General features: G+C 63.2%; 120 protein-coding genes, 2 tRNA genes and 3 pseudogenes (1 of these 125 running past the window's edge). 69 read left to right on the plus strand and 56 right to left on the minus strand.

What is annotated here, in order from left to right; all coding sequences use genetic code 11:
• Positions 1–58: 58 nt before the first annotated feature.
• Entirely contained in the window at positions 59–295 is a 237-nt protein-coding gene (locus FJ974_RS21810; protein ID WP_140538820.1) for a polymerase, read from the minus strand.
• Positions 296–374: 79 nt separating this feature from the next.
• Here FJ974_RS21810 and FJ974_RS21815 point away from each other — a divergent pair, with 79 nt between their 5' ends.
• The 16 genes from FJ974_RS21815 to FJ974_RS21890 all read left to right on the plus strand — a co-directional run bounded on the left by FJ974_RS21815 (position 375) and on the right by FJ974_RS21890 (position 17,349).
• Complete coding sequence (locus tag FJ974_RS21815) at positions 375–593, plus strand: hypothetical protein (RefSeq protein WP_181177324.1); 219 nt, start codon at positions 375–377, stop codon at positions 591–593.
• A gap of 216 nt (positions 594–809) precedes the next feature.
• A complete protein-coding gene (locus tag FJ974_RS21820; protein ID WP_140538822.1) occupies positions 810–1,190 on the plus strand; it encodes a cupin domain-containing protein in 381 nt (126 codons plus the stop codon).
• A gap of 280 nt (positions 1,191–1,470) precedes the next feature.
• A complete protein-coding gene (gene dinB, locus FJ974_RS21825) occupies positions 1,471–2,727 on the plus strand; it encodes a DNA polymerase IV (RefSeq protein WP_140538823.1) in 1,257 nt (418 codons plus the stop codon).
• Positions 2,728–2,853: 126 nt separating this feature from the next.
• Complete coding sequence (locus FJ974_RS21830; RefSeq protein WP_181177325.1) at positions 2,854–3,831, plus strand: DUF3616 domain-containing protein; 978 nt, start codon at positions 2,854–2,856, stop codon at positions 3,829–3,831.
• Positions 3,832–3,884: 53 nt separating this feature from the next.
• A complete protein-coding gene (locus FJ974_RS21835) occupies positions 3,885–5,090 on the plus strand; it encodes a patatin-like phospholipase family protein (protein ID WP_226891338.1) in 1,206 nt (401 codons plus the stop codon).
• 262 nt (positions 5,091–5,352) lie between these two features.
• Positions 5,353–6,057: an SDR family oxidoreductase gene (locus tag FJ974_RS21840; protein WP_140538825.1), complete on the plus strand. Its 705-nt coding sequence runs from the start codon at positions 5,353–5,355 to the stop codon at positions 6,055–6,057.
• 446 nt (positions 6,058–6,503) lie between these two features.
• Entirely contained in the window at positions 6,504–8,012 is a 1,509-nt protein-coding gene (locus FJ974_RS21845; RefSeq protein WP_140538826.1) for a family 16 glycosylhydrolase, read from the plus strand.
• 19 nt (positions 8,013–8,031) lie between these two features.
• Positions 8,032–9,831 carry a type I secretion system permease/ATPase gene (locus FJ974_RS21850; RefSeq protein WP_226891339.1) on the plus strand — a complete coding sequence of 600 codons (1,800 nt, stop codon included), beginning with the start codon at positions 8,032–8,034 and terminating at the stop codon, positions 9,829–9,831.
• Positions 9,832–9,834: 3 nt separating this feature from the next.
• On the plus strand, positions 9,835–11,154 hold the full coding sequence (locus tag FJ974_RS21855) for an HlyD family type I secretion periplasmic adaptor subunit (protein WP_140538854.1): 1,320 nt from the start codon (positions 9,835–9,837) through the stop codon (positions 11,152–11,154).
• A 155-nt stretch (positions 11,155–11,309) separates the two neighbouring features.
• Positions 11,310–12,188 (plus strand): ABC transporter permease, encoded by an 879-nt coding sequence (locus FJ974_RS21860; protein WP_140538827.1) that lies wholly within the window; start codon positions 11,310–11,312, stop codon positions 12,186–12,188.
• A gap of 41 nt (positions 12,189–12,229) precedes the next feature.
• Complete coding sequence (locus tag FJ974_RS21865) at positions 12,230–13,027, plus strand: ABC transporter permease (RefSeq protein WP_226891341.1); 798 nt, start codon at positions 12,230–12,232, stop codon at positions 13,025–13,027.
• Entirely contained in the window at positions 13,024–14,166 is a 1,143-nt protein-coding gene (locus FJ974_RS21870; RefSeq protein ID WP_140538829.1) for an ABC transporter substrate-binding protein, read from the plus strand. The genes FJ974_RS21865 and FJ974_RS21870 overlap by 4 nt, the downstream gene beginning before the upstream one ends.
• The gene (locus FJ974_RS21875) at positions 14,159–15,340 is read left to right on the plus strand and encodes an ABC transporter ATP-binding protein (protein ID WP_226891342.1); all 1,182 of its coding nucleotides are present in this window, start codon (positions 14,159–14,161) and stop codon (positions 15,338–15,340) included. Before FJ974_RS21870 ends, FJ974_RS21875 begins: the two co-directional genes overlap by 8 nt.
• A gap of 116 nt (positions 15,341–15,456) precedes the next feature.
• Complete coding sequence (locus tag FJ974_RS21880; protein WP_140538830.1) at positions 15,457–16,605, plus strand: amidohydrolase; 1,149 nt, start codon at positions 15,457–15,459, stop codon at positions 16,603–16,605.
• Between the two features lie 90 nt (positions 16,606–16,695).
• Positions 16,696–16,914: a hypothetical protein gene (locus tag FJ974_RS21885; RefSeq protein ID WP_140538831.1), complete on the plus strand. Its 219-nt coding sequence runs from the start codon at positions 16,696–16,698 to the stop codon at positions 16,912–16,914.
• Between the two features lie 3 nt (positions 16,915–16,917).
• Positions 16,918–17,349, plus strand: coding sequence for a type II toxin-antitoxin system VapC family toxin (locus tag FJ974_RS21890; RefSeq protein ID WP_140538832.1), 432 nt, complete (start codon positions 16,918–16,920; stop codon positions 17,347–17,349).
• A 79-nt stretch (positions 17,350–17,428) separates the two neighbouring features.
• Here FJ974_RS21890 and FJ974_RS21895 read toward each other — a convergent pair whose 3' ends face one another.
• Positions 17,429–17,872: an SRPBCC family protein gene (locus FJ974_RS21895; protein WP_140538833.1), complete on the minus strand. Its 444-nt coding sequence runs from the start codon at positions 17,870–17,872 to the stop codon at positions 17,429–17,431.
• A gap of 80 nt (positions 17,873–17,952) precedes the next feature.
• Between FJ974_RS21895 and FJ974_RS21900 the strand changes: the two genes are divergently transcribed.
• Both FJ974_RS21900 and FJ974_RS21905 read left to right on the plus strand, forming a co-directional pair.
• Entirely contained in the window at positions 17,953–18,516 is a 564-nt protein-coding gene (locus FJ974_RS21900; protein ID WP_140538834.1) for a DNA-3-methyladenine glycosylase, read from the plus strand.
• 84 nt (positions 18,517–18,600) lie between these two features.
• A complete protein-coding gene (locus FJ974_RS21905; RefSeq protein WP_140538835.1) occupies positions 18,601–18,960 on the plus strand; it encodes a hypothetical protein in 360 nt (119 codons plus the stop codon).
• Between the two features lie 3 nt (positions 18,961–18,963).
• Here FJ974_RS21905 and FJ974_RS21910 read toward each other — a convergent pair whose 3' ends face one another.
• Positions 18,964–19,491, minus strand: a complete 528-nt coding sequence (locus FJ974_RS21910) for a cupin (RefSeq protein ID WP_140538836.1) — start codon at positions 19,489–19,491, stop codon at positions 18,964–18,966.
• 50 nt (positions 19,492–19,541) lie between these two features.
• Here FJ974_RS21910 and FJ974_RS21915 point away from each other — a divergent pair, with 50 nt between their 5' ends.
• A complete protein-coding gene (locus FJ974_RS21915) occupies positions 19,542–20,144 on the plus strand; it encodes a hypothetical protein (RefSeq protein WP_140538837.1) in 603 nt (200 codons plus the stop codon).
• Positions 20,145–20,219: 75 nt separating this feature from the next.
• Here FJ974_RS21915 and FJ974_RS21920 read toward each other — a convergent pair whose 3' ends face one another.
• Positions 20,220–20,741, minus strand: coding sequence for a hypothetical protein (locus tag FJ974_RS21920; RefSeq protein WP_181177326.1), 522 nt, complete (start codon positions 20,739–20,741; stop codon positions 20,220–20,222).
• 120 nt (positions 20,742–20,861) lie between these two features.
• Here FJ974_RS21920 and FJ974_RS21925 point away from each other — a divergent pair, with 120 nt between their 5' ends.
• Complete coding sequence (locus FJ974_RS21925) at positions 20,862–21,179, plus strand: ArsR/SmtB family transcription factor (RefSeq protein ID WP_210240730.1); 318 nt, start codon at positions 20,862–20,864, stop codon at positions 21,177–21,179.
• A complete protein-coding gene (locus FJ974_RS21930) occupies positions 21,176–21,664 on the plus strand; it encodes an SRPBCC family protein (RefSeq protein WP_140538839.1) in 489 nt (162 codons plus the stop codon). Before FJ974_RS21925 ends, FJ974_RS21930 begins: the two co-directional genes overlap by 4 nt.
• 34 nt (positions 21,665–21,698) lie before the next feature.
• Here FJ974_RS21930 and FJ974_RS21935 read toward each other — a convergent pair whose 3' ends face one another.
• On the minus strand, positions 21,699–22,292 hold the full coding sequence (locus FJ974_RS21935) for a histidine phosphatase family protein (RefSeq protein ID WP_140538840.1): 594 nt from the start codon (positions 22,290–22,292) through the stop codon (positions 21,699–21,701).
• 212 nt (positions 22,293–22,504) lie between these two features.
• On the opposite strand from FJ974_RS21935, the gene FJ974_RS21940 reads away from it, so the two are divergent.
• Entirely contained in the window at positions 22,505–22,687 is a 183-nt protein-coding gene (locus tag FJ974_RS21940) for a hypothetical protein (RefSeq protein WP_140538841.1), read from the plus strand.
• A gap of 83 nt (positions 22,688–22,770) precedes the next feature.
• Here the strand turns inward: FJ974_RS21940 and FJ974_RS21945 are convergent, their stop codons facing one another.
• The 5 genes from FJ974_RS21945 to FJ974_RS21965 form a co-directional block, all read right to left on the minus strand.
• Positions 22,771–23,928 (minus strand): MFS transporter, encoded by a 1,158-nt coding sequence (locus FJ974_RS21945; RefSeq protein ID WP_226891653.1) that lies wholly within the window; start codon positions 23,926–23,928, stop codon positions 22,771–22,773.
• A 69-nt stretch (positions 23,929–23,997) separates the two neighbouring features.
• Entirely contained in the window at positions 23,998–24,411 is a 414-nt protein-coding gene (gene arsC, locus FJ974_RS21950; RefSeq protein ID WP_140538843.1) for an arsenate reductase (glutaredoxin), read from the minus strand.
• Entirely contained in the window at positions 24,408–25,106 is a 699-nt protein-coding gene (locus FJ974_RS21955) for an MIP/aquaporin family protein (RefSeq protein ID WP_140538844.1), read from the minus strand. Before FJ974_RS21955 ends, arsC begins: the two co-directional genes overlap by 4 nt.
• A 9-nt stretch (positions 25,107–25,115) precedes the next feature.
• Positions 25,116–25,541 carry an arsenic resistance N-acetyltransferase ArsN2 gene (gene arsN2, locus FJ974_RS21960; RefSeq protein WP_140538845.1) on the minus strand — a complete coding sequence of 142 codons (426 nt, stop codon included), beginning with the start codon at positions 25,539–25,541 and terminating at the stop codon, positions 25,116–25,118.
• Positions 25,538–25,879 (minus strand): ArsR/SmtB family transcription factor, encoded by a 342-nt coding sequence (locus tag FJ974_RS21965; protein WP_140538846.1) that lies wholly within the window; start codon positions 25,877–25,879, stop codon positions 25,538–25,540. The genes arsN2 and FJ974_RS21965 overlap by 4 nt, the downstream gene beginning before the upstream one ends.
• Positions 25,880–25,921: 42 nt before the next feature.
• Between FJ974_RS21965 and FJ974_RS21970 the strand changes: the two genes are divergently transcribed.
• Entirely contained in the window at positions 25,922–26,461 is a 540-nt protein-coding gene (locus FJ974_RS21970; RefSeq protein WP_181177327.1) for a DUF6428 family protein, read from the plus strand.
• Between the two features lie 370 nt (positions 26,462–26,831).
• Here the strand turns inward: FJ974_RS21970 and FJ974_RS21975 are convergent, their stop codons facing one another.
• A complete protein-coding gene (locus FJ974_RS21975) occupies positions 26,832–26,999 on the minus strand; it encodes a hypothetical protein (RefSeq protein WP_181177329.1) in 168 nt (55 codons plus the stop codon).
• Positions 27,000–27,269: 270 nt separating this feature from the next.
• On the opposite strand from FJ974_RS21975, the gene FJ974_RS21980 reads away from it, so the two are divergent.
• Positions 27,270–28,670, plus strand: coding sequence for a sensor histidine kinase (locus FJ974_RS21980; RefSeq protein WP_140538847.1), 1,401 nt, complete (start codon positions 27,270–27,272; stop codon positions 28,668–28,670).
• Complete coding sequence (locus FJ974_RS21985; protein ID WP_140538848.1) at positions 28,667–29,320, plus strand: response regulator; 654 nt, start codon at positions 28,667–28,669, stop codon at positions 29,318–29,320. The genes FJ974_RS21980 and FJ974_RS21985 overlap by 4 nt, the downstream gene beginning before the upstream one ends.
• Positions 29,321–29,561: 241 nt before the next feature.
• Here FJ974_RS21985 and FJ974_RS21990 read toward each other — a convergent pair whose 3' ends face one another.
• From FJ974_RS21990 to FJ974_RS22005, 4 genes are all read right to left on the minus strand, one after another.
• Positions 29,562–30,041, minus strand: coding sequence for a hypothetical protein (locus FJ974_RS21990; RefSeq protein ID WP_226891343.1), 480 nt, complete (start codon positions 30,039–30,041; stop codon positions 29,562–29,564).
• A gap of 3 nt (positions 30,042–30,044) precedes the next feature.
• Positions 30,045–30,473, minus strand: a complete 429-nt coding sequence (locus FJ974_RS21995) for a hypothetical protein (protein ID WP_226891344.1) — start codon at positions 30,471–30,473, stop codon at positions 30,045–30,047.
• Between the two features lie 585 nt (positions 30,474–31,058).
• Positions 31,059–31,577, minus strand: coding sequence for a hypothetical protein (locus tag FJ974_RS22000; protein ID WP_181177279.1), 519 nt, complete (start codon positions 31,575–31,577; stop codon positions 31,059–31,061).
• 164 nt (positions 31,578–31,741) lie between these two features.
• Complete coding sequence (locus tag FJ974_RS22005) at positions 31,742–32,677, minus strand: EamA family transporter (protein ID WP_140538143.1); 936 nt, start codon at positions 32,675–32,677, stop codon at positions 31,742–31,744.
• 677 nt (positions 32,678–33,354) lie between these two features.
• Between FJ974_RS22005 and FJ974_RS22010 the strand changes: the two genes are divergently transcribed.
• The 6 genes from FJ974_RS22010 to FJ974_RS22035 are packed head-to-tail and all read left to right on the plus strand — an operon-like array spanning position 33,355 to position 40,633.
• On the plus strand, positions 33,355–34,350 hold the full coding sequence (locus FJ974_RS22010) for a glycosyltransferase family 2 protein (protein ID WP_140538144.1): 996 nt from the start codon (positions 33,355–33,357) through the stop codon (positions 34,348–34,350).
• Positions 34,347–36,149 carry an ABC transporter ATP-binding protein gene (locus tag FJ974_RS22015; protein WP_140538146.1) on the plus strand — a complete coding sequence of 601 codons (1,803 nt, stop codon included), beginning with the start codon at positions 34,347–34,349 and terminating at the stop codon, positions 36,147–36,149. The genes FJ974_RS22010 and FJ974_RS22015 overlap by 4 nt, the downstream gene beginning before the upstream one ends.
• A gap of 4 nt (positions 36,150–36,153) precedes the next feature.
• Positions 36,154–37,377: a glycosyltransferase family 2 protein gene (locus tag FJ974_RS22020; protein WP_140538147.1), complete on the plus strand. Its 1,224-nt coding sequence runs from the start codon at positions 36,154–36,156 to the stop codon at positions 37,375–37,377.
• Positions 37,374–38,657 (plus strand): glycosyltransferase family 2 protein, encoded by a 1,284-nt coding sequence (locus FJ974_RS22025; RefSeq protein ID WP_140538149.1) that lies wholly within the window; start codon positions 37,374–37,376, stop codon positions 38,655–38,657. Before FJ974_RS22020 ends, FJ974_RS22025 begins: the two co-directional genes overlap by 4 nt.
• A gap of 12 nt (positions 38,658–38,669) precedes the next feature.
• Positions 38,670–39,410, plus strand: a complete 741-nt coding sequence (locus FJ974_RS22030; RefSeq protein ID WP_140538150.1) for a class I SAM-dependent methyltransferase — start codon at positions 38,670–38,672, stop codon at positions 39,408–39,410.
• Entirely contained in the window at positions 39,407–40,633 is a 1,227-nt protein-coding gene (locus tag FJ974_RS22035) for a glycosyltransferase family 4 protein (RefSeq protein ID WP_140538152.1), read from the plus strand. Before FJ974_RS22030 ends, FJ974_RS22035 begins: the two co-directional genes overlap by 4 nt.
• Positions 40,634–40,655: 22 nt before the next feature.
• Here the strand turns inward: FJ974_RS22035 and galE are convergent, their stop codons facing one another.
• The 7 genes from galE to FJ974_RS22070 form a co-directional block, all read right to left on the minus strand.
• Positions 40,656–41,630 (minus strand): UDP-glucose 4-epimerase GalE, encoded by a 975-nt coding sequence (galE, locus tag FJ974_RS22040; RefSeq protein WP_140538153.1) that lies wholly within the window; start codon positions 41,628–41,630, stop codon positions 40,656–40,658.
• Positions 41,627–42,601, minus strand: coding sequence for a UDP-glucuronic acid decarboxylase family protein (locus FJ974_RS22045; RefSeq protein WP_140538155.1), 975 nt, complete (start codon positions 42,599–42,601; stop codon positions 41,627–41,629). Before FJ974_RS22045 ends, galE begins: the two co-directional genes overlap by 4 nt.
• A gap of 235 nt (positions 42,602–42,836) precedes the next feature.
• Positions 42,837–43,109, minus strand: a complete 273-nt coding sequence (gene minE, locus FJ974_RS22050; protein WP_140538156.1) for a cell division topological specificity factor MinE — start codon at positions 43,107–43,109, stop codon at positions 42,837–42,839.
• Positions 43,106–43,921 (minus strand): septum site-determining protein MinD, encoded by an 816-nt coding sequence (gene minD / locus FJ974_RS22055; protein ID WP_140538158.1) that lies wholly within the window; start codon positions 43,919–43,921, stop codon positions 43,106–43,108. Before minD ends, minE begins: the two co-directional genes overlap by 4 nt.
• A gap of 91 nt (positions 43,922–44,012) precedes the next feature.
• Entirely contained in the window at positions 44,013–44,882 is an 870-nt protein-coding gene (gene minC, locus FJ974_RS22060) for a septum site-determining protein MinC (RefSeq protein WP_140538159.1), read from the minus strand.
• 201 nt (positions 44,883–45,083) lie between these two features.
• A complete protein-coding gene (locus FJ974_RS22065; RefSeq protein ID WP_140538161.1) occupies positions 45,084–46,604 on the minus strand; it encodes an FAD-dependent oxidoreductase in 1,521 nt (506 codons plus the stop codon).
• Between the two features lie 91 nt (positions 46,605–46,695).
• Positions 46,696–47,568 (minus strand): ferritin-like domain-containing protein, encoded by an 873-nt coding sequence (locus FJ974_RS22070; RefSeq protein ID WP_140538163.1) that lies wholly within the window; start codon positions 47,566–47,568, stop codon positions 46,696–46,698.
• A 444-nt stretch (positions 47,569–48,012) separates the two neighbouring features.
• Between FJ974_RS22070 and FJ974_RS22075 the strand changes: the two genes are divergently transcribed.
• Positions 48,013–48,432, plus strand: coding sequence for a hypothetical protein (locus FJ974_RS22075; RefSeq protein WP_140538164.1), 420 nt, complete (start codon positions 48,013–48,015; stop codon positions 48,430–48,432).
• A 66-nt stretch (positions 48,433–48,498) separates the two neighbouring features.
• Here FJ974_RS22075 and FJ974_RS22080 read toward each other — a convergent pair whose 3' ends face one another.
• The 3 genes from FJ974_RS22080 to FJ974_RS22090 all read right to left on the minus strand — a co-directional run bounded on the left by FJ974_RS22080 (position 48,499) and on the right by FJ974_RS22090 (position 49,487).
• Positions 48,499–48,648, minus strand: a complete 150-nt coding sequence (locus FJ974_RS22080) for a hypothetical protein (RefSeq protein WP_140538166.1) — start codon at positions 48,646–48,648, stop codon at positions 48,499–48,501.
• 137 nt (positions 48,649–48,785) lie between these two features.
• Complete coding sequence (locus FJ974_RS22085; RefSeq protein ID WP_140538168.1) at positions 48,786–49,070, minus strand: PRC-barrel domain containing protein; 285 nt, start codon at positions 49,068–49,070, stop codon at positions 48,786–48,788.
• 213 nt (positions 49,071–49,283) lie between these two features.
• On the minus strand, positions 49,284–49,487 hold the full coding sequence (locus FJ974_RS22090; RefSeq protein ID WP_140538169.1) for a hypothetical protein: 204 nt from the start codon (positions 49,485–49,487) through the stop codon (positions 49,284–49,286).
• 280 nt (positions 49,488–49,767) lie between these two features.
• Here FJ974_RS22090 and FJ974_RS22095 point away from each other — a divergent pair, with 280 nt between their 5' ends.
• Together FJ974_RS22095 and FJ974_RS22100 are read left to right on the plus strand one after the other, a co-directional pair.
• Positions 49,768–50,298 carry a FecR domain-containing protein gene (locus FJ974_RS22095; RefSeq protein ID WP_140538171.1) on the plus strand — a complete coding sequence of 177 codons (531 nt, stop codon included), beginning with the start codon at positions 49,768–49,770 and terminating at the stop codon, positions 50,296–50,298.
• A 7-nt stretch (positions 50,299–50,305) separates the two neighbouring features.
• Entirely contained in the window at positions 50,306–52,162 is a 1,857-nt protein-coding gene (locus tag FJ974_RS22100) for a CHASE2 domain-containing protein (RefSeq protein WP_140538172.1), read from the plus strand.
• Positions 52,163–52,290: 128 nt separating this feature from the next.
• Here the strand turns inward: FJ974_RS22100 and FJ974_RS22105 are convergent, their stop codons facing one another.
• From FJ974_RS22105 to FJ974_RS22120, 4 genes are all read right to left on the minus strand, one after another.
• On the minus strand, positions 52,291–52,614 hold the full coding sequence (locus tag FJ974_RS22105; protein ID WP_140538174.1) for a DUF2934 domain-containing protein: 324 nt from the start codon (positions 52,612–52,614) through the stop codon (positions 52,291–52,293).
• A gap of 206 nt (positions 52,615–52,820) precedes the next feature.
• Entirely contained in the window at positions 52,821–53,591 is a 771-nt protein-coding gene (locus FJ974_RS22110) for a BA14K family protein (protein ID WP_226891345.1), read from the minus strand.
• A 392-nt stretch (positions 53,592–53,983) separates the two neighbouring features.
• Positions 53,984–55,093 (minus strand): KamA family radical SAM protein, encoded by a 1,110-nt coding sequence (locus FJ974_RS22115; RefSeq protein ID WP_140538178.1) that lies wholly within the window; start codon positions 55,091–55,093, stop codon positions 53,984–53,986.
• 116 nt (positions 55,094–55,209) lie between these two features.
• Positions 55,210–55,599 carry a VOC family protein gene (locus FJ974_RS22120; RefSeq protein WP_140538180.1) on the minus strand — a complete coding sequence of 130 codons (390 nt, stop codon included), beginning with the start codon at positions 55,597–55,599 and terminating at the stop codon, positions 55,210–55,212.
• Positions 55,600–55,734: 135 nt separating this feature from the next.
• Between FJ974_RS22120 and FJ974_RS22125 the strand changes: the two genes are divergently transcribed.
• Positions 55,735–56,586: a helix-turn-helix transcriptional regulator gene (locus FJ974_RS22125; protein ID WP_181177280.1), complete on the plus strand. Its 852-nt coding sequence runs from the start codon at positions 55,735–55,737 to the stop codon at positions 56,584–56,586.
• A 26-nt stretch (positions 56,587–56,612) separates the two neighbouring features.
• Positions 56,613–57,506: a hypothetical protein gene (locus tag FJ974_RS22130; protein WP_140538183.1), complete on the plus strand. Its 894-nt coding sequence runs from the start codon at positions 56,613–56,615 to the stop codon at positions 57,504–57,506.
• A gap of 80 nt (positions 57,507–57,586) precedes the next feature.
• On the opposite strand, the gene FJ974_RS22135 is transcribed toward FJ974_RS22130, so the two are convergent.
• The 5 genes from FJ974_RS22135 to FJ974_RS22155 form a co-directional block, all read right to left on the minus strand.
• Entirely contained in the window at positions 57,587–59,209 is a 1,623-nt protein-coding gene (locus FJ974_RS22135; RefSeq protein ID WP_140538185.1) for an ABC-F family ATP-binding cassette domain-containing protein, read from the minus strand.
• Between the two features lie 209 nt (positions 59,210–59,418).
• Entirely contained in the window at positions 59,419–60,162 is a 744-nt protein-coding gene (locus FJ974_RS22140; RefSeq protein ID WP_140538187.1) for a 2OG-Fe(II) oxygenase, read from the minus strand.
• A 122-nt stretch (positions 60,163–60,284) separates the two neighbouring features.
• Complete coding sequence (locus tag FJ974_RS22145; RefSeq protein WP_140538188.1) at positions 60,285–60,812, minus strand: hypothetical protein; 528 nt, start codon at positions 60,810–60,812, stop codon at positions 60,285–60,287.
• Between the two features lie 5 nt (positions 60,813–60,817).
• Positions 60,818–61,240 (minus strand): OsmC family protein, encoded by a 423-nt coding sequence (locus tag FJ974_RS22150; RefSeq protein ID WP_140538190.1) that lies wholly within the window; start codon positions 61,238–61,240, stop codon positions 60,818–60,820.
• 177 nt (positions 61,241–61,417) lie between these two features.
• The gene (locus FJ974_RS22155) at positions 61,418–62,950 is read right to left on the minus strand and encodes an acid phosphatase (RefSeq protein ID WP_140538192.1); all 1,533 of its coding nucleotides are present in this window, start codon (positions 62,948–62,950) and stop codon (positions 61,418–61,420) included.
• Between the two features lie 253 nt (positions 62,951–63,203).
• Between FJ974_RS22155 and FJ974_RS22160 the strand changes: the two genes are divergently transcribed.
• Together FJ974_RS22160 and FJ974_RS22165 are read left to right on the plus strand one after the other, a co-directional pair.
• Positions 63,204–64,451 (plus strand): cytochrome-c peroxidase, encoded by a 1,248-nt coding sequence (locus FJ974_RS22160; RefSeq protein WP_140538194.1) that lies wholly within the window; start codon positions 63,204–63,206, stop codon positions 64,449–64,451.
• Between the two features lie 233 nt (positions 64,452–64,684).
• Positions 64,685–65,014 (plus strand): hypothetical protein, encoded by a 330-nt coding sequence (locus FJ974_RS22165; RefSeq protein WP_140538195.1) that lies wholly within the window; start codon positions 64,685–64,687, stop codon positions 65,012–65,014.
• Here the strand turns inward: FJ974_RS22165 and FJ974_RS22170 are convergent.
• Positions 64,989–65,576: a dihydrofolate reductase family protein gene (locus FJ974_RS22170; protein WP_140538197.1), complete on the minus strand. Its 588-nt coding sequence runs from the start codon at positions 65,574–65,576 to the stop codon at positions 64,989–64,991. The genes FJ974_RS22165 and FJ974_RS22170 overlap by 26 nt on opposite strands.
• Positions 65,577–65,675: 99 nt before the next feature.
• On the opposite strand from FJ974_RS22170, the gene FJ974_RS22175 reads away from it, so the two are divergent.
• Positions 65,676–66,092, plus strand: a complete 417-nt coding sequence (locus FJ974_RS22175; protein ID WP_140538199.1) for a winged helix-turn-helix transcriptional regulator — start codon at positions 65,676–65,678, stop codon at positions 66,090–66,092.
• 150 nt (positions 66,093–66,242) lie between these two features.
• Positions 66,243–66,965 (plus strand): 3-keto-5-aminohexanoate cleavage protein, encoded by a 723-nt coding sequence (locus FJ974_RS22180; RefSeq protein ID WP_140538200.1) that lies wholly within the window; start codon positions 66,243–66,245, stop codon positions 66,963–66,965.
• 46 nt (positions 66,966–67,011) lie between these two features.
• Here FJ974_RS22180 and FJ974_RS22185 read toward each other — a convergent pair whose 3' ends face one another.
• Entirely contained in the window at positions 67,012–68,070 is a 1,059-nt protein-coding gene (locus FJ974_RS22185) for a Gfo/Idh/MocA family protein (RefSeq protein WP_140538202.1), read from the minus strand.
• An 85-nt stretch (positions 68,071–68,155) separates the two neighbouring features.
• Positions 68,156–68,941, minus strand: coding sequence for a ThuA domain-containing protein (locus FJ974_RS22190; protein ID WP_140538203.1), 786 nt, complete (start codon positions 68,939–68,941; stop codon positions 68,156–68,158).
• A 275-nt stretch (positions 68,942–69,216) separates the two neighbouring features.
• Here FJ974_RS22190 and FJ974_RS22195 point away from each other — a divergent pair, with 275 nt between their 5' ends.
• Positions 69,217–69,972, plus strand: a complete 756-nt coding sequence (locus FJ974_RS22195) for a DUF4239 domain-containing protein (RefSeq protein WP_140538205.1) — start codon at positions 69,217–69,219, stop codon at positions 69,970–69,972.
• A gap of 2 nt (positions 69,973–69,974) precedes the next feature.
• Here FJ974_RS22195 and FJ974_RS22200 read toward each other — a convergent pair whose 3' ends face one another.
• From FJ974_RS22200 to FJ974_RS22210, 3 genes are all read right to left on the minus strand, one after another.
• Positions 69,975–71,222, minus strand: a complete 1,248-nt coding sequence (locus tag FJ974_RS22200; protein ID WP_140538207.1) for a glycosyltransferase — start codon at positions 71,220–71,222, stop codon at positions 69,975–69,977.
• 262 nt (positions 71,223–71,484) lie between these two features.
• Positions 71,485–73,071 carry a tlde1 domain-containing protein gene (locus FJ974_RS22205; RefSeq protein ID WP_226891346.1) on the minus strand — a complete coding sequence of 529 codons (1,587 nt, stop codon included), beginning with the start codon at positions 73,069–73,071 and terminating at the stop codon, positions 71,485–71,487.
• Between the two features lie 556 nt (positions 73,072–73,627).
• Positions 73,628–73,789: a hypothetical protein gene (locus FJ974_RS22210; protein WP_181177281.1), complete on the minus strand. Its 162-nt coding sequence runs from the start codon at positions 73,787–73,789 to the stop codon at positions 73,628–73,630.
• 228 nt (positions 73,790–74,017) lie between these two features.
• Here FJ974_RS22210 and FJ974_RS22215 point away from each other — a divergent pair, with 228 nt between their 5' ends.
• A complete protein-coding gene (locus FJ974_RS22215; RefSeq protein WP_140538209.1) occupies positions 74,018–74,440 on the plus strand; it encodes a hypothetical protein in 423 nt (140 codons plus the stop codon).
• 94 nt (positions 74,441–74,534) lie between these two features.
• Here FJ974_RS22215 and FJ974_RS22220 read toward each other — a convergent pair whose 3' ends face one another.
• The 4 genes from FJ974_RS22220 to FJ974_RS22235 all read right to left on the minus strand — a co-directional run bounded on the left by FJ974_RS22220 (position 74,535) and on the right by FJ974_RS22235 (position 79,586).
• A complete protein-coding gene (locus FJ974_RS22220; RefSeq protein WP_140538210.1) occupies positions 74,535–75,770 on the minus strand; it encodes an NAD(P)/FAD-dependent oxidoreductase in 1,236 nt (411 codons plus the stop codon).
• A complete protein-coding gene (locus FJ974_RS22225; protein ID WP_140538212.1) occupies positions 75,767–76,483 on the minus strand; it encodes a methyltransferase domain-containing protein in 717 nt (238 codons plus the stop codon). Before FJ974_RS22225 ends, FJ974_RS22220 begins: the two co-directional genes overlap by 4 nt.
• The gene (locus tag FJ974_RS22230) at positions 76,480–77,547 is read right to left on the minus strand and encodes a type III polyketide synthase (protein ID WP_140538213.1); all 1,068 of its coding nucleotides are present in this window, start codon (positions 77,545–77,547) and stop codon (positions 76,480–76,482) included. Before FJ974_RS22230 ends, FJ974_RS22225 begins: the two co-directional genes overlap by 4 nt.
• A gap of 149 nt (positions 77,548–77,696) precedes the next feature.
• A complete protein-coding gene (locus FJ974_RS22235; RefSeq protein ID WP_140538215.1) occupies positions 77,697–79,586 on the minus strand; it encodes a DUF4396 domain-containing protein in 1,890 nt (629 codons plus the stop codon).
• An 18-nt stretch (positions 79,587–79,604) separates the two neighbouring features.
• Here FJ974_RS22235 and FJ974_RS22240 point away from each other — a divergent pair, with 18 nt between their 5' ends.
• The 8 genes from FJ974_RS22240 to FJ974_RS22275 all read left to right on the plus strand — a co-directional run bounded on the left by FJ974_RS22240 (position 79,605) and on the right by FJ974_RS22275 (position 85,757).
• Positions 79,605–80,162: a hypothetical protein gene (locus tag FJ974_RS22240; RefSeq protein ID WP_226891347.1), complete on the plus strand. Its 558-nt coding sequence runs from the start codon at positions 79,605–79,607 to the stop codon at positions 80,160–80,162.
• Positions 80,163–80,288: 126 nt separating this feature from the next.
• Entirely contained in the window at positions 80,289–81,740 is a 1,452-nt protein-coding gene (locus FJ974_RS22245) for a multicopper oxidase family protein (protein ID WP_140538217.1), read from the plus strand.
• A 35-nt stretch (positions 81,741–81,775) separates the two neighbouring features.
• The gene (locus FJ974_RS22250; protein ID WP_140538219.1) at positions 81,776–82,216 is read left to right on the plus strand and encodes a DUF411 domain-containing protein; all 441 of its coding nucleotides are present in this window, start codon (positions 81,776–81,778) and stop codon (positions 82,214–82,216) included.
• A gap of 5 nt (positions 82,217–82,221) precedes the next feature.
• Complete coding sequence (locus FJ974_RS22255; protein ID WP_181177282.1) at positions 82,222–82,764, plus strand: TlpA family protein disulfide reductase; 543 nt, start codon at positions 82,222–82,224, stop codon at positions 82,762–82,764.
• A gap of 15 nt (positions 82,765–82,779) precedes the next feature.
• Positions 82,780–83,526 carry an SCO family protein gene (locus FJ974_RS22260; protein ID WP_413468319.1) on the plus strand — a complete coding sequence of 249 codons (747 nt, stop codon included), beginning with the start codon at positions 82,780–82,782 and terminating at the stop codon, positions 83,524–83,526.
• A gap of 52 nt (positions 83,527–83,578) precedes the next feature.
• Positions 83,579–84,370, plus strand: coding sequence for a DsbA family protein (locus tag FJ974_RS22265; protein WP_140538222.1), 792 nt, complete (start codon positions 83,579–83,581; stop codon positions 84,368–84,370).
• Positions 84,367–84,924 carry a hypothetical protein gene (locus FJ974_RS22270; protein WP_140538224.1) on the plus strand — a complete coding sequence of 186 codons (558 nt, stop codon included), beginning with the start codon at positions 84,367–84,369 and terminating at the stop codon, positions 84,922–84,924. The genes FJ974_RS22265 and FJ974_RS22270 overlap by 4 nt, the downstream gene beginning before the upstream one ends.
• Positions 84,925–85,184: 260 nt before the next feature.
• A complete protein-coding gene (locus FJ974_RS22275; protein ID WP_140538225.1) occupies positions 85,185–85,757 on the plus strand; it encodes a cytochrome c in 573 nt (190 codons plus the stop codon).
• Positions 85,758–85,770: 13 nt separating this feature from the next.
• Here the strand turns inward: FJ974_RS22275 and FJ974_RS22280 are convergent, their stop codons facing one another.
• Positions 85,771–86,253 carry a DUF2127 domain-containing protein gene (locus tag FJ974_RS22280; protein ID WP_140538227.1) on the minus strand — a complete coding sequence of 161 codons (483 nt, stop codon included), beginning with the start codon at positions 86,251–86,253 and terminating at the stop codon, positions 85,771–85,773.
• A 102-nt stretch (positions 86,254–86,355) separates the two neighbouring features.
• On the opposite strand from FJ974_RS22280, the gene FJ974_RS22285 reads away from it, so the two are divergent.
• From FJ974_RS22285 to FJ974_RS22300, 4 genes are all read left to right on the plus strand, one after another.
• Entirely contained in the window at positions 86,356–86,832 is a 477-nt protein-coding gene (locus tag FJ974_RS22285) for a phosphatase PAP2 family protein (RefSeq protein ID WP_319023041.1), read from the plus strand.
• 116 nt (positions 86,833–86,948) lie between these two features.
• Positions 86,949–87,182 carry a hypothetical protein gene (locus tag FJ974_RS22290; protein WP_140538230.1) on the plus strand — a complete coding sequence of 78 codons (234 nt, stop codon included), beginning with the start codon at positions 86,949–86,951 and terminating at the stop codon, positions 87,180–87,182.
• A gap of 91 nt (positions 87,183–87,273) precedes the next feature.
• Positions 87,274–87,420 carry a hypothetical protein gene (locus tag FJ974_RS22295; RefSeq protein ID WP_181177284.1) on the plus strand — a complete coding sequence of 49 codons (147 nt, stop codon included), beginning with the start codon at positions 87,274–87,276 and terminating at the stop codon, positions 87,418–87,420.
• 541 nt (positions 87,421–87,961) lie between these two features.
• Positions 87,962–88,195: a hypothetical protein gene (locus FJ974_RS22300; RefSeq protein WP_226891348.1), complete on the plus strand. Its 234-nt coding sequence runs from the start codon at positions 87,962–87,964 to the stop codon at positions 88,193–88,195.
• An 82-nt stretch (positions 88,196–88,277) separates the two neighbouring features.
• Here the strand turns inward: FJ974_RS22300 and FJ974_RS22305 are convergent, their stop codons facing one another.
• Together FJ974_RS22305 and FJ974_RS22310 are read right to left on the minus strand one after the other, a co-directional pair.
• A complete protein-coding gene (locus FJ974_RS22305) occupies positions 88,278–89,210 on the minus strand; it encodes a dimethylarginine dimethylaminohydrolase family protein (protein WP_140538232.1) in 933 nt (310 codons plus the stop codon).
• 24 nt (positions 89,211–89,234) lie between these two features.
• Positions 89,235–90,827 (minus strand): amidohydrolase, encoded by a 1,593-nt coding sequence (locus tag FJ974_RS22310; protein WP_181177285.1) that lies wholly within the window; start codon positions 90,825–90,827, stop codon positions 89,235–89,237.
• Between the two features lie 82 nt (positions 90,828–90,909).
• Between FJ974_RS22310 and FJ974_RS22315 the strand changes: the two genes are divergently transcribed.
• The 5 genes from FJ974_RS22315 (at position 90,910) to FJ974_RS22335 (ending at position 96,018) form a co-directional block, all read left to right on the plus strand.
• A complete protein-coding gene (locus FJ974_RS22315) occupies positions 90,910–91,806 on the plus strand; it encodes a LysR substrate-binding domain-containing protein (protein ID WP_140538235.1) in 897 nt (298 codons plus the stop codon).
• A gap of 268 nt (positions 91,807–92,074) precedes the next feature.
• A complete protein-coding gene (locus FJ974_RS22320; RefSeq protein WP_140538236.1) occupies positions 92,075–93,169 on the plus strand; it encodes an ABC transporter ATP-binding protein in 1,095 nt (364 codons plus the stop codon).
• 71 nt (positions 93,170–93,240) lie between these two features.
• Positions 93,241–94,353: an ABC transporter substrate-binding protein gene (locus tag FJ974_RS22325; RefSeq protein WP_140538237.1), complete on the plus strand. Its 1,113-nt coding sequence runs from the start codon at positions 93,241–93,243 to the stop codon at positions 94,351–94,353.
• A 23-nt stretch (positions 94,354–94,376) separates the two neighbouring features.
• Positions 94,377–95,210, plus strand: a complete 834-nt coding sequence (locus tag FJ974_RS22330) for an ABC transporter permease (RefSeq protein WP_140538238.1) — start codon at positions 94,377–94,379, stop codon at positions 95,208–95,210.
• A 4-nt stretch (positions 95,211–95,214) separates the two neighbouring features.
• Positions 95,215–96,018: an ABC transporter permease gene (locus FJ974_RS22335; RefSeq protein WP_140538239.1), complete on the plus strand. Its 804-nt coding sequence runs from the start codon at positions 95,215–95,217 to the stop codon at positions 96,016–96,018.
• A gap of 418 nt (positions 96,019–96,436) precedes the next feature.
• Here the strand turns inward: FJ974_RS22335 and FJ974_RS22340 are convergent, their stop codons facing one another.
• Both FJ974_RS22340 and FJ974_RS22345 read right to left on the minus strand, forming a co-directional pair.
• Positions 96,437–96,985, minus strand: a complete 549-nt coding sequence (locus FJ974_RS22340; RefSeq protein ID WP_140538240.1) for a cytochrome b — start codon at positions 96,983–96,985, stop codon at positions 96,437–96,439.
• A gap of 238 nt (positions 96,986–97,223) precedes the next feature.
• Complete coding sequence (locus FJ974_RS22345; protein WP_140538241.1) at positions 97,224–97,583, minus strand: ArsR/SmtB family transcription factor; 360 nt, start codon at positions 97,581–97,583, stop codon at positions 97,224–97,226.
• 444 nt (positions 97,584–98,027) lie between these two features.
• Between FJ974_RS22345 and FJ974_RS22350 the strand changes: the two genes are divergently transcribed.
• The 3 genes from FJ974_RS22350 to FJ974_RS22360 all read left to right on the plus strand — a co-directional run bounded on the left by FJ974_RS22350 (position 98,028) and on the right by FJ974_RS22360 (position 99,107).
• The gene (locus FJ974_RS22350) at positions 98,028–98,231 is read left to right on the plus strand and encodes a hypothetical protein (RefSeq protein WP_181177286.1); all 204 of its coding nucleotides are present in this window, start codon (positions 98,028–98,030) and stop codon (positions 98,229–98,231) included.
• Positions 98,232–98,349: 118 nt separating this feature from the next.
• Complete coding sequence (locus FJ974_RS22355; protein WP_140538242.1) at positions 98,350–98,595, plus strand: DUF982 domain-containing protein; 246 nt, start codon at positions 98,350–98,352, stop codon at positions 98,593–98,595.
• Between the two features lie 269 nt (positions 98,596–98,864).
• Positions 98,865–99,107 (plus strand): DUF982 domain-containing protein, encoded by a 243-nt coding sequence (locus FJ974_RS22360; protein ID WP_140538243.1) that lies wholly within the window; start codon positions 98,865–98,867, stop codon positions 99,105–99,107.
• Positions 99,108–99,606: 499 nt separating this feature from the next.
• On the opposite strand, the gene FJ974_RS22365 is transcribed toward FJ974_RS22360, so the two are convergent.
• The 3 genes from FJ974_RS22365 to FJ974_RS22375 all read right to left on the minus strand — a co-directional run bounded on the left by FJ974_RS22365 (position 99,607) and on the right by FJ974_RS22375 (position 101,762).
• Entirely contained in the window at positions 99,607–100,572 is a 966-nt protein-coding gene (locus FJ974_RS22365; RefSeq protein ID WP_140538244.1) for a glycosyltransferase family 8 protein, read from the minus strand.
• Positions 100,573–100,591: 19 nt separating this feature from the next.
• Positions 100,592–101,089 (minus strand): DapH/DapD/GlmU-related protein, encoded by a 498-nt coding sequence (locus tag FJ974_RS30305; protein ID WP_140538245.1) that lies wholly within the window; start codon positions 101,087–101,089, stop codon positions 100,592–100,594.
• A gap of 64 nt (positions 101,090–101,153) precedes the next feature.
• The gene (locus FJ974_RS22375) at positions 101,154–101,762 is read right to left on the minus strand and encodes a hypothetical protein (protein ID WP_140538246.1); all 609 of its coding nucleotides are present in this window, start codon (positions 101,760–101,762) and stop codon (positions 101,154–101,156) included.
• A gap of 114 nt (positions 101,763–101,876) precedes the next feature.
• On the opposite strand from FJ974_RS22375, the gene FJ974_RS22380 reads away from it, so the two are divergent.
• Positions 101,877–102,044, plus strand: coding sequence for a hypothetical protein (locus FJ974_RS22380; RefSeq protein ID WP_181177287.1), 168 nt, complete (start codon positions 101,877–101,879; stop codon positions 102,042–102,044).
• Between the two features lie 84 nt (positions 102,045–102,128).
• A pseudogene (locus FJ974_RS22385) lies at positions 102,129–103,318 on the plus strand (IS481 family transposase).
• Between the two features lie 43 nt (positions 103,319–103,361).
• Here the strand turns inward: FJ974_RS22385 and FJ974_RS22390 are convergent.
• A tRNA-Arg gene (locus FJ974_RS22390) sits at positions 103,362–103,438 on the minus strand.
• A gap of 57 nt (positions 103,439–103,495) precedes the next feature.
• Complete coding sequence (locus FJ974_RS22395; RefSeq protein ID WP_140539322.1) at positions 103,496–103,801, minus strand: ETC complex I subunit; 306 nt, start codon at positions 103,799–103,801, stop codon at positions 103,496–103,498.
• 319 nt (positions 103,802–104,120) lie between these two features.
• Between FJ974_RS22395 and FJ974_RS30440 the strand changes: the two are divergent.
• The 4 genes and pseudogenes from FJ974_RS30440 to FJ974_RS22410 form a co-directional block, all read left to right on the plus strand.
• Positions 104,121–104,690 (plus strand): annotated as a pseudogene (locus tag FJ974_RS30440) (NADPH-dependent FMN reductase); the annotation flags it as partial.
• Between the two features lie 27 nt (positions 104,691–104,717).
• Complete coding sequence (locus FJ974_RS30445; protein WP_413468364.1) at positions 104,718–105,092, plus strand: YybH family protein; 375 nt, start codon at positions 104,718–104,720, stop codon at positions 105,090–105,092.
• 159 nt (positions 105,093–105,251) lie between these two features.
• Complete coding sequence (locus FJ974_RS22405; RefSeq protein ID WP_140539323.1) at positions 105,252–106,448, plus strand: flavin-containing monooxygenase; 1,197 nt, start codon at positions 105,252–105,254, stop codon at positions 106,446–106,448.
• 181 nt (positions 106,449–106,629) lie between these two features.
• A tRNA-Pro gene (locus FJ974_RS22410) sits at positions 106,630–106,706 on the plus strand.
• 43 nt (positions 106,707–106,749) lie between these two features.
• Here the strand turns inward: FJ974_RS22410 and FJ974_RS22415 are convergent.
• Positions 106,750–107,940 (minus strand): annotated as a pseudogene (locus tag FJ974_RS22415) (IS481 family transposase).
• A 212-nt stretch (positions 107,941–108,152) separates the two neighbouring features.
• Between FJ974_RS22415 and FJ974_RS22420 the strand changes: the two are divergent.
• Entirely contained in the window at positions 108,153–108,611 is a 459-nt protein-coding gene (locus FJ974_RS22420) for a hypothetical protein (RefSeq protein WP_140534001.1), read from the plus strand.
• 340 nt (positions 108,612–108,951) lie between these two features.
• Here the strand turns inward: FJ974_RS22420 and FJ974_RS22425 are convergent, their stop codons facing one another.
• Positions 108,952–108,987 carry the 3' end of a FitA-like ribbon-helix-helix domain-containing protein gene (locus FJ974_RS22425; protein ID WP_140534002.1) on the minus strand. 207 nt of this gene lie beyond the right edge of the window, so the window shows 36 of its 243 coding nt (coding positions 208–243); its start codon lies off the right edge, out of view; it ends in the stop codon at positions 108,952–108,954.

Genomic DNA, 108,987 nt, shown 5'->3' on the forward strand with positions numbered 1-108,987 from the left:
CCTCCGCCCGAAGCATCCCTTCGATCATTCAACGGCGCGACCGGCATGCGGGTTCCGCTCACGATTGCGGCCTCGGCGGGGCGAGCTTGAGATCGAACCGGGGTGGCAGGCAGGGCTCGAAGCAGATCCTGCGCACGGATCCAGTTGTGGCGGGATCGACCGGAAGGAGGATGACCATCTGCGCGCGGCCATGGTCCGGCCAGAGCGGCCTTCCGAAAACGAGGAAGATGCCGCCGACCAATCCTGCCAGGAGCAGGAAGGCAAACGCGTTCGCGATCATCTCGCCAGGTTGCATGCGAAACTCCTAGAGCCGGATGATTTCAGGTCGAATCGACCTGAAATCTGAATCCGTCTCTAAATCGAAGAGATGGAGCATGATGTCGTCCGAAAACCGCTTCACACTTTTCGGCATCATGCTCCAGGAGCGCCCGCCACATCGCAGGAAATGGCGGGCACCCGATGCAACCGCCGATGAAGGGACTTTGCTCGACGGCCTGTTAGCCAATGTTTTGCGAGAACCCTGGTTTCTTGAAAATCCGGCTTTCAGGCCTCTGCGCCGCGACGGTGAGACTTCAGTCCTACCGAAGCCATAGACCGTGGCCCGGCGACGGCGACTGACCGCAACCAACTGCCCGGAACCTCGTTGATCAACCGGCTACTCCAACTTGCCCGCGCTTCGGCGCGGGTTTTTCTTTGCCGTTTCGGCAGCGGCGTTACATTAGCAATTTCTTACAAATTGGCGTATGACTCCGATGGCGGTCGCCGACGATCGCGGCGTCGGGCACCGTGCGGAAACATGGGAGGATGGCATGGCCGAAGCTGCAATGAACGTCACGAAACTGGAAGCCAAATCGCATGACAATCCAGACGAGGTGCGCTCGCCCGCCAAGACGCGCGTCGAGGTGGTGCGGCTGCCGGGCTACACGCTTGGGCGGATGAACATGGAACCGGGCTGGCGATGGTCCGAATGCGTGAAGCCGGTGGTCAAGACCGACAGCTGCCAGGTCTCGCATGTCGGCTATGTCGTGTCCGGCACAATCACCGTCAAAATGAATGACGGAACACAAAGGACCTTCAGTCAGGGCATGTCCTACACGATCCCGCCCGGCCACGACGCCTGGGTGGAAGGCAAGGCACCGTTCCAGTGCATCGAAGTGCTCAGCGCCGAGCAATACGCCAAGCCGGCATAGGCCAGTCGCGGCTGATGGCGGCTGTAAGTTGCACCGGCCAAGGTCGACCAGGGCGAGCCTCACCTTGATCCTCTTCGCAGGTGCAACCGCGGCCCCATTCGATTGAATGAAGCGGCTCATTCGTTTGCATGATGACACTGAAAACGGCTCAATGTGGCCTTGACACCAGACTGCTTTTGTTCTCACTCTGTTCCCTAAATCCGCCCGTTCCAACAGAGAAATCTAATGCTGCAACGCGGCAGGGCAGACCGGATGGAGACGGGAGCGCGGGATGCTCGGGATGAACGCCGCTTCGAATGCCGCGACCATCCTGCATGCCGATCTCGACGCCTTCTATGCCTCGGTCGAGCAGCTGCTCGACCCGTCGCTGCGCGGCAAGCCGATCGCCGTCGGCGGCGGCGTCGTGCTGGCCGCTTCCTATGAAGCGAAAGTCTTCGGTGTGCGCGGCGGCATGCCCGGCCGCAAGGCGCGCGAGCTTTGCCCAGGGCTGATCTTCGTCGGCGGCCATTTCGGCGACTATCAGCGGCTTGGCGATGCGGCGATCAAAGTGCTCGACGATTTCACCCCGCTGGTCGAGCGCATCTCGATCGACGAGGCTTTTGCCGATGTCGCCGGCTGCACGCATCTGTTTGGACCGCCGGAGCAGATCGCAAGAACCATCCGGACCCGCGTCAAGGCCGAGCTTGGCCTGCCGATCTCGATCGGTGTGGCGCGGACAAAACATCTGGCCAAGATCGCCTCGCAGGTGGCGAAACCAGACGGGCTGGTGGTGGTCGAGCCCGGCACCGAGCTCGATTTCCTGCACGATTTGCCGGTGTCGCTGATGTGGGGCGTTGGCCCGGCGACCAAGGCGAGGCTGGCCGAGATCGGCGTCGAGACAATCGGTCAATTGGCGCGCACGCATAGCGGCGCGCTGGAGCGGCTGATCGGCCATGCCGCCGGGCAGAAGCTGGCCGCGCTCGCCTGGAACCGCGACCCGCGCCGGCTGGAGACGCATCGCCGCGCGCATTCGGCCGGCGCGCAGTCGGCACTTGGCCGCAAGCCCGCGCTGGCGCGCGTCTTCGTGCCGACGCTCTTGCATCTCGCCGACCGGGTGGCGAGCCGTCTGCGCGCCAAGGCGCGGCCCGGCCGCACGGTGACGGTGCGGGTGCGCTTCGCCGACATGCGCGCGGTCTCCCGTGCGATCACGCTGGAGCAGCCGATCCAGGCCACGACGATGCTGGCCGAGATCGCCGGGGAGCTGGTGCGCGGCGTGCTCGCCGCACATCCGGGCGAGCGGGAAATCTCGCTGCTGGCGATCTCCGTTTCGCATCTGGAAGAACACGCCGAGCTGCAGCTCGAACTGCCGCTCGGGCTCGCCGACGAGAAGCTGAAGCCCGGCAGCCGCAAAGGCCTCGCCCGCGTCGGCGCCGACCGCGCCATCGACAAGATCCGCCAGCGTTTTGGGAAGCAGGCCGTCGGCTACGGCACGGTGGCGCTGGAAGCAGCGCGCTCAGTGCCGGATGCGTTCAGAGAGCTGGCGGAAAAGGAGCTGTGAGGCGGCCATTCTGCCCCTCAGAGGAAGAGATTGGTGATGTTCCGCGATTCCACCGCTTGCCAGAGTGGCCGCGCTGCGCTGGATTGCGCGGCGGAGCAGCCGCGGCTCAAGCGATCGGAGCGACCCATGGCCAGTGAGACGGTTTCGGCGATGCGGCTCAACCGGCTGCGCGAGATCGTCTTCGACTATGCGGGGGCGCGCGGCCTCGGCGACGTCATTTCGAACATGTCGGGCATCGCCATCGACCGCGAATTCGCCTGGACCGTCTCCGACGAAGGCCGGACCTTCGAATGCCTGGCCATCACCGGCGCCAACTTTGTGCTCGATGCGCAATATAGGCTGGACGATTTCTTCCCCGGCCTGCCGGCCGGCAACGAGGCCGACCTGGAATCGGTCGATGTTTTCGGCGGCAGGCTGTGGCTCTGCGGCTCGCATTGCCGCGTCAGGCGCGAGCCGAAACTTGCCGGCACGCTCGATTCCGGCTTCAAGCGCCGCCCGAGCCGGCATCTGCTCGGCTCGATCGAGCTCGGCGGCTCCGGCAGGCCGAAACGCGGCACCGGACGGGCGCTGCCCTATACCGGCGCGGACTGCCTGCGGCGCAGGTTGCGCGAAAACCCGTACCTCTCCGGCTTCCTCAACCTGCCGAGCAAGGAGAACGGGCTCGACATCGAAGGCCTGACGCTGCTGCCGAAACGGCTGCTGCTCGGCTTGCGCGGCCCGGTCATCGACAGCCACGCGATCGTCGTCTCGCTGCCGCGCAAGGCTGCCCTGCTGCCCGCCGACGGCGGGCCGCATCTGCACCTGCTCGACCTCAAGGGCCTCGGCGTGCGCGACCTGGCGCGCGACGGCGAGACGGTGCTGTTGCTGGCCGGCCCGGTCACGGGAGCGGACGGGCCGTTTCGCCTGCACCGCTGGCGTCCGTCCGACGCGGGCCGGGTCGAGACCGCCGAATTGCTTTACGAATGGCCAATGAGCCATGACCATCCGGAGGGACTCTGCCCATTCGCGATCGATGGCCGGCCGGGTATCCTCGTCGTCTATGACCGCGGTCATGAGGGGCAGCGCCGCTCCGGCACCCAGACCACGGCCGACTGGTTCGCATGATGCCGCAGCCGGACACAAACGGAACCGCGATTGAGGCGAGCGAAGCAGCGCCGGTGGATGGTTTCAGGGCCGAGCGCTACGATCTTGGCCTTTGCCTGTCGGGCGGCGGCTACCGTGCCATGCTGTTCCATGCCGGTGTGCTTTGCCGGCTGAACGAAACCGGCCTACTCGAAAAACTCGACATGGTGAGCTCGGTCTCGGGCGGCTCGATCGCCGCCGGCCTTCTGGCGGTGATTTGGCCGCGCTTCACGTTCGTCGACGGTGTCGCTACCAATTTCGATATCTATCTCAGTAAGCTATTGGCATTCTCGCAGGTGTTCCTCGATGCGCCGTCGATCTTCAAGGGATTGGCGAACCCGTTTTCGAGCGCGGCGCGCGAAGTCGCCGCCTGCTACGAGCGCCATCTCTTCGACGGCAAGCGCCCGATGCTGAAGGACCTGCCCGAGAGCCCCTGGTTCGTGTTCTGCGCCAGCAATCTCGCCACCGGCTCGCTCTTCAGAATGTCGCGGCGCTACATCGCCGACTACCGGATCGGCGTCGCCTATCATGCCGAACTGCCGGTCGCGACAGCTATCGCCGCATCCTCGGCTTTCCCGCCATTCCTGTCGCCGCTCAGACTCGACCTGACAAAATTCGCGTGGCGCAACGACAATCTCGATATGAGCGTCGGGCTGCCGGTTGCACCCGGCCGCGCCGTGCTCACCGACGGCGGCGTCTATGACAATCACGGCATCGAGCCGGCGCTGAAACGCTGCCGCTGGCTGCTGGTCAGCGACGCCGGCGCGCCGTGGCGGGCGTCCACGTCCGGCTACTGGAACTGGTTTTCGCAGCTGAAGCGGGTGGCCGACACCACCGACAATCAGGTCCGCTCGCTACGCCGCCGCGACCTCATCGCCCGCTTCCAGGCCGCCAAGGACGCCGACGATCACGGCTTGCCTAAGGACGCGGCGCGGCCCGACTATGCCGCCGTCCGCGGCGTCTACTGGTCGATCGCCAGCAAGCCGGACGCGGTCGAGCCAACTTTCGTGCAGACCGCCGGCACCGCCCCCGCCGACATCGCCACCTCGCTGCATTTCCTCGGCCCTGAGGAAACCGTCGATCTGGTGAACTGGGGTTACTGCGCCGCAGACCAGGCCTTGCGCGGCAGGTATCAACCGCCGCCTGTGGCTGGCAAGGGCGTGCCACTCAAAACTGGCGATGTCAAACCCGGCCGCTGTGCGAAAGTGTCGAAGGCGGTGATGAGCGTGTTCAAGATTTGAGAGCCGGCGTGCGAACTGCTGATTTCCTCCTCGAGGGGGAGACGTCGCCGAAGGCGACAGAGGGGGTCGCCGCGCGTGGAGCGCCAACCTTCTCCTCGCAGGAGGTCGAGCCCGGTCGGACCGACCCCCTCTGGCCGCTCCGCGGCCATCTACCCCTCACGGGGGGAGATCACCGGCGCTTGGTACAATCGGAACCGGTTCGCGCCTTTCCGGCTCCATGCTAACAGAGGCGCTTTCAACCCTAACCAGGATGGGCAGCGAGATGGCGGCAGACAAGGTAGCTCTGGTGACGGCGGGCGGCAGCGGCATGGGGGCGGCGGCGGCGAAGCGGCTGGCTGCCGACGGCTTCAAGGTCGGCGTGCTCTCCTCTTCCGGCAAGGGCGAGGCGCTGGGCAAGGAGCTCGGCGGCTTCGGCGTCACTGGCTCCAACCAGTCGAACGACGATCTGAAGCGCCTCACCGACGGCGCGCTCGAGCGCTGGGGCCGCATCGACGTTTTGGTCAACAGCGCCGGACACGGCCCGCGCGCGCAAATCATCGAGATAAGCGACGAGGACTGGCACAAGGGCATCGACACCTATTTCCTCAACGTGGTGCGCCCGACCCGGCTGGTGACACCGGTGATGCAGAAACAAAAGTCAGGCGCCGTCATCAACATTTCGACGGCATGGGCGTTCGAGCCGAGTGCCGCCTTCCCGACCTCGGCGGTGGCGCGGGCCGGTCTTGCCGCCTTCACCAAGATCTTCGCCGACACCTATGCGGCAGACAACATCCGCATGAACAACGTGCTGCCGGGCTGGATCGACAGCCTGCCGAAGGTCGAGGAGCGCCGCGAGAGCGTGCCGATGAAGCGCTACGGCACATCCGAAGAGATCGCCGCGACGATTTCGTTTCTGGCCTCGGACGGCGCCGCCTATATTACCGGTCAGAACATCCGCGTCGACGGCGGCATTACGCGATCGCTGTAAGCGACGCGGCCGCGAGGCCGCCCGACGGAGCCGGCCGACCAGGCGGCGGGCGCGCGGCTGACGGCGCTCGAACCGCATTTTCGCGGCTGGTCGGCGGCGGTTGGGCTGGCGCCGGACATCATCGATGATGTCAGTGACGCCATGCGGATGGCTTGCCTGCCGGAATAGCTGGCGGGCGGCTGTGGCGAACCAAACGCATCTTTCGAAGCAGCCTGTTGAGCAATTTTTATAAAAATTTTCTACAAAGTTAAACCAGGCATTTCAGCTTGGTTGCGTTAGCATTCTCTTAATACTCTTATTCACCCGTATCGCCGCCTGAACGCATAATACTCTATACTTCTAATATTTGGAACGATAACATGCGTTCCAACGTTCAAGCGGAAGCGGTCGCTGGAACACGCGTCGAATGATTTAGCCGGCTAGGCACCACGAGGAGTATTTGTCCGATGAGCTTCTTCGTCAACGCCGTAGGCGTTCCTCTTCCCTATAGCGGCGCTTCCAACCATTGGTTCTCGGCTTCAGGATCCGGACCGGACTTGTACGGCAGCGCCGGGAACGATTCCTTCTACGGAGCATCCGGTGTCAATGTCACCATGCACGGTGGCTCGGGCGATGATATCTATTACCTCTATGGGGCGGGCAACAAGGTGGCCGAGGCCGCCGGGCAAGGCATCGACACGATCAGCACATGGATGAACTACAAGCTCCCGGACAATGTCGAGAACCTCGTCGTCACCAACGCCAATAACTATGCTTTCGGAAATGCGTTGGACAACATCATCACCGCCAAGGCCGGCCACCAGACGCTGGACGGCGGCCCGGGAAACGATGTTCTGATCGATGGCGGCGGCGGTTATGACACTTTCATCGTTTCGCGCGGCCACGGAAGCGACTTGATCGCGAATTTTGCCGCGACTGACACCGTCCGCCTCAATGGCTACGGGTTCACTTCGTTCGACGCCGTCCACTCAGCCATGGTCCAGGCCGGACAGAATGTGCTGTTGAACCTTGGATCCGGCGAGATCCTGGAATTCAAGGACACGACTATCGACAAGCTGCAGCCCAGCCAGTTCGAGCTGCCAATCGACATGTCCGGGATGAAGCTATCCTTCAGCGACGAATTCAACACGCTGAGCCTTCACAACAGCCAAGGCGGCACCTGGGATTCCAATTTCTGGTGGGGAGCGCCGAACGGAAGCACGCTCACCGCCAACAGCGAACAGCAATGGTACATCGATACCAATTACGGCCCGACCAGTTCGGTCCATCCGTTCAGCGTCAATAATGGCGTTCTCACCATAACCGCGCAGCAGGCAACGGCGGACATCAAGCCCTACATCAACAATTACGAATACACCTCCGGCATCCTGACCACGCATGATTCATTCTCGCAGACCTACGGCTACTTCGAAATGCGCGCCGACCTGCCCGAGACGGCCGGCACATGGCCGGCCTTCTGGCTGCTGCCTGAGGACGGCTCGTGGCCGCCGGAACTGGACGTCGTGGAAATGCGCGGCCAGGAGCCGAACCGGCTCGACATGACGGCGCATACCAACGAGACGGGGCAGCACACCAAGATCGCGTCCTCGGTGAACGTTTCCGATACCGCCGGCTTCCACACCTATGGCCTGCTGTGGACGCCGGACCAGCTGGTCTGGACCTATGACGGCGTCGAGGTCGCCCACGCGGCGACGCCGTCCGACATGCACAAGCCGATGTACATGCTGGTCGATCTCGCGGTCGGCGGTTATGCAGGCTCGCCGCCCGACCATCTCGCCACGCCGGCCGTGATGAAGATAGACTATATCCACGCTTACACGCTGGGCACTGTGCAGGCGAATCCCCTGACCATGACCAGCAGCACTAGCAGCAGCACCGCCACGCACAGCATCGCCACGCACAGCTTTGCCGACAGCACGCTGCACCACGGTTCCGAGTTTGGGGGCCACGCGTAAGATTCAGGCGACCGGTTCGATGTTTCGGGACAATGCAGCGGATCATGCAGCCTCGGCGGAGATAACTGGGCCGTCGAACCTGCGGGCGATCTTCCTTCGCGCCATCGCCGATGTCGGCATCTTCTCGCTGCTGATCAACATCCTGCTTCTGGTGATCCCGCTCTACCTGCTGCAGGTTTATGACCGCGTGCTGCCATCCTCCAGCGTCGAGACGCTTGTCTATTTGTCGGCCATCGCGGTTCTCGCGCTCGCCTTCCTCGGCTTGCTCGACGCGCTGCGCGCCATCTATACGCAGCGCGTCGCGGCCACTATCGACAGGAAGCTTGGCACGAGCACATTCGCCCTTTCGCTGGCGCCCAAATATGCCGGCGGCCTGTCGCCGCTGCGCGACCTCGCCTCGGTCTGCGCCTTCGTCAGGTCGCGCGGCGTGGCGGTGCTGTTCGACCTGCCCTTCGCTCCGGTCTTCCTCGCCTTGCTCTACTTCATCCATCCCGTCCTGTTCTGGGTGACGCTGGTGGGCGCCGTGCTGCTCACTGTGCTCGTGGTGGCCAACCAGCTTGCCATCGGCAGGAACGATGCGCTGTCGGCGGAGCGTTCGGCACTCGCCAGCCTGGCGGAACAGACCTTCGCCCGCAATGCCGAAACGCTGCGCGCCATGGGCATGGTGCAGAACGCCGCCGGCGTGTGGGGGCGGCATGTCAGGGAAGCGCTCACCCTTTATGATTGCTCCTCGACGGCCAATGCGATCTTCAGCGGAGCATCGCGGGCGCTGCGCATGGTGCTGCAACTGGCGATCCTCGGCGCCGGCGCATGGCTGGTGCTGCAGGGGCAGATGACGGCCGGCATGATCTTCGCTTCCTCGCTGGTGTCGTCGCGCGCGCTACAGCCGCTCGACCAGCTGATCGGGTCCTGGCGGCAGATCGTCGACGCCGGGCGGGCGTGGAAACGTCTGCGGGGCGCGCTTTCGGCACATCCGGCAAACGTACGGAAGCTGACCTTGCCGGATCCATCCGGCGCGATTTCGGTAGAAGACCTCTTCTTCATCGCGCCCAACGCCCAGCCCGGCACCGAACCCATCCTAAAGCGGCTTAACTTCGCCGTCGGCGCCGGCGAAGCGCTGGCAATCGTCGGGCCGAGCGGCGCCGGCAAATCGACGCTGGCGCGGCTGCTTGTGGGCGCCGCCCAGCCGAGCGGCGGATCGGTCAGGATCGACGGCGCCGACCTCAGGAGCTGGGACGAAAACCAGCTCGGAAAGCGGATCGGCTACCTGGCGCAGGACGTGGAGCTTTTTCCCGGATCGATCGCGGAAAATGTCGCCCGCTTCGACGCGCAAGCGGACGACGCTTCGATCATCGAGGCCGCGAGGCGCGCCGAGGCGCATGAGCTGATCCTGGCGCGGCGCGACGGCTATCAGACCATGATCGGTCCGTCGGACCGGACACTGTCGGGCGGCGAGCGCCAGAGGATCGGCCTGGCGCGCGCCTTCTACGGCAATCCGAAAGTCCTCGTTCTGGACGAACCCAACGCCCATCTCGACGGCACCGGCGAAGCGGCGCTCGAAGCGGTGCTTTCAGCCGCGCGAGCCGCGGGCGTCACGGTGATCGTGATCACGCATCGGCCTTCAATCGCGGCCGCCTGCGATCGCGTGATGCTTTTGCGCGGGGGCGTGATCGAAGCCTTCGGTCCAAGCGGCGACGTGTTGCGACAGTCTGTCGTCGACAAGGGCGCCGGCAAAGGCGTTCCCGCGCAGCAGAGCACGGTGGTGACAGGCTCGTTCGCCCCGACGATCCGCGCCCACGGCGTCCGGTTCGGATCGTAGATGATGACCATCGAGAGCGTTGTCTTTGACGGCCAGCCACGCACCGACTTCCGGCGCGTGGCGCTGGCCGGGTATGCGGCAATCGCAATCTTCGCGGGCTGCTTTGGCTATTGGGCGACGAGCGCGCCGCTGTCCGGCGCGGTGATCACGCAAGGCACGATCTCGGCGACCGGCGGCAACATCCTGATCCAGCAGCCCGAGGGCGGCATCATCAAGCAACTGCTCGTCCATGAAGGCGACCGCGTGCGGCAGGGCGAGGACCTGATACTCCTTGACCCGACGGCCGCGCAGGCCAACCTCAACCGGCTGACGAGGCAGTCGATCGCGCTGAAGGCAAGTGCGGCACGGCTGGAGGCGGAACGCGATGGGTTGGACAGGCTTGCGCCGATCACCGAGCCAGCACCCGCGCCGTTCCAGCACGATTTCGAGACGCTGGTCAGAGAACAGCAGAAGGAGTTCGACGCCAAGCTCGCACGGTTCCGGTCGGAACAGTCGATCATGACGCAGCGGGTCGCCATGCATCGCGAGTCGGTCGTCGGCTTGAACGCCCAGAAACTAGCCATCCAGCAACAGGCAGACGTCGTGAAGAAGGAGCTCGGCATCAAAACCAGCCTCCTGGACAAGGGCCTCACCAACCGCAGCGAATACTCGCAGCTTTTGCGCAGCGAGGCCGATCTCGTCGGCCAGGCCGGCGCGCTGGAGGCAAATCTCGCCGCGGCCAATTCCCAGATCGTCGAGGCGCAGGTGCAAGTCGAACGCCTGAGCACGCAACGCGTCGAGGAAGCGCTGACCAAGCTCGACGAGGTCCGCACCAATCTCGCCGACATCGAGGAGCAGATACGGGCGGCCGAAGCGGTGCTTGGGCGCACAACGATCAGGGCGCCGGCCGCCGGCATCGTGGTGTCGTCGACCTATAATTCGAAGGGGAGCGTGATCGCGCCAGGCGAGAAGATCATGGAGATCCTGCCCACGGCAGCGGGCCTCAACGTCGATGCAAGGCTGCGGCCGAAAGACGTCGATCAGGTCCGCGTCGGGCAGCCGGCAAAACTCAGACTGTCCGCGCTGAACATGCGCCTGACGCCCGAGGTCTCAGCCACCGTGACGCAGATTTCGGCCGACAGGCTGATCGACCAGGCCACGCACGAACCCTATTTCCGCGCCAAGCTGAAGATTGCCGACACCCTGCCGCCGGGCATGAAGGCGGAGCAGCTTTATCCGGGAACGCCGGTCGAGGCGTTCATCAACACCGGCGACCGCACATTCCTCGACTACCTGGCGCGGCCGATGCTCGACTCCTTCGCGCGAGCATTCACGGAGCGGTAGGCGTTGCAGCCGCAATTCATCACGGCGGGATTGCGAACACGCCGATCGCCGCTGGCCGAATCGAATTTGGGCCAGCGCCTGTGGACATCGCCGGCCCAATCACCCAATCTTGCCCCGGGAACAATAAGCGCTTCAAAAACAGCGCGCCGGTGCGCATGAAAAATCGATGGACATTGTATGATCCACGGCTGGCCTGGTTGCTGATCGCACCGGTGCTTTTGCTGCTGATCTTCTTCCTGGTGCTGCCGATCGCGGTGATGGCGGCCTATACGTTCTTTACCTTCGTCACCGCCGGCGTCGAAACCAGCGCGCTGACCACCGCCAACTGGCACGAATTCCTCACCGACAGCTATTATCACGGCTTCCTTCTGAAGACGCTGAGGGTCGGCGCCATCACCGCCCTGCTCTGCGGCGTGCTCGGCTATTTTCCGGCCTATTTCATCTGGGCGACGAGCTTCAGGCACAAGTGGCTGCTCCTGCTTTTGCTGATCGTGCCGTTCTGGATCAGCTTCACCATCCGCACCTTTTCCTGGATCAACATCCTGGGCGAACAGGGCGTCATCAACGTTGCGCTGCTGAAACTGGGCATCATCAACGAGCCGTTGCCGATGCTCTACAACGAAGGCGCGGTCATCCTCGGGCTGCTGCACTTCCTGCTGCCTTACATGATCCTCAATGTCTATGTCAGCCTCGAGGGTATCGACCGCACACTGATCGCGGCGGCCCGCTCGATGGGCTGCACCAGCGCGCAGGCGTTCCGGGAAGTCACGCTGCCGCTGTCGCTGCCCGGCCTCGCGGCGGGCCTGCTGCTCTGCTTCGTGCTGGCCGCCGGCAGCTATGTGACGCCGCAGCTGCTCGGTTCCGGGCGCGACGCGCTGTTCGGCAATTTGATCTACGACACCATCATGGGTGAACTGAACTGGCCGATGGGCGCCACGCTGTCGATCGTGCTGTTCGTCGTGCTCGGCTTCTTCGCCGCCATCTATACCCGCTACATGGGCATGTCGCAGATCGTCAAAGGGTTGGGTGGATGACGTCGCGGCGGCGGAAAGAGGAAGGCCGATGGGCCTGGCGGATGACCGGCTTCGTCACGGTCTGCGTCTATATCTTCATGTTCGCGCCGATCGTGGCGACGGTGATCCTGTCGTTCAACGCCTCGATGTTCGGCGGCTTCCCGATGACGGGCTTCAGCCTGCAATGGTACGGCAAGCTGATGGCCAATGACGCGGTGCTGGCCGCCTTCCAGACCTCGCTGTGGATCGCATTGGTCACCGCCGCCGTCACCACGGCAATAGGCGTCGTCACGGCGTTTGCGCTGGTGCGCTTCGAGTTCCCCGGCAAACAGGCGCTGAGCACGCTGGTGATCCTGCCGGCGCTGGTGCCGGAGACCATCCTCGGCGTCGGCCTGCTGGTGCTGATCAAGGCAATCGACCAGCCGAGGACGATGCTGCTCCTGGTGCTCGGTCATATCATGCTCGCCGTGCCCTATGTGGTGCTGATCGCGCAGGCGCGCATGGTCGGCATCCGGCGCGTCTATGAGGAGGCGGCGCTTTCGCTCGGCGCCTCGCGCTTTGCCTCCTTCCGCGAGATCACGCTGCCGCTGCTCATCCCCGCCGTCGTCGGCGGCGCGCTGCTCGCCTTCACCATCTCGTTCGACAACACGTCGGCCAGCCTGTTCTGGCGGCCGGCCGGCGTCGAGACCATGCCTACCCAGATCCTTTCGATGCTCAAGATCTCGATCAGTCCGGAGATCAACGCGCTCGGCACCGTGATGATCCTGGTGACCGTCGGCATCCCGCTGCTCGGCGGTCTTATCCTGCAGAGCCTGACCAGATTGAAACGACGTGGCGAACCAAAGGAGGAAGCGAAATGAAACTTACCACCACCAAGCGGCTCGAACGGCTGCACGACCGCTACATGAATGGCGGCCTCAGCCGCCGCACTTTCCTGACGCTGACAGCGGCGGCGGCCGCCTCGGCCGGCCTCGACATGCCGTGGATGCGGCAGGCGCTCGCGGCGGTCGAGCAGGTCCGCTTCGACGGCTGGGGCGGCACGGTGCAGGACGCGATCGACAAATATGCCTTCCAGCCCTACACGGCCAAGACCAAGATCAAGGTGGTCCAGGGCACGTTCGGCGACGAGGACGAGATCATCACCAAGATCAAGACCGCGAAGCCCGGCGACTACCAGGTCGTGCATTCGTCCGGCGTCAACTACTACATCAAATATGTGAACGGCGGCCTGACTTCGGAGATCAACGAGGCCAACATTCCCAACATGGTGAATGTGCTGCAGCCGATGATCGAGCCGTTCCGCAAGCTGACGCCAAAACTCTCGGCCGTGCCCTATGACTACGGCACCACAGGCATCGCCTACAACACCAAGGTGATCTCGCCGGAGGAGGCGAAGGAAAAGGGTGCGGGCCTGCTGCTCGACAAGAAATATGCCGGCAAGGTCGGCGGCTATGACGACATGACCACACGCGTCTGGTACGCTGCTTTGGCCACCGGACAGGACCCCAACAACCTCAAGGACATGGACACGATCTGGGCCAAGGTGCGCGAGACACGCGACCTCGCCAAGAAGTTCTGGAGTTCCGGGGCGGAGCTGATGGACCTGCTTTCCAAAGGTGAGATCGTGGTGACTGATGCCTGGTCGGGCCGCGTCGCCGCCTTGCAGGACCAGGGTCATCCGATCGGCTATCTCGATCCGGCGGGTTCCTATGCCTGGATGGAGGACATGCTGATCCTGAAAGGCTCGCCGATGGCCGAGTGTGAAGAACTCGTCAACTTCATGCTCGATCCGGCGACCGCGATCGCGGTGGCAGAAGGTCAGAGCTATCCGCCGTCGCTCGACCCGACCAAAGTCAAGCTCACCGAGAAGATCGAGAAGCTGCCGGCTTTCGACAAGACCGGCACGATGAAGGCGCTGACCTTCGCCGATCCGACCTACTGGGCGACCAACGAGGACGCCTGGACCAAGCAGTGGAACAGGATCTCGAAAGGTGCCTGACAGCCACGACCTTTCCGAAGCACCCCGGCCGGCAGTGGCCGGGGTGGCAAAAGCTGGCGCCGGCGGACCTGTCTCAAGCAAAGGCGCGGAGACGAGCCAGCCGGCGGTCGAGTTCCGCAACATCGACATTGCCTATGGCAAGTTCGTCGCGGTGCGGGATTTCTCGCTCTCGATCCGCAAGGGCAGCTTCGTCACCTTGCTGGGACCTTCGGGCTGCGGCAAGACCACGATCCTGCGCTCCATAGCCGGGCTGGTCGACATATCGAGCGGGCAGATCATGATCGACGGGCGTCGGGTCGACGACATTCCGATCTACAAGCGCAACATCGGGCTGGTCTTCCAGAGCTACGCGCTGTTCCCCCACAAGACCGTATTCGACAACGTCGCCTTCGGCCTGAAATACCGCAACGTGCCCAAGCCCGAGATCGCGCGAAGGGTCGGCCAGGCGCTCGACATGGTGCGGCTGCCGGGCAGCGAGAAGAAACTGCCCTCGCAACTGTCGGGCGGGCAGCAGCAGCGCATCGCGCTCGCCCGCGCCATCGTCTTCGAGCCGCAGGTGCTGCTGCTGGACGAGCCGCTGTCGGCGCTCGACGCCAATATGCGCGAAGAAATGCGCGTGGAGATCAAGAAGATCCAGAGGGAGACCGGGATCACCGCCATCTTCGTGACGCACGACCAGGAAGAAGCGCTCTCCATGTCGGATCGCATCGTTGTGATGAACGCGGGATCGGCCGAGCAAATCGGCGCGCCGCAAGAAGTCTACGATGCGCCGGCCACCGCCTTCGTCGCCGATTTCCTCGGCAAGGCCAACATGCTTGCCGGCACAGTGAGCCGTTCTGAGGCACCGACTTCCGTCATGCTTGCCGCCGGCCAGACGGTGAATGTGATTTCTCCGAGGCCGCTTGCGAGCGGCAGCAAAGTCACTGTCGTGGTCCGGCCCCAGAAACTGTCTGTGGGCGCGGCGGGGACTTCCAATCGGCTGTCCGGCCGCGTCGTCTCGACCTCGTATCTGGGCGGAAGCGCCATCTACGAAGTCGACATCGGCGGCAGCTCGAGTATCCGTGCCAACGCCCCGATCAATGGCCAGATCCTGCGTGAAGGGGAGTCCGTCGACCTCGGCTTCGATGCGGATGACTGCGTTCTTCTTGATGACGGCGGGCAACGGATTTCGTAGGACCCTGCGGCCGCGCGTCGACGCGACAAAGCGCCTGCGTCGGCATTAAATGCTGAATGACGCGGGAACAATCCTATCGTGCTTGTGTGATCGACAAGCTAACCGGAACCACGCTCATGACCCTTACCAATCGAGACATCGTCGAGCTTACGGAATGGCGGCGCAAGCTGCACCGGCAGCCTGAGATTTCCAATGAGGAGGAGAAGACGGCGAAAGAGGTTGTCGACTTCCTTGCCGATACGGGGCCGGACAAGGTGCTGACCGGGCTCGGCGGTCATGGCGTGGCGGCGGTTTATGATAGCGGCAAAGCGGGGCCGACAGTGCTGTTCCGCTCGGAGCTCGACGCGCTGCCGATCGAGGAGCTTTCGGATGTCGAGCATTCATCGCAGGTGCCGGGCACGTCGCATATGTGCGGCCATGACGGACACACCGCGATCCTTGCCGCGCTTGGCCGCCAGCTCGGGCGCGAAAGGCCGGCAAGCGGCCGCGTCGTGCTGATGTTCCAGCCGGCGGAAGAAACCGGCAATGGCGCTGCCGGCGTCGTCGCCGATCCGCGCTTCGGCGAGATCGCGCCGGATTTCGCCTTCTCTTTGCACAATCTGCCGGGCGTGCCGTTCGGCGAGGTGCGCCTCAAGCCCGGCGTGGTCAACTGCGCCTCACGCGGCATGCGCATCACTCTGGAAGGCAAGACCGCGCATTCGTCCATGCCCGAAACCGGCGTCTCGCCGATGCCGGCGGTGAGCGCGCTGATGCCTGCCCTGCCCGCGCTTGGCCGCGGCACTTTCGCCGACGACGATTTCGGCATGGTGACCGTCACCCACGCCAGAATGGGCGAAGCGGTGTTCGGCATCGCGCCGGCGCATGCCGAGGTCTGGGCGACGCTGCGCACCCGCCGCGACGAGCGCATGGCCGAACTGGTCGCGGCCGCGGAAGCGCTGGCGGGCAAGATCGCGGCCGAGCACCGGCTTGCCGTCCGCTTCGACTACCACGAGATCTTCGTCGCCAGCGTCAACGCCCCGGAGGCAGTGAAGCATCTCAACCGGGCGCTCGACGAGGAAGGCGTGGCGCGCAGCGAGGAGGCCCTGCCGATGCGTGCCTCCGAGGATTTCGGCATTTTCGGCCATAAAGCCAGGTCGGCGATGTTCTTCCTCGGCGCCGGCGAGCGTATCCCTGCCCTGCACAATCCCGACTATGACTTTCCGGACGATCTGATCCCGATCGGGTCAAGGATTTTCATGCGCACGGCGCGTAATCTGCTGGGATGAACAGTTGGACCTAACGCGAAACGCCATGCACGTATTGCTGCCTTGGAAGTCTGTGCTAAATGCTCGCAACAATGACGATTTGTCGCTATATTGAAAACCATGACAAAAGCCCAGATCAAACAGGAGCCAACCGGCAAGTGGGCGGTACGAGACTCACGTAGCGGCCGCTATGTTGAGGTGCGTGGTGCCGACTCGATGAAGTCATCGCAGTTACCTCTGAAAAAGGGCGTTGACCTCACCAAGCCGATTGCCAAGCAGGCCCTTAAAGGCGGTTCGGACAAGGTGCGTAAGCCCCCGGTGAAGAACTGATCCTTGCCAGGGACCCTCCTTGACACGCACACGCTTTATTGGCTCGTAACGGCAGCGGACATACTTTCAGAAGAAGCTCTCATTGCGATCGCTGAATGCCAAGCAGCAGGAACGCTGTACGTGTCACCGATCACAGCGTGGGAATTGACGATCGCATCCCGCAAGCCAGCCCATAGGCATCCGCCGAACCTCGGCGCCGGAACACCGTCAAAATGGTTTTCGGCGGCGGTGGCGGCCACGGGGGCGAAGATCGTTCCTATCAAGCAACGAATCGCGTGCGAGGCGGCCGCAGTGGTGGCCGATACCGGGCACAAGGATCCTGGCGATTGCTATCTGATCGCTACAGCACGCATAAAAAGGGTCCCGATAATCACGCGTGACACGATCATGCAAGGGCTCGCGTCGCCCGATTATCTCCAAGTCATTATTTGTTAGGATGAGGTGCGCAATGCGGTCGCCGGCAAGCGCACCAAGGTCGGCGCGCTTCCGGTCGCAGCGGCATCTATCCGCCGGATTATTGGTTGATTTCGGGCTCGACGAGCTTTGCGAGATTGCGCAGCGATTCCTGCCAGCCGAGATAGCAGGCTTCGGCCGGAATGGCGTCCGGAATGCCGGCCTGCGTGATCTCCAGCTCCGTGCCAACGGAGACTTTCTTCAACGTCACGGTCACCTGCATCTCGCCGGGCAAATTGGGGTCGTCGAACTTGTCGGTGTAGCGCAGGCGCTCACCGGGAACGAGCTCGATATAGTCGCCGCCGAAGGAATGACTGTCGCCGGTGGTGAAATTGCGGAAGGACATCTTGTGCGATCCGCCGACCTTTGCTTCCAGATGATGGACCGTGCAGGTGAAGCCGTTCGGCGGCAGCCATTTGGCCAGCGCATCGGCCTCGGTGAAGGCGCGGTAGACTTTTTCCGGGCTGGTCGTCAGAACGCGGTGCAGACGGACGGTGCTGGGCATATCGTTTTTCTCCGTTGTGATTGCCGTTTACGCCCCAAGGACGAACGATGGTCGGCCAATCCGACACAGGGTCTCCGAATATGATCTCCAGCGCTTCTGCGGACCAGCATTTCTTCGCGCGGGACGCCCTGGTGGTGGCGCGCGAGATGATAGGCGCAACGCTCGGGCTCGACGGCGCCGGCGGCATTATCGTCGAGACCGAAGCCTATCGTCCTGACGATCCGGCATCCCATGCTTTTCGCGGACCAACCCCGCGCAACGCGCCTATGTACGGCGCGCCAGGCAGCGCCTATATCTATCGCTCGCATGGCCTGCACTGGTGCCTGAACGCCGTCTGCCTGCCGGGCAGCGCCGTACTGATCCGGGCGCTGCAGCCGCAATTCGGCATCGCTACGATGCAGGCCAAGCGCGGCACCAATGACGACAGGCTGCTCTGCTCGGGCCCAGGGCGGCTGTGCCAGGCGCTCGGCATCGACGGCTCGCATAACCGGCTGCTGCTCGCCGAGCCGCCTTTCGAATTTTCCTTTTCCGGGACCGGTCCAGCCGCGATCGTTACGGGACGCCGGATCGGGCTGACCAAGGGCGTTGAATCGCAGTGGCGGTTTGGGCTTGGCGGCTCGCGCTATCTGAGCCGCAAGTTTTAAGCCGGGGAACGCCTCGGGCGCTACCTTGCTTGCGGGAAAAAGCCTTCTGTGTACTGTGCCCCAAACATTAGGAAAGGCTTGGGGATGAGAATTGCGATGGTCGCCGCCTTGGCCGCGACAGTGGCTGGATGTGTGACGTCTCCGGTCGACTATGCGGCATCGCTTTCGCAGCAGGACCCGAAATGGGCGACGCCGCAATGCCAGCAAGCCCGCATGGCGGCTTCGGACTATGCCGCTCGCGAAAAAGAGCACCCCGGCTGGGGCTTCGGCGTCTTGCTTGGCCCGTACAGCCTGGGGCTCGAAGCAGCCATCAAAGAGCACGAGCAGAAGCAGCGAAAGCTGTTCGCTCGCGAGGTGCACTTGCAGTGCTCAAGTCTGCCACTGCCTAAGAAGTTGGAAAGCGATCCCCGTGACGCGATCGCAAATCAGACTAAATATCCATAGACGTCATGGCTGCCATTTTTTGAGCAGCGGACCTTCGCTCCCGTAGACCGGGTCCTGCTCCGGGAGGCCTATCTTCGGGATGGTGCGCAACGCGGCGTCGTGCTGCTCCGCGGTGGTGCACAGATCATAAGTTCCGAAGGGCGGATAGGCGACGACGACGAGAAGATCGGCGGATGAGGACAGGCGCTGGTGGCCGGTGCCAGCCGGCAGGATCGCCACGTCGCCGGCCTCGACCGTCAGCACCTCGCCCTTGTCGCCGCCGAAGCGCACCTCGGCCGTGCCGCGTGCAATGCCGAGCACCTCATGGATGCGCGAATGGTAGTGGACGTAAGCATAGATGCCGTTGCGCCAGCTGCTGCCCCAGCCGTTCGCCTTGAAGAGCCCTTCGAACACGGAAGCCGGATCGAGATTGTCAGGCAGCGTCACGGCTCCGCGATAGACGATCATCGGCCAACGCGGATGGTTGGGCACCAGGCCGTCATCGGCGAAGCGGAAAGTGAGCGGTTGGCTCTGCCTGACAAGTTTCTCCACCTTTTGCGCTCCCTTGGCATCAGCACCTGCTCAACGGCCTTCTTCGGATTTTGGTTGCGCGCTATCTTCATGCAGATCGCCGGGCATTCGTCCGCAGCTGCCGACGCGAAGTCCCGTCTGATTTCCCGGAGGGTCAAATGACTGCCATCCGCTTTTCGACAATCGGCCTTTTCGCGGCCACACTGCTGTCGGCATTCGCCTTCATCGCTGTCGACAGCGCTGCGGCGGAGGACCTCTACAAACTGTGCCGCCAGCTGAAAAACGACGACACGATCCGTCCTTATTCGCACGAGCTTCACGATGGAACGGTCAAGGCGTTCAAAAAGCTCTTTCCGGATGCCAACGGCACGTTGAGCGAGTCCGAGTTGCAGGCAGAGGCCAATTATCGCTGCATGAACGGCAAGGTCCTGGTCTGCTTCGTCGGCGCCAACCTGCCCTGCGCGAAAATGAACGCCTCCCGCGACAATCCCGGCGCGGATGCGTTTTGCAAGGCCAATCCGAATAACGAAGTCGTGCCGGCGGCGGCGACGGGACACGACGCCGTCTATGCCTACAAGTGCCGGAACGGCAAGGCGGTGATCACCGGCAATCCGTGGAAGCTCGACAAGCGTGGTTTTGGCAAGACACTGTGGGCCGAAGTGCCTGAGCATTGAGGCTGGCGGCGAGATGCCGGCCAGAGGAGCCCGCCGGCTTCGCATTCCCTGTCTGGCCGCAGCCAGACTCGTAACTCACAAGGCCGCGATCGCGAGAAGCCAGGCCAATATGTCGAGCAACAGGAAAACCAGAGCGATCTGCAACGCCAGCCGCAGCCGCTGGATAACGCGCCAGTTGCCGGCCATATCTGCCTTGATGCGAAGCGCAAGCGCGCGCTGCATGGCCGCCATCGTCGTCGGCCTGTCGCCGTCGACATATTGATGGAGCAGCTCTTCCGGATCGAAGCGGAATGTGTATTTGTGGTAGGGCCAAAGCATGAAGACGATCAGCCCGCCGATGGCGAAAAGCAACGCCACCGCGATCCAGTCCCAAAGCCCAAGCCCATCGGAAAGCGCCCTGCCGCCGAGCAACGAGTTTGCGAATGCGGTGGCAAAGATAAGGCTGCCGGCGCGCGTGTTCATGTTCTCGACAACGTTCTGCTGATGCGTGAGACCTCGCACCGCTTCCTGGTAGATGAACGCAAGGCGAGGATCGTCGCCGGCAGCACCGCCCGGGTCCGTTGCGTTGCTTTCGTCTGTGCCCGGAAGTTCGGCCATAAGGTATCCCTAGCGCGCGTCGGTGATGCGCTACTTTAGCTCAAGTCCCGCATTGCAAAAACGCCTTGGGCCGCGCCCGCCAAATTGACAGGACAAACACACCGGTATAAGTTCGCGTTAGTGGTGACTAACGCGAACTATTGGACAGCGCTCGGAGATCCGACGAGGCGCACGATCTTCGAACTGCTGGTCGAACAACCTTGTTCGGTCGGCGGACTTGCACGTGCGTTGCCTGTAACACGGCCGGCGGTATCTCAGCACTTGAAGGTACTCAAGGACGCCGGGCTCGTGGCCGACACGCGCTCCGGCAAGGAACGCATCTACCGTATCGATCCGGACGGGCTGGCCAGCCTGCGCGCGGAGATCGACCGGTTCTGGAACAAGACCCTGGCGGGCTACAAATTGGCCGTCGAGCAACCAGCGAAGGACCAGAGATGACAAAGCATTCAGCACCCGCGCCCGTGAGGCACTCCGTCGTTGTCGAGGCGCCTATTGCACATGCCTTCAAGGTCTTCACCCAGGACTTCGGCAGCTTCAAGCCTCGCGAGCACAATCTGCTCGCGGTGCCGATCTCGGAGACAATCTTCGAACCCCGCGTTGGCGGTCATGTCTATGATCGTGGCGTCGACGGCAGCGAGTGCCATTGGGCTCGCGTGCTGGCCTACGATCCGCCCAACAGGCTGCTGCTGAGCTGGGATATCAGTCCTCGGTGGCAGGTGGAAGCCGACCCGAACAGGACCAGCGAATGGGAAGTTCGCTTCACGGCCGAGACAGAGAACCGAACCCGGGTCGAAATCGAGCACCGGAATCTCGAACGGCATGGCGAAGGCTGGGAGGGCGTGCGCGGTGGCGTCGACAGCGATCAGGGATGGCCGTTGTACCTTCAGCGGTTCCACGACCTTTTCCCCCACCGCGTGGCCTGACAGCCGTGCGGTGAACCGGCGGCCGCCGGGATTGTCATCCCGGTCCCGACGCGGCATTTTCGCGATAGCTGACCCCGCTTGCCCGCAGCACCCAGCGGCGGCCGTCGCTGCGGAAATCGGTGAGGCTGAGCGGCTCGAGGTCGATCTTCCAGACCGAGGACAGCGGCGCGCCAAGCACATGCACGATCGCCGCGCGGATGACACCGGCATGGGTCACCGCGATGGTATGGCCGGGCTGGGTGAGGAGATCGTCCATTAGGGCGACGCCGCGCCGGGCGACATCGGCGAGCGCTTCGCCGCCATGGGGAGCCGCATCGGGGTCTGAGAACCAGGCGGCGATGCCCTCGGGATCTTGTGCCTGCGCCGCTTCGAAACTTTTGCCCGCCCATCGGCCGAAATCCTGATCGGCGAGCCGCGGCTCGAGCGAGGCTTCGAGGCCAAGCGCCTCGGCGGTCTGCCGCGCCCGCAATGCCGGGCTCGTCCAGACGCGATCGGCTCGGCGCAGCGCGGGTGCTATGGCGCCGGCGCGGGCGAGCGCCTGCGGCTCCAGCGGCTCGTCCTGCGCAAAGCGACCCCTGCGCGTGGCGAGCGTTGCGCCGCTCGAGATCATCGTCAGGCGTGCGAGCATGAAAAACCGCTTCTGTGGCCAAGCCGGATTGTGCGTACATTCTCGTGCTGGCCGTCACAAGCGTTTGGCCGTCTGTGATGCATTTCACGGACGTGGTGGGCTGAATGTCGGAAGCGAAACACACACGACACAAATATGTCGGATTATTTGTACTCAAATGATATTCGCGACGTTATCGTTGCGTTGCAGGCGAGCCGGATGTGGAGAGAGGCATGGCGACGGCGAAGCTTCATGGTGTTGAAATCGTCAGGGGCCAGAAGTGGACGGTGCGCGTCACTGCCTATGGCACCACGCTGACCTTTCCCTTCGAAGCCGAGCAATATGCGCGCTCCTACGCCGATGGCCAGGCCTTCCGGCTTGGCGTCGAGGTGGTCGAGCTGAAAGACTGCGCCTGAGAGATCGTCGGCATCCCCGATATTGACGATCGCGCGGTCGGAGGGTCGCTCGAAGCTGTAACTGGCGGGATTGCTCGATAAAATCATTGAGCTGCTAAGGAAGCTCGACCTGCGGATTTCGATGCCGCGACGAGCCAGGCCAAACCGCAGGCCAACGCGACGTTGACCAAGGCAAGCCCTGAAAGAACTCCCAGCAGGCCGTTGGCGCCGGTACGCTCCAGCAGCAACGCGCCGACTGACGGCGCTGCCGCCTGGGCAATGAGGCTCGGCATGGCGAGACGACCCATCAGCTTGGCGTAGCCTGATGGCCCGAACAGGGCGAGCGGAAGGGTTCCGCGGGCGATCGATTCCAGGCCGATGCCGGCGCCGTAAAAGCCAAGCGCGACCGGAATGATCGGCAGGCCCGCCCAGAGGATGGATACGCCGATTGCCGCGAATGTCACGGACGCGAATTTGGTCCAGATCGGATGGTGGTAACGCGCCACGATCATTTCAATCGTCCTGGCGGAGACCTGGAAAGGACCGACGAGCGCACCTAGTCCGACGGCGGCGGCAAGCGCCATGCCTCCGCCCTGCAGGATCGACAGCAAATGCACCGACAATGTCGAGGAGATCACCGCTGCAAGCGTGAGCGTGGTGGCCAGAACGGCCATCGTTCCGAACTTGAGATTGTTCTTCCCAACGGGTGCTGCCGGATCTGTTCGGGCAGGTTTGACGGCCTGCGCTTCGGTGGCTCCAGGCAAAACGAAAAGATACAGGGGAAGCGCGATCAGCAGCTGAACGGCGGCATAGGACAGACAAGCGCCACGCCACCCGACCTCGATCATCAGGAAGGCCGAGATGGGCCAGCAGACGGTGCTGGCAAAGCCGCCGAAGAGCGTGAGCGTGGTGATGGCGGAACGCGCGCCATGTCCGTAGAGGCGGCCAAGCGTGGCGAAAGCCGCGTCATACAGACCGGCGCCCATTCCAAAGCCGATGACCAACCAGGCGACAATGTAGGCGGCGAGATTCGGCGCTGCCGCGAGACCGATCTGGCCAAGGCCAAGCGCAACGGCGCTGAAGGCCAGGACATGGCGGCCGCCCCGACGCTCGATCGACGAACCCACGCGTGGCGAGATCAGGCCGGCGACCAGCAGCCCAAGCGAAAGGCCGCCTACCACCCAACCCAGCGGCCAGCCGGTGTCGGCCGCCACCCGAGGCGCAATGACCGCCGGCAGGTAGTAGGACGATCCCCAGGCCATAATCTGGGTGACGCCAAGCGCTGAAACGAGGACGTGGCGATTGCGGGCGACAGGCGCGGGAGCTTCCAATCAAACCTGCCCCGGCGGGTAGACGACTTTCTCGCCGTCGTCCTTGACGAACTCGCGCACCGGCCTGTCGAGCAGATCAAGGACGGCTTCGGAGGGGCGGCAGAGCCGCGTGCCTTTGGGTGTTTCAACGATCGGCCGGTTGATCAGGATCGGCTGTGCCATCATGAAGTCCAGCAGCTCGTCGTCCGACCATTTGGCATTGCCGAGATCGAGTTCGGCATAGGGCGTTCCTTTCTCGCGCAGCAGGCCGCGCACCGGAATCCCTATCGCGGCGATCAGCTCTTTCAGGCGCTCGCGGCTCGGCGGCGTCTTCAGATATTCAATGACCACAGGCTCCTCGCCGCTGGCGCGGACCATCGCCAGCGTGTTGCGCGAGGTGCCGCAATCCGGGTTGTGATAGATGGTGATCGTCATGACTCCGCCTTCGCCGGCACAGATTGTTGAATGGGCTGCGGCCGCAGCAACCAGCCCATCAGCACCAGGGCGATAAGCGCGCCGAGCAATTCGGCGACGATGAAGCCCGGCAGATCGACCGGCCTGATGCCGGAAAACGTGTTCGTGAGCGCCCGCGCCACAGCGACGGCCGGATTGGCGAAAGACGTGGATGCTGTGAACCAGTAGGCGGCGGTGATGTAGAGGCCGACCAGCCACGGCACGGCTCTTTGCTCGAAGCGGATGCCCGAGAGAATGACGGCGACGAGGCCGAACGTTGCGACGATCTCCGAGAACCATTGCGACGGCCCGGTGCGGAGCTTGGTGGCTATTTCGAGAACCGGCAGCGCAAACATCAGATGCGCGGCAATGGTGCCGACAACGCCTCCGACGAACTGCGCGACCAAATAGGCGGGAAGGTCGCGCATCGGCAGCGTCCGGTTCAGGCAGAAGACGAGCGAGACTGCCGGATTGAAATGCGCGCCGGAGATCGGCCCAAGGATGGTGATGAGCACTACCAGCATCGCGCCTGTGGCCATGGTGTTGCCGAGCAGCGCGAGCGCGGTGTCACGCGTGAGCGTCTCGGCCATGATGCCGGAACCGACCACCGTCGCGACCAGCAGGCAGGTGCCCAAGGCCTCGGCAACGGCTCGTCGCCGCAGATCGAAGGATACCATCGCCACCGCCTATAACAGCCGCGCCATAAGCGTGGCGGTCGACGGGCATAGCGAGGCGGCTTGCCGGGTGGCGAGGATGTCGGCCGGCGCGCTTTGCCGCGCGATCGGTTCGAACCCCAGCCTTGCGAAGAACGGCGCTGCATCCGTCGTCAGCAAGTAGGCGTGGCGGGCGCCATCCGCGCGCGCCTGTTCAAACAGCAGGCTGACGGCGCGCCGCCCAAGCCCTTTGCCCCGCGCCTCAGGCATGATGACGATCGAGCGTAGCAGCACGTCGTCGCCGCAGCGTTCGAGACCGCCGAACCCGACCGTCTCGCCTCCATCGGCGAAGCGGAAGAAGGCGCCGCCTGGCTCGCCAAGATCATCCGACGGCAGGGCCGCCAAATCGAGCGCTGCACACAGTTCCTGGGCGCCGGCGGCGATCCGCTCCATAATCATTGCCGGGCCTCCGGCGCACAGCAGGCGGCAAGCGCCGGCGCGCAGATCTCCGGCCGGCCCGAGCAGCAATCTTGCATGAGGAACCTGATCAGGCCTGACAGCGCGTCATATTCGGCGCTGTAGACGATCGATCGCGCGTCCCGCCGCGTGGCGACGAGGCCGGCGCGCTCCAGTTCCTTCAAGTGAAAGCTGACGTTGGAGGGCGACACCTCGACCTGTTCTGCAAGCGAACCGGCCGCGATGCCGTCCGGCCCGGCAATGACCAGCAGTCTCAAGAGACGCAGCCGGGTTTCCTGCGACAGCGCGCCAAAGGCGATCAGGGCTTGACGTCCGTCCACGTTTCAATGATCCTTGAAATGTTGAAATGAGGAATAGCCGACGTGCTTGCTCCTGACAATCAAAAAATCGCCGATCCCGTGCCGGTGGACCCGATCGACCTGACGATCGGCGATCTGCTTGATGCGCTGGCCGACCACAAGGATAAACCGCTGGTGTTTTGCTATGACGGCCAGGCGGTGAAGCCGGGATACCATGTGACGGAGGTCAAAGCCGGGCAGTTCTCGGCGCTCGACTGCGGCGGCAATCCGGAATCCTGGCCGGAAATCTTCGTCCAGCTCTGGGATGTGGACGAAGGCGGGCCTGTGCACATGCCAGCCGGCAAATTCGCCGCTATCATCAGCAAGGTTGCCGATCACGTCGCCCTCGACCGGTCGGCCAGGCTGACCTTCGAGGTCAGCGACGGCATCCGCCCGATGGAGCTTCACCGGGCGAACCAGCCGGTCCTCGTCGGCGACCGGATCGAGGTCGAGCTGTCGCCGCGGCCGGCCAGCTGCAAGCCGCGCGACCGCTGGCTGGAGGAACAGAAGGCGGCAAACGCGTCATGTTGTGCGCCCGACAACGGCAAGGCTTGCTGCGGTTGAACCGGATTATCCCGACGCCAACGACACCACCGCAACGACCCAGCGCAAAGCGCTGACAGCGGGTTTAGATTAGCAATCCCTTGTATTTCTCTCAAATCGGGATCATTCTTGGCAAGATACGCAGTAGGTGGGTGTGAGGGCAAAGCGTCATGGACTATGCAGTCTGCTATGACCACAGCGGTGTCGTGTTGGCGGGGTCGATCTTCCTCGACATCACAGCGGTCTTGCTGATCGTGGCGTCATTGGCCGCCGCACGCCTGATCTCGACATCGCGCGCGGATACCATCGGACGGCTTCAGATCGCTTAATGGCTTGAGGTCATTCCTAAGGCACCTCCCGAAACCGCTGCACATTTTCGGGAGACATGCTTCTAGCCATCGTCAGCGATCGTTCGTATTTCACTGAACAGCGCCGAGCAGTCGATCTCGTCACAGAACGGCGCTTGAGGATCGAGCACCAGCCACGACCCATGCGTGCGAAGATCCTTCAGCCTGGCGTTCTTTTCGGCGCGCGCCTGACGCTCCGCCTCGGTGAGCACGGCCGCAGCCGTTCTTTCGACCCTGTTATGATGAAAACCTCTCGACATCGCGTCACACAAACGCAATCCCCTGTTCCGCGTTCCGTCGGACCGAGGCTCCGACGCAAAGAAATGCGCCGGCGGCGGAGCCCATAGATGGTTCTGAGTGATCGGCCGGCAACTGCGATGACGCGGGGACATTAACCTTCCCCAGGGGAACGGACCAAGGTCGGTGTCGCAATCGCCGCGCCGCGCCTATACTCTCCCCTGCGGGTAGGGTGAACGGTAAGGATGCCGAGGGAATATTTGAAGCGATTCCTAGAGGGCTGGAGCCAGCTGTCGCTGGCGATCCAATTCCTCATCGTCGGCGGTATCGGGCTTCTGGCGGTGATGCTCGTGGTCGGCCTGTGGGTGACATCGCAGATCCGGCAAGGCGTGATGCACAACTCCGCCACCACCACCGCGCTCTATGTCGACAGCGTGATCGCACCGCTGCTGCCGGACATGCGCAAGAGCCGCGAGCTCGACGACACCGTCAAGCGGGCGCTCGACGAGACGCTCGGTCAGGGCGCGCTCGGCAAAAAGCTGGTGTCATTCAAGCTGTGGCGGCGCGACGGCATGGTGCTCTATGCCTCGGATTCGGCGCTGATCGGCAAGACCTTCCCGCCGAACCACAATCTCACCTCCGCCTTTGCCGGCAATGTCGTGGCCGAATACAACGACCTCAGCGACGACCCCGAAGCCAACGAGGAAAAATCGCTGCGTACGCCACTGTTCGAGATCTACAATCCGGTGCGCGAGCCGTGGTCCGGCCAGGTGGTGGCGGTGTCGGAATTCTATGAGATCGCCGACGATTTCCAGGACACGCTGAACTCGGCGCTCCGATGGACCTGGCTGGTGGTGGCGGGCGCTACCGCGGCAGCACTCGCGCTTTTGTCGGGCATCGTCTTTCGCGGCAGCCGCACCATCGTCACGCAGCGCGCCGCACTCCAGGCCAAAGTCGCTGAGCTGCAGACGGCGCTGGCGCAGAATTCGTCGCTGCGCCAGCGCGTGCAGCGCGCCTCACGGCGCGCCACGGCCATCAACGAACGCTATCTGAGGCGCATCGGCGCCGACCTGCATGACGGGCCGGCGCAGCTGGTGGCGCTGGCCGCGCTCAGGATGGACAGCCCGGCGCTGGTCGACCCTGCCATTCCGAGCGAATTGCGCGAGGCCGAAATCGCCGGCATCCACAAGACGCTGGGCGAAGCGATGCGCGAGATCCGTGGCATCTGCAACGGGCTGGTGCTGCCGCAGATCGAAACCCAGGCCGTGGCCGATATCCTGCGTCTGGCGGTGGCCGAGCATCAGCGGCGCACCTCGACCGAGGTGGCGCTCACAATCCCTTCCCGCTTGCCGGAACTCGGCACTTCGGAGAAGATCAGCATATACCGTTTCGTGCAAGAAGGGCTGAACAATGCCTACCGGCACGGCAAGGGCAAGGATCAGGCGGTGCGGGGCGGGGTCAAGAACGGCAAGCTGGCGGTCGAGGTCATCGATGGCGGACCGGGTTTCGATCCCGCCCGCAGCGAAGGGCTCGGCCTCGCGGGCTTAAGGGAACGCATCGAAAGCATAGGCGGTCAGTTCGAGACGCTGTCGGGCCCGGAAGGCACGAGACTGATCATCACTCTGTCTGTCGAGGAGCAGCCATGAACGTACCCACCGCCCCCATTCGCATTGCCATCGTCGACGACCATCCGTTGTTTCGCGAGGGCGTGGCGCGCAGCCTCGGCGAGATCGGCGGCTTCGAGCTGGTGGGCGAAGGCGCCAGCTCCGAGGAAGCGCAGCACCTCGCCCGCGCAAACGCGCCCGATATCCTGCTGCTCGACATCAGCATGCCGGGCGGCGGCCTCAATGCGCTCGCCAGCATCCTGGCCATGCTGCCCGAGCAGAAGGTGGTGATGCTGACCGTCTCGGAAACCAATGCCGATATCGCTCAGGCGCTGAAGACCGGCGCGCGCGGCTATGTGCTGAAGGGCGTCGGCTCCAAGTCGCTGGCCGAGATCCTGCGCGATGTCGCGGCCGGCCAGAGCTATGTCTCGCCGAGCCTGTCGGCAAGGCTGCTCTCGGACCTGTTGCAGCCCGCCGGCCGCAAACCCGACCCACTCAGCCAGCTCACCGGCCGCGAGGCCGAGATCCTGAAGCTGGTCGGGGAAGGCCTCAGCAACAAGGAAGTCGCGGCGCGGCTGTCGCTGCAGGAAAAGACGGTCAAGCACCACATGACCAGGGTGCTGGCCAAGCTCAACGTGCGCAATCGCACGGAGGCGGCGCTGTTGATGCATGAGGCGAAAGAGAGGAATTAATGAGTAGTGAGTAGTGAGTAGTGAGTAGTGAATGGTGAATGGTGAATGGTGAGCCGATGGCACCTCGCCGCTGTGATTCGCTGAATATACTTACTTACCCACTATTCACCATTCACCATTCACCATTCACTACTTACTACTCACTACTCACTCACTATTCCCCAAAAGCAAATCACCCCCGTCTCCGGAGACGGGGGTGACATGCGAGGGAACGGGAAAAGGGGGTAGCTTCTTCGTTCCCTCACAAGCTCATCAGGCGAGCCAGGTCCTCGTCTGTCGCTTGGCGCTCGACTATGGTGCGGCCTTGCGCATCCGTCATTTCGAAGCGGCCGTTCTCGACCTTCTCCTTCATGCCGTTGCGGTGGACGACCGTGATCCGGTTGCCGTCGACCTCGAGGGTGTCGCCGGTCGCCGTATTGGTGTAGCTGTTCTTGTTGCCGGGATTTGTGTTGCCCTTGCCGTTGTTGTTGCCAGGACCGGCATTGCTGTTGCCGGCACCGGCATTGCTGTTACCGTTGCCGCCGGCGTTGTTTCCGCCATTGCCATTGCCGTTCCCATTGCCATTGCCGCCGTTGCCGTTGCCATTGCCGGCATGAGCCTTGGCCACCACGATGGTGGCCGAACCGTCGGTTGTGAATTGATAGGGCGCGATGGCCAGCGCCAGCGCCGCCGTGGCGCTCAGCGCAAACCGGAAAATCCCGAGGGACGGCGCGGCGCTCACGCTCTATTCGGGAACGACCGCCGGCGTATCGTCGCCATTGTCGTCGTTCTCGCCCTGATCGTTATTGTCGCCCTGGTCGTCGCCGGCATCATGGCTCTCACTATCGTCGCCATGATCGTCGCTGTTGTCGTCACCGCCGTCGTGGTCGGCACCGTCGTGGCCGCCATCGTCGCCGTCGTGGTCGCCACCGTCACCGCCCCCGTCGCCGCCATCGTGGCCGCCGTCGCCGCCCCCACCTCCGCCGCCGTCGCCGTCGCCGCCCCCACCTCCGCCGCCGTCGCCGCCTCCACCACCCTCGCTTTCGGCATGGGCGGCAGCGGGAACGAGCTTGGCACCGTCGAGCGTCAGGTGATACGGCGCGATGGTCAGCGCCAGCGCCGTCGAGGCACGCAACATGAGCCAGGCGAGCCGGTTGAAGGGAAGTTTGTGCATCTGTTTCTCCAAGTACCGGCTCCGCCCTCGGCCCCGCCGAAGTTCCGCTCGCGGCGTGGCCGGGGCGGAACCGGGTGTTGCGGGCAGCAGAATCGACGCATCCGCCGGGCCATGGAAGCGGCCCACGACCCATGCCATGGCCGGTCGGACTTTTTTGCCGCCGGCGCGGGACCATTGTCGCAACCGGCTTCAAAGCCGCAGCTGCCGCGGCGTTAACCAAATCGCTTGGAAATCGGCCGGCAATTCTTTATGACTGGAGCGAGCGAGAACCACGCGGGCGCGCAACGAACCGCGGCACGTTACGGCAACGGCCTCCTCCGGACGTCAAAAGAAATACCGTAACACTTTGATTGAGCTCATGGATTCTTGCCCCGGCTTTGGGGCCATGCGCCAAGGGCTGCCCCCCGGCAACCGTCCCCAAGGGCCCAAAAAAGTACCCCCGCCGAAAGGCGGGGGCAAGGTGAGCAGCGGGAGTTCTGTCATATGTCGATCAGGACCGAAGAAACGAAGCAAAAGGTGGCAACCTGATTTTGCAGCGCCGGCCTTTGGTCCCTTAGTTGATCAAATTCAGATAGAACCTCGCTCTCACAAACTTTTCAGACGATCGAGATCTGCCGCGGTGGCGTTGCGCTCGACGATGGTGCGGCCAAATTTGTCCTCCATCCTGAAGCGGCCGTTCTCGATCTTCTCCTTCATTCCGTTGCGGTGCGTCACCTGGATGCCGCTGGCGCTGACCTCGACCTTGTCGCCCGTCGCGGCGTTCACGTGATCGTCGACATCGGCGGCGCTGCCTGGGGTACTGCTGCTAGGGCTGCTCGTTCCACCGCTGTTGCTGCTGCTATTTCCGTTTCCGTTGCCGTTATTACCGCTGTTTCCGTTGCCGTTGCCGTTGTTGCCGCCGCCGTTTCCGTTACCGTTGTTACCGCCGCCGCCGTTACCGTTACCGCCGCCGTTCCCACCGTTACCGCCGCCGTTGCCGCCTTTGCCGGCATAGGCCTTGGCGGCGACGGGGCCGTCGACGGAGAGATGATAGGGCACGAAAATCAGCGCCAGCGCCGTAAGCGCCCGCAAGACAAACCTGCAGCCCATGCGCGATACGCGCATCCCATTCTCCCAAGGCCAGCCTTCCGGCCGATCGGCCGAACTACCCCACCGGCATTGTCGCAGCATCCAGCATCTCCAATCGGCGCGTTGTGCGGAAGTGGCCCACGACCCTTGTCTTGTTTGTCCGGACCTTTTTCAGGCTGATATCAGACCTAAGTCCTAATTCAACCACCGGATGTGGTCTGACGCGGCTGTTCACCTCGCCCGACCTGGCCCTGTGCCGGCGACGGCATGGGTTGCCTGGCCGTCACAGCCGTGCCGAAGGCGGCGGCGATGACGGCGGCAATGCCCATGCATTGCAGGAGGGTCAGGCTCTCATGCAGGAACAGGAGGCCGGCCAGCGCGCCGAGCGCCGGCTCCAGGCAGACGAGCATGCCATAGACTTTCGCCGGAATCCTGGTCAGCACCATCATCTCCAGCCAGAAGGGCAGCGCGCTGGAGAACAGGCCGACGATGGCCGCGACCGCCAGCACATGCGGATCGAGGAGATGAGGTCGGGCGGCGGAAAGGCCGAACGGCAGCGCAATCACTGCGGCGATCGCCATGCCATAGGCGGAGGTGTGGGCGCCGAGCGCGGCGCCGGCCTTCTGCGCGAAGATGATGTAGAGCGCCCAACAGCCGCCGGCGGCAAGCGCCAGCAGCACGCCGACCGGATCGAGCCCGCGGCTGACGTCGGCGAAGGGCGAGAGCGCCATGATGCCGGCGACGGCAAGCGCCACCCAGACGAGATCGAGCAGGCGCCTCGACCCCAGCGTCGCGACGAAAAGCGGGCCGGTGAATTCGAGCGCCACGCAAATGCCCAGCGGAACGCGCTCGATCGCGGCGTAGAAAAGCAGGTTCATGACCGAGACGGTGACGCCATAGGCGAAGAGCCAGGGCAGCACCGCGCGCGATGGTTTTACCCGCCAGGGCCTGAGCACCGCCGCCAGCATCAGCGCGCCGGCAACCAGCCTCAACATCGTCGTGCCCTGGGCGCCGACGATCGGAAACAGGCTTTTCGCAAAGACCGCACCCACCTGCACCGAGAGCATGGCGGCGAGCAGCCCGAAGATTGGCAGCGGCGCTGCTTCTCGGGCAGGGCTGGCGGCCGACGCTGCCATGCATTCTCCTCCATGCCCGCTTCGCGCCCCGCACGCGGGATCGACAGGCCTTAGGGCGAACCACGTGGCCCTGTCGTGAGGCAGAGAGAGCCGGTCGGCTGGGACAGGAAGCTTATCGCTTCTCTCCTCGATCCGATCTGCCTGCCGCAACCCGAGCCGGCCTGCGGCGGCAAGGTTGCTGCGATGCACAAAACATTGAAATAAAATCCGTTTTTAAGGTGCACTACAGTATCAATACTATATTCTATACGAACTTAAATGTTCTCGAAATATATAATTTTATATACCCTCTAGGGTTGCATTGAGTTCTTGCGGCGCAGTCCACCAGTGAATGCTCATCAAAGTTCAGACCAAAGGCCCACATACTATAGGACTACAGCCTCTCTTCTGGAAAAATGCCCTGAAATTTCCGCAGGTTCTATCTGTCGGATCACAGCTTTGTTTCAAACGTGTAAGCATTTTGTGTTGCGTCGCAGCATTCCGCGTTTCAGTTTTTAAGTGTTTGTGAATATACGGGGGAGTTGGGTTTTTCGCTGACCGTACCGATTTCGAGCCCGCCCCTGCGGCTGACGTCGTCGGCGCCGCCGCGAATTCGTCCCGATCTTTGAAGAGAGCCGTACTGGCAACTATGCTTGCATGAACTTTTCACCAACCTTGCGGAGAAAACGAAGTCCCCGATGATGCAGGACAACGCCACAGTAGGCGTCGTGGTGCCGATGTTCAACGCCGAGCGAACCATTCGCTCTACCCTGGTCAGCATCTGCCGGCAGAACTACCAGGCACTGGACATTATTGTGGTCGACGATGGATCCACGGACAAGTCCGCATCAATCGTGGCCTCCTGTGCCGATAGGGATCGGCGTATACGCCTCATAAGGCAGTCAAATGGCGGTGTTGCGCACGCTCGCAATCGCGGTGCGGCTTCTACTGACGCGGAGTTTCTAGCGTTTGTCGACGCGGATGATCTTTGGGCCCCATCCAAAATCGCACTGCAGTTGCGCGCGTTGCAGGAAGGTGGCTCTTCGGCAGGTCTTGCATATTGTTGGTTTGCGCATATCGACGAGGACGGACGGGTATTCTCGCTGCACAATCAACCCGATGCCCAAGGTCACGTACTCCAGCGCATGTGCAGACAAAATTTTGTCGGTAACGGAAGTTCAATGCTTGTACGCCGCTCGGCATTCGAGCGAGCGGGACAATTCGATCCGTCCTTGCGGGCCAGGAGCGCGCAAGGCTGCGAGGATCTTCTGATGTGCCTCAGAATAGCGGAAAATTACGAGTTCCGCGTCGTGCCTCAGCACCTTGTGGGTTACCGGATGACGGACGTCAGCATGTCGAGCGATGTCATGCAGATGCTTCGTTCCTGTGAAATTGTCCTTGCCGAATTCCGTGAAAAATATCCGCAATTCGGGAGCGATCTCGATGCCCATCTGGTCGACATGATCCATTGGCTTGCCACAAGAGCTTTGATTGAGGGGCGGTTTTTCGCGGCTTGCGACCTGTTGAAGAAGTCCGTCTTCCTGGACCCGCGCACGGCGATTTCTCGTCTGCCGGACATGGTAAACGCATACTGCCGGGCCAGGCTGGTTCCTCGCTGGATCAAGGTTCGAGTGAAGCGGATGCTAAACAAAGACGCCGAGTTTCGGCCCTTCTACGCAGAGAGCATCTGGTGAACAGGAGCGCGTCCCTGTTCGTGCGATTGCGGCGGCTTTTCCGCCTGTCGGCAGCGCCAGCGTGGGCTGGGCCGATCATAGTGGGGCTTGGGTTGGTTGCAGCGGTTTTGGAGGGTGCCGGTCTCGTCCTGTTCATCCCTTTGCTGCAGAGCCTGGGAGCCTCGCCACCTCAACCCGGCAGATGGCAGCCGATATTTGACCGGCTCCTGGCGCCCATTCCGCAGCATCGCCTAACCGCGTTCTTGGTCGGAGCGCTGTGCGTCAGCATTGTTCTCAAAAATGCGGTCCATCTCGTCAACACCTGGGTGACCAGATATGTGGACGGCCTCGTTGCCCATCGGTTGCGATCCAAGGTTTTTGATCAGACGATAAGTTCGTGCATCGACTACCGAGTTGAAAGCAGACGGTCGGACATCATCACAACAATTGCCAATAATACCTGGAAGGTCAGCCAGGGGCTGAGCCTCGCCTATCGGCTGATGATCTGCTTTTGCACCTTCATCGTCTTCGTTGTGTTGATGCTCTTGATCTCGGTTCGATTGACCTTTTTCTCGATGATTTTTCTGCTCTTCGGTGCAATGGCCATTCGTCTGGCCACGCGACGCGCTGACGAGACCGGTAAGGCCGTGGTCGAGGAAAACAAGCAGTTCGGCCTCAGGATGTGGGAAAGCATCAATTCACTGCAGTTGATCCGCGCCTTCGCGCAGGAAGACTACGAGCATCATCGGTTCGTTCAGACATCGGACAGGGTGCGGCGTCGTCTCTTGAGACTCGACATGCTTTGGGCGACCCCCGGGCCAGTCTCGGAGGTATCGATCACGATTCTGATCGGCGCACTTGTTCTCATTGCGGAATCCGCAAGCATAGGAATTGCTGCGCTGGCCGCTTTTCTGTCGCTCCTGTATCGCCTCCAGGGTCCCACACGGGAATTGCTGCAATCGAAGATTGCGCTGGATGGGCTTGCCGGCGCGATAGACGATGTGGACGACTTCTTGCGTACGACGCAAACGCCCTTTCTCGACCAAGGCGATCTGCCTGCACCGGCACCCAGGACAGCAGTCGAATTTCGCAGCGTCTCCTTTCGTTATGCTCCCGATCAGCCGTTGGCACTGCAGGATGTCTCTTTCAGCATTCCGGCCGGCAAGACTACAGCGATCGTTGGAGAATCGGGTGCGGGCAAGACGACACTCATGGCGCTGCTCTTTCGCTTCATGGACCCTACGTCAGGGGAAGTGGTCGCCGACGGTGTGCCGCTTGCTGATTTCGAGTTGCGCAGTTGGCGCAAGCGGCTGTCGTTAATGTCTCAGGAAGTGTATCTCTTCAACGATACCATCACGGCAAATATTGCCTATGGCGATTTCGATACCAGTCAGGACGACCTGCGCCAAGCGGCCCGAATTGCAAAGGCGGACGATTTCATCCGCTCGCTTCCGGATGGTTATGAGACGCAGATCGGCGACCAGGGAATGCGCCTGTCGGGTGGCCAGAGGCAGCGGATTGCACTTGCCCGGACTATTCTTCGCAACCCCGACATTCTCCTGTTGGACGAAGCTACGAATGCGCTCGACTTTGAGACGGAACAGGCGTTCCAGATCGCGCTCGAGCAGTACTCGCACAACCGCACTGTGGTGGTCATTGCCCACCGCCTGTCGACTGTCCAGGCGGCCGACCAGATCATCGTGATGTCCAAAGGACGGGTGATCGAAGTCGGATCGCCGGATCAGCTCCTGAAGCGACCGGGTCATTTTTCGAAGCTGCACGAGTTTCAACACGGACGCGTTGCCATGGGCGCGAATTGAGGCGATGGGCTACAAAATTGTCGACGTCGAGCTGTCAAATCCGCTGGCCCCGATTGAGCTTGCCCCACAGCAGGATGGTGTTGGTCTCATTGCCCGCTGGCAAAACCGGCTTGTCGGATTTGAGATGATCGCGCTACCCGCCGCTGCGGTCCTTTCAGCTGAGAGACTGAGATCCATTGCCGATGAGCGCTTTGCCGACCGCATTCTCGTTGCGAAAATGGAAGAGGAATTGCTGCGACGAAGGCCGGTTACGAAAACGGCGTTGCCGAACCTCTCCATCGCGATCTGTACGAAAGACCGTGCCGCGCGTCTTTCCCGGCTGCTGGCCTCAATCGACGTCATCCGTTCGAAATCCGCATTTCCGTTCGTCGAAATCATTGTTGTGGACAATGCATCGGTCGATCCGGCTACGCGCGAGGCGGTCGAGCGCTTCAAAGACATTTGCTATGTTTTCGAGCCGAGGGCCGGGCTTGATTTTGCCCGAAACGCAGCTCTTCGCTCGGCCACGGGTAATCTGATTGCCTATCTGGACGATGACGTGGTCGTTGATCGCAACTGGCTTGAGGGGCTTGCCAAAGTTTGCCGGGACAATCCCGGTGCTGGCGGCTTTACAGGTCTGGTGCTGCCGTTTCGTCTCGACACGGAGGCGCAAATCTTTTTCGAACAAAGGGGCGGATTTGGCCGCGGCTTTGACCGCAATGAATTCCACAACACTCGATTCGACAATCCGCTGCACCCGGTAGGATCCGGCATTCTCGGCGCTGGCTGCAACATGGCTTTCGACCGCACATTGCTCATTTCGCTCGGTGGTTTCGACGAAGCGCTCGACACCGGAGCCCCGCTGCCTGGCGGTGGCGATCTCGACATTTTCTATCGCGTGCTGCGTTCAGGCCGGCCCATAGTCTATGAACCGGAGTACGCCGTTTACCACGAACATCGCGAGACGATTGACCAGTTGCGGCGGCAATATTGGACATGGGGCCTTGGCATGATGGCCTTCCTTGTCAAAAGCCGTCGGACCGATGGGGAGCTCAGGGCACGGCACCGCGCCATGGTTCGATGGTGGTTTTTCGATCGGCTGAAAGCGCTGGCGCGGGCGGCGCGAAGGCTGCAAGGTCGTGATTTCCGTTTCGGCATTGCCGAGTTATGGGGTGGGATCTATGGCCTTGCCGGTGAATATGATCGCTCGCGTGTCCGCGTGCAGACGATCCGGGAGCAGAACCAGTGAATCGCGATGCCTTCCGTGTCAGGCATATCGATCTCGGCTCTACTGGTGCGGACGCCGATGCGGGCGATATTCCTTCACTGTCGATCTTCTGGTGGAAGGACTTGCCGCTGGGAATGCGAGCGTCTCTGCCTGACGAACTACCGTACACGGAGGCACGCTTGCGGCAGTTTGCAGCGGAATTTTCGGCCGCGCAATTGGCTGCCCGCAGCACCGCCCTTGGCGCTCCCTTACGGGCGACATATGAAGGGTGGCCAAAGTCTGCGCTCTCCTTGGCTGCGGCACTCGGTGCCAGGGATCTTGTCGACTGCCTTGATGAGCTTGCAACTGCTTCGTCGGCGTCCGCACAGGACATCTCGGTGGTAATCTGCACGCGTGATCGTGGCCCCGCGCTGGCCGAGTGTCTTCACAGCGTTGCGAGGCAACGCAGCGCCCCCGGCGAAGTCATCGTCGTCGACAATTCCAGCGATGCCAACGCACGGCCGGTATGTGCCCAATTTCCCGACATCCGTTATGTTCACGAGCCACGCCCCGGACTAAGCATCGCTCGAACCACCGGCATTCGCGCGAGCCGTCAAGATATTATCGCATTCACCGATGACGACGTCGAAGTCCACCGTGACTGGACCGCCGAAATCGCGCGCGCCTTTTCAGAATGGGACGTCGAGGCACTGACCGGCCTGGTGCTGCCAGCCCGGCTCGATACGACCGCGCAACGCCGCTTCCAGTTCGACATGGGCGGTTTTGGCACTACCTTTGTGCCGCTTATCTTCGACCAACGCTTCTTCGAAGAGACCCGGCCAAGCGGAGCGCATGTCTGGAAAATCGGCGCCGGGGCCAACATGGCCTTTCGGCGATCTGCCTTCGATCGGGTAGGCTCGTTTGACGAGCGCCTCGGCGCCGGTGCTGCCGGATGTTCGGAAGATTCGGAGCTATGGTACCGGCTTCTGGCGACAGGAGGGGCTTGCCTTTATGAACCGCGGGCCGTGGTCTTCCATCATCATCGCCGCGACTGGCCGGGCTTTAGGCGGCAGATAAAGGCCTACATGAAGGGCCACGTCGCAGCCCTGGTCGCGCAATACGACAATTTCGGGGACCGCGGAAACATAGACCGTATCTGGAAACAACTGCCCGCATATTTCGTAAGAACATTCGTCAAGGCAGTTTTCGAAGGCCCCCCCGGCCGGATCGGAATCCTGGCGGCAGAAATCGAAGGCTGGATTGCGGGCCTTCAATTTCTCTTGCGTTCCAGCTGGCGAAGACGGCGAACATCAATTGGCTGAGGAACGAACCTGATGATTCGTAAGGCGCCACTTGGCCCGTTTCTTTCTCGAAATCCCTTTCCCAACGGCCTCACCGACGGTTTGTTCTACCGCGAGAAGATGCGCGCCATTCATCGCGTTGCGCCCACGGAAATCGATGGGTCTGGACGGATACTGGAGATTGGCGGCGGCCGCAGCGGATTGGCAAGTATCCTCTACCCGAACGCGGACATCGTCACCCTAGACCTCGATCCCGAGTTGGGCAATCACCAGCCAGAGTGGGCGAGGTCGACCTTCGTCTGTGGCGATGCTTGTGACCTGCCCTTCGCGGACGACAGTTTCGACGTGGCGACGCTGTTTGACGTGCTTGAGCATATCGAGGACGACCGCCGCGCTGCGCAAGAGGCCTTGAGGGTCGTGCGGCCGGGCGGATATGTTCTTGTCTCGACGCCGCATGCCGATTGGCATTACCCGTATTTCCGCGTCATGAAGCCCTATTGTCCGCATGAAAACGAGCTGATGCACGAATGGGGCCACGTGCGGCGTGGCTACCGTGATCCGGAACTGGCCATGCTCTTCGACAGGCCGCCGGAGCGTCAGGCCACGTTCATCAACCCGCTAACGGCCTTCTTTCACGATATCGCATTTTCTCGCCTGGGACGCCGCCGCCGCAAGGTTCTTTACGCACTTGCGGCCCCCATAACAGCCATCGGCTACGCGCTGCACCAGCGCTCGACGCGCGGTACTGAGACGGCCTTCTCCTGGCGCAAATGAATGATCGTCAACAACTCTCCCTGGTCGTCGCCCTCTTTCCGTGGGGTGATGTTGTGGAAGAGTTTCTCGATCCGATAGGCTTGCATCTCAAGGAGTTCGTCGAGCAGATGACCGGCGGCTGGCTGTTCGGCTATGTCGCCGCCCTCCAACTCGCCGGGCACAGGCCGATCATTGTTTGCGCCTCCGAGCACGCTTCGCGGATAGAGTGCTATCATCATGGAGGGACGGGCGCGCCGATTTGGGTCGTTCCCGGGAGACGTGCGCGCCAAGGCCGGTCCGCGGCAGCCCACAGTCTGCGACGCTGGTCCACGACACCGCTTTCCGCCTTCCAGAAGGTCCTCGCCCAGTCGCAATGCGACGTGATCCTCGCTCAAGAATATGAATATCCTCGGTTTGATGTGCTTGCCTGGCTGGCATGCCGTATGAGCATTCCGCTTTACGCGACGTTCCAGGGCGGGGACCGGACGCTCTCCTGGATAGAGGTGCCCGCCCGGCAGGCGTCACTTCGTGCCTGTAGCGGCCTGATCGTCGCATCGGCCGCCGAGCGTGAACGTCTCGCCAAAGCCTACCCGCGCATTGCGCTCAAGATTGCAAATATCGCCAACCCGATCGATTCTGGGGAATGGAAAGCGATCGGGCGCCAGGAAGCAAGGCAGGGTCTCGGATTGTCGCGCGAGGCTTTCGTCGTCGTCAATCATGGACGCATCGACATCCGGCGCAAAGGGCTCGATGTGCTCTTGAAAGCCTGGTCCTTCTTTTCCCGCGACGCGTCGTCCGAACTGGTTATCATCGGCTCTGGTCAAGATCGGGACGTATTCGCCAAGCTGTTGAGCGAGGCCGACTTGCCGAATGCAAGATGGCTTTCCAATTATACCACGGATCGGTCCCTGATTCGGCATTGGCTTTCAGCGGCAGATGCCTATGTCACGGCCTCCCGCATTGAAGGCATGCCTGTCGCACCACTGGAGGCGATGGCTTGCAACCTTCCGATCGTCGCCACCGACGCACAGGGCCTGCCTGACATTTTGGCAAATGGCGAGGCATCCGGCGGTCTGATTGTCCGAAAGGATCAGCCGGCAGAAATTGCACACGCGCTGAAGAAACTGAAGGATGACCCGGGCATGCGGGACCGCCTCGGCCAGGCGGCGCGAAAACGGATAGAGGAAAACTTCTCGCTCGGCGCAGTTGCCGGCTCTCTCGATCGCTTGTTGACCGCACGGTAGGGCGTCCGCAATAGTCTAGTGGTCACGATCGGCTGCGATACCAAGCCAGTGCCGTCTCAACGATCCGGTCGATTCCGGATTGCTCGGGCGCCCAGCCGAGTTCCCGGTACGCCTTGCCGGCCGCGGCTACGAGCGCTGGCGGGTCACCTGCCCTGCGCGGGCCGTAGGCCACCGGAAGGCGCGATCCCGAAGCCCGGTTCACCGCATCGACCAATTCCTTCACTGTCGTTCCGGTTCCGGTCCCGAGATTGTACACGACGACACCCTTGTCGCGGAGAAGCCTCTCCCCTGCCAAGACGTGAGCACGCGCGAGATCGGTAACATGGACATAATCCCGTACCGCAGTTCCATCGCGGGTATCGAAGTCGGTGCCGTTGACGGTAAAAATCCGGCCCGGCCTGACCGCCGCCTCGATAGCGAGCGGTATGACGTGTGTTTCCGGTTCATGCCGTTCACCGATCTCGCCGTCGGGATCGCATCCGGCCGCGTTGAAATACCGGAGTACGACCGCGTTCAGGCCATGGGCATACGACAGATTGTCCACCATCCGTTCTATGATGAATTTCGACCATCCATAGGGATTGATGGGCGCCTGCGGATGCATTTCGTCAATCGGCGAGCGAACCGGAACGCCATAAGATGCGCAGGTGCTGGAAAAGATCAGCTTGTCGACGCCGGCCTTCAGCATTTCCTCGAACAAAACCAGCGACCCGAAACTGTTGTTTCGGTAATAGAGTTCCGGGTGTTCGACCGACTCGCCCACATAAGCATAGGCGGCGAAATGCGCCACCACATCAGGCCGATATTGTCGCAGCGCCGCCGACACGGCTGCGGCGTCGGAAATGTCGCCCTCGACGATCGGCCCCCATTTGACCGCGTCGCGCCAACCGCGCGAGAGATTGTCATACGCAATGACCGACCAACCGGATTCGGCGAACGCCTTGCAACAGTGTGATCCGATATAGCCGGCTCCGCCGGTGACCAGGACTGTCTTCATTCGGCAGCGGCGGACCGTAAATGCCCCGACGAAACCAAGCCTTCGAAATGAGCAATTGTCTTGGCAAGACCATCGCGCAACGCGGTTCTTGGCCTCCAATTGAACTCATGCAAGGCACTCCCGATATCGGGTTGTCGCTGCTTTGGGTCGTCAATTGGCAACGGCATAAATGTAATCGTCGACCGGCTTCCAGTGAGTTCGATCACGAGATTGGCGAGTTCGAGCATTGTAAATTCGACCGGATTGCCAAGATTGATCGGACCGGTAACATCATCAGCAGTCTGCATCATGCGAACCAGACCGTCGATGAGATCGTCGACATAGCAAAACGAACGTGTTTGCTGGCCCGTGCCGTACACCGTTATCGGCTCGTTCTGCAGCGCTTGCACGATGAAATTGGAAATGACGCGGCCGTCGTCCGGACGCATCCTCGGGCCGTATGTGTTGAAGATGCGCGCGACTTTGATCCGCAGCCGGTGCTGTCGCCAATAGTCAAAAAACAGGGTTTCGGCACATCTTTTGCCTTCGTCGTAACAGGAACGGGGTCCTATCGGATTTACCCTACCCCAATAGACCTCGGTCTGCGGATGAATTTCAGGGTCGCCGTAAACTTCCGAGGTAGACGCTTGAAGAATTTTTGCGCGAACGCGCTTGGCCAGCCCCAGCATGTTGATGGCCCCATGGACGCTGGTCTTGGTCGTCTGGACCGGATCGAACTGGTAGTGAACGGGGCTCGCGGGGCAGGCAAGGTTGTAGATCTCGTCAACCTCCACGTAGAGTGGAAACGTGATATCGTGGCGAATGATCTCGAAGGACCTGTTGTCGAGCAAATGCGAGACGTTTCTTCGGCTTCCGGTGAAAAAATTGTCGACACATATAACTTCGTGACCGTCACCAAGCAATCGCTCGCACAAGAACGACCCCAGAAAACCCGCGCCCCCAGTCACCAGAATTCGTTTCGCCTGCTGCATTTTAGAGATCCAGCTAGTTTAGGGATGTCTAAACTAGCCTAGCAGTTGGGCGATTTACCAGTGGGCTGCTTTCAATTTACATTACCGACAAGACATCGTTGCGAAATGCGCCCGCGCCATGGTGTCTTCCGGCGCCGGCGCCCCTGCGCGACGGAGATTGCGCCGGCGCTTCACGCGAGGCGACCCCCTCTGTCGCCTTCGGCGACATCTCCCCCTCGAGAGGGGAGATTTGGCGCTATCCCGCCATCGCCAGCGGCGTTGCGCTCTTGTTGGGGATCTGGATGTCGATTTCCAGCGTCGACATGGTGGCGCCGCGGTCCATCGACACCTGCAGATAGTCCTGATCAATCTGCACATGCCTGGCGATGACCGCCATGATCTCCTCGCGCAACACGGAGACGAGATCGGGCTGGCCGCGGCTCTGGCGCTCATAGGCGAGCAGCAGCTGCAGCCGCTCGCGCGCCACCGGCGCGCTGGTGCGCCGCTTGAAGAGGTCGAAAATAGTCATGCAGCCCTCCTTCCGAGCAGACGGTCGAGAAAACCCTTGCGCTCGAAGGGGACGACCACCGGCAGGTCCTCGCCCTCCAGCCGCCGCGCCGCCTCGAGATAGGCTTTCGCCGCGGCATTGACCGGTTCCGACAGCGTCACCGGCGCGCCGAGGTTTGAGGCCCTGAGCACATCCTGGCTTTCCGGGATGATGCCGAGCAGCGGCACCGACAGGATCTCCAGCACATCGTCGATCGACAGCATCTCGCCGCGCGCGGCGCGCGCCGCGTCATAGCGCGTGACCAGCACGTGCTTCTGGATCTGCTCGCCCTGCTCGGCCTTCATGGTGCGGGCATCGAGCAGGCCGATGATGCGATCGGAATCGCGCACCGAGCTCACTTCCGGGTTGGTGACGATGACCGCCTCGTCGGCGAAGCGCATGGCGAGCTGGGCGCCGCGCTCGATGCCGGCCGGGCTGTCGCAGAACACATAGTCGAAGACCGAGCGCAGCCTCGCGATCACCTCGGCGACGCCGTCCTCGGTCAGCGCATCCTTGTCGCGCGTCTGCGAGGCCGGCAGCAGGAACAGCGTCTCGACACGCTTGTCGCGGATCAGCGCCTGCGAAAGTTTCGCGGAGCCCTGGATGACATTGACGAGGTCGAACACGACGCGGCGCTCGGCGCCCAAGATGAGGTCGAGGTTTCTCAGGCCGACGTCGAAATCGACCAGCGCCACCTTCTTGCCGGTCTTGGCAACCGCGGCACCCAGCGCCGCCGTCGAGGTCGTCTTGCCGACGCCCCCTTTGCCCGAGGTGACCACCACTACCTTGCCCATCTATCCGGCCTCCATTGTTGTTGCCCGTGCTGGCGCACGGTCTTTTGAGCTGCCTGTAATCCCACGCGAACCCGGTCCGAACCTTGCGACGTCAATTCAGCGGCACGACCGAGAGCACATCATTGTCGAGGAAGGCCTGCACGGCCTTGCCGCGCGACACACCTTCCATCTCTTCCGCAGTCGTGTACCAGCCATCGATGGCGATGAGTTCGGCCTCGTTCTTGCGGCAGAAGATGCGGGCCGAAATGTTGCCCTCGGAGCCGGCGATCGCACGGCCGCGCAGCGTGCCATAGACATGGATCGAGCCGGCCGCGACGATTTCGGAACCGGACGCGACCGAACCCAAAATGATCACATCGCCATGCGGGTGGAAGATCGACTGGCCGGAGCGCAAAGGCGCCTTGATCATCAGCGTGCCGGCCTGGAAAGCGTCGGGCCTATGTTCTTCGGCCTCAACCGCCCTCGCCTGCCTGTGTTCGGTTCCGGCTTCGTCAGCCACCCTCGCCGGCTTGCCGCGAGAGGCCTTGGCCGGTTCGGGGTTCGCCGGTTCGACTTCGGCAAGCTCCTCGATATCAGCCGCCTTCGCCACGTCAGCCTCGTCGCGCCGTGCCTTGCGACCGGGCTTGGCGAGCAACCCTTCGGTCGTCGCCTCCTTGGCGCCGGTGAGCAGCGGCGGCAGTTCGGGGCCAAGCGTAGCGCCTTCGAGCTCGATGGCGTAGACGCGGATGCCGCGCGTGCCGAGCACGCCGACCAGTGCCGCGATCTCCTCCGCGCCGGGCTTGAGGGTGTTCAGATCGAGCACCACCGGGCGGCCGGCGAAATAGCCCGGCGAATTGCCGATCCAGTGATCCAGCCCCTCCAGCCAGTCGGCAATCGGCGCTTCGGGGGTGAGCGTGAAAGCCACGAAAGAGCGGGCGCGGAAGCGTATGGATTTGTTCTGCAATGGGGCGGCGAAGGTCACGGGCCAGCGATTCCTTACTGATGGGTAAACGCTAGCGAGAGTATGGTTAACGAATGGTTAATTTTGGCGATGGGGCACGTTAACAACTGGCATGGCTAAGTTTTTGTGGCGAGGCAGACACAGTCGAAGACCCGAGCAGACGGGTCGAGCATATATGGAGCTCCAAAATACGAGAAATGCCCCACCAGTCCGCCGGTCGGCCTAGCTCAACCCCCGCATCGCTGGGCCATTGAGGACAGCTCCGTCCGGCGAGAATTGCGAGCCGTGGCAGGGGCAATCCCAGCATTGCTCGGTCGAATTCCAGTGCACGATGCAGCCGAGATGCGTGCAACTGGCCGAATGCCGGTGCAGTTTGCCGTCGCGGTCGCGGCACACGGCGAACCTGCTCAAGCCGTCCTGAAGGATGCCGCCTTCGCCGGGCTTGAGGTCACTGGGCGACTTGACCTCACCGGGGAGCAAGTAGCCGGCAAGGTTCTTCACCGTTGTAAGGTTCTCATTGACGTAGTGCGCGAGCGCGGCGGGTGGCGTCCGGTCGGGGGCATAGACGGCTTCCCAGGGGTTCGATCCGTCCACAATCAGATCCCGGATCAGCAGTCCGGCCAATGCACCATGCGTCATGCCCTGGCCGGAATCGCCGGTGGCCATGAAGATGTTGCCGTTGCCGGGGCTTCGGCCGATGAAGCCGCAATAATCGATGGTTTCGAGGATCTGACCGGACCACCGCGCGCTTTCTCCGCCAAGATCGGGCACCAATGCCCTGATCCATGCTTCGAGCGCGGCAAAACGTGCGTCGCCGTCATCCGCTTCGCCCGATTTGTGATCGCGGCCGCCGGCAATGAGACAATCCGTCTTGCCGCCGCCGGGATTGAGCCGGACATAATAATAGGGATCGTCCATGTCCCAGTAGAGCGCATCCGGGAGGGTTCCCCTGACGATGTCGAAAGCCATCGCATAGGTGCGGTAGGGCGCCATCTTGCTATGGATCTTGAGCCATGTGTTGATCGGGGAATTGGTGGCAAACACCGCGTTCGAAGCCGTGACGGCGGAGCCGCCGTCGCATTTCAGGCGAATCTGCGCGCCCTCCTCGATCTCGACGACGGCGCTGTCGGCGAATGCCTTGCCGCCTCGCTTCTCGAAATCGGCCAACAGCGCGCGCAAATACTTCAGCGGGTGGAAGGTGGCCTGGTCGGGATAGCGCAGGACGGGCGCTGATTCATGGCCCTTGAGGGGCACGCCCTTGCCATGCTCGGCCTCGGCGCCGATCTTTGCCGCTGCCGCATATTCCTTGTTGCATTCTTTGGCGGCCTGCTTCTCGTCCATCCATGCGGCCGGGAAAAGGAAGCCGTTCAGCCGCCGGAAATCGCAGTCGATCTCCAGCCTGGCAGCGTGCCATTCGATGCGGTTGACGGCAGCTTGCTGGCTCTCCTGAAATCCGCGCGCCAGAGCCTCGCCGCGCATGTCGATCAGCGCGCTCAAGCCATCGTCGCAGATCGGCGCCAGATGGGCGGTCGTGCGCGATGTCATGCCCCCGAGCAACGGGCCGCGATCCACGAGCACCACCTTGCGTCCTGCCAGCGCCAGTTCATAGGCAATCGAAACCCCGGCGATGCCGGCTCCAACGACCGCCACGTCGCAATGCTCGTCCTGCTCGAGGCGGGGAGCGCTGGGCAGGCTGGCGTCGAGCGTCCAAACCGATCTGGTCGCCTCGCTGCTGACGTTCATCGCTTGCCCCCTTGAGACGATATGCGATGGTCGGCGACCAATGCTGCACAGCGCGGGTTGTAGGTCATCGTGACCGGTTCCATCCTCGCGGCTAGGTGCTCTTGATCGTACCGTTCATCCCGTTCGGATAAAAGCCGCCCTTGCTCACACCCGATTGATCGGTCAGATATACGATGCGCAATACCTCCTGCGGCGTCCTTGTGAAGGCGATCGCATCCGGCGTCGAAGGAACGAAGTTGGCCTTGCCGTCGACGTCAATGCCCTGATCTTTGTCATCGGGCCCGTCGATCTTGTCGCGTGCGTCGGAAATCGCATTGGCCGCTTTCCAGGCCTTCTCGCCCATGCGATAGAGCGACGATCGCGCCATCCCCATGTGGTAGGCCTCGACCGCGAGAATTCCAGCCGCGGCAGCCAGGAATTCCTTGTTCTTCAGGACGGTTGCCGCACCGGCGTAGGCGGTGACGCCGACATCCTCGAACAGCATGCCGCCAAGTACGAAGTTCATCTGGTTGCCGAAGGGGTCGAAGTCGGCACCGAGCCCGGCCGCCTTGGCGACCGCGGCAAAGCCGGCATCAAAATCGATCGCCGGCCGGTCCACCGCATTCGACGCCAGTGTCTTGCGGTAGAACCTGACATGGGCAAGTTCATTTTCCGCGACTTCCTGCAAAAATTCACCCAGCGCTGGCGTTTCGAAGGAAACCTTTTTGCCGCCGACGACGTCGCCGGGCTTCGAACCGGCATCTGAATCGTCGATGCCTTTTCCTGTGGTGCCCCGGAGGTAGTATTCGGCCTCCATATATTCCAGGTTCAGCGCGAAGCGGAAAATGTCTTCATCCTTTATGTCATCCTGTGCGAAAGCAGGCGAAACGGGGGCAACGCCGGCCGCTGAAGCGAGCGTCGCTCCGAGACCAATTTGCAATGCGCCGCGGCGAGAAACATGAAGTGAAGGCGTGACACGGATCATAGCTTCCTCCCGATGCCCGCCATGAACCGGTGTGGCCTCAAACAAGCGGGCCATCCCGCCAAACTCCGCTAAACGCAGAATGTTCCTGAACTGCAGGTACGGTTATGGATCCGGGGAGTTCATCGGTGTGCCGGCGTGACTCCCGGGCTGCGGTTCCTCTATAGGACGCGCTTCTTCTCCGCCGCCGTATCCGCTAATGCCCTCCCCTCCTCCCTCCGCGCCGCTCTTCCCACCATCTGGGACGCCGTCGGGAGATGCCCTCATCCTGATCTCCGTGTCGGTCACCTCGATGTCAGGTGGCGACCACGAGGGAGCGATGCTCAAAGGGCGGTGCAGCCCGCCGAAGTCCAAGGGCGTGTGAAGTTCCTAATATACGAAGCGATGCGCGCCGAGCACCCTCCAGCCCGGCTAACTTTCCATTCTCTCCAAGGCAAGGAAACGGGCATGGGCTTCAATCAGAAAGGCAGCAAGCGGGCAGCCAGGGCAAGCGCAACAATCGGCGCGCTGCTGCTTGGAGGATGCATGACAGGCCCGCTAAGCGGCCCGACGAGCGCCGGAAACGAATGGCTTACAAAGGTGAACGCCCCCGAGATCGTCAACGCGATGGGAGTAAAAGGCATGATGCCGGCGACCATCGACTGCCGATTCGACAACGCCACGCCGGGCAATGTGGCCTACGGCGTCAAATTCACCTGGAAGCGGGCGCCAAGAAAAGCCCGCTGGCACTGGGAGATCGGCGACCCGGACTCGCCTGCGAGCAAGGAAGTCAAAGCCAGCAGAGCCGGTCTTCACCGGGTGTTTGCGAAGAACGTGCAGGAGCCGGTTAGCGGGCAGAAGGTTGGATGCTCGATCTGGACGAATTGATGTGATGGCGGGTGGCCACTGCCTTGCCAGCGCGCCTGAGGGCATCGTCGCAGCCTTAGCGTCTGCTCAATGCCGCTTGAAATACTGCACCTCTTTCTCATGCTTCTCCGCCGCCTCTCGCGTATCGAACGTCCCAAGGTTGCGGCGCTTGCCGGTCTTTTCGTCGACCTTGCGTGAATAGAGGCGGTATTTTCCGTCCTTGAGTTTCCTGATCATCGGTCTCTCCCTAAGCGCTCGCGAACTGATTCAGCCGCGGCGCTCAAGCTGTTGTTCGCATGTCGTTTCCCAAATGCGCGGCGCTTGTGGGCGACATGCGTTGGCGAAAACGAGCCCGGGTTTCACCGGGCCGCTGTTCAGTCGCGGTGCTCGGGCATGGCTTTCAGTTGGTCCTTGGTCCAGCTGGTGACGGCGTGGACGTCGCCGTCCTCGTCGCGCATGAAATCGAGCTGGCTCGCGGCGACGGCCACCGGCTTGGCGCCGAGGCCGAGGAAGCCGCCGACATCGATGACGACTTGGCTGCCATGCAGGTGATCGACCGAACCGATCTTCTCGTCCCGAGGCCCATAGATCGTGGCGCCTTCGAGGATGTCGGGGGTCAGCTCAGCATTGGTCAGCCGGACGTGGTTGGTGTGATCCATAAGTTTGGTCTCCTTCGGCTTACGAAGGATGAACCGGCAACGCGGCCAAGAGTTCCGACAAGACAGGACGGACAAAGCAGTGCGGATTGTGTCACGATAGCAGCGCACCGCCGGCCTGCCGGGCAGGCCGGGAGAACGCCAGATCTGCTTGTTTGACGCAATTCCGGACGGAACTGTTTCACACTTTTCCTGGAATTGCCTATGACTTTGACGCTAGCGGCGCGAATGCGATGTCGCCAATGTCTCTTCCGGGTTCGCTGCAGCCGAGCGCTGGTCGTGGGGCCGGGACGGCCTCCTGGCCGGCTTGGGCGCGGCTTTGGCGGCCGGCAGCTTGCCAGGCTCGCCCTTGGCGGCCTGCATCTTGGCGATCAGGTAATCGGCGCGATTGGTCCGGTAGTCTTCTTTTTGCGTTGGCATCTCGACCTCCCAGAGCAGTTCATCGTTTCAACGAAAACGCACACCCGCTCAATTGTCTTTGGCTGGACGCAATTCCGGAGGGGAAACAATTCATACTTTTCCAGGAATTGCGTTAACCGGGATAAACGCGGCTCGCGCCAATTCGTTCCGGGCCTCGGCCTGGTGCCTGTGCCGGTTGTTTGGCGTCGCAGCAGATTATTGTGGTAAGATTGCCGCTGCGCGGCGTCCGGAGCAACGCAACGATTTTCCCGCCGCAAATTCCGCAAAGGCAGGAGGGTTCATGAGCGTAAGGGGACGATATTTCCGCAGCCTGGTGGCTGCCGTCTTTGCCGGGGTCTTCTGGGTGGATGCCGCCCTGGCGCAGTCGGGCGAGGCAGGCTGCAGGTTCGAGCCGGTCGAAGGCCGACAGATCCTGAGATGCCAGCAAGGCCTTACCATCATCGTCGAAGGCGGCGCCAGCTTCACGCTGGAGGACCGCGACCGCAACGGCAATGCGGACGCGGTGAGATTGCGGCGCAAGGCGCTGCTGATCGAGGCGCCCGCTGGCGGGGTCCAAGGCGGCTTCGTGGTCGTCACGCCGCAGGCGATCGCCGCGGTGCGGGGGACAAAATGGGCGATCGACGCCGGCCAGGGCAAAACGTCGGTTTTCGTGATCAGAGGCCGCGTCGCCGTGCAAAGGCCGGTGTCGTCTGCCGGCGTCGTGCTTGCGCCGGGCGAAGGCGTCGACGTGGAAAGAGGAACAGGGGCACTGACCGTCAAGCGCTGGCCGGCCAAGCGCGTTTCGGCACTGATGGCCCGTTTCGGCCAGTGAGCCGCAATTGAGCCGGCGATCGCTACCGACGCTGATTGCGCTCGTTCTGGCGGGTCTCTGGGGCGCCGGCCTGGGCTTGGCGCATTGGCGCGGCAATCTGTCGTTTCTGGATCGCGTCGAAGCGACGATGACCGATCTTCGAACACTGGCTCGAGGAACGCAAACGCCGCCGGATTTGATCACCATCGTCGCTATAGACGACGAAACGGTGCAAGACGAGGGCAGCTATCCCCTCAGCCGCGCCACCCTTGCGCGGCTTGTCGACAAGATTGCGAGCTTTCGTCCGAAAGCCGTTGCGCTCGACGTGCTGCTGGTCGATCCCATGGCCAAGGACAGCGACGCCGCACTCGCACGTTCGCTCAGCAGAAGTGCAAGCGTCATCGCCGCCGCGGCCGTCTACCGCGGAGGCAGCCAATCGGTCGTTGCCGAAGGCGAAGGCCCCCTGACCCGCGTGCCGGACGCCGAGCGGTTCCTGTGGCCGCTCAAACCGTTCTCGGATGCCGCCGCCGTCGGCGTCGTCAATGTGATCACCGACCGCACTGGAACGCCTCGGTTCGTGCCGTTGCTGTTTCGCTCCGCAGACCGGCTGGAAGCGGCTTTCTCGCTGCGCGTTGCCGCCACGGCAGCGAGGCAGGATCCGGAATTTGCGCCCGATCGCCTGTCACTGGGCGGTCGCTCGATCCGGACCGACATCGGCAGCATCCTGCCCCTGACATTTTATGGCCCGCGCGGCACCATCCGCACGATCAGCGCCGCGACGGTACTGCGCGGCCAGCTCGATCCGGGCATCATCCGGGACCGGATTGTCGTTGTCGGGGCGACCGCGACCGGCACCGGCGACGTCTTCCCGACACCGTTCGATCCCGTGCTGCCGGGCGTGGAAGTCATGTCGACGGCGATCGCCCACCTGACAGCCGGCGACGCAATCGTGCGGGATCGGCACGTTCGCCTCGCGGATGCCTGCCTTGCCGTGGTGCTGCCGATGATCCTCGTCGGCTTGCTGGCATGGCGGCGAAACGCCATCGGCCTCGCCGCGATCGTCGGCGTGGTGCTGGTCTGGTCAGCGGTCAACATGACAGCTTTCTCGCATCATATCTGGCTGAGCGCCGCACTGCCGATGGCCGCCGCCGTTCCGCCGGCGCTTCTGTTCGGGGCCGCGCAGCTTTGGCTGGGCCGGAGCCGAGCCCAATATTTCGCCACGCAAAGCGAATTGCTTCAACGCGTTCAAGCCCCGGGCCTGGAGGCGTGGCTGGCCAAGCACAGCGATTTCCTGCTGGAACCTGTGCGGGCAGACGCCGCCGTCATCTTCATCGACCTGTCCCGCTTCACCGGGCTGAGCGAAACATTGGGACCCGACGCCACACGCGACATCTTGAACAGTTTTCATGTGCTGGTGGACGAAGAAGTGACAGGTTGCGGCGGTATCGTCACCAGTTTCATGGGTGACGGCGCCATGATCGTGTTCGGTCTGCCGGAGCCAGCGGTGGATGACGCCTTCAATGCCGCCCGCTGTTGCGTCGGACTGTCCAGCCGCACCAACGGCTGGCTCGCCTCGTTGCCTGCAGCGGCCGCATCCCGGCTCGGCTTCAAGATCGGAGCGCATTATGGGACGATCGTGGCATCGAGGCTCGGCGGCGAAGGCCGGCAGCACATCACGGCCATAGGCGACACGGTCAACGTCGCCAGCCGCTTGATGGCGATCGCAGCCGACCGCAATGTTGAAGTCGCGGTCAGCGACAAGATGCTGCAAGTCGCCGGCCGCGACTGCGCGCTGTTCAAATCCGGTGCGCTGAAAGGGCCCGCGGAAACACATATCCGCGGGCGATCCGGCTCGCTGACAATCTGGCTCTGGCGGAGCGAGTAGATTTCCGGATGTTTCCGGCCTGGCTAAAGCATGTGTGCGTAAAAAAGGAATCACGCGACATGCTTTAGGTCTTTGGTTTTAAGCATGTCTTTGTCCCGAAACCGCTGCACACTTTCGGGAGACCCGCTCTAAATTCGCTGTCTCGCCTTGAGACTGCGCGCTGCCTGCTCGATCGCGGCGCGGTCGTTGCCCAGCCTGTCGATCAGCTCCTGCGCCTCGTCGCCCGATATACCGGTGCGCATCGCGAGATCCTCGACCGTGAGCACGTCCGAACCCGCGATCTCGCGGGTCTCAGGCATGGCATCGCCCGCCGTCAGCGGCAGCGCCGCCTCGCGGTCGATCTCCATCTCCGCCTGGTGCCAGTGCCGCTCGTGGTCGCCATCCCGGCCGCCTTCGCGCTGCCAGATCTCATATGCACGCTGCTCGATTTTGTCGTGCCGTTCGTCGCCCATTTTGGAGTCCTCCGTTGGGGTATCCCTTGAACGCCGCGCGCATCCGAACGATCCAAGAAATCCGCGAGATCGGTGGTGTGGCGATGGATTGGTTTATCACTCCGCCTTGGCAGGCCGATGAATGCCAATAACGCAGGTAGCGGCCTGGGCAAGCTTGGGCTCCTCGCCCCGCCAAAGGCGGGCGAGGAAGCTAATCGCGGAGGCCTCTACTCGCACTGGCGGCGGGGGCCGCCGTCATAGGGCTGGTAGGTGTTGTCTTCCTGCCGGTAGGAGCGGTAGCGGCTGAAGCAGGAGCCGACGTGGTCGGCGGAAAGCCGGGAGCCATCGGCCGAAGCCTGTTCCTCCGGCACGGCCAACGGCCCGCCATAAGTCGTCGCATAGCCGTCCACCGTGGTGGTGTAGCTTTCCGTTTCGGCCTGATCGGCGGCCTGGCGCGCGCCGGTCGACGCGGTGCGGTCTGCACCAGCGTCGAAATAGGGCGAGATGCAGGGGCGTATTTCGCCGCTATAGGAGCGGTAGCTGTTTTCTTCCGGCCGGTAGCTGCGGTAGCGGCTCGCGCACCATTCGACATGGGCGGCGGGCAGTTCGGCCGAGGTCGCGTTTTCCGGCGCAGGCTGGGCCGCCGAGGCCGCACCGGCCTCGCCAGACTGGGAAGGCGCAGCCTGCGCTGCCTGCGGGGCGGCAGCTTGCGCCGTGGCGACGACGCCCTCGGCGGCGGTGTTCAAGCCGGCGTCCCCAGCAGCATTCGCGCCGGCAGAAGCAGCGGCCGACGCCTGCCGGGCCGGGATACGCTGGAGATTCTGTGTCGCCGGGTCCACCCGCTGAGCGTCCTTCGTCCAAAGTTCGGAAACGCCGATGGCAGGCGTTGCCTGGCGCACCGGCTTTGCGGCAAGCAGCCAGGTGGCAAAGGCCAGTCCGCAGGCAAAAACTGCAAGGGTCAGCACGAAGCCGCCGACAAGTCCCAACAACGCTTTCACGCCGCGCTCCTTCAGTCCCTGCTGATAGAATGCCGGGCGCTGGCTCCGGTTCCCGCCGGAGAGAGCAATGTTGCGGGCCGGGCCTGGCGGCGGACGCAGAAGCCCCGCAGGTTCCGGGAGAAACCTGCGGGGGTCGAGGATCGCTACTAAGGTACTCAAGACGATCCGGAAGGATCGAGGGCAGTGTCGCACTTCGCGCCATCCGTCACATCGTGCGAATGGAGGAAAAAAGCAGGCAAATCGTTCGTTCATATGGTGCCTCGGCGACCGGCCGGACCGATGCTGGGTTTAGCCGGCGGCCGCCCAACGCCCGCCGGTTAGGCCCGGTGGCCAGCAGGTTGCCCCCAACAGGCCTCCGGGCCGCCAAAAAAGGTCCAGCGGAGGCCAGGCTTTCAGAAGTCGGCCACCACCTCGATATACGTCCTCACCTTTCCATCCTGCGCACGGATGCGCCACGTCTCGCCTTCGCGGCCCTCGACATGGCAGGGCCCGAGCGGAACCTTGCCGCCGCCGTCGGGGAGGTCGATGACGTAGGTCGGGTTGCAGATGCCGGAGAGCCGCGCCCTGAGCGCCGCGACGAGCGCCTGGCCTTCGGCGATGGTGGTGCGGCGATGCGCCATGCCGCGCGCGAGGTCGCCATGGTGAAGGTAATAGGGTTTTGCGCCGAGCCTATACATCAGCTCGCGGCAAAGCTCCTCAAGCACCTCGACATTGTCGTTGATGCCCTTGAGCAAAACACTCTGGTTGAGGAGCACGAATCCCGCCTGCCGCAGCGTCCGGCAGGCCGCCTCGGCGGCTGGCGTAATCTCGCGCGGGTGGTTGAAGTGGGTGACCACCGTGACCATCAGCCGGCCCTGCAATGCGCCGATCAGGCCCGCTGTAACGCGTGAGGGCAACGCCACCGGCACGCGGGTGTGGATGCGCAACAGCCGCACATGCGCGATCGCCTCGATGCGCGCGCGGATTTCGCCGAGCGCCTTGTCGGGCAGCGACAGCGGGTCGCCGCCGGTCAGGATCACCTCGCGTATCCCGGGATGCGCGGCGATATAGGCGAAGGCCGGCTCGAGCGCTTCGCTTGTGTAGCCACGACCGATCGCGGTCAGCGATTCTTTTCTGAAGCAGAAGCGGCAATAGACCGCGCAATGATAGGTCGGGAACAGCAGTACCCGGTCGGCATGGCGATGCGTCAGCCTCGGCACCGGGCTGTAGGCGTGGTCGCCGATCGGATCGTCGAGCTCGCCCTCGGTAACGGTGAGTTCGTCCGGCGACGGGATGACCTGGGCGCGGATCGGATCTTGCGGATCGTTCCAGTCGATCAGGTCGAGATAGGGTTTGGGGATGCGAACCTTGTGGTTGGCGGCGGCCTGCTCAGCCGCGGCGCGTTCGGCAGCCGAGAGCGGCAGCGAAGCGAGATCGCGGACGTGGCGGACGCCGGCGCGGATGTCGTCCTGCCAGGCGGTGTCGGGAGCCGGCGTGGCGGGTTGTTGGAGATGTGTGGTCATCGGGGTCTCGGCAGGGAATTTGCGCGGGGTATCGGCCGGATGGACGGTAGGGTCAACCGCCATGGTTGACGCAGACCTATCGCAACTTCTGTAATGCCGCCTCCGATCATCCCGCCCTAAATATCTGCGTAAATCTCCAGCACATTCCCATCAGGATCGCGGAAGAAAAGCGTGCGATGGCCCCAGGGCTGATCGGTCGGCTCCTTCTCGATGGCGACGCCGTGCTCGCGCAACGCCTGGGCGCATTCGTCGACCTCGGCCGGCGCGACACGGAAGGCCAGTTGCAGCGATAGCGCGCCTTGCGGTGGCGGCGCATCGTCGAACATCACGCCACGCTCGGTCAGCGCCAAAAGGCAGGAGCCGACCTGGTAGGCGATCCAGCCTTCGCCCAGGCTCGAATGGACGGGAAAGTTCATGACGCCTTCATAGAAGCGCCGCATTCGCCGCATGTCGCGGGCGAAGATGATGGTGTAGTCGATATTCCTGATCTTTTTCAGCGCGTTCATCCGAAATCCTCTTGTAGCTGGCCGCGCCGGGTGCGGCGGTATTGCTGATGCGCTGCGAAAATTATACCGGTAGTCAGGTGGTACAAGATGAGCGGCGCTGCTGGTAGCGGCGCTACCCCTTTCAAAGGACATGGCATGCTGGAACGGGCGACGGCCGACGCGGAAAGACGCAAGGAACTCGGCCGCTTCCTGCGCGCCATGCGCGAGCGGGTCGCGCCAGCGAAGCATGGCCTCAGCACCGGCACGCGCAGGCGCGCCGCAGGCCTGCTGCGCGAGGAGGTGGCGCTGCTCGCCGGCATCAGCGCCACCTGGTACACCTGGCTCGAACAGGGACGCGAGGCCAACCCGTCCGCGCAGGTGCTCAAGGCGCTGGCCGATGCGCTGATGCTGCTGCCGGTCGAGCGCGAGCATCTGTTCAAGCTGGCGAAGCCGGAATGGCTGCCGGCGCCACGCGAAAGCCCCTCGCCCGATCCGCGCATTGCCAGCCTGCTTACAGCACTCTGCCCGAACCCGGCCTATGCACTCGACCGCATTTGGGATTTCGTCGCCTGGAATGATCCAGCCGCGGCGCTGTTCGGCGGCTTCGACCCGGACGATCCGGCCAGGCGCAACCTTCTCTGGCGGCTGTTCCTCGATCCTGCCTGGCGGGCGCTGTTCGCCGACTGGGAGCTGGTGGCGCGCTCGGCGATCGCGCAGTTCCGCGCCGCGACGGTGGCTTACGCTGCTGCCGCCGACGTCCGCGCCGTGCTCGATCCACTCAAGGCGCTCAGCCCGGACTTTGCGCGGCAGTGGGCCGAGATGCGCGTGGAAGAGGCACCGATCTGGTCGAAGGCGCTGGTCGGTCCGTCGGGCGAGGTCACCACCTACGATTATTTCATGCTGACGCCGGCGGGTGCAGGCAAGGAGATGACGATCAGCTTTTACCGGAGGGCGAGCGAGCGTAAGTCTGATCTTGCTTTCAAACTTCCGCCGCGCTTTGTCTGCTAGACAGAACCGAAGGCGGAGATTCCATCATGCGGTTAATCTGGACGTTTCTCTTCGCGCTGGCGAGCAGCACTGTTTTCGCGGCCTCCCCGGAGGACGACTATATCGCCGCGCGCGACAAGGCGATTGCGGCTATCGCGGCGCAGGAAAGCGCAAACACGGACATCGAAACGATCGACGCGCAGAACGAGAAGGCTTTGGCCGACCTGCAGCAGCGTCTTGCCGCCATTCTCGGCCCGCTCGCAGTCAAGGATTTTCCGGCGACCGGCGCGATCAATATCGAAAGCCTCAACGCCTCCGATATCGGCTTCGGCATGCTCGACGGCTTGCGATATTCCCAGAGCGAGAACGGCCCGAGCATCGTGGCATCGACGCGCGGGCTCACCGAACGCTGGCTGAAGTCCAAGGCCGCCGAGGCGGAGGCGGATTTAAGACTGCCCACCGGCATTGGCGAGGCGCTGAAGCTCGATAATTTCTACACCCAGGCGATCGGCAGCGACGCCGCCTTCCTGGGCACGCTCGACTTTGCGCTGAAGAAACCCGAAGGCGCCGATATCGCCGTTGCCCGGCTCGGCGGCTGGACGCAGGATATCGGGCCGATCTACGACCAGCATGTCGTCGTCACCGTGGTCAAGGGCGATCGCGTGTTGATCGCCGAGGCGACTGCGTCACCCGCCGTGCCGAAGATCGCCGCCTGCGATTCGATCTGGGCGGCCGCCGACGCCGCCGCGCAGAAAGCCCAGCAGGCAGATCAGGGCTCGGACCAGGACGATTCCAGCGACACCGATGCCGCCAACGCTGTCTGGGAAAAGGGCGACGCCGATTATCGCGCCTGCATGGGCCAGCGCCTGCCCAGCGACCCGGCCTTCCCGGCGCTGCTCAAACAGGCGCAGGGGCTTGCCGACAGCATGGTGAGCAAATAGGTCGCGACGCTGAAGCTTACCGATCTCCCAAGTGGGCGACGGCACTTTCAACGCTGGACAGCACTGCCCGTCGGCAGGGATCAGCTTCTCAAACCTGGCGCTTCCTGGCCGGTGCGCTCGACATATTCCGTATAACCGCCGCCATAGGTGTGGACGCCGTCCGGCGTCAGCTCCAGCACGCGGTTCGACAGAGCGGCGAGAAAATGGCGGTCGTGCGAGACGAACAGCATCGTGCCTTCGTATTGCGACAGTGCTGCGATCAGCATTTCCTTGGTCGCCATGTCCAAGTGGTTGGTCGGCTCATCGAGCACAAGGAGGTTGGGCGGGTCGAACAGCATCAGCGCCATCACCAGCCGCGCCTTCTCGCCGCCTGACAGCACGCGGCATTTCTTCTCGATCTCATCGCCGGAAAAGCCGAAGCAGCCGGCAAGGGCGCGCAGGGGCGCCTGGCCGGCCTGCGGGAAATTATCCTCAAGCGTCTGGAAGACGGTGCGCTCGCCATCGAGCAGTTCCATGGCGTGCTGGGCGAAATAGCCCATCTTGACGCTCGGACCCCGCGCCACCGAGCCCTGGTCCGGCTCGGAGGCGCCGGCGACCAGCTTCAAAAGTGTCGACTTGCCGGCGCCGTTGACGCCCATCACGCACCAGCGCTCGCGCCGGCGCACCTGGAAGTCGAGACCTGAATAGATGGTGCGGCTGCCATAGGCCTTGTGGATGTTCTTCAAGGTCGCCACGTCCTCGCCGCAGCGCGGCGCCGGCTGGAATTCGAAGTTCACGACCTGACGCCGTTTCGGCGGCTCGACGCGGTCGATCTTGTCGAGCTTCTTCACCCGGCTCTGCACCTGCGCCGCGTGGGAAGCGCGCGCCTTGAAGCGCTCGATGAAGGCGATCTCCTTGGCCAGCATTGCCTGCTGGCGCTCGAACTGCGCCTGCAGCTGCTTGTCGGCCAGCGCGCGCTGCTGCTGGTAGAATTCGTAGTCCCCGGAATAGGAGGTAAGCTGACCGGCGTCGATCTCGATGATCTTGTTGACGATGCGGTTCATGAACTCGCGGTCGTGCGAGGTCATCAGCAGCGCGCCGTCATAGTTTTTCAGGAACTGCTCCAGCCAGATCAGGCTTTCGAGGTCGAGATGGTTGCTCGGCTCGTCGAGTAGCATGACGTCGGGCCGCATCAGGAGGATGCGGGCAAGCGCAACGCGCATCTTCCAGCCGCCGGAGAGTTTAGCGACGTCGCCGTCCATCATCTCCTGGGAGAAGCCGAGGCCGTCCAGCACCTCGCGGGCGCGGCCATCCAGCGCATAGCCGTCGAGCTCCTCGAAGCGATGCTGCGCCTCGCCATAACGCTCGATGATCTCGTCCATCTCGTCGGCGCGGTCGGGGTCGGCCATGGCGGCTTCGAGCTTGCGCATCTCGGCTGCAACCGCGCTCACCGGGCCGGCGCCCTCCATCACTTCGGCGACGGCGCTCATGCCATCCATGTCGCCGACATCCTGGCTGAAATAGCCGATGGTGACGCCGCGCTCGACGGAGACCTGACCTTCGTCCGGCTGCTCCTTGCCGATAATCATGCGGAACAGCGTCGTCTTGCCGGCGCCGTTGGGACCGACAAGGCCGACCTTCTCGCCCTTCTGCAAGGCGGCAGAGGCCTCGATGAAGACGATCTGCCGGCCGTTCTGCTTGCCGATATTTTCGAGACGGATCATGGGTCGATAACGGAGTAGGGGAGTAGGGGAGTAGGGGAGTAGGGGAGTAGGGGAGTAGGGGAGTAGGGGAGTAGGGGAGTAGGGGAGTAGGGGAGTAGGGGAGTAGGGCCAATATGGTAACTGGACGGATAAGGAAAGCCCCATATCAAGCTTTGCCGCAACCGTGACGCCTTTTCCCTACTCCCCTACTCCCTTACTGCCCTACTCCCCTACTTTCCGTCGTGGAAAATGATCCCCACCGTGTGACGCCGGCCCGAACGCAACCGGCTGACGCCATGGCGCAGGTTGACGCGGTAATGGCCCCTGGTGCCCTGCACGGGCCGATTGTGCACGGCGAAGATCACCGCGTCGCCCCTTTTCAGCGGCACCACCTCGGCGCGGCTTTGCATGCGCGGGCGCTGCTCGGTCAGGACGAATTCGCCGCCCTCGAAATCCTCGCCGGGCTCGGACAGAAGGATCGCCACCTGCAAGGGGAAGGCAAGCGCGCCATAAAGGTCCTGGTGCAGGCAGTTGAAGTCGCCGGGGCCGTATTGCAGCAGCAGCGGCGTCGGCTTCGTCTGCCCCTCGTCATGGCAACGCTTCAGGAAGGCGGCGTGATCGGCGGGGTAGCGCTGCGCCACGTCCATGCGCTCGTTCCAGTCATTGGCGACGGCGGCGAGTTGCGGATAGAGCGCGGTACGCAGGCCGTCGATCAGATCCGGCAGCGGGTAGCGGAAATAGCGGTACTCGCCCTTGCCGAAGCCATGGCGCGCCATCACGACATGGCTACGGAAATGCTCCTCATGCGGATAGAGGCCGGCGATCTCGGCGCATTCCTCGGGCGTAAACAGGCCGGGCATGACGGCGCAGCCGTGGCTGTTCAGTTCGGACACCAGGGCGCGCCAATCCTGAGCGGCGACGCGAGCTTCCGCGGAGCGGCCGGCACGTCGGGCGCTGATTGAGTGGATGGTCATCGTTGCCTCCTTTGTCGATATCAAAGTGGGGCGAACGAGATGTGGCAGCCACCCGATTCCTGCGGAGAGGTGGTGAAGTTGCCCCCTACGGGGAGATCAGCTCCCCTCCGCTTCGCCAATCTTCACCTCTGGCGCCGATAAACTTCCAGCTCAGGATCCAGATCCACCTTCACCGCATTGGTGAACACGCAGGTCGCCACCATGATGCCGGCGAAGGCGACAAGATTGACCAGTTGCGTCTCGTCATAGCGTGCCTTGAGGGCTGTCCAAATCTCATCTGGAACGGCGTTGGCGTCTGCGGCTACTGCCTTGCCAAAGGCGATCAACAGCGCCTCGTCGATGCTGGGCTTGATCTCCTCCGGCTTGAGGCCACTGTCGATGAGCGCGCGGCGGAAGAAAGTGACCGGAATCTCGGCGCGGCAGGTTTCGGAAATCGCCAACGACAGCAGCCAGATGGCACGGTCGTCGAGCGCCGGTTGCAGCAGATCGCGCAGCGTGAACCATTCGGCATAGATGCGGTGCGCGGCCGGCGAATGCAGCAGGATGCGCTTCATGTTGGTCATGCGGCCGCGCAGCGCGAGTTCGCGGTCGTGCTCGGCGCGGATTTCTTCAGATGCCTTCGCGTAGTCGATCGGGGAAAGCTGCGGCATCGCCCTCACCCAAGCATGGCGTGCAGTTCGGGCGAGGTGCGCAGCGTGTTTGAGACAGTGCAGATGTCCTCGGCATCTTTAACGATCCGCTGCTTGGTCGCCTCGTCGAGATCGCCGGCAATATCCAGCCTGATGATGAACTTCTCGACGCGCGACGGCTCGTCCTTCGCCTTCTCGCCGCTGACTTGGGCGCGCACTTCGCCGAGCTGAGCCGTGACGCCTAGGCGCGTGGCGGCGATGCGGGCGCTCAGCACCATGCAGGCGGCTAGAGAGGCGTAAAGCAGGTCGAGCGGGTTAAAGCCCGGCATGCTGACCGCAGTCACCACATCCACCGTGCCGCCGGTCGGCGTGGTGACGACCGGCAAGCCGCCCGGCGGCAGGACGGCCAGCGCGCCGGTTGTCCTCGTCCTGACTTTCAGTTCGCTCATCGCATGGCCTCCGATCTGGAGGCCATTGATAGCGGACGGGAATTGAGAAGCACAACCGGCGAGGTTCGGCGCGGCGATGGCAAATTAACGTCGCCCTACGAAAGGCCCCCTCTCCGTCCGCTTCGCGGACACCTCTCCCCCGCCTTGGCGAGGGCGAGGAACCCAAGTTCTGCAACGCTACTTCGTCAGATCAAGCGCTGCCGTCAGATCGCCCATCGGCGGCTGGTCGTTGTTGCGCAGCGCCTTGTCGCGGGCGACGATACCGGGCAGCACCGGCAGGTCGTAGCGGGCGGTGATGAAGCGCAAGATCGACATCGTGTCATACTGCGTGTGGTCGACCATGCCCATCTTCGCATAGGGCGAGATGATGACGGCCGGGACGCGGTTGCCCGGGCCCCAGCGGTCGGCTTTGGGCGGCGCGACATGATCCCAGAAGCCGCCATTCTCGTCATAGGTGATGACGACCAGCATATGCGCCCATTGCGGGCTCTTTTCCAGATGCGCGACAAGATCGGCCAGATGCTGGTCGCCGCTGCTGACATCGGCATAGCCGGCATGTTCGTTGAGGTTGCCTTGCGGCTTGTAGAAGGTGACCGCCGGCAGCTTGCCGTCGTCGATCGCCTTGATGAACTCCGTGCCGCCGAGACCGCCGTCACGCAGATGCTCGGCGCGCGCGGCCGTGCCCGGCGCATAAGCGGCGAAATAGTTGAAGGGCTGGTGATGGAACTGGAAGTTCGGCACCGGCTTGTCGTTCTTGCCGTCGAGTGCCGCCCGCCCGGCGCCGGAATACCAGGCCCAGTCGATGCCCTTCAGCGTCAGAAGATCGCCGATGGTGATGTCGTGCTGCGGCGGTAGCGTGGTCGGTTGCGCCGGGTCGGCGAGCGCCTTGTCGCCGCCCTCGGCCGGCTTGTTGGCGCTCGGCTGGTAAGGCGGCTGCATGGTGTTGACGGCATGGAAGTCGGGCGTGATGGCGCCGTCATTGACGAATTTCGGCACGCCGCCCAGGGCCGAGGGCGGCGAATTGCCGGCCACCTTCAGCGTCACGCCGTCGGGCTCGACGACGGCGATCTGGTCCTTGACCGGACTGGTGTCGGCGTTGGGGTAGACCGGCACGCAGGCACAGGCGAGCATGAAATGGTTGAGGAAGGAGCCGCCGAAGGCGCCCTGGAAGAAATTGTCGGCGAGCACGTATTTCTTGGCGATGTTCCACATCGGCAGGATCGAGCCGTCGTAATGGCCCATCACCAGGCCGCCGGAATCGGCCCAGGCAACGAACTTGTCGTTCTTGCCGCCGTCGATCTGCATCTGCTCCTGGTAGAAACGATGCCAGAGATCATGGGTGACGACGCCGGTGTTCTCGTTGAAACCCTTGGGATCGTCGATGGCGAAGACGGCGTTGGCGAGATGCGCGGTCTGGGCTTCCGTCACGGCCGGCGTCACGCCCTTGCCGGTCAGCCCGCCCCAGACCGGCGGCAGTTCGGTCAGCGGCTTGCCGTCGCGGTCGAGCTGGCGGGCCTGGTCGGCCGAGACGTTGCTCAGGCCATTGGCGCCGGGGAAGCCGCCATAGAGGTTATCGAAGCTGCGGTTCTCGGCATAGATGACGACGACGGTGTCGATCTTGTCGTAGCCGGGAGGGGCCGCCTGGGCGGCAGTGGCGAGCGATGCCAGCGCCGTCGAGGCGAGGCAAAGGGAGAGAAAGGACCTGATCATGAAGATGCCTCGTGGCTGGGGAATGGCTGGAGGAACCTGGGAACGCTAGGGCGGGCGGTTGTCAGCTTTGTGACAGGGGGAGTGGAGATAAATGTTCAGAGCAGATGCTGAAGCCGCTGACAGGTCGTCCCCACTCTAGCCGGCAGGACAGAGGGTGTGAAGGATCGCCACGCAGGCATGCGTGCAAAGGCTCAAATGGTCATCAATCCGTAGCAATGCGCGCCTACGCCGATGCAAAACGGACCGGCCTGCCATGACCCGATGGAAATCCGCCACGCTTGCGACACTCGCCAGTCTTGCGGTCGTCTGGCCCGCCGACGGGCTGCCGGCAGGCGGTGTAAACCCCGGGCCGCTATCGCGAGCCGAGGCGTTCGCGCGGGCCGACGCGCTGACGGCGCTCGGCCGGCATATGTTCTTCGATCCGGCGTTGTCGGCCTCGGGCAAACAGTCCTGCTCGTCCTGCCATGATCCCAACCATGCCTTTGGCCCGGCATCCGCCTCGCCGGTCGAGATGGGCGGGCCGAAGCTCGACCGGCCCGGCCTGCGTGCCGTGCCGTCGCTGCGCTACCTGCAGGCCGCTCCCGCCTTCACCGAGCATTTTTATGATTCCGAGGACGAGGGCGACGAGAGCGTCGACAATGGCCCGACGGGCGGGCTGACCTGGGACGGCCGCGCCGACCACGGCAAGGACCAGGCCAGTATCCCGCTGCTGTCGCCTTTCGAGATGGGCAACAAGGATGAAGCCGCCGTGGTCTCGGCGCTGCGCAAGGCGCCCTATGCCGAAGCCTTCAAGGCGGCGTTCGGCGCCGACATCTTCGATCATCCGGAGGATGCGTTCGACGCCGCGGTCGAGGCGCTCGGCACCTTCGAGCAGAGCAGCGCCGATTTCTATCCCTATTCCAGCCGCTACGACGCTTTCCTCGCCGGCAAGGCGCAGCTTACCGCGCAGGAGCAGCGCGGCCGCACGCTGTTCGAGGACGAAACCAAGGGCAATTGCGCCAGCTGCCATCTGAGCGAGCCCGCCAATGACGGCGAGCCGCCGCAATTCACCGATTTCGGCCTGATCGCGATCGCCGTGCCGCGCAATCCCGCGATCCAGGCCAATGCCGATCCCAACTATGTCGATCTTGGCCTGTGCGGCCCGCTGCGCACCGACTTCAAGGGCCGCGGCAAATATTGCGGCCTGTTCAAAACGCCGACGCTGCGCAACGTCGCCTTACGCAAGAGCTTCTTCCACAACGGCCGCTTCCACACGCTGCGCGAGGCTGTCGCCTTCTACGCCAGCCGCGACACCGATCCCGGCCGCTGGTATCCGAAGAACGCCGACGGCACCATCCGCAAATATGACGATTTGCCCAAGGCTTACTGGCCGAACCTCAACACCGATCCGCCCTTCAACGGCAAGAAACCCGGCGACAGGCCGGCACTGACCGACGCCGAGATCGACGACATCGTCGCCTTCCTCGGCACGCTGACGGATGCCGACCAGGCGGGGCAGTAGCTCCTCCACGCCGGCCGGAAACCACTCCCGAACAAGCGATTGGCAGCACGCTGACGGTCGACTGAGGCTGCGCGTTCCCACCGCCGGCTCGCATAGCGACATACCAAATATCCATCAAGCCAGTCTCCTCATGAGCTCTGGACGTCTGAAGCGGGCGCCATATGTGGGCTTGGTTACAGGGCCGCCAAACGGCGACCGCTATATTAGTTGCTCTTCACAGATGGAGGGCTCGCATGAGGTTCGTCACGGTGCAGGAGCCGCCTCATGACAGCTGGACGGTGTTCGATACAGGCAACAACTTGCCCGCCGAATATGCCGGCCGCGTGCTCATCGGACTGACTTCGCGCGAAGCCCACTGGTTCGCGGCCGCAGCCAATGATCAAGCCGCGTGGCCGGAGGGCAATCCGTCCGGCGCGCAGCGGGACCTGGCCGGGCAGAACTTGGTCGATCCGCCAGGAAAAAGCCCACGCGAACAAATGCTTGAGGTGGCGCGCTGCCGGATCGATTCAACCTTCGGCTCTCGCGGCAAACATCCCCTCACCCCGCCCGCGCGTAGCGGTTGACCACCATGCCGCTGGCATAGGCCTTGGAGCCAAGGAGCTTCAGCCGGGCGAAGCCGCCCTGATCGAAGATGCGGCGGCCGGCGCCGAGCACCGCCGGATTGACGAACAGCTGGAACTCGTCGACCAGCCCGGCGTTGATCAGCGCCGAGGCGAAGCCGGCGCCACCGAACACGGCGATGTCGCCGCCCTCGCCGGCCTTCAAGGCGTTGACTTCGCGCGGCAGGTCGCCGCTCGCCACCCTGGTGCGCTCCCAGCGCGAAGCCTTAAGCTTGTCGCTCAGCACCACTTTCTGCACTTCGACGATCCGCTGGGCAAAGGCATAGAAGCGATCTGTCGGGTACTTTTTCGCGGCATTGCCCCAGTGGCTGAGGTAGCCCTCCTCGGCCATCTTGCGGCTGAGCAGAATGGTATCGATGGTTTTAAAGACGGCATTGAAGTCCTGCTTCAATTCGTCGTCCCAGGCGCTGTCGTCGCCCCAATCCCAGAGCTGCCAGCGCTGAGCCCCGTCGGCGCTGACAAAGCCGTCGACCGACATCTGCATTTGAAGGATGAGCTTTTTCATCTTGGGTCTCCTCTCGGCTAACGATTTACTTTCTAAACCATTTGACCCGGCAAGAAGAATGATGTCAATAGTAAAGTGATTTAAAAATGGAACCATTCTATGTCGACCAAGGGAAAATCCGGCTGCCCGGTCAATCTGTCGCTGGAATTGCTCGGCGACCGCTGGACGCTGCTGATCATCCGCGACCTGGTCTTCGCCGGGAAAAAGCATTTTCGCGAATTCCTGCAGTCCGACGAAGGCATCTCGTCGCGCACGCTGGCCGAGCGGCTGCAGACGCTCGTCGACGAAGGCATCCTTACCCGCAGCGACGACCCGAGCCACGGACTGAAGGCGATCTACCGGCTGACCGAGGCCGGCATCGACCTGCTGCCGGTGCTTGCCACGCTCGGCGCCTGGGGCAGTAAATATCGCGAAGCCGACGACGATCTCGCGCGGATCGCCAATGAGCTCGCGGCAGGCGGCGAGCGGGCGCTGCAGCGCATGAAAAAGAAGCTAAGGGCGGAGCATATCGGCTAGCATGGACGCTGGGCGACGCTTCCGTCGCCGGCTCTCTAGGGCGAAGGATCGCGGCGTTGCAGGCCTTCCCTGTCAGGAGATTTCACCGTCCCGTTTCCGCCTGCGCCTCCCTGCGCTAGGCTAGCGCCAGCCGCAACAGGATCATCCGTCATGATTGTCCAGGCCTGCATCAACGGCGCGCGCCCCGCCGATTTCCACCCTGCCCTGCCGCTCGATGCGCAGGCCATGGCGCGCGATGGCACGGCTTCGATCGCGGCCGGTGCTGCCGAACTGCATGTCCATGCGCGCGGCGCCGACCGACAGGAGAGCCTCGCGCCGGAAGCGATGGACCGGACGGTGCACGCCCTGCGCCGCGCTTGCCCGGGCACGCTGGTCGGCGTTTCCACCGGCGCCTGGATCGAGAAGGACGACAGGCGCACGCTCGCCGCCATCGCCGGCTGGCGCGAATTGCCGGACTATGCATCGGTCAATCTCAGCGAGGCCGCTGCGCCCGAGGTGATGGAGGTCCTGCGCGGCCGCGGCGTCGGCGTCGAGGCCGGGCTCGCCTCGATCGGCGATGCGCTCAGGCTGGCCGGCCTCGACCATGGCGGTCGGGTGCTGCGCGTGCTGATCGAGATATCCGAGCAGGAACTGGACGAGGCGTTCGCCCTAGCCGACGGCATCGAGCAAGTGCTGGAGCGCGCCGGCATCAGGCGTCCGGTCCTGCTGCACGGCGAAAACGCCACCGTGTGGCCCTTCGTCGAACGGGCGGCGGCGCGGCGTTTTTCAACCCGCGTAGGGCTGGAGGACGGCAAGGAACTGCCGGATGGGAGCGTGGCGGCGGACAATGCCGCGCTGGTCGCGGCCGCGGTGGGGATTTATCGCCGGGCTTAGTTCCTCGCCCCCGCGAATGTGGCTCCGGCGGACGCGAGGAAACGCGCTACTGCGTGTCCGCGTTGGCCCGCAGCTCCGCGCGCTTCTCGTCCGAGACCACAGCAAGATCGAGCACTTTCTGCAAACCCGCCGCGTGCCGGAAGGTCGGCTCGGTCTGCATGCCGCTGCCGACGGCATCGACGAAGCGCTGGTAGTTGGTCGGCGCCGTGCCGGCGTCGAGCACTTCCCATCTGGCGTTCTCGACATTTTCGCCGACGCAGGCCTTCAGCGCCGAGCCATCGAGATTGTGCACTACCTCGATGCCGCCCTTGTCGCCATAGATGCGCAGCCTGAGCTCGTTGATGTGGCCGGTCGCCCAGCGGCTGGCATGCACCACGCCGAAGGCGCCGTTGGCGAAATCGAGCGTCATGGCGAAGCTGTCATTGGCATCGAGCTCATATTCGCCGATGCGGTTGCCCGGCGCCTTGTCGAAGGCGCGCAGCCGGCAGAAAACATGGTCGATGTCGAGCGCGGCGCCATAGCTGGCAAAATCGAGGATGTGGATGCCGACATCGCCGAGCACGCCGTTCGAGCCATGGCCGCGCGACAGCCGCCACAGCCATTTCGGATCGCTGCGCCAGTCGCCCCAGAACTTCGACACCAACCAGCTCTGCAGGTAGGAGGCCTCGACATGGCGCACCGTGCCGATCTCGCCGGCCTGCACCATCTGACGCGCCCTCTGCAGCGCGGCCACGTTGCGATAGGTGAGGTTGACCATGTTGACGACGCCGGCGGCTTCCGCGGCATCGGCCATCTCGCTTGCCTTGCCGAAATTCTCGGCCAGCGGCTTTTCGCAGAGCACCGGCTTGCCGGCGGCGACCAAAGCCATGGTGGTCGGGTGGTGGATACGGTCGGGCGTGACATTGGCGACCGCGTCGAAACCGCCCCAGTCGAGCGCCGCTTCCAGCGAGGTGAAGCGTTGCGGGATCTTGTAGGCGTCGGCGTATTCGCCGACGCGCGCCGGATCGACGTCGACGGCGCCGACAATGTCGACGCTCTCGATGGCGCCGAAGCGGCGGGCATGCTCCTGCGCCATCCAGCCGGTACCCAGTATCAAAAGCCGCATCTTATGCTCCAAGCGAATTGGTTCGATTCAATAATATGCCATGTTGTCTAAGCGTTATTTTGGCGCAATTCCAGACGGAATGCTTTTAGCGGAAGCCGGCCTCGCCCGGCTCATGCAGCTTGCCGCCGCGCTCGACGATCGGCTCCAGCGCCTTGTCGACCGGCACGTTCGGCGCCTCGAGGATGGCGGGCTTCGAGCCTTGCGGGTTATGGGCCCATTTCACCGCGTTGCGCAGCACTTGTTGCACGGTGGCGTCATGATAGGTCGGATAGGTTTCGTGGCCGGGCCGGAAATAGAAGACGTTGCCGGCGCCGCGCCGGTAGGTGAGCCCGGAGCGGAAAACCTCGCCGCCCTGGAACCACGAGATAAAGACCGTTTCCAGCGGCTCGGGCACGGCGAACTGCTCGCCATACATCTCCTCGTATTCGATCTCGAAGAACTCGCCGATGCCTTCGGCGATCGGGTGGCTAGGGCTCGTCACCCACAGCCGCTCGCGCTCGCCGGCTTCGCGCCATTTCAGCGTGCAGGGCGTGCCCATCAGCCGCTTGAAGATTTTCGAGAAATGGCCGGAGTGGAGCACGATCAGCCCCATGCCTTCGAAGACGCGGCGGGCGACACGCTCGACCACTTCGTCGGCCACCGCGCCGTGATCTTTGTGGCCCCACCAGACCAGCACGTCGGTTTCGGCAAGGCGGGATTCGGGCAGGCCGTGCTCGGGCTGCTCCAGCGTCGCGATCGAGGCGGAGATCGCGTTGTCGGCGGCGAGCGCGTTGGCGATGGTGGCGTGCATGCCTTCGGGATAGATTGAGGCGACCACCTTGTTGGTCCGCTCATGAATGTTCTCGCCCCAGACGACAGCGCGTATTGTCATGATATCCTCGTGATGATTGAGAGCCGGAGCCGCCCCGCCGTCATACATAGAGCCTTCGGTGCGTATTGAAAGCGGTTTTGCGGGTGGTTTGGCGAATGCTTCGCAGCACCGTCGCAGCAGCGGCAGCCCTTTGAGATGTCCGGCAGGACAGAGGGATACCTCGCGCCGGCATCAGATCGAAGACCGACCTTCAAACAAAGACATAGGCCCGTATTCTCCCACCCCGATTCAACCTCCACCCATTGGCAATAGCCGCATCCCGTGCACAATGGGCCATGGGCGAGGTGCTGACAGGGGTGGCGATCTTTGTCTGTCTGGCCGGGGCGGCGCTGGTCAGCCTGGTGATCTACGATCGTTTCCCCGAGCATCACCGCCAGGAAGACACCAACGCCGTGGTGCGGCTGGCAGCCAACTTGTTCGTGGTGATGTCTTCGCTTGTGCTGGGCCTGATGATCAATTCGGCCAAGAACACGTTCGAAACCATCGACCACAACGTCCATTCTTTCGCCACGCAACTGATCATTCTTGATCGTGCGCTCAGGCAATACGGGCCGGAGACGGCGCCGGCGCGCGCGTCGCTCAACGCCTATCTGCAGCGGCTGGTTGACGCCACCTCGCCGGTCCAGAAGACGCCGGCGGTCGCTAACAGGCTCTCGGAGCTTCTGCTCAACAAGGTCGGCGACGAGCTGGCGGAACTGACGCCGCCCGAGGCCAAGCACGCGGCGGCGCTGCAGGGCGCTATGCAGCAGCTGCAGAGAGTGATCGAGCAGCGGTGGGTGCTGGTCGAACAGTCCGACGGCATCATCCCGGTGCCGCTGATCGCGCTGCTGGTCGCCTGGCTGACGCTGATCTTCGCCAGCTTCGGCTTCCGGGCACCGCGCAACGGCACGGTTGTCGGCACCTTCATCGTCTCGGGCGCGCTGGCCGCCTCGGCGATTTATCTGATCCTTGACATGGATACGCCCTTCTCCGGTCCGATCCAGGTCTCGCCGGCGCCGCTGCAAAGGGCGCTGGCGGAACTGAAGCAGTGAGATCAATGCGCGCGGCGACCCAACTCGCCGAGCAGGAATCTCGCCGCCACCTCGGCGCCGTCGCTGCGGACCTTGGCGGCGACCGCGGTTGCGCGGGCGCGGGTTTCAGGGGCCAGCGCCGTCTCCAGCGCCGCCGACAATGATTGCGCGGTCGGCGTCGGGCCGTCATGCGCGGCGCCTATGCCAAGGGCTGCAACGCGGCCGGCCCAATAGGGTTGATCGCCGATCTGCGGCACCACCACCTGCGGCGCCCCTGCCCGCGCGACGGCAATTGTCGTGCCGGCGCCGCCATGGTGTATGGCAGTGGCCATGCGGCGAAACAACGCCTGCTGGTTGACTTCGCCGACAGCAAAACAATCGTCCCAGTCGTCGATCGGCACGAGTTCGGCCCAGCCACGGGCGATGACGATGCGCCGGCCGTGGGCGCGGATCGCCTCGATGGCCGCGCGCGCCGCCTCCTTGGCGACGGCGATGGAGCCGAAGCCGGCATAAACCGGCGGTGCCCCGGCAGCGAGGAACGCTTCCAGCGCCGCCGGAAGCGGCCGCTCGTCCGGCAGGATCAAGGCGCCGGTCTGCACGGCCTCGATCAGGTCCGAAGGTTGCCAGGGACCCAGCGTCGGGTCGCAGGCAAGCAGCACGGGATCGCCGAAGACATAGCCGCGAACATTGTCCAGCGGCGGCAAGCCGAGCGATGCGCGATGGCCATTGATCGCGCCGCCGAACAGGGCGTTCTTGGTCGCGATGTCGAAGTCCCACAGTGCGCGGTTGTCGGTCACATCAGGCGGAAGCGGATAGCCGGGATATTGATGCGGCCGGTTGTGCGCCGACGGCAGCCAGATCGGGCAGAACGTGCCCAGCATGTAGCGGATGCCCTTTTGCTCGGCGACCAGCCGCGCCGCGGCGCAAGACGGAAACAGGCCGAACGCCACCACGGCGTCGCAGCCATCGGCGGCGGTCGTTAGCACATCGTATTGGCGCGCGACAATCTCGGCCGCCTGGGTGGAGATCAGCTTGGCCACGTCCTCCGGCGACGACACAGATCTTCGCCGCACCATCTCCTTGGCCCATTCGCGCACTGACGCGAAGGCGGGCACCAGCGGCACGCCGGCACGGGCAAAAAGTGCGGCGAACTCCTCGTCGCCCGGCGCGCCTACCCGTACCTCGACGCCGAGCGCCTGCAACGCTGCGCCCAGCGCCGCCAATGGCTCGACGTCGCCGCGCGAGCCGTAAGTCGACAGCAAAATCCGCATTCGGAAGCTCCCTTTCCTTAAAAATGAGGCCAAGGGCAGCGTTCATACGGCATGGGCGGGGTCTTGCCGCAAGTCCGGGGCGCGCCATATATACTTTCCGGGAGGGGACGTTTTCACCGCGCGTTTCCCTGAGGTTTGCTAGGCCGCAGCCATGCTGAGCCAAAATGCGCGCTGGTCAGGCCGGCGCCCGCGGCACCGGGAGCGGTCTGTTCGGATCGAAGGCAGCGGCAACCGGCAGACCCAATGCTGCCGGATCGAGGGGTCAGCCCGAGCGGCCTTCCTGGGCGACCTGGGTAAGCGGCTTGGTCAGCCGCGGCACCACGATAAGGCGCTTGACCTTGCCATTCTTGTAGGCCGACAGGAAACGGTGATAGTCCCTGAAGACGACGCAGCCGTTGGACTCGGCACGGCCGCCGCGCAGCATGTAGGTGTGGGCAAGCAGGCCGTTGCGGCCATATTTGTTGCTGCCGCTGGCGGGCGTCAGGCGGATCGCCTCGACGCCGTGGAAGCGCGATTCCCGCAGCGACAGATTGTAGGTGTCGGGCGGCGTCGGACCGGTGTTCTTGCGGTTGACGAAGCGCGGCTGGTCGACCATCGAGCCGAGCCCCGAATGCGCTTCGAGCTTCGAGCCGTCCGGCATGTAGACCGTCTTGGCCGAGATGTCATAGACGGCCACGCCATTGCCCATCGACGGCCCGCTGAACAGGTTCCTGAAGGCATTGCCGAGGCCGCCACGCTCCGGCGTGTCCGGTTTGGCATAGGCGAGCATCTCGGAAGACTGCGCCTTGCCGCGCTTGGCAGGTTTGGATCCCTGCACGCCCGGAAGGGCATCCTGCACCACGGAGCTTCGCGGCGGGGCCGGCGCCTGCGGGCCCGATGCCGTGTCGATGGCTGCCGGCTGCGGCTTGGCCTTTGCGGTCTGCGGCTTGACCGGCTCAGGCCTCGCGGCAGCGGCGGGCGTGTCGGTCCGAGGCGCCTCGACCGCGCGGTCGAGCGTCGTGCGCGGCCTCAGGCCAGGCACGGCGATGCTGTCGGGCAATCCATCCTGCGGGGGCAGCGACGCGACCTGGTATTCGTCCTGCCCGGGATTGTCATCCGAAGCGTCGGCCGTCGCATCAGGCGCATCGCCATTGGCGAGCGCGACCGTAGTCGGCATGTCGAGCGTTTGTTCCGGCAGCACATTGGCGAGCGCCAGCGCCAGTTCGGACGCCTGCCGCACCTCGGCCGGATCGGAGCCGAAGCGCGCTTCGGCCGGGCTGTCGGCAATCGTGCCGCCGAAGCGGCTCGCCGCCGGCAGGCTGGCAAGCAGCACAGGCGCGTTTTCGGCGCGGGCAAAGGCGGCGGCGAGTTTTTGCGGCGAAAGCTGCGCTCGCTTGACCACGGCCTCGAAGCCGTCCGCGGCTGCCGCAGCGGAGGCCACCAGCACTAGCTTTTCGTGCGCGACGCTGTCCGGCATTGGCGGCTTCAGGCGCGCGGCCTTGCCAGCGTGAGTCAAGCTCTCATGCGCGAAGCTTGAGGCGAGGCCGAGGCAGCCGGCGTCGCAGCCGCCGGTGAGCGATCCCGTGCGGTAGGTTCTTGCCACCGCAAGCCGCGGCGCCAGGGAATTGGCGAGCTTGCGGCGCTGGTCGGCAAGCGCGATGTTGCGCGGCGCCAGCAGGTTTTGCGGCAAACCGTTGGATGCGGCGGTGAGTGAGGTGCCGACCGAATAGAGACCGGCCATGGTGGCGGCGGACCATAGGACAAGGGCGGCACCGATGGCCGGCACCACCACCCAGCGCGGGCCGGGTTGCCTCGAAGTCGAACCTTGATGTGGAGCGTCGCCCCGATACTTGAAACGCAAAAACGCCATACGACCACTCTCAATCGGCATGCCGGCTTGCGGGCCTTGCATCCGTCACGATTACAGTTCGCCTGGTGCCCCCAGCACCCTCTGCGTCTGTTGCCGATTGATTCAAAAGATGGACAAAGTTGGTTAACCAATCCCTCCACCAATCGCCGATTTGGCGACGGTCCATACGAAAAAAGAGCCTTCCATGGTCTGCGCCACGGTAAAAATGCTCTTCCTCACCCGCTTTGCTGCCCGTTTTTCCAGCCACTGTCAAGAAAGCGTGAAGGCCGGGAACCGCAGCATCCCTGGCCGCGTAGAGAGCGATTAGGGTCAAAATGCGACCACGCGACGAGCGCTGAAACTAGCCAACAGGAAAAGTTATGAGCCAACGGCGAGCCGCTGGGACAGCGAGCGTGCGTCATACGGGCAGGAATGCCCCCAGAAAAAGTCACCCCCAGCGGGCGGGATCGACTGAAAAATCTCTTGCTACAACGGCCGCTCTCAAGCTGCTGCAGCCACGATGTTCTCACGTCGCGGGCCGCTCCAGCTAATCAGGCTGTAGCGTTCGCAACGTCATTCACCTGGTGCCTTGCTGCGCCGCTCCGGGAACGATCAGCGCTCCCTGGTCGGGCTCCGAAAATTTGAAGCCGATAAAAAACACGATGATGATGAGGACGCAGATTACCAGCACCGTGACGAGCGTCCTTCCCGGCTTTTCGGCTGGCGGTCTGTCTTCCATGGCAATTCGCCTCGGACCTTAAACTCGGCGACAAAGCGGGGGTTCCCAACGCCACGCCGACCCCGGCAACGGACTGGCCGAAACCACGTCAGGACGCGGCTTTTGGCGGAATGTTCCTAACCAATACGGTGCGGGCCTGCCTTCCGAATTCCCAGCAGCCTATTTACGTCTGTGCTAATATAAACGATCACGCACTTTCGTGCGTAGCCAACATATTGGGAGGATGCGATGAAAACCATGAATCGCAGGTCTGCAATTGCTCTCAGCATGACGGCCGCCGCGGTCACGCCCTTGTTCACCCTGGCGGCATCCGCAAAGACCAAGAAATACGGTCCGAAGGAGGGTAAGGAGATAGCGCCCGGCGTCAGAGTGGTTGAGGTCGGCACCGGCAATTCCGATATTCCCGCCTATAAGAGCATTTCGATTGTCGACGTGGTCTTCCAGCCCGGAGCGCACGCGCCCGCAACGGTGATGGACAACGACATGGTATGCACGATTACGTCGGGCGCTTTCACGATCAAGAAAAAGGACAAGGAATTCAAGCTCAACGAAGGCGACATGTACACCTGCTCCAAGGGCAAGACCGACGAGGCGACGAATACAAGCAAGGAGGTGGGCGTGCATCGCATCGCGGTCTTGATACCTGCCTAGGCGGCCGGCATCCGGCCGGACGATCGGTTTGCCATCGCCAGTCCAGCCGAGGCTTGAGACAAATTCACGCCGCAGACGATACGCGAGGCGCGCCTCAGCCAAAGCCAGGGACCAACCTCGTCTTGCCGCTGAGTTGCGCACCCAAAGTCAGCGCTCGCGGGACGTTGCGGAGAGCCGTTTCCATCAAGGTGGCGCCGCCGGGGCCAAGAGCCAGCCGGGCGATGGCGGCCGCGACGTGGACGCGCGTCGAGAACAATCCCGTCCAGGCAGCCTTGTAGCGCCTGCCGGCGGCTTCGCGTCCCGCCTCCCCGCTCCGCGCGCCGGCGAGCTCCGAAGCCAGCAGCCAGCCGGACTGGAGCGCCATCGAGATGCCCTCGGCGATGATCGGGTGCGACTCGCCGGCCGCATTGCCGACGCGGAATATGTCCTTTTCGTAGCAGGAGCGGATGCCGGGCCGGATCGGGCCGGCGGCAAGCCAGGCATCGTCGAGGCAAGCCCCTTCCAGGGCATCGTTCACGCCCCGGCACGAAGCCATCAGATGATGCTGGACCGCCTCCGCCGCCGATACATGATTTTGGCGCTTGCGGGCGAGATTCCTACGCAGCCGGGCGAGCATGTCGCGCCTTATGCAGCACGAGATGGACATGCGACCGTGATCGGCGAAGACCATGCCGCCGTAGCCGCCGGGAAACGTCAGCAGAGGCATCAGGTCCGGCGCCAGCGATGACCCGGTGAAGTGCGCCTTGAAGCCGAGCAGGTCCGAGGAGCGGTTCGTCTTTTCGAGCTGGCTGGGCAGCGGTCCGGGTTCCCAGGAACCGTGCGCGGCGACGACCACCGGCGCCCGCAATATCGACGCTTGGTCCCGCGACGTCTCGTCCCGTGCCTGAATTCGCACCGCCTGCACTTCGCCGTCCCGATCGATGGCGACGGCCCGCCAGGGCTGAAAGAGCTCGGCGCCTGCCTTTTCCGCCGCCTTAAGCAGCAGAAAGTCCAGGACGTCCCGGCCCAGTGCCCGGCCGAAACCATCTTTCGCCGCGGCTCCATGTTTTACGCCCGGCATCGGCGCCTCGACGCTTGTGTTGCCGGAAAAGAAGCCGACACGGCGGATTTCGGGTCCGGCATCGGCGCGCCATGCCTCGCCGATCCCGAGCCGGTCCAGAAGCGCCAGATTGCTTGCGGAGATGTATTCGCCGCATACCTTGCGGCGCGGGAATATGGTCTTTTCCACGATCGCCACGGCCCACCCGCTGCGGGCCAGCGCCAGCGCCAGCGACGTGCCTGCCGGACCGGCGCCGATGACGATCGCATCGTGGGTGGATGACCGCCTCATGGCTCATCCCAACCGGCGCCGGCGCCGACGAAGACATGGGAGAACGGACCGGCGCGCCGCTCCTCGAGCGGCCTGCCGCCGGCGGCGCGCCAGAGGTCGGAAAGCTCGCTGCCGCGAAAGCCGGCGCGCACGCTCTGGGTCGCGTCATGCCGTGTCACGTCATTGGCGCCGATCGCCGGCAGAAGACGGGTCGCGGCGAGCGCGAATCCTGCCCTCAGCGGTTCAGCCGCAAACAGCAACGGAGCCTTCCGGGCCAGCAGCGGAAACAGGCGCAGCAGTTCGGCGTCGTCGAAATGATGCAGGAACAGATTGACCGTGATCGCATCGAATTGTTCGCCGCCGGGCGTTTGCGCCCACTCGAAGACATCGGCGGTGATGGTTTCGAGCTTCCATCCCAGCATGCCGAAATCCGCGGAGAGCCCGGTGGTGACGAGGCCGACGCGATCGAGCATCGTCAGTTCGACATCATGCCAGTCTGCTGCCATGCGCCGCGCCACCTTGAGCATGAAGGTGCCGTCGCCGGCGCCGATCTCCAGGATGCGGCCGGGCGGCTGCGGCACGAATTTCTTCAGCAGCGACGCCATGATCGGCGCCTGGAACATCAGCGCGTTGATGCGGCGCAGATCGCGGCGCGAGGCGAGCCCGCGCGGATCGTCGGCCGCAAGCCCGTCGAGGATTTCAGGAACGAGACTGCGATGGTCGAGCGCGTTCATGACACGGTTCGAAAGAGCATGGTTTCGGCCGTCAGCCCGGGTCCGAACGACATGCCGCAACCGAGCTGCCCGGACGGCGCCTTCAGCATCTCTTTCATCACGAACATAACGGTCGCCGACGACATGTTGCCGTATCGGCGCAGCACCTCACGCGACGACGCCATCGCGCCGGGCGCCAGTTTCAGCGCCCTTTCGACCGCATCGAGAACCGAACGTCCGCCGGGGTGCACGGCCCACAGGTCGATCGCCTCCGGTGGCCGGTCGCCGAGGATGGCGTCCCGGTTGCACCGCAATGCGTCGTGGACCGCCGCCGGGACCTGGCCGGAAAGAACCATATCGAAGCCGTGGTCGCCAATATCCCAGGTCATCAGGTCTCGCCCATCCTCCGCGACGGTGCAGTGAAAACTGTCGAGCTCGATGCCCGGCGGCCCGGCGGTGACAAGTGCCGCCGCGCAGCCGTCGCCCCAGAGGCAGAAGGAGAGCAGCTTTTCCAGCTCGGTGGTTTCCCTCAGATGTAAGGTACAGACTTCGATATTGACCAAAAGGACCCTCGCCCGCGGGTCGGAGCGGACGATGTGGCGGGCCAGCTTGAGGCCGTTGATGGCCGCGTAGCAGCCCATGAAGCCGACCATCGTGCGTTCGATGCCGTCCGGCAGTCCGCAGCGCTGAACCAGGTCCAGATCGATGCCCGGTGCGGAAAAACCGGTGCAGGAGGTGACGATGAGATGGGTGATGCGCGATGCCTCGTCGCCAAGATGCAGTCCGTCGACGCCCTTCTGCGCCAGGACGGGCGCGGCTTCGCAAAACATCGCCATTCGCGCGGCCGTTCCGGGAAATGCGCCGCGGATGAAAGTCCCGGCAAGATCTACGGCCGGGCCTTCAGGATCGAGGGCAGGCGCAAAGCAGGAATAGCGGTTCTCGATGCCGGCAAGGCCGGCCATGCGCTCGAAGATGCTGCGGCGATTGGCGGCCAGCATGGAGGCCGCGAAACGCAGATAGAATTGATGAACTTCGTGTTCCGGAACCGCGGTCGCGATCCGGTTGATGTAGGCTTTGGCGGGCATATTCCGTCTCCCGGGCGTCGGACACGGTCGAACCGTGGCGCTGCGGTCGGAGGATTTTGGCGCCACGCGCCGGTCGCGGACACCTAACGTGTAACGTCGGCTGTTGGAAAACGTTTCCGAAAGCCGGTTTCTTCCCACGATATGGCCGGTCAGCCGACGTCGATGATGATCATCAGCCCGCCGCCGCCCTTCTGCTCGACATTGTTGTTGGTCGTGTGATGCGGGATATGGCAGTGGATCAGCCATTTGCCGGGCCGCTGCGCCTTCCAGATGACGTCATAGCGCTGGCCCGGCCCGACATTGATCGTATCGGCAAGATAGCGGGCCGAGGCGGGGATCGTCTCGCCATCGCGGGCAACGACCTCGAACGGCCCGCCGTGGACATGCATCGGGTGGATAAAACCGTTGTTGGTGCCGATGAACCGCACCTTCAGGGTTTCGCCGACCTTCATGTGGATCGTCTCGGTTGAGGGGTAGGCCCTACCGTTGATGGTGAAGAAATTCGGCATGCCGCCGTCCATCGGCATCGAAGGATAGGTCAGGCCTTCCCGCACCAGCCATTCCTGAAGCTGGATGACATAGTCGTGGTCGGCAGCGACCTCGTCGGCGGGGTTGGCGGGATCGATGATCAGTGCGCCGTATAGTCCGAGCGCCTGGGTGCGGTCCGGCCTGGCGTGCGGGTGGTAGAAATAAGTGCCGTGCTGGGTGGCCGTGAACTCGTAGGAATAGGTCTGCCCCGGCTCGATCGGCGCCTGGGTGATCTCCGCCGGCCCGTCCATCTGGTTGGGCAGGATCAGGCCATGCCAATGCACCGTGGTTTCCTCCGGTAAGCCGTTGGTGACGTTGATGCGGACACGGTCGCCCTGACGGATATGGATGCGCGGACCCGGAATTTGGCCGTTATAGGCATAGGCGTCCACGGCGACGTCCGGCAGGATGTGCCAGCGGACGACCGAAGGCCTGAGCTCGAACACCTTGACCCCGTTCTCCATGCGGTAAGGCAAGTCCTGGTCGCCCTTTGCGGCGAGGCCATAAGAGGCGCTGACGAGGCGCGGATCGGTCGCCGCCATGTCGCGCATGGCGTCGGCCGGGGTGTCGCGATCCATGATCATGCCACGCGGCATGATCACCCCGCCGACGTCGCGGGCCGAGAGCGTCAGGTTCAGCCAGTTGGCCGGGGCGCCCATACCCAGCCCCAGCGCGACTAGCGACACCAACGAGAGCACTGCGATCTGCGGCGTGGTTGCGTCCGAGCGCATGCGATGGCCGGCACCGCCTCTGCCGCCATGGGAGGCCGAACCGGGATCTCGCCTATGATGGCCGCGCGCGTCGGCCTGCTGCATCTGCATCCGCGCGTGTTGCTTCCTGTCCTGCAGGCGATCGGTCATCAGGCCATGCTTCAGCCCGCGCGCGACGAGCCAGACATTGGCGGGATAGGCAAGCGCAAAGCCGGCGATGACGCCGATCGACATCACCCCCCAGAACAGCAGCTCCGTCGGCTCCATGGCGCGCATATCGCGCCCCATCATCAGGAAGCTCATGACCGGCGCCATGCCGGCCATCATGAAATTCATGGAGATGAATTCGGGTAGGAAGCTCTTGCGCACATTCTCCCAATAGGTGCCGCCCATCATCGATTTCATGAACAGCGACTGGAAGATGAACAGGCCGAAGGCAAAACCGGCCAGATATTCGACGATGAGGTCGAGCCACATCGGCAGGCCAAGCGTCGCGGTGATGACGGCGGCGAGAATGATGCCGGTCGCATCGCCGGCGACGCAATGAATTGTCGAGCCGACCCCCTGCTTCCAGAGCGGGCTGGTGAAGGCCTCGTGCTCGCCCGGGCGCGGCTCCTTGTCGGCCAGCACGTAAAGCAGCAGGCCGAGCGGGCCCATATAGAGCGTCACCAGGATGAAGCCCCATTTCATCACCACCGGCTCGGGATTATTGCGGTACTGGTCGAAGCCGACATAGAGGGTCGAGGCCGCGGCAAGCGCGAACCAGACGACAAGAAAATAGTCGATCGGTTGGATGAACATGGACCCGGTCTCTGTTCGATGAAACGGCTGGTTGCATCCCCTGCGGATGAACGCGGCCGCCGCCACTACGATCCATCCGCCGAGAACGAATTGCCGCCTGATAACGATGGGAAGGTCTTGATGTCGCAGCGGCAGGCAATCACCGGCTTGGGACTTGCAAAGGCCGCGCTTTGCGATCAGCCTGACGAAATGATGGCTCGGCTTTCGCCAAAACATCTTCTGGTCATGCTGCTCGCGGTCTTCCTGACCACGGGTTTCAGTCTGTCCGCCGCGCAGGCCAGCGTCATGTCAGTCCGCATGACGGGCGTCATGGTCATGCCTGCCGATACGGGCATGGGCAAAATGGCCGAGTCAGACATGAAGGGCGATTGCAACGCCTGCCTCAAGGACGCGGGCGACAAAGGCGGCCCTATGCAATGCCCGACGGTCTGCATCGCGCCAGCGCTTGCCGTGCTGCCGCAAGATTTCGGGATAGTTCCGGTTCCCTCCGTGCAGCAGCCGTCGACCTTACCCGCTCCGCTCATGCACGGGCGAAGTTCCCTGCCTGATCCATACCCACCCAGAAGAAGCGCCTGACGCCGTTTCAGCCGTAACACGGCTGATCCCCGGCGCCTGATCGCCTGCGCGCATGGTTGCGTCGCGGGTGCGCATAGCAATCCAGGTCGATGCCGGCATCGATCGAGATCGCAAAGGGTTTGAAGGGTGAATTACGATTTCAAATACCACCTATCGCGCCGAGGCTTTCTCGCCGCGGCGACAGGGCTTGCCGTATACGCTTCATTGCGTCCCGTCGTGGCCTCCGTCGACGAGCGCAGCATCAAGGTCGCGCCCAGTCAGGCGCGACTCACCGGACAGGACGGCCCTGCAACCGCTGTCTGGACCTACAATGGCGCCCTCCCCGGTCCAGCGCTGCGGCTCAGGCAAGGTCAGCCGGTCCGCATCACCGTCGAAAATGGGTTGGATGAGGACACGACGGTCCACTGGCATGGCATCCGCCTGCCGAACGCCATGGATGGCGTGCCGGGTCTGACCCAGTCGCCCATAAAGCCGGGCGAAAGCTTCGTCTACGAATTCACGCCGCCAGACGCGGGCACCTTCTGGTACCATCCGCATGCGGACAGCCTCGTGCAGCTTGGCCGTGGACTGGCCGGGCCGCTCATCGTCGATGAACGTGAGCCCGTCGCAGTCGATCGCGACCTTCTCTGGCTGCTGCAGGACTGGCGGCTCACCAAAGACCGCCAGATCGCGGGCGGCTTCGGCAGCATGATGGATGCCTCGATGTCCGGTCGCGTCGGCAATATGGTCACCATCAACGGGCAGGCGCCGAAGGACCAGAGCGTAAGGGCCGGCGAGCGCGTCAGGTTCCGGCTCGCCAACGCCTCGCTTGCCCGCATGATGGCGCTTCGCTTCGAAGGCCATCGGCCGGTCGTGCTGGCTATCGATGGCCAACCCTGCGAGCCGCATGAGCCCGAGGGCGGCCGTCTGGTACTGGCGCCGGCTATGCGCATCGACGTTGCGATCGACATGCAGGGCGATCCCGGCAGCGGGCATGATGTGATTGACGATTTCTACGACGGCCTTGCCTACCGGCTTACCACGCTCGCCTACGACAAGCCGCCGCCGCTCAGGGCGCATCCACTCCAAGCGCCTCTTGCCCTGCCGCGGAATCCGCTGCCCGCGCCGGACCTGCCGAACGCCGTGCGGCAGGAGATCGTCCTGCAGGGCGGCATGATGGGCGGCGGCAAGCTCGCCGGTGTCGGCGGGATGATGGGCATGTCCGGCATGATGGGCATGACGATGCCCGGCATGAACGGCGCGGCCGCCTGGGCGATCAACGGCATGTCGATGACCGGCGACGGTCATGCCGGCATGGCGCCGCAATTCACGCTCGAACGGGGCGCGACCTGCCATCTTACCATGCGCAACGAAACCGCGTGGTGGCATCCGATGCATGTCCACGGCTTTAGCCTGTCGGTGCTTTCCCGCAATGGCTCCCCGGTGCCGCACCGGCAATGGCAGGACACGGCGCTGCTCGCGCCCAAGGACGTGATCGAATGCGCCTTCGTTGCCGACAATCCCGGTGACTGGATGCTGCACTGCCATGTCGCCGATCACCAGATGTCCGGTTTGATGACCGTGTTCCGCGTGACCTGATTCAATCCAACCCATCAACCAAGGAGAACTGCAAAATGAAACTGACCTACGCGCTGACCGCCCTTGGCGTTGCAATCGCAACGCCGCTGCCGGCACTTGCCGCGACAATCGAGGCGGTGATGTACAAGAATCCGCAATGCAGCTGCTGCGAGGCCTATGCAGCCTATCTCGAGCAGAACGGCTTCAAGGTCGACATCAAGCCGGTCAACAATCTCTCGCAGATCAGCAGCGATGCCGGCGTGCCGGCCGACCTCGAAGGCTGCCACACATTGATGGTCGACGGCTACGTGGTTGACGGACTGGTGCCGGTTGACATTGTCAAGAAGCTGCTCATGGAACGTCCCGCCATCACGGGCATCACGCTCGCCGGCATGCCTGCCGGCGCACCCGGCATGGGCGGCCAGAAGGACGGAACCTGGACGGTCTATGCCTTCACCAAAGACGGCAAGGCGCCGACCGTCTATGCGACGGAATGAGCGCCATGACCGCAAGGAAACTGGCCGTGGCCCTTTCGGCGATATTGCTGATATTGCTTGCGGCCTCGCTGCCCGCAGCGGCGGCGGAAGCGCCGCAGAACTTCGCCGTTCTCGACACGCCTGCCGCGCTGCCGGAGATCAAATTCGCGGACGCCGCCGGCCAGCCGAAAACGCTCGCCGGCTATTCCGGCAAGGTGGTGCTGCTCAACATCTGGGCGACGTGGTGCGGGCCCTGCCGCAAGGAAATGCCGACGCTCGACCGGCTGCAGGCCAAGCTCGGCGGACCGGACTTCGAGGTCGTTGCGCTGTCGATGGACCGGAAAGGCCCCGAGGCCGTGAAGAAATTCTTCATCGAGACAAGCATCACGCACCTTGCGCTGAACATCGACACCTCGGCCCAAGCGATGTTCACGCTCGGCGCCGTCGGTCTGCCGATGACGCTGCTGATCGACCGCGACGGCAAGGAGATCGGCCGGCTGATCGGCCCGGCCGAATGGGATGCCCCCGACATGGTCGACTTCATCCGCAGCCGCATCGCCGTAAAATGAGAAAGGAAATGACCGATGCGTGCCCGAACTGAGAGCGAGCCGGCAGCTGGTTGTGCTTCATCGGCGCGGCGCATGGGTCCGCTGCGCTGGTTGGTTGCGCTGACGGCGCTAGCCGTTGGCTTGGCGCATGGCGCGCTGGCGCATTCGCTGGATGAGGTCGACGCCATGCTGCGGAACGACGAGAGGTATTTCCAGCCAATCGACAAGCCCGTGCCGGACTTCACGCTGCGCGCTGCCGATGGGCGCATCGTGCGGCCGGCCGATCTCACCGGCAAGGTCGTCGTGCTCCATTTCATCTACACCTCGTGCCCGGACGTTTGCCCTCTGCATGCCGAAAAGATCGCCGAGGTCCAAAAGATGGTGAACTCGACTCCGATGAAGGATCGGGTCGTCTTCATCAGCATAACCACCGACCCGCGGAAAGACACGTCCGATGCGCTCAAGGCCTACGGGCCGACGCATGGGCTAAACCCGGTCAACTGGCTGTTCCTGACCACTGCCCCGGACCAGCCGGAGGATACGACCCGCAAGCTGGCGGAAGCCTTCGGCCACAAGTTCACCCTCACCGATGACGGTTACCAGATGCACGGCATCGTCACCCATGTGATCGACAAGGAAGGCCGCTGGCGGGCGAATTTCCACGGGCTGGACTTCCAGCCCATCAACCTCGTCACCTTCGTCAACGCGCTCACCAACGATGTCGAACATCCGCATGCCGATCCGAAGGAAGGCTGGCTCGCGAAATTGAAGAACTTTCTTTGATCCATTCATTGGCGGCGCAGATGCAGGGCCGCCCCAAGCTAAGGAGAGGCAAATGATCATGGGAGCAAAACAGGTAAGCTATTGCGGCGGCATCGTCCGCATGCTGCTGCTTGCTGGCCTGACGGGGTGGTTCTTACTCAATCCCGGCATTCAGGGCGCTGGGAGATCAGCGCTCGCAGCCGGCGAAATGTCCCAGGACCAGTTCGACCAGCGGATCCATGACTATATCCTGGCGCATCCTGAGGTTCTCGTGCAGGCGCTGCAGAGCCTGGACGAGCGTCAGCGTCAAGCGGAGGCGGCCGAGGCCAGGAAGGTGCTCAAGGCGCGTGCGGACGACATCTTCCACGACAAGCAGAGCCCGGTGGGTGGCAACGCCGAGGGAAACGTTACCCTGGTCGAATTCTTTGACTATAATTGCCCCTATTGCCGAATGATGGCGCCCGTCATGGATCAGGCCGTGGCCGACGATGCGCAGCTCAGAATCGTCTACAAGGAATTTCCCATCCTAGGCCCCGATTCCGTGTTCGCGGCCAAGGCGGCGCTCGCCGCCGACAAGCAAGGCAAATACGCGGCGTTTCACAAGGCGCTCTATGCGGCAAAGACAAGGGTAACCGAGGCGGTCGTGCTCAAGACCGCCGCCGAGGCCGGACTGGACGTCGAACGGATGAAGGCCGATATGCGACAGCCCGACATCCAGACTTCGATCGACCGCAACGCGGAACTGGCCCAGGCGCTGCGGATCACCGGGACGCCGGGCTTCGTCGCGGGCGATCAGATTTTTCCCGGCGCGACCGATCTTGCGACCCTGAAGACATTCGTCAATCAAGCGAGGGCCGGCAAATGACCAGCACCCCAAACCGGCGCACGGTTGTTCTCGGCGTGTTCGGCGTCGCCACGGCCGCAGGCCTTTTCGAGCGGCAGGAGCCGGCAATCGCAGCCGAGGATCCGGAATTAGCAAAGCGTTTTAAGGAGCTCAGCGAGAGCGGCAACAGCACCTGTTCGGCCAGGTTCACAGACTCGATCGCGACCATGCCGGCGATGGCTCGCATCAAGGGTTCGTGTTGCAGCCCGATGGAACTGAAGCGCTATGGAGAGCAGGTGCGAGGGCTTGCCAAGTACCGCGCCATCCCGATGATCCCCGGCGATCCGTATGACATTGCGGCTGCGATAGCGCAGCAGATGATGCCGTATTACGATCTGAAGCTCACCGGAGATGAGCAGAAGGCCTATGACTACGCGATGGCCAATTCGGAGGAGAAAGGTCCCTGCTGCTGCCCTTGCTGGCGCTGGAAGGTGTATGGCGGATTGGCGAAATACCTAATCCACGAGCATGCTTTCGACGGCAAGCAGATCGTGGATGTGTGGAACCTCTCCGACGGCTGCGGCGGGGGGATGTGAGAGTTGCCCGCGCATCTGAGCTTCCCGGCCGACGACCTCAATTCTTCAGGTCCTTGACGGCGTTCGGTCGCGAGGCAGTTACCATCGCGTCTGCGATAGGCATCGCGAGACTTCCCGGCAGTAAAAGAGGATGATCGCCGTGATGGATGGTGGCACATGGATGATGGGCGGCATGGCGCTCATCTGGGTTCTGGCGGTGATCGTCCTTCTGCTATCGATTGCTGCGCTCGTCAAATACCTGCGAAGCTGAGTGATGGTTCATGCCGGCCTTGACCTTTCTGAAGATCGCCGTCGTGACGACGAGGGTGCTGGCCTGCTCGCTGATGCTTGCGTGTTCGCCGGCGGCCGCAACCGATGCCATCGTGGCAGCCCGTCAGGCGTCGATGAAGAAAATGGCCGCGGCGGCACGGACGATCGCCGAGATGTTCGATGGCAAGCGGGCCTATGACGCCGCCGGTTTCAAGTTGGCGGCAGCGACGCTCAGCGCCCGCACCGGCCCAGCCTTGATCACCGAATTCCCCGAGGGTTCGCTGGGTGCGCCTTCCGGCGCCAGACCGGAGATCGACCAAGCGCGGCCGGAATTCGAGGCTCTTGCCCGCCATATAGGCCGGCTCGCCGATTCGCTCGCCGCCAAGGCCGAGGAGGCGCCGGCCGAAATCACCAGCGACATGCGCATGGGCACCGGCATTCCGATGGACGGCGGCAGCCTGCTCGGCAAGCGGCCGAATGCGCCGCAGGCCGATCCCGCGAAACTTCCGGCCGAGCACCTCCTGCATCTGATCCTGCAGGACTGTACGAGCTGCCATTCGAAGTTCCGGCAGAAGGTCGAGTGAGGCCGCCGCCTCGTCAGGCCTTCACGTGGCGGCGCACGACGCGCCACTCATGCCAGATCAGCACCATGACGACGGCATCGAAGACGGTGAGGACCAGCAGGCCGATGGAGTGCGTGTAGGAGTAGCGGTAGACCTGGTAGATCATGAAGGCGCCGAGCGCGGCAAGCGAGGCCGGATAAGACCACAGCTTGCCGCGCAGCAGGCCGATGACCAGAAGCAGCTTAATCAGGCCGTGGCTGAGCAGGTAGAAGGCATAGAACTCCTTGCTTGCCACCGAGAATTGGCTCGCCGCCTGCGACAGATAGCCAGCTATCAAATCATTTGGGTCTTCGATCAACTCCTCCTGGGTGAGGGTGTTGACGAAGGAGGCAATGGCGTCGGTGGTGGCGACATAGAGCAGGAGGCCGCCGAGGCATTCGATCAGCGCATGCGCGCCCTTCAGCCAGACGCTGATCTCGAAAAGCTGGTGGATGCGGCGCTCGTCAGCGGGATTCAAAATCAACCTCATGATAAACCAAGGAAATCAGGCCGGATGGACGCAGCTCTAACCCATTGGATCAATACAGCGGCCGGTGCCAGTCCGCTTCTTGATAGGGCAATGATCGCGATCTCACAAACCGGCGTTCCATTGATGGTGCTGGCAGTCGCGCTGCAATGGTGGTCCAGAACCGACCGCCACCATGTGCGCCATGCCTGCCTGTCGGCCGGGCTCTCCTTCCTGCTTGGGTTGGCAATCAATCAGGTTCTCCTGCTCGTCGTCCACCGGATCAGGCCCTATGATGCCGGCGTCACGCACCTGTTGATCGCGCCCAGCGCCGACTGGTCGTTTCCGTCGGACCACGCGACGGCCAGCATGGCGGTCGCCGCCGCCTTTGCCATGCAGGCCCTGCCGCGCCGCACGTTGGCGTTGTTCGCCATGGCTTTGCTGATCTGCTGGTCCAGGCTCCATACAGGCATCCACTATGCCGGCGATGTCGCCGGCGGAGCGCTCACCGGCTTCGCGGCAGCCGCGGCGGTGCGGCTCGGCTATCGCGAGAATTCCAGGCTGGATGCCATCGCGACGAGGATTTTCTAGACGCCACATCCTGCGTGGCGCCGCCAAAGCGATCGTGATCGACAGCGCGCATCACAAAAATGACTCGCTGGCGAGGCATATGCTAGGATTTAACGGACAAAGCAGGGTTGATCGTTATGGATGCCAGCGAACTGCAGGCCATAGGCGATACGCTGATGCGCCTCGTCTCCCCGGACATGACACCGAAGGAACTGGTCAAGGCCGTCCGCAAGGTGCATCCGAGGGCCTCGAAGAAGGACATCGCCCGCGCGGCCTTCCACGCCATCATCGCCAATGCCGACCAGGATCTCGGCAAATCGCGAAATCTGCAGGCCTTCGCGCTGGCCGAGCGGACACAACAGGCGGAATAGCGCACGCAATTATCCTTCGAATTGCGCCGCCCGCATTGTCGGAAAATTAATCAGCGATTCCTAATATAACGGTTCAATCGAGGGGGAATCCATGACCAAGAACCTCGGCAACGCCAAACCCCATTCGCCAGCGAGGGAATTATCGCCCTCGCTGATAAGCAAGGTTACGCCGGCGCTGTTTCCGCTGGTGGTCGCGGCGCTCGGCTATCTTATCGGCAAGCAGTTCTTCGGGTTTTAGCTGGCCAACACCGACCTTCACCGGCCACCAGGCCGTGTTCGAGACGATCGAGCGGCGCGAACCGGGAAGTGGCCGGGGGCGATGCGCGAGCACCTGGAAAACGCCCGCCGCAAGTTCGACGCGGGCCAGCCGAAACAGGATTAGGAACAGAGCCCTTTGCCCCCTGCTTTGGTCCTAGGGCCTAGGTCGTCCTTGCCCTCGCATTAGCGCAAGCGCATGTTTGCTGCAGCCGGCAGGCTCGCAAACTCCGGTCAGGCCCGGCCGCCGAACCCAATTACACCCCCCCAGGCTGCCGGGCCGCCGGTGTGGCGCCTGTAGACCGCGGCCTGTTATCCTTCGCGATATCGAAGTCAAACTTCTGCGAGACGTGGCCTCTCGTATGAAGCAGGCCGGGCCGCGCGCTATGCTGTAGATTTTCTTCTTCTGAACCCGAAAATATACCGAATGCCTAGCTATGGGTCTCGTACTAAACGCCCACGGCCAGGTCTTTACCGCAACTCACCGTGCGCTAAATCATATTACTATCCTAAGATCCAATTCTTTGACCGAAGGACTGGAGCTGTACATGGTGACGAGCGAACCAGATAGTGTCCGGGTAAAACCAATCAACGGACAGTGGATCGTGCGCATCGTCGATGGCGGCAAGCTGACGCAGCAGTTGTTTGACGTTCACATGGAAGCCGAGAGCTTCGCCGAGGCGGAACGTCAGCGGCTGGGGTTGCCCGGCGAGCCGCCGGCCGACGAGCCGGCCGGGGCGATGCGGCGGAGGCGCTGAGCCCAGGCTTGCGAGAGTGACTGCCCTGGGGTTGGCGCGCGTCGCACCCCCTCGGACATACCTGGCGCCGAGCTGCCGCGCCCTATGCCGCCTCGCGCCTCAGCGCCTGGGCCATGCAGTGGATGCCGCCGCCGGTCTTGGAGATCTCGCTCATGTCGACAGCGGCGACCTCGAAGCCGCGCGCCTTGAGCTGGCCAATCAGCGATCGGCTCGAGGTCGGCGCGATCACCCTGTCCTTGCCGAGCGACATGAAATTGCAGCCGAGCGCCATCGTGTCCTGGAAGGGCACGTCGATGATCTCATGGCCCTTGCCTTTCAGCCAGTCGACGATGCCGGGCTCGGTGCAGGCGAGGCAGACCGCGGTGAGCTTTTCGGCGATCGGCACCACCATCAGATCGATATGGACGTAATATTCGTCGATGAAGGCGATGCGCGTTTCCCAGCCTTCCTTGTCGAACCAGGCCTGCACCTGGCGGGCGCCTTCCTCCTGCGTGCGGGCGCCGCCGCAGCCGATCAACACCACGCCCTCCTCGATGACGTTGAAGTCGCCGCCCTCGAAAGTGCCGGCAGTGACCATGTCGTAGATCGGAATGCCGAGCTTTTCATAGGTGCGGATGGCGGCATAATTCTCGCCGCGCCGCCACCAATTGGCCATGGCGGTGATGATGGCGCCGTAAGGCGTCATGACGCTGGAGTCACGCGAATAGACCTGCATCGGCAGTTCCGGCGTCGGCTCGTGCCAGTGGATGTTGACGCCGAAATGCTCGTAGGCCGCGACGAGGTCCTTATGCTGCGCCTGCGCGATCTGGATGTTGCAGGGCGCTTCGCGCAGATGCTTTCTGGACAGCGAGCTGGTCGACAGGTGGCGCAGGAAATTGGGCGAGCCGAGAAGCACGTCGGTCAGCCTGTCGGTCTCATTGGCGAAGCCCCAGGCGGTCAGCGGCCTGGTGCCGCCGGCGGGATTGCGGCGCTGCAGCGAGAACGGTTCGGCGACAATGCGGTCATGGGCGGTCATGGGGTTCTCCTCTTTGTTGGTCAGTCATGGGGTGCCGGCAGACGGTATCCACCAGTCGCGGCCGCGGGGCGTGCTGACATATTCCGGCCAGCGAAAATTGATCGGCGGATTGTAGTCGCAAAGCGGCGCAATCCAGGTCGAGCCGCCGATGCTGCCGCCGGTGCGGGCGACAAACTCGTCCATCGCCGCGTCGCGCGCGGCCTTGTCCTCGAGCAGGCGCAGCGCGGTGAGCGCCACCGTCTTAGAAGCGCAGGTCACCATCGGGTCGATGGTGGCGGGGATGCCGCCGAGCGCGTTCATCGCCCAGGAAGGATAGGCGTGGCCGTTGGCGGAGCGCAGCGCCGGGCGGGCAACGTAGAAGCGCGACGTCGGCGCGTGCCAGCTCATGTCGGTGTAGTCGTCGGATGTGGAGTTCATCTGCGACGGCGGCAGGTCGCGGCGCAGGATCGCCTCGGCCTCCTGCGGCGCGATCAGCCGCTCCAACTCGTCGATGAACGGGTTCTCGGTCGCCTCGCCGCCGGCATTGACCTGGACCTCGCGGGCGATCGCCCTCGCCTCCTCACCCCATTGTGGCGCACCGACAGTGGAAAGTGCCTGATAGGTGATGTCGGCCATGGCATGGTTGGCGAGGCCCGGCCGCGACTTCGACACCCAGTGGCGCTCGTAACGGCAGCCGCTCATCTTCGCCGCCGCTTCCGCGTTGCGGTCGAGCACGGCGGTGACCTGCTCGGCCATGGCGATGGTCGGCACGCGGATCATGTACTGGATTTCGGACAAGCCGGCCGGCAGGTTGTCGGCTGTCGCTTGGCCCGCGGTCAGGATCGCCTCGCTGATCGACCAGCCGCCCTGATGCGTCAGCATGGAGTCGCGCAGCGCCTTGGAGGCCATATACATCATCATCAGCGCGTCGTTGGCGCCCGGCGCCCTGACCGCCGAATGCGCCTGCGGGATCGGCGCGCCATCGCTTGCGCGAACCCAATTTTCCGGTTCGTCGCACACAAAGCGGTAGATCATCGCATAGGCCGCGCCGCAATGGGTGTCCCAGCGCACCGTGTTGCAGAGCGGCAGCATGTAGAAGGGATGGAAGGAGATCATGCCGGCAAGGCCGTCATAATAGCCCTTGGCGGCGTGGATCGGCTTCGAGCCCCTCACCTTCTCGGCCGGCTCGCCGGTGAAGCGCAATGTGCCCTTGATGCCGTGCTCCAGCATCGCCGCCTTGGTGGCCAAAAGTCCGCCGAGGCTGCCGATGCCAAGGCCCGAATGCGGATCGGTGTGGCCGCCGGCCTCGACTCCGAAACCGGCGCGCGGCCGCTTCAGCGTCGCCGCATCCTGGCAGTTGCCCGGCACGGCATCGTACTCGGCATACATGCCGATGGTCGGGCCGTCGCCATTGGTCCAGTGAGCACAGAAGGCCGTCGGCATGCCGCCCGAGCCTTCCTCGACCGAAAATCCCTCGCGCTTCAGCCTGTCGACATACCACGCCGCCGACTGGTACTCGCGCCAGGCGGTTTCGCCAAAGTCGAAGATGGTGCGTGTCCATGCCGAGAGCAGCGGCTGGATGCTGTCGATGCAGGCGAGCGCGGTTTCCTGCGCCGAAGTCGTCACCGGTTTTTCCATGGCTTAAAGAAAGCAGTGAAGCGGCTCATCAAAAAGTGATATGTTTTCCCGGTTCGTGCAAATTCGGTTCACCTGAGGCCTCTTGCGAATACCTTCCACGCAGGCGCTGCGCGCTCTCGACAGTTTCGCCCGTCACGGCAGCGTCTGGCGCGCCGCCGACGAGCTTCATCTCACCCGCAGCGCCGTCTCGCATCAGCTGAGGCTGCTCGAGCGCGACCTCGGCTTCGATCTCCTGCAGCGCATCGGCAAGGGCGTGGCGCTGACGCCGCGTGGCCAGCGCTACGCGGCCGACGTCAGGAAAGCGCTGACCGTGCTGGGCGATGCGGTGACGCAGGGCGGCGGCGCCGGCGTCGGCGGCTCCTTCGCCATCTCCTGTCCGCCGGGCTTCGCCTCGATGTTCCTGTGCACCCATATCGGCGAGTTCCAGCAGATGTATCCGGACGTGGCGCTCTCCGTGCTGACGCCGCGGCGGCTCGACGATGTCAGCAATCCGGAGGCCGACGCCTTCATCGCCTTCGGCGTCGGCAATTGGCCGAACCGGGCGGTGGAACTGCTGTGCGAAGTCTCCTTCACGCCGCTCTGCAGCCCGACGCTGCTCAACAAGGTGGGTGGATTTTCCAAACCAGCCGACGTGCTGCGCGCCAATCTGCTGCATCTCAGCGACACCGAGGACTGGGCGCGCTGGCTGGCGTTGTCCAAGGTGGAAAATCCCGACACCGAAGGCGGCATCTTCTTTTCCGACATGAACCTCGTCTTTTCGGCGGCGATAGCCGGCCAGGGAATTGCGCTCGGCGACGAACTGACTGGACGACGGGCGCTGAGCGAGGGCCGGCTGGTCAAGCCGTTCGAAGCAACCGTGCCCTCGCCGCGCGCCTATTTCCTGGTCTTCGAGCATGCCAAGGCTAACCACCCGGTGCTCAATGCCTTCAGCGACTGGCTGAGGGCGAAGCTGTCGGAGAATAGGCTGGCGACGTATTGATGCGGGGCTAATCTCCCCACTTGAGGGGGAGATGGCCGCGAAGCGGCCAGAGGGGGTCGGTCCGACTGGTCTCAGCCTCCTGCTGCAGATGGATGTTGGCGCTCCACGCGAGGCGCCCCCCTCTGTCGCCTTCGGCGACATCTCCCCCTCAAGGGGGGAGATTTGGCACCACACGTGAATCAAATTTGCCGATCAGACGAAAACTATTCGGTTGCGGTGAGCCGCAGCGGTGCCTACGATTTGGCGTGACGGTGAGGACAAAGGCAGGATGCAGCAACCCGGCCGGGCGGCAGAGATCAAGGCGAACGGGATCGGCAAGAGCTTCGGCTCGTTCCGGGCGCTGGACAATCTGACGCTCGATATCGGCCGCGGCGAGTTCCTGACGCTGCTCGGCCCTTCCGGTTCGGGCAAGACCACCTTCCTGATGATCCTCGCCGGCTTCGTGCAGCCGAGCGAAGGCCGGCTGTTCAGCGACGGCGCCGACATCACCAACCGTCCCGCCGAGCAGCGCGCCGCCGGCATGGTGTTCCAGGGCTATGCGCTGTTCCCGCATATGAGTGTAGAGCAAAACATCGCCTTCCCGCTCAAGGTGCGTAAGAAATCAACGGCCGAGATCAAGCGCGGCGTTGCCGAGATGATCGAGCGCGTCGGGCTCAAGGGCCATGAGAAAAAACTGCCGGCGCAGCTTTCCGGCGGACAGCAGCAGCGCGTAGCGTTGGCGCGCGCGCTGGTGTTCGAACCGGGCGTGCTGTTGCTCGACGAGCCGTTCTCGGCGCTCGACAAGAGCCTGCGCGGCCAGATGCAGGCCGAGATGAAGCGGCTGCATCAGGAGACAGGGACCACCTTCGTCTTCGTCACCCACGACCAGAGCGAGGCGCTGGCGCTGTCGTCGCGCGTCGCCATCTTCAACCACGGCAAGCTTCTGCAAGTCGGCAGGCCGGACGAGGTCTATGACCGGCCTGCCAACCGCTTCGTCGCCGAGTTCCTGGGCGAGATCAACATGCTGCCGCTGAAGGGCGTCAAGTCCGCCGACGACGGCGCCACCGCGCTCTGCGAGGATCGCGCCATCACACTGCGCGGCAATGCGGACGCCGTGAACGGCAACGCCATCCTGGCAATCCGGCCGGAGCACATGTCGATCGCGCGCGAGGCGGCGGCCGGCGAGAACGGCATTGCCGCGACTGCGGTCGGCTCGACCTATCTGGGCGCCGCGACCAAGCTCGACCTCACCACGCGCCAGGGTGCCAAGGTCACCGTCTCGGTGCCGAACGAGGTCGCGGCCGCGGCACTCAGCAAGGGCAATTCCGTCTGGCTGACCTGGCCGGCGGAAAAGGGTTTCCTCCTTCCGGACGGAGGACAGTAAGCACCGCCGCCGCGGCCTGAATTGGCCGCATCGGCCTCCGGTTCAAATCAACGACAACAAGGGGAACTGACATGAACGATACGAAGAAACAGACCATCGAATCCCTCGCCGAGCGGACCAAGCGCGGCGAGATTTCGCGCCGCCAGTTCGCACAGCTTGCGGGCCTCGTGCTCGCCGGCACGCCGATGCTTTTGCGTTCGACCGGCGCTTTCGCCGAGACCAAAGGGCTGGTGCTGGTGAACTGGGGCGGCGACGCCATTACCGCTTACGATGCCGCCTACGGCCAGCCCTTCACCAAGGACACCGGCATCCCGGTGAAGATGGACGGCTCGGGCCCGACCGAGGGCGCGATCGCCGCGCAGTTCAAGAGCGGCGCGCCGACCTGGGACCTGGTCGACGTCGACCCGTTCTCTGCCATCACGCTCGGCGGCCAGGGCATGCTCGAGCCCATCGATTATTCGATCGTCGACAAGAAGAAGATGCGGCCGGGTTTCGGCTGGGAATATGCGGCGTCCACCTACTTCTTTTCCTATGTGATCGCCTACGATTCGCAGAAATTCGGGTCCAATGCGCCGACCGGCATGGCCGACTTCTTCGACGTGAAAAAATTCCCCGGCAAGCGCTCGCTCTACAAATGGGGCGTGTCGAGCTGGGAAGCCGCCCTTCTCGCCGACGGCGTGGCACCTGCCTCGCTCTATCCGCTCGACCTCAAGCGCGCGCATGACAAGATCGCCGCCTTCAAGGAAAACGTCGTCTCCTATTGGGGCGGCGGCGCCGAGAGCCAGAGTGTGCTGCTCAACGGCGAAGCTTCCATGGCGATCGTCTGGTCGACGCGCGCCTCGCTGATCGAGCAGGACTCCGGCGGCCAGATCAAGTTCATCTGGGACCAGGGCCTGATCTCGCCCGGTGCGCTGGCGGTGCTCAAGAACAATCCCGGCGGCAAGGAAGCGGCGATGAAGTTCATCGCCAGCACCCAGGACCCGCAGAAGGAACTGGTGATGTTCGACAAGCTCGGCCAGGGTCCGGCCAATCCGGCCGCCGACGCGCTGATCCCGGCCGACAAGAAGCGCGTCAATCCGGTCGACCCGGAAAACATGAAGAAGCAGATCCCGCTCGACATGGATTGGTACGCCAAGAACTACGGCGCCGCGCTGGACGAATACACCAAGATCATCTCCGCCTGACCGGGCGGAGGACTCTTAGACTGATGAGAGACACCCTCTCCGACAGGATGGGCGCGGCGCTGTTGATGGCGCCGCTGCTCCTGTTCCTTGTCCTTGCCTATGCCTGGCCCTTCCTCGGCGTGGTGAAGTGGAGTTTTACCCTCCCCACGCCCGGCCTCGGCCAGTATCACGCTCTCCTCACCGACGACCTTGTGCAGTCGGTGTTCATCCGCACGCTGCGCATCGCGGCGATCGTCACGGTTGTCTCGGTCACCGCTGCCTATGCCATCACCGTGGTGTGGGTGCGCGGCAGCCCGGTGCAGCGCATTCTCGCCGAATTCTGCATCCTGGTGCCGTTCTGGATCTCGGTGCTGACGCGCGCCTTCGGCTGGGTGGCGCTGCTTTCCAACCGCGGCCTGATCAACACCTGGCTGCAATCGATCGGCTTCATTTCCGAGCCGCTGACGTTGGTGCGCAACGAGTTCGGCGTCATCGTCGGCATGTCGCATTTCCTTATACCCTTCGCGGTATTCCCGCTGGCCTCGGCCATGCGCAGCCTGGACGAGCGCGTGCTGCTTGCGGCGCGCGGGCTGGGCTCCAGCCGCATGCGCACCTTCTGGACGGTGTTCGTGCCGATGACGCGCTCCGGCATCATCGGCTCGGCGCTTATCGTTTTCGTCTTCTCGCTCGGCTTCTTCATCACACCGGCGATCCTCGGCGGCGGCCGCAGCGTGATGATCGCCGAGCTGATCTACCTGCGCATCTTCCAGAGTCCCGACTGGGGCCTGGGCGCGGCGATCAGCGTCGTGCTGGTGGTGTTCGTCGGCGCGCTGATGGCGCTGCTGTTCCGCTATGTGCGGCCGAAGCAGCTGGTGTAGCGCCATGCCAACCTACCGTCCCGGCCCAGTCTCGCTGATCCTCGCCGTCCTGGTGGCGCTGTTCCTGCTGCTGCCGCTGCTGGCGGTCGTCCCGGTATCGCTGACGCCGAGCCGGATGCTGGCGATGCCGACGGGTGAACTGTCGCTGCGCCACTACCGCTCGCTGATCGAGGATCCGCGCTGGATCCAATCGATCCTGCTGTCGATCAGGATCGGCATCGTCAGCAGCGCCCTTTCGACCGTGCTGGCGCTGTCGTTCAGCCTGGGCGTGTGGATGTTCCAGCCGCGCTTCACCGCCGCGCTCGTCGGCTTCGTGCTGCTGCCGATGGTGGTGCCGCCGGTGGTGTCGGCGGTGACGCTCTATTTCCTGCTGACCTCGATCTCCGGCATCTCGTCCTTTTTCGGCTACGACACCTGGCTCGGTGTTGCCATGGCGCATTCGGTAATGACCGTGCCTTTCGCCACGGTGCTGATCCTGGTCTCGCTCAGCCAGCTCGACCGCCGCATCGACCTTGCCGCGCGCGGGCTCGGCGCCGGCGTATGGGAGCGCGCTACGCGCATCATCATGCCCAACATCAAGTTCGGCATCGTCACCGCGGCGCTCCTCTCCTTCGTGCTGTCCTGGGAGGAGATCGGCGTCACACTGTTCATCACCTCGGTCAACGCCATCACGCTGCCGAGGCTGATGTGGATGGGGCTGCGCGACAACATCGATCCGGCGATCGCCGCCCTTTCGGTGATCCTGATCATCATCACCGTGCTGGTGCTGGCGGCACGCAGCGTGATTACGCGGCGCCCCGTGCCGTAAGCTCGGCCTGAAAAGAAAAGGCCCGCCGGGAGCGGCGGGCCTCGTGCGAGGCCAAAGTGGACGTTTCGGCCGTCACGTGATCCGGGGGGTGGATCGGCAGCGAATTTAGCCAATCGCGGCCACGCTGGCGATTTACAAATCCGTAAAGTTCGGTCCCATCGGCCGGAGCGCCCATCGACCAAAGCGTTGCGTTTTCCCTGGCTTGCGGGCGTCGGCGGCATCGTCCGTGCCGCGTCCATCAACCAAACGTGATGAGGCATATCGGCCGGTACCGGCACGATAGCGATCGGCCCGTCCCACAGCCGCCAAGTTCGGGCAAACCAGAGCATGTCTCCCGAAAGTGTGCAGCGGTTTCGAAAGACATGCCAGAAATCAAGACCTAAGGCATATCGCGTGAATCTTCTTCACGCGACATGCCTTAGCCGGCGCGATTCCCGGGAAGCATCCTGGCCAAGATCGCGTCGCGGCGAACGAAGTGGTGATAGAGCGCCGCCAGGGCATGTAGGCCAGCCGCGATCAGTATGCCATTGGCGCACAGGGAATGAAGCTCGCGAATGGTCCGGGCGGTCGCCCGGTCCGGGGCGAACGGGGCCGGGATCGTAAAGAGGCCGAAGAAGCTTAGCGCGTCGCCCCTGAACCAGGTCAGAAGGATGCCGAGGATGGGAATCGCGATCAGCAGCGCATAGAGGATGAAGTGGCCCGCCTTCGCAGCCGCCCGTTCCAAACCGGTCATCCCCGGCGGAAAGTTCGGTGCGCCCCTGATGCCGCGCAGCGTAACCCGCCAAAGGACGAGTGCGGCCAGCAGAAGGCCGAAGGAAATATGCAGTCGCCAGATGGCGTCCACTGTTGGATCACCGCGCGGCAACAAGTCTTCGCCATAGGTCAGCGCGTATAGCAAAATAACAAGCGCAAAGAGCGCCCAATGCAACAATTTCTGGCTGGAGGTATAGGTGCTGATAACGGCCATTCCGAGCGGCTCCATTTGGCAGGCGCCTCTGTCTCCAGTGCATTCCTGGCGGAGTTGTGGCCGCTAAGTTACGAATTCGTAAGTCAGATTATGGATCTTTCATGTTTCGGCCGATCGGCCAGCCGATACTCCGGGCGCCGCCGTGCGGGCCCGTTTGCAACTGTTGGAATTTCGCGCCTGTCGAGGCGCCGCGGCAGGCGAAGGCCCCCCGGCCTCGCCTGTGTCGCGGCCGGCCGCTTCAGGCGGCCTCTGGACGGCGCATTCTCTCGACGAGAGCCTGCCGCGCCGGCCCGGCAAGTGGCTTGTCCATGTCCAGCAGGCCGTCGAGCAGAGCGAGAAGTTCGCGCGCCGCGGACGACTTGCAGGAGTAGTAGACCATCTGACGGTCGCGGCGGGTGTCGACCAGGCCAAACCTGCGCAGTTTGGCCAGGTGTTGCGAAAGCGCTGACTGGCTGAGCTCAACCTTGTCGGCGAGCGTGCCGACGGACAGTTCACCCTCGGCCAGATAGTTCATGATGAGCAGACGCTTCTCGTTGCCCATCACCGCAAGAAAGGCCGCAGCGCTTTCTGCGTTGGCAGTAAGTTTCTTCGTCACCATTGGTTTCCCCATGTTCATGCTCCTCCGAGCGCCAGGGGGCAGTGGCATCGGAGTTCTCAGAGCGTTTGGCGGGCCGGCCCCGACATGGAATCGGAACCTGCTCTGTTTCTTTGTTCGACCGAAATCCCTCCGTAACCCGGTTGCCACCACGTCGGGATTTTGGCCTCGGACAGCTGCGCCGCGTTGTTGCGCAGCGTAAGCCGGCGCAGACTCGGAATAATTCCGCGCCGCTAATGAGTATCAGTGCCGCGCTGTTTCAGCAAGAATATAACGAGGCCGGCAAGCAAGCGGCGAAGTTGCGGGCCAGAGGCATGGAGACCTGTCAGCCAAGGTGCTGGCGAAACGCGCATCGTCACGACTTTCGCAAGGACTCACGTTCGAACCCGAAGCCGTGCTAATATTAGCCGGATTACAAGGGGGACATAAGGGCTCGAGGAGGAACCCATGTCCATCGCGTCGATTGCACGAAACACGTTCACGCCGGAGGAAACGGCCAGACTCGGCCGCGTTTTTGAGGCCGGCCGCGTCGCCGGCGAAACCGAAGAGCAGAAGGAAGCGCGGGCCTCCCGCATCATCGCGAACTATATGGCCGGCATCACCGACGAGGCGGAACTGCTCGAACTATCCCGCAAGCCGCTTGGGCGATAGCGCCGGGGCAGGCATGTTGCCGAAGCCACGGGTTTTTGCTCACATCCTGTTGAAATATTGCGATGAAACCTCCCGGGCAGTTGCGCGTTTCTGACCCAACGCATTCAGGGGTTTCGCGATGGTCCAGGGATGGTTCTCCAAGCCGGTCGAGGTCGCTGTCGGCATAGCAGGCTCGATTCGTCATGTCTCCAACGCGCAGCAGGCCGTCGAGCTGCTGACCGGCCAATGGCGCGGCGCCGGCAGCGCGCTGCATGGCGCGGCCGTGCGCAGCTGTCGCCGGGCGATGAGCGGCGATGTCCCGGCCGACAATGCCAGGGACGCCTTCGTCAGCGCCGCGCGCGAGGCGCATGTGCTGGTGGAATGAGCTGAACACTTCGATCTTTGATGCCCCGAACAAATCCATCGACGTGACGTCAGTCGCTGCGATATCCGCTGGACATGGCAGGCCCGCTAGCGCCTCTGCGAGCACTGGGGCGGCCTTTTTTGCATCATCAAAAGAGCCCCAAAAATCTTCGGAACCTAATCGGCGATCGATGGTTAATGCGCGGGGTTCCGCAGCGGACCCGCATCGCATCGGGCGCCAGCCGGCGCCGATTGCTTGCTCAAAAAACGACCATAAGAATGGAGGACGTAATGAATGACGTCTGGTTTTCCGAACCGGTCGTAATCGATTTCCAACCAAACGGAAGCCGCAAGGTGTCAAGCTGCTTCGAAGCCATGGAATGCCTGGACCAACGCTGGCCCCGACGGGCACGCGACCGTGCCTGGCGGTCGGCCACCCGCGTTTGCCGCGACGCGCTCGACGGCCTGAGAAGCCCGGTCGAGGCGCGCAAGACATTGCGCAAGGCGGCGAAAGCCGCAGGCCTGCTTGGCTAGGGCAATTGCGGGAGAAGCTGAAACGGCTTTTTTCGCCCGGAATTGCGTGAAAATGAGGACTTAGACGGTTCATCGTTCCCTAAAACGGTGAGCCAGTTTGGCTTGCACCCCATGGTGCCCCGACTAAAGGATGCCATGCCAGGCGCGCCCCGGTTTTCCATTGCCGAGGCGGGCTTGAATTTTGACCAAGCCCGCGCCAAGCGGCGGCCGGCGCATACTCTAGAGGGCATTCATAACGCATCTAGCGGGTTACATGAAAACGCCGGCCGCCGGGGCTTTGGGTGCCTGTTGGGTTCAGGCATCTTCATTTCGGCGAGTCGGGCGCCAGCCCTCAAGGCGAAGGCCGCACCATGGTGAACGGGCAGTTACTATCCACAGGCTGTCGCCTGCCCGGCCCGCCGGAGCAATTCCAGGAAAGGTGAAACGGTTTTCCGTCCGGAATGCGTCAAGACAAGACAGAGCGGGGCATCGTTTCCGTGAAACCCGCTCTGGCATCCAATCAGCCAAACCCGCCAAGCACTTCCGGGAACTGGACGGCCATCGCCCCGTCATCGGCATGCTTGGCATAGATCCGGTGCATCTTGTCGCCGTCATAGCGGGCGCGGCGACGGTGAACGTCCCTGCCGAAGAGGCCGGCGACGGCGTCGAACCGGCGGAGGAAGCGCTTCATCACGCCGCGTTCGAACGGTACGCGCTGCTCAAACGGTTTGCCCCACGGCGTACCCTTGGCCAGATCGCGCCAGACGCTGAGCGCTTCGAGCTCAACCCCGACCTGATTGCCCCACGGCTTGCCGCCTGCGAAATGCCTGGCCCAGGCCTGCGAGAAGCGAAACTCCCTCGTGCCAAGCGATTGCAGGTTCCAGTTCGGGTGCATCGTCTGCCATTTGCGCTCGAAGACGACGTTGAGCGCATTCTGGTCGTTCATCTGCCCGTCGACGGCGAGTTTACGCGCCTGCTTCAACAGATCCTGCTCGCGCACCGGCGGCATGTTGAAGACGATGATGCCGGCGTTGAAATAAGGCGCTCCCGGCTGCATCGACATGTCTTTCCGATAGCCTGGCCGGAAATACATGTAATCGTCATGCGCCGCCAACAGCGGCGCGTGGATCGGCTGGTCTACCAGGCCGGCGATGTCGCGATTGAACAGGACGTCGCAGTCGATATGCGCGATGCGGTCATAGGCGGCAAACTCGGGAAACAGATCGGCGAAGAGCCGGATGAAGGTTGCAGCGCTTCCCGGCCGAAAGCGGTAGCCGGAGCCGGCCATAAAGGCCGTCACGTCGACGATCCGGATGCGATCATCCAGCAAGCGCCCGGCAACGGCGATATCGCTCTCGCTCGCCCCGATATGCATGATGAAGCCTGGCGTTACTTGTCGCGAAACATCCAGAATCCGGCGCGCCGCCAGGCAGGCATATGGAAAGTATTTCGCATCCGCGGCCAGGAAGAAACAAGACTTCATCATTTCTGCTGTCTATTGCACCCTATGTCGTCGCGGTGCCTGCCACAAAACGCCTTTCGATGAAAGCCTCGATGCGGCCGGTGAGTGTGCCGGCCTCGCTTTTGACCTTCTCGTCGTCCCACTGCCACCACTGGATTGCCAGCAGCTTTGCGACGACGTCTTCAGAAAATCGGTATCGAATCACCTTGGCCGGAGAGCCGACGACGATCGCATAGGGCGGCACGTCCTTCGTCACCACGGCCCCGGCGCCGACGACCGCGCCGTCACCGATCGCCACCCCTGGCAACATGATGGCGCCGTGGCCGATCCAGACGTCGTTGCCAACGGTGACGCCGCCCGGCCTGCCGCCATTGTCGACAGGCTCGGGCTGCTTCAGTATCCGGCTGTGGATAGGAAACGAAGTGGCGCTGCCGGTCAGGTGGTGGCGGGTGCACATGAAAAGCACGTAGATAGTCGAAACAAGAAGCGATGGGCAGGTTCCTGGTTTGACAATCACGCTAGAGATAGTGGAAGCGGGCATCTATTGTGCTAGAGAGCATATGCTTGGCAGTCAACAAGAAACCTAGTCACCAGTGTCTACCTCGCTATGTGCTTGCAGTAATTAGGCCCCGCGCCTCAGAGACCATTGTACTCAGATACTCTAAGCCAAGTTCCGCAATGTGCTGCGGTGTCGGATCAGTAATGGCTTTGCCCTTGTGTTCGATCGGAACGTCACAGTAGTCGCCAAACATCTGATTTGTGACGATCCGCAAAACAATATTGGGGCCGCGAAGCGTCGCGTCTGCGATCTGCCCAATAGGCTCGTTAGTAGCCGGATCGACCTTCTGGACCCTCAAAGGAATCTCTTTGCCGAAATGCTCCGGCAAAAAACCTAACGGCTTACCATCAATCGTGGGGACGTTCCTATGAGTGATATGTTCTATACCATGCTGATCGCTATTTCGGGCAAAATGGAGATACTTGAGTAAAGGATCGGTTTTTCGCTCGCGTTTCTTTCGACCAAACCATGCCTCGCTCTTACCGACACCTTTTGCGCCCTGCTCCAGCTTGGAATATACGGTGCCTGCTGCAACTATGAATTCACCCCACGCGAGCTCTGCTTCTTCATAGTTAGTGGCATGCTGTAGTCTCGCGCAGCTTTGCTGAGCTAAGGCAAGTTTGTTCTGAGCTAAATCAACGGCAACAGGCTTCACCTGCTCCTCCAATGGGATGTCACAGCTATAATCCTATCTGGCATTTTTTACACAACAACACAGCCCCGTTAGCGTCTTCGACCAAACTCCCAAAGGAAATCCCATGATCAACCAATGCGCGCCGGCGCAATCGCAGCCGCACGGGGCTTGAATGGCCGCAAGCTGCTTTCGGTGCAAGCAACGGCGAAACTTGAAGGCAGTTTCGATGCGATCAAGGTTCCCAATTTGCCTAACCAATCAGACGAGTTAGTAATTCAGACGATAGCCAATTGGAATCATTGATAGAAAATCGAGCGACCCGAGACATAGGTGACGATTTGTACCGGACACATGGGTAACACTTTTGGCTTTTGGCCGGAGGTGTTGATGCCGTGGAGAGAGTGTTCGGTGATGGAGGAACGTCTACGTTTTGTCGCCCGCCTTCTGGATGGCGAAGGCATGAGCGAAGTGTGTCGGGAGTTCGGGATTTCCCGCAAGACCGGCTACAAGATCTTCGGCCGCTATAGGGAGGAAGGGCTCGAAGCCCTATGCGACCGCTCGCGCCGGCCGGTCCGCTAGCCAACCAGCTGCCCGACCCGGTCGAGCGGCTGGTCGTCGAGGCCAAGCGCGACAAGCCGCATTGGGGCGCCCGCAAGATCAGAGAGCTCCTGGTGCGCAAGCTGGCCGGGGACGTGCGTATTCCCGCCAAGAGCACGGTGCACGCGGTGCTCGACCGTCACGGCCTTGTGAGCCAGGCCCGCAAGAGGAACCGGGCGAACAAGGCCGAGGGCACGCCGCTCTCGCAGGCTGTCCAGCCCAATGACCTGTGGTGCGCCGACTTCAAGGGCGAGTTCAAGCTCGGCGACGGCCGCTACTGTTACCCCCTGACGGTCACCGATCAGGCCTCGCGCTACCTGCTTCTCGCCGAAGCGCTTGAAGCGACAAAGGAAGCTCCGGTCATCGAGGCCTTCGTCCGGCTCTTCAAGGAACGCGGCCTGCCGCATGCCATCCGCTCCGACAACGGCGTCCCCTTCGCTTCCCCCAACGGCCTCTACAACCTCTCGAGGCTCTCCGTCTGGTGGCTGCGGCTGGGGATCGCGATCGAGCGCATCAGGCCCGGTCATCCGCAGCAGAACGGCCGCCACGAGCGCATGCACCGCACCTTGAAGCAGGAGACCACGCGGCCGCCGGGCATGAATGCCCTCCAGCAGCAGGCCAGGTTCGACGCTTTCATCAGCGAATTCAATGAGGAACGGCCCCACGAAGCCATCGCCATGAAGGTGCCGGCCGAACTCTATAGCCCCTCGTCACGGCCCTATGATGGCCTGCCGGAGCTGACCTACCCCTTCCATGACAAGGACACCATGGTCACCGCCTGCGGCCGCATCTGCATGATGAGGAAGAAGATCAACGTCTCGACCGTGCTCGCCGGTCAGAGGCTCGGAATCAAGGAAGTCGACGACGGCATTTGGCTCGTCAGCTTCATGCATTATGATCTGGGATATATCGACCTGGAGCAGAGGACCTTGCAGACCATCGACAATCCGTTCGGCACGAGATTGTCACCCATGTCTTAGGTACGAACTGTTACCTATGTCTCCGGGCCGTACAAATGGAACTTGGCGATCCCGGCAGGATTCGAACCTGCGACCATCGGCTTAGAAGGCCGGTGCTCTATCCAGCTGAGCTACGGGACCGCTGGCCGGCCATGCCGGCTGATGTGATGTCCGCCAAGTAGCGCCCGGGCGCGTCGGTCAATGCGTCCAGGGCGTCCGGCGGTCATAGCGGAAATTGTCCGAATAGGAAATCTGCCGGCGCTTGGTTTCCTTGGGCTCCTCGACGCGGAAGGCGATACCCTGCTTCTCGGCATAGGCGACCGCCTCTTCCCTGGTGTCGAAGGTCAGCCTGATCTGGCTCAGCATGTCGCCCGAGGTGGTGTAGCCCATCAACGGGTCGATCTTCTTGCGCTGGGCGGGATCGAACTCCAGCACCCAATGGCCGGTCTTGGCCTTGCCGGACTGCATCGCGGTTTTGGCTGGGCTGAAAATACGCGCGGACATGACCACCTCGTTGCTGCCCCGCGGCCGAAGCCGGCGGGCACCCCTTCACCGGCGCCTGCCCTCCAAAACCCGCTTGCGGGCTGCGGAGGCTCGCGCCAACTCGTCAATACTGTGCAACCGCGCCGGCGGCAAGACCGCAAGCGGCCAAGCAAGCGGACGGGCGGACCGGACGAGCGGAACCTCGCATCGGCCCGGACATTAACTGGAAGTCAGGCGATCAGCCGGCCGCTTTCGTCTTTGCTTACGGCTTGCAAGGCGGCCGAGCACGCTTCCCGGTGAAGCGTCGCCATCCATCGTCACCAAGCCTGGACAGTCCGCCATGACCAAGACAGCCGAAAACCCCATCTTCCAGCTCGCCGTCCTTGTCGGCAGCCTGCGCGCCCAATCCTTCAGCCGCAAGATCGCCAAGGCGCTGGCCGCCCGCGCGCCGGATTCGCTGCGTTGCCGCTTCATCGAGATCGGCGATTTGCCCCTTTATAACGAAGATCTGGACGGCGATACGCCACCCGCCGCCTGGTCGGCGTTCCGCGCCGCAATCAGGGAGTGCGACGCGGTGCTGTTCGTGACGCCGGAATACAACCGCTCGATCCCAGGCGGCCTGAAGAACGCGCTCGATGTCGGCTCGCGTCCTTATGGCAAGAACGTCTTCAAAGGCCTGCCCGCCGGCGTCGTCAGCGTCAGCCCGAGCAAGATCGGCGCCTTAGGGTCCAACCAGGCGCTCAGGCAGACTTTCGTCTTCCTCGATATGCCGGTGATGCAGCAGCCGGAGGCCTATATCGGCAATGTCGCCGACCTGCTCGACGACAATGGCGCGGTGAAGAACAGCGACACCGCCGCCTTCCTGGAAAATTTCATGGGCGCGCTGGAGATATGGATCCGAACCGTGCGGCCGGGCGGCTCCTCCTTCGACGCCTTCATGAAGCAGCGCGAGAAGATCGCCGAAGATTATGTCAATGGCGATGCGACGTCGCTGAAGGCGATCGTCACGCATGCGGACCCGGCGACTTTCTTCTCGCCGCGCGGCGATCACCTGGAAGGCGCCGAGGTGGTTGCCGGCCGCTACGAGCGCGACGCCGCCAGCTTCCATGAAGGCGGCAGCACCGATCTGGAAGTGCTGCAGGCCTCGGCAAGCGGCGAACTGGCGTTCTGGACCGGGCTGCAGCATGCCAAGGCGCGCATGGGCAGGAACGGCCAGCCAGCCGAGATGACCTTGCGGGTGACGGAGGTGTTCCGGCTGGAGGACGGCGGCTTCAAGCTGGTGCATCGTCACGCCGATCCGGCGAACGGCTGACAACACCGGCTTTCCCTGACCGCGACACAATGCCGGGGCCTTTGCAACCTCTGCGTCTTCCCAATGCCTTGCGAGCGGCATATGTCGGATACAGTGTCGTGACATCTGGGGCCATGACATGTGTGGGGGCCATGACATTGGGCCGCGACATCTGAGGCCATGACGGCGACAAAGACAAAAATGGGCATGGAAGCGGAAATCGCGCCGGGCTGGACCGGCGAGCCGGCGGTTCTCGACGGCGCGATCGTGATTGGCGCTGGCGCCGCCGGGCTCAGCGCCGCGCATGCGCTGATCAAGGCCGGCATCGCCACCGAGGTCCTGGAGCGGGAACAGCGGCTGGCCGAACCCTGGCACCGCCGCCACGACAATTTGCATCTCAACACGCATCGCGAACTGTCGTCGCTGCCGGGCGTTTCCTTTCCAGCCGGCACGCCCGCTTTTCCACACCGAACCGCCGTCATCCGCCTCTTCAACGACTTCGCCGAGACGCACCGATTGCCGATCACCTTTGGCGCCGCCGTTGAGGACGTCGAGTTTCGCGGCGACCACTGGCTGGTGCGGACAAGCGCCGGGCCGCGCGCCGCGCGCCATGTGGTGATTGCCACCGGCCGCGACCGCCAGCCTTTCATTCCGGCATGGAACGGCATGAAGGATTTTTCAGGCCGGATCATCCATTCGGCCGATTTCGGCCGGGCGAACGACTATGTCGGGAAAAAGGTGCTGGTGGTCGGCGCCGGAAATTCCGGCTTCGACGCGCTCAATCATCTTTCCCGGGCCGAGACCGGGCAGATCTGGCTTTCGGCGCGCAACGGCCCCTCGCTGCTGCCCAAGCGCATAGGCAAGATCGCGGTGCACCGTTTGTCGCCGCTGATGGCGAGCCTGCCGGTCCGACTGGCCGATTGGGCGATGGCGGCAACGCAGCGCCTGGTCTTCGGCGATCTCAGGAAGTACGGCCTGCCCGCGCCCCCGTCGGGCGGCGCCAGCCGCCTCGGCTCGGACTACACCGCGATCGCCGCAGACGACGGCGCGGTCGACGCGATCAAGGCAGGCCGCATCGTCGTCGTGCCGCAAGTCCGGGAATTCAGCCCTGACGGCGTCATCCTGGACAACGGCCAAGCGATTTCGCCCGACATCGTGATCGCCGCGACCGGCTACCGCACCGGGCTGGAGACGATGCTGGGCAAGCTCGGCGTGCTCGACGCCAGGGGCGTGCCGCTGTTCAACGGCGCCGCCGGCGACCCGAAGCTGCCCGGCCTCTGGTTCACCGGCATGCGGCCGAGCATCCGCGGCTGCTTCGCCAATGCCCGCATCCAGGCTGCCGCGATCGCCAGCAAAATTGCCAGGCAGAAGCGGTAGAGCCGCCTAGACCGTTTCATCGTTTCACGGAAACGCTGAACCGCTCTATCTCTTTGTTTTGACGCAATTCCGAACGGAAAACCGCTTCACACTTTTCCTAGTCTTTGAATCGTCGGCACGCCGATTTTCTCGTTTCACGGGTTGCCTTTCGCCACTCGGAACCCTATACGCCGCGAGGCGTCGGAGTGTAGCGCAGCCTGGTAGCGCATCTGGTTTGGGACCAGAGGGTCGGGAGTTCGAATCTCTCCACTCCGACCAATCTTTCTCTGTACGGCCCGGAGACATAGGTAACAGTTCGTACCTAAGACATGGGTGACAATCTCGTGCCGAACGGATTGTCGATGGTCTGCAAGGTCCTCTGCTCCAGGTCGACATATCCCAGATCATAATGCATGAAGCTGACGAGCCAAATGCCGTCGTCGACTTCCTTGATTCCGAGCCTCTGACCGGCGAGCACGGTCGAGACGTTGATCTTCTTCCTCATCATGCAGATGCGGCCGCAGGCGGTGACCATGGTGTCCTTGTCATGGAAGGGATAGGTCAGCTCCGGCAGGCCATCATAGGGCCGTGACGAGGGGCTATAGAGTTCGGCCGGCACCTTCATGGCGATGGCTTCGTGGGGCCGTTCCTCATTGAATTCGCTGATGAAAGCGTCGAACCTGGCCTGCTGCTGGAGGGCATTCATGCCCGGCGGCCGCGTGGTCTCCTGCTTCAAGGTGCGGTGCATGCGCTCGTGGCGGCCGTTCTGCTGCGGATGACCGGGCCTGATGCGCTCGATCGCGATCCCCAGCCGCAGCCACCAGACGGAGAGCCTCGAGAGGTTGTAGAGGCCGTTGGGGGAGCGAAGGGGACGCCGTTGTCGGAGCGGATGGCATGCGGCAGGCCGCGTTCCTTGAAGAGCCGGACGAAGGCCTCGATGACCGGAGCTTCCTTTGTCGCTTCAAGCGCTTCGGCGAGAAGCAGGTAGCGCGAGGCCTGATCGGTGACCGTCAGGGGGTAACAGTAGCGGCCGTCGCCGAGCTTGAACTCGCCCTTGAAGTCGGCGCACCACAGGTCATTGGGCTGGACAGCCTGCGAGAGCGGCGTGCCCTCGGCCTTGTTCGCCCGGTTCCTCTTGCGGGCCTGGCTCACAAGGCCGTGACGGTCGAGCACCGCGTGCACCGTGCTCTTGGCGGGAATACGCACGTCCCCGGCCAGCTTGCGCACCAGGAGCTCTCTGATCTTGCGGGCGCCCCAATGCGGCTTGTCGCGCTTGGGCCTCGACGATCAGCCGCTCGACCGGGTCGGGCAGCTGGTTGGCGTAGCGGACCGGCCGGCGCGAGCGGTCGCATAGGGCTTCGAGCCCTTCCTCCCTATAGCGGCCGAAGATCTTGTAGCCGGTCTTGCGGGAAATCCCGAACTCCCGACACACTTCGCTCATGCCTTCGCCATCCAGAAGGCGGGCGACAAAACGTAGACGTTCCTCCATCACCGAACACTCTCTCCACGGCATCAACACCTCCGGCCAAAAGCCAAAAGTGTTACCCATGTGTCCGGTACAAATCGTCACCTATGTCTCGGGTCGCTCACTCGATCACCTGCAAGCTGGGCGGATTTCCTCGCGATATCGATAGCGGCGAGCAACGGCGCTGCACGCCCTTGACGTTGGCCCAGAAGGCAAGTCATCTTGAAGCATTGGTCATGGCGTGGGGCTGCGCCAACAGAATGAACACGTCCTACCCTGGCGAAGGGGCAACAGCGGTTGAGATACTTCGGCTCGCAAGCGAGTTCAGAAGTGCTGCCGACCGCCTGAAGGACAGTGGGCGCAAGGGCAAGCCACTTTCACTGGTGCCGTGCCGCTTCAATGCCCTTCATGCCATTGAGCTTTACCTCAACGCACACCTGTTGCTCGTCGGCGCCGATGCCAAGTCTATTCGAAGTCTGCAGCATGACTTTGCGGCACGCGCTGCAAAGGCAACCGCCTCGGGTTTGGTCTTGCGGAGGCGCACTGCGGAGCACTTGGCTGGATTGACAGGTAGCCGGGAGTATCTGGTGACGCGGTACGGTCCGGAGTTGATCACCACCCTGCCGCAGATCACCAGATTGATGGCGACCTTGGACGAGATCGCTGAAAAAGTAACTGGTTTGGCAAGCAAGCCGCCAAAGGCCGTTCATCCTGCATGACCACAGGCCGCGCCCAGGCAAGCGCGGTATATCTCAGAGCGCACTTTCGATGTCGATCCTCGGAAAATCGTCGACGGCATGAAGCAGCCGGCAGCCATGGTCCTTTGCCATCCATAGGCGAAACGGTCGCCGAAATTGGGCGCCAATTGTCATTTCAATACGGTCCGGAAAGAACGGTAAACTCGCCGGGCGAGAACCCCAACACTCTCAAAGCCCGGCGAGCCTACAACCCGATCTGGAACGCGACCGGGGCCGGGATCAACCGGCATACCGGGATATGCAAGGCGGATGCCAGTGGGATGGTCCCGAAATGGGACAGTGCCCGGCTAAAGCGTAGCTTTCACCGCTTTCGGACGTTCGAGGCCAGTATCTGTTC

The organism is Mesorhizobium sp. B1-1-8 (assembly GCF_006442795.2).
Classification (GTDB): domain Bacteria; phylum Pseudomonadota; class Alphaproteobacteria; order Rhizobiales; family Rhizobiaceae; genus Mesorhizobium.

Excerpts from the sequence above, each read along its gene's own strand:
- FJ974_RS21810 (WP_140538820.1), bottom strand. The coding sequence starts at position 295 with ATGCAACCTGGCGAGATGATCGCGAACGCGTTTGCCTTCCTGCTCCTG.
- FJ974_RS21815 (WP_181177324.1), top strand. The coding sequence starts at position 375 with ATGATGTCGTCCGAAAACCGCTTCACACTTTTCGGCATCATGCTCCAG.
- FJ974_RS21820 (WP_140538822.1), top strand. The coding sequence starts at position 810 with ATGGCCGAAGCTGCAATGAACGTCACGAAACTGGAAGCCAAATCGCAT.
- dinB (WP_140538823.1), top strand. The coding sequence starts at position 1,471 with ATGAACGCCGCTTCGAATGCCGCGACCATCCTGCATGCCGATCTCGAC.
- FJ974_RS21830 (WP_181177325.1), top strand. The coding sequence starts at position 2,854 with ATGGCCAGTGAGACGGTTTCGGCGATGCGGCTCAACCGGCTGCGCGAG.
- FJ974_RS21840 (WP_140538825.1), top strand. The coding sequence starts at position 5,353 with ATGGCGGCAGACAAGGTAGCTCTGGTGACGGCGGGCGGCAGCGGCATG.
- FJ974_RS21845 (WP_140538826.1), top strand. The coding sequence starts at position 6,504 with ATGAGCTTCTTCGTCAACGCCGTAGGCGTTCCTCTTCCCTATAGCGGC.
- FJ974_RS21850 (WP_226891339.1), top strand. The coding sequence starts at position 8,032 with ATGTTTCGGGACAATGCAGCGGATCATGCAGCCTCGGCGGAGATAACT.
- FJ974_RS21855 (WP_140538854.1), top strand. The coding sequence starts at position 9,835 with ATGACCATCGAGAGCGTTGTCTTTGACGGCCAGCCACGCACCGACTTC.
- FJ974_RS21860 (WP_140538827.1), top strand. The coding sequence starts at position 11,310 with ATGAAAAATCGATGGACATTGTATGATCCACGGCTGGCCTGGTTGCTG.
- FJ974_RS21865 (WP_226891341.1), top strand. The coding sequence starts at position 12,230 with ATGACCGGCTTCGTCACGGTCTGCGTCTATATCTTCATGTTCGCGCCG.
- FJ974_RS21870 (WP_140538829.1), top strand. The coding sequence starts at position 13,024 with ATGAAACTTACCACCACCAAGCGGCTCGAACGGCTGCACGACCGCTAC.
- FJ974_RS21880 (WP_140538830.1), top strand. The coding sequence starts at position 15,457 with ATGACCCTTACCAATCGAGACATCGTCGAGCTTACGGAATGGCGGCGC.
- FJ974_RS21895 (WP_140538833.1), bottom strand. The coding sequence starts at position 17,872 with ATGCCCAGCACCGTCCGTCTGCACCGCGTTCTGACGACCAGCCCGGAA.
- FJ974_RS21900 (WP_140538834.1), top strand. The coding sequence starts at position 17,953 with ATGATCTCCAGCGCTTCTGCGGACCAGCATTTCTTCGCGCGGGACGCC.
- FJ974_RS21905 (WP_140538835.1), top strand. The coding sequence starts at position 18,601 with ATGAGAATTGCGATGGTCGCCGCCTTGGCCGCGACAGTGGCTGGATGT.
- FJ974_RS21920 (WP_181177326.1), bottom strand. The coding sequence starts at position 20,741 with ATGGCCGAACTTCCGGGCACAGACGAAAGCAACGCAACGGACCCGGGC.
- FJ974_RS21930 (WP_140538839.1), top strand. The coding sequence starts at position 21,176 with ATGACAAAGCATTCAGCACCCGCGCCCGTGAGGCACTCCGTCGTTGTC.
- FJ974_RS21935 (WP_140538840.1), bottom strand. The coding sequence starts at position 22,292 with ATGCTCGCACGCCTGACGATGATCTCGAGCGGCGCAACGCTCGCCACG.
- FJ974_RS21940 (WP_140538841.1), top strand. The coding sequence starts at position 22,505 with ATGGCGACGGCGAAGCTTCATGGTGTTGAAATCGTCAGGGGCCAGAAG.
- FJ974_RS21945 (WP_226891653.1), bottom strand. The coding sequence starts at position 23,928 with ATGGCCTGGGGATCGTCCTACTACCTGCCGGCGGTCATTGCGCCTCGG.
- arsC (WP_140538843.1), bottom strand. The coding sequence starts at position 24,411 with ATGACGATCACCATCTATCACAACCCGGATTGCGGCACCTCGCGCAAC.
- FJ974_RS21955 (WP_140538844.1), bottom strand. The coding sequence starts at position 25,106 with ATGGTATCCTTCGATCTGCGGCGACGAGCCGTTGCCGAGGCCTTGGGC.
- arsN2 (WP_140538845.1), bottom strand. The coding sequence starts at position 25,541 with ATGATTATGGAGCGGATCGCCGCCGGCGCCCAGGAACTGTGTGCAGCG.
- FJ974_RS21980 (WP_140538847.1), top strand. The coding sequence starts at position 27,270 with ATGCCGAGGGAATATTTGAAGCGATTCCTAGAGGGCTGGAGCCAGCTG.
- FJ974_RS21985 (WP_140538848.1), top strand. The coding sequence starts at position 28,667 with ATGAACGTACCCACCGCCCCCATTCGCATTGCCATCGTCGACGACCAT.
- FJ974_RS21995 (WP_226891344.1), bottom strand. The coding sequence starts at position 30,473 with ATGCACAAACTTCCCTTCAACCGGCTCGCCTGGCTCATGTTGCGTGCC.
- FJ974_RS22000 (WP_181177279.1), bottom strand. The coding sequence starts at position 31,577 with ATGCGCGTATCGCGCATGGGCTGCAGGTTTGTCTTGCGGGCGCTTACG.
- FJ974_RS22005 (WP_140538143.1), bottom strand. The coding sequence starts at position 32,677 with ATGGCAGCGTCGGCCGCCAGCCCTGCCCGAGAAGCAGCGCCGCTGCCA.
- FJ974_RS22010 (WP_140538144.1), top strand. The coding sequence starts at position 33,355 with ATGATGCAGGACAACGCCACAGTAGGCGTCGTGGTGCCGATGTTCAAC.
- FJ974_RS22020 (WP_140538147.1), top strand. The coding sequence starts at position 36,154 with ATGGGCTACAAAATTGTCGACGTCGAGCTGTCAAATCCGCTGGCCCCG.
- FJ974_RS22030 (WP_140538150.1), top strand. The coding sequence starts at position 38,670 with ATGATTCGTAAGGCGCCACTTGGCCCGTTTCTTTCTCGAAATCCCTTT.
- FJ974_RS22035 (WP_140538152.1), top strand. The coding sequence starts at position 39,407 with ATGAATGATCGTCAACAACTCTCCCTGGTCGTCGCCCTCTTTCCGTGG.
- galE (WP_140538153.1), bottom strand. The coding sequence starts at position 41,630 with ATGAAGACAGTCCTGGTCACCGGCGGAGCCGGCTATATCGGATCACAC.
- FJ974_RS22045 (WP_140538155.1), bottom strand. The coding sequence starts at position 42,601 with ATGCAGCAGGCGAAACGAATTCTGGTGACTGGGGGCGCGGGTTTTCTG.
- minE (WP_140538156.1), bottom strand. The coding sequence starts at position 43,109 with ATGACTATTTTCGACCTCTTCAAGCGGCGCACCAGCGCGCCGGTGGCG.
- minD (WP_140538158.1), bottom strand. The coding sequence starts at position 43,921 with ATGGGCAAGGTAGTGGTGGTCACCTCGGGCAAAGGGGGCGTCGGCAAG.
- FJ974_RS22065 (WP_140538161.1), bottom strand. The coding sequence starts at position 46,604 with ATGAACGTCAGCAGCGAGGCGACCAGATCGGTTTGGACGCTCGACGCC.
- FJ974_RS22070 (WP_140538163.1), bottom strand. The coding sequence starts at position 47,568 with ATGATCCGTGTCACGCCTTCACTTCATGTTTCTCGCCGCGGCGCATTG.
- FJ974_RS22075 (WP_140538164.1), top strand. The coding sequence starts at position 48,013 with ATGGGCTTCAATCAGAAAGGCAGCAAGCGGGCAGCCAGGGCAAGCGCA.
- FJ974_RS22080 (WP_140538166.1), bottom strand. The coding sequence starts at position 48,648 with ATGATCAGGAAACTCAAGGACGGAAAATACCGCCTCTATTCACGCAAG.
- FJ974_RS22085 (WP_140538168.1), bottom strand. The coding sequence starts at position 49,070 with ATGGATCACACCAACCACGTCCGGCTGACCAATGCTGAGCTGACCCCC.
- FJ974_RS22090 (WP_140538169.1), bottom strand. The coding sequence starts at position 49,487 with ATGCCAACGCAAAAAGAAGACTACCGGACCAATCGCGCCGATTACCTG.
- FJ974_RS22095 (WP_140538171.1), top strand. The coding sequence starts at position 49,768 with ATGAGCGTAAGGGGACGATATTTCCGCAGCCTGGTGGCTGCCGTCTTT.
- FJ974_RS22105 (WP_140538174.1), bottom strand. The coding sequence starts at position 52,614 with ATGGGCGACGAACGGCACGACAAAATCGAGCAGCGTGCATATGAGATC.
- FJ974_RS22115 (WP_140538178.1), bottom strand. The coding sequence starts at position 55,093 with ATGACCACACATCTCCAACAACCCGCCACGCCGGCTCCCGACACCGCC.
- FJ974_RS22120 (WP_140538180.1), bottom strand. The coding sequence starts at position 55,599 with ATGAACGCGCTGAAAAAGATCAGGAATATCGACTACACCATCATCTTC.
- FJ974_RS22125 (WP_181177280.1), top strand. The coding sequence starts at position 55,735 with ATGCTGGAACGGGCGACGGCCGACGCGGAAAGACGCAAGGAACTCGGC.
- FJ974_RS22130 (WP_140538183.1), top strand. The coding sequence starts at position 56,613 with ATGCGGTTAATCTGGACGTTTCTCTTCGCGCTGGCGAGCAGCACTGTT.
- FJ974_RS22135 (WP_140538185.1), bottom strand. The coding sequence starts at position 59,209 with ATGATCCGTCTCGAAAATATCGGCAAGCAGAACGGCCGGCAGATCGTC.
- FJ974_RS22140 (WP_140538187.1), bottom strand. The coding sequence starts at position 60,162 with ATGACCATCCACTCAATCAGCGCCCGACGTGCCGGCCGCTCCGCGGAA.
- FJ974_RS22145 (WP_140538188.1), bottom strand. The coding sequence starts at position 60,812 with ATGCCGCAGCTTTCCCCGATCGACTACGCGAAGGCATCTGAAGAAATC.
- FJ974_RS22150 (WP_140538190.1), bottom strand. The coding sequence starts at position 61,240 with ATGAGCGAACTGAAAGTCAGGACGAGGACAACCGGCGCGCTGGCCGTC.
- FJ974_RS22155 (WP_140538192.1), bottom strand. The coding sequence starts at position 62,950 with ATGATCAGGTCCTTTCTCTCCCTTTGCCTCGCCTCGACGGCGCTGGCA.
- FJ974_RS22160 (WP_140538194.1), top strand. The coding sequence starts at position 63,204 with ATGACCCGATGGAAATCCGCCACGCTTGCGACACTCGCCAGTCTTGCG.
- FJ974_RS22165 (WP_140538195.1), top strand. The coding sequence starts at position 64,685 with ATGAGGTTCGTCACGGTGCAGGAGCCGCCTCATGACAGCTGGACGGTG.
- FJ974_RS22170 (WP_140538197.1), bottom strand. The coding sequence starts at position 65,576 with ATGAAAAAGCTCATCCTTCAAATGCAGATGTCGGTCGACGGCTTTGTC.
- FJ974_RS22175 (WP_140538199.1), top strand. The coding sequence starts at position 65,676 with ATGTCGACCAAGGGAAAATCCGGCTGCCCGGTCAATCTGTCGCTGGAA.
- FJ974_RS22180 (WP_140538200.1), top strand. The coding sequence starts at position 66,243 with ATGATTGTCCAGGCCTGCATCAACGGCGCGCGCCCCGCCGATTTCCAC.
- FJ974_RS22185 (WP_140538202.1), bottom strand. The coding sequence starts at position 68,070 with ATGCGGCTTTTGATACTGGGTACCGGCTGGATGGCGCAGGAGCATGCC.
- FJ974_RS22190 (WP_140538203.1), bottom strand. The coding sequence starts at position 68,941 with ATGACAATACGCGCTGTCGTCTGGGGCGAGAACATTCATGAGCGGACC.
- FJ974_RS22195 (WP_140538205.1), top strand. The coding sequence starts at position 69,217 with ATGGGCGAGGTGCTGACAGGGGTGGCGATCTTTGTCTGTCTGGCCGGG.
- FJ974_RS22200 (WP_140538207.1), bottom strand. The coding sequence starts at position 71,222 with ATGCGGATTTTGCTGTCGACTTACGGCTCGCGCGGCGACGTCGAGCCA.
- FJ974_RS22205 (WP_226891346.1), bottom strand. The coding sequence starts at position 73,071 with ATGGCGTTTTTGCGTTTCAAGTATCGGGGCGACGCTCCACATCAAGGT.
- FJ974_RS22210 (WP_181177281.1), bottom strand. The coding sequence starts at position 73,789 with ATGGAAGACAGACCGCCAGCCGAAAAGCCGGGAAGGACGCTCGTCACG.
- FJ974_RS22215 (WP_140538209.1), top strand. The coding sequence starts at position 74,018 with ATGAAAACCATGAATCGCAGGTCTGCAATTGCTCTCAGCATGACGGCC.
- FJ974_RS22220 (WP_140538210.1), bottom strand. The coding sequence starts at position 75,770 with ATGAGGCGGTCATCCACCCACGATGCGATCGTCATCGGCGCCGGTCCG.
- FJ974_RS22225 (WP_140538212.1), bottom strand. The coding sequence starts at position 76,483 with ATGAACGCGCTCGACCATCGCAGTCTCGTTCCTGAAATCCTCGACGGG.
- FJ974_RS22230 (WP_140538213.1), bottom strand. The coding sequence starts at position 77,547 with ATGCCCGCCAAAGCCTACATCAACCGGATCGCGACCGCGGTTCCGGAA.
- FJ974_RS22235 (WP_140538215.1), bottom strand. The coding sequence starts at position 79,586 with ATGTTCATCCAACCGATCGACTATTTTCTTGTCGTCTGGTTCGCGCTT.
- FJ974_RS22240 (WP_226891347.1), top strand. The coding sequence starts at position 79,605 with ATGAAACGGCTGGTTGCATCCCCTGCGGATGAACGCGGCCGCCGCCAC.
- FJ974_RS22250 (WP_140538219.1), top strand. The coding sequence starts at position 81,776 with ATGAAACTGACCTACGCGCTGACCGCCCTTGGCGTTGCAATCGCAACG.
- FJ974_RS22255 (WP_181177282.1), top strand. The coding sequence starts at position 82,222 with ATGACCGCAAGGAAACTGGCCGTGGCCCTTTCGGCGATATTGCTGATA.
- FJ974_RS22260 (WP_413468319.1), top strand. The coding sequence starts at position 82,780 with ATGCGTGCCCGAACTGAGAGCGAGCCGGCAGCTGGTTGTGCTTCATCG.
- FJ974_RS22265 (WP_140538222.1), top strand. The coding sequence starts at position 83,579 with ATGATCATGGGAGCAAAACAGGTAAGCTATTGCGGCGGCATCGTCCGC.
- FJ974_RS22270 (WP_140538224.1), top strand. The coding sequence starts at position 84,367 with ATGACCAGCACCCCAAACCGGCGCACGGTTGTTCTCGGCGTGTTCGGC.
- FJ974_RS22275 (WP_140538225.1), top strand. The coding sequence starts at position 85,185 with ATGCCGGCCTTGACCTTTCTGAAGATCGCCGTCGTGACGACGAGGGTG.
- FJ974_RS22285 (WP_319023041.1), top strand. The coding sequence starts at position 86,356 with ATGATCGCGATCTCACAAACCGGCGTTCCATTGATGGTGCTGGCAGTC.
- FJ974_RS22290 (WP_140538230.1), top strand. The coding sequence starts at position 86,949 with ATGGATGCCAGCGAACTGCAGGCCATAGGCGATACGCTGATGCGCCTC.
- FJ974_RS22295 (WP_181177284.1), top strand. The coding sequence starts at position 87,274 with ATGACCAAGAACCTCGGCAACGCCAAACCCCATTCGCCAGCGAGGGAA.
- FJ974_RS22305 (WP_140538232.1), bottom strand. The coding sequence starts at position 89,210 with ATGACCGCCCATGACCGCATTGTCGCCGAACCGTTCTCGCTGCAGCGC.
- FJ974_RS22310 (WP_181177285.1), bottom strand. The coding sequence starts at position 90,827 with ATGGAAAAACCGGTGACGACTTCGGCGCAGGAAACCGCGCTCGCCTGC.
- FJ974_RS22320 (WP_140538236.1), top strand. The coding sequence starts at position 92,075 with ATGCAGCAACCCGGCCGGGCGGCAGAGATCAAGGCGAACGGGATCGGC.
- FJ974_RS22325 (WP_140538237.1), top strand. The coding sequence starts at position 93,241 with ATGAACGATACGAAGAAACAGACCATCGAATCCCTCGCCGAGCGGACC.
- FJ974_RS22330 (WP_140538238.1), top strand. The coding sequence starts at position 94,377 with ATGAGAGACACCCTCTCCGACAGGATGGGCGCGGCGCTGTTGATGGCG.
- FJ974_RS22335 (WP_140538239.1), top strand. The coding sequence starts at position 95,215 with ATGCCAACCTACCGTCCCGGCCCAGTCTCGCTGATCCTCGCCGTCCTG.
- FJ974_RS22340 (WP_140538240.1), bottom strand. The coding sequence starts at position 96,985 with ATGGCCGTTATCAGCACCTATACCTCCAGCCAGAAATTGTTGCATTGG.
- FJ974_RS22345 (WP_140538241.1), bottom strand. The coding sequence starts at position 97,583 with ATGGTGACGAAGAAACTTACTGCCAACGCAGAAAGCGCTGCGGCCTTT.
- FJ974_RS22350 (WP_181177286.1), top strand. The coding sequence starts at position 98,028 with ATGTCCATCGCGTCGATTGCACGAAACACGTTCACGCCGGAGGAAACG.
- FJ974_RS22355 (WP_140538242.1), top strand. The coding sequence starts at position 98,350 with ATGGTCCAGGGATGGTTCTCCAAGCCGGTCGAGGTCGCTGTCGGCATA.
- FJ974_RS22360 (WP_140538243.1), top strand. The coding sequence starts at position 98,865 with ATGAATGACGTCTGGTTTTCCGAACCGGTCGTAATCGATTTCCAACCA.
- FJ974_RS22365 (WP_140538244.1), bottom strand. The coding sequence starts at position 100,572 with ATGATGAAGTCTTGTTTCTTCCTGGCCGCGGATGCGAAATACTTTCCA.
- FJ974_RS30305 (WP_140538245.1), bottom strand. The coding sequence starts at position 101,089 with ATGCCCGCTTCCACTATCTCTAGCGTGATTGTCAAACCAGGAACCTGC.
- FJ974_RS22380 (WP_181177287.1), top strand. The coding sequence starts at position 101,877 with ATGCGCGCCGGCGCAATCGCAGCCGCACGGGGCTTGAATGGCCGCAAG.
- FJ974_RS22395 (WP_140539322.1), bottom strand. The coding sequence starts at position 103,801 with ATGTCCGCGCGTATTTTCAGCCCAGCCAAAACCGCGATGCAGTCCGGC.
- FJ974_RS30445 (WP_413468364.1), top strand. The coding sequence starts at position 104,718 with ATGAAGCAGCGCGAGAAGATCGCCGAAGATTATGTCAATGGCGATGCG.
- FJ974_RS22405 (WP_140539323.1), top strand. The coding sequence starts at position 105,252 with ATGACGGCGACAAAGACAAAAATGGGCATGGAAGCGGAAATCGCGCCG.
- FJ974_RS22420 (WP_140534001.1), top strand. The coding sequence starts at position 108,153 with ATGAACACGTCCTACCCTGGCGAAGGGGCAACAGCGGTTGAGATACTT.